A 115,343-nucleotide genomic window follows, 5' to 3' on the forward strand; every position below is an offset into this window, starting at 1 on the left:
TGATAAACGGTATTTAAAGTCATTAATATAGAAGAAAATTTTCCTTTTTCGAAAGGAAAATTTTTTTTCGTGAATTTCTATGTATTGCAACAGGGGAAAGTGGCTGCACACATATGCGTAGCAGTTGCTATTATCTTTTTATAGAAAAACTTTTTGGTTGGAGGCTAAGGATGTTTACTGAGAAGAGATTACCATTTGAAGTAGGAAAACAAGATAATTTTTATGATAAGTTGAATGAGTGGATTGGAGATGTGTTTTACGACATCCTTCCGGAAAAAGGATTTGAAGAGCGTGATGAACAAATTTTTATGGCGTTTCAGTTAGAACGCGCTTTCCAAGAAAAGAAAGTTATGTTCGCAGAAGCTGGTGTAGGAACAGGGAAAACAATTGTATATCTTCTATATGCAATTTGTTACGCGCGTTATACTGGGAAACCAGCTATTATTGCTTGTGCAGATGAAACGTTAATTGAGCAGCTTGTGAAAGAAGAAGGGGACATCGCTAAGTTATCTGAAGCATTAGGGCTATCTGTTGATGTAAGGCTTGCAAAATCAATGGATAATTATTTATGCTTACGTAAACTTGAAGATGTTATGAGTGGACGAGCTCCAGAAGTAATTGAAGACGTATATTACGAGTTACCACAGTTTGTATTCGATCATGGTACGATGCAAAACTTTACTCACTATGGTGACAGAAAAGAATTTCCACTTTTAAATGACGAAGAATGGTCAAAAGTAAATTGGGATTACTTCCAAGATTGCTTTACTTGTGATTCTCGTCATCGTTGTGGACAAACTCTTTCTCGTGAACATTATCGTAAAGCAGCAGATTTAATTATTTGTTCTCAAGATTTCTATATGGATCATATTTGGACGTACGATGCTCGTAAGCGTGAAGGGCAAATTCCATTATTACCAGAAAGTAGCTGCGTTGTATTCGATGAAGGACATCTTGTAGAATATGCAGCTCAAAAAGCTTTAACATACCGTTTAAAGCAAACGATGATGGAGCAACTATTAACGAGATTGCTACAAAACGATATTCGTGAGGAGTTTGCACATTTAGTAGAAGAAACAATTTGGCAAACTGAACGATTCTTTGATGTGTTACAAGAGAATAAAAAGGAAATTGCCGGTTCTGATCGTCTAGAAATTACTGTGACAGAAAAAGTAACAGCTGAAGCGAAACGACTTTATGCAAAAATCGGTGAAGTTGGAGATGCATTAGTATTCGAAAGTGAAATGCATACAGTAAACACGTATGATTTAAATATTGTTGATGAGCATTTAGATGTATTAGAACATTCACTTCGTCTGTTCATGCACGAGAAAAATGTAATTACTTGGGGTGAAGAAGGTGATGGTGCCTTCACGTTAGTTATTATGCCGCGTGCAGTTGAAGAAGTGTTACAAGAGAAAGTATTCTCGAAGAAAATACCGTATATTTTCTCTTCTGCGACATTATCGAACAACGATTCATTCGCTTTCACAGCTAATAGCCTAGGGGTAAAAGATTACTTGTCATTCTCAGTTGCTTCACCGTTTGATTACGAAGAGCAAATGACAGTAAACTTACTATCACATACGAAAGAAAATGAATGGGAAAGAAAGTGTCAATATACACTTGAAAATATACAAAAAACAAATGGACGTACGCTTGTATTATTCCGTACAACGCAAGAGCTTGCAGCGTTCAAAGAGTATGTAAGTAAAGAGCAAATGTCGGTTCCGTTCTTATATGAAGGAGATCAGGAAATTAGCCAGCTCGTTTCTCGTTTCCAAAATGAAGAAGAGACTGTACTTTGTGCGGTTCATTTATGGGAAGGTTTAGATATTCCTGGTTCATCATTATCGCACGTTATTATTTGGTCTTTACCATTCCCTCCAAACGATCCTGTGTTTGAAGCGAAACGTAAGCACGTAAATGATCCATTCTGGGATGTAGATGTACCATATATGATTTTACGACTTCGTCAAGGAATTGGGCGTTTAATTCGTACAAGTGAAGATAAAGGTGCTATATCAATTTTCTTATCTGATTCAGAAGATGAGAAAGTAGTTGCAGCTGTGAAAAATGTACTGCCAGTAGAAGGTAAAGAATTATAAGGAGAAAGCTTGGCGCTTGCCAAGCTTTTTTTCTATTATAAAAGGAATTTATGTTTCTGTGTCGAATTAAATTTGAGGTAGAAAAAGGAGGCTTTTATACGATGACAGTTGCTACATATGAAGTAGAAAAACAATTTTTAACATACGTGAAGAAGATACAAAATTACGGAGAAGCATTAAGTTTAATGTTTTGGGATTTAAGAACAGGTGCACCCAAAAAAGGTGTAGATCAGCGTTCAGAAGTAATTGGTATGCTTTCGTCAGAAGTGTTTGCTATGTCGACTTCAGATGAGATGGGAAACTATTTAACAGAACTTGAAGCTTTAATACGTGAAGATAAACTTTCTGAAACGACAAAGAAAATGGTTGAAGAGTGTCGGAAAGAATATGATAGAAATAAAAAAATTCCACAAGCTGAATATGAGGCTTATGTGAAATTAGAAGCGAAAGCAGAGAGTGTGTGGGAAGAAGCTCGCGAAAAATCTGATTTCGAGATGTTCCGCCCGTACTTAGAAAAAATTGTTGAATTTAAAAAGAAATTTATTACATATTGGGGTTATGAAACATATAAATATAATACATTATTAGACATGTATGAGCCAGGTATTACAGTAGAAGTTTTAGATCACGTATTTGGTCAACTTCGTGAGCGCATCGTGCCGCTTGTAAAAGAAATCTCTGAGTCTAAAAAAGGATTAAAAACAAGTGCTTTATCGGAACAGTTTTCAAAAGAAAAACAAAAGAACTTTACATTAGAACTATTAAAGCAATTGAATTATGACTTTGAAGCAGGTCGTCTTGATGAAACAGTACATCCTTTCGAAATTACATTAAATAGAGGGGATGTTCGTATTACGACACGCTATGATGAAAAAGATTTCCGTATGGCTGTATTTGGAACAATTCATGAATGTGGTCATGCAGTATATGAACAAAACATTGCAGAACAATTTGAAGGTACACCACTTTGCAGTGGTACATCTATGGGTATTCACGAATCACAATCATTATTCTTTGAGAACTTTATCGGCCGTAATAAATCATTCTGGAAGAAAAATTATGATTTATTAAAAGAGTATAGCGATGGTCAATTTGATGATATGTCAGTCGATGAGTTTTATGATGCAATTAACGAATCGAAGCCGTCATTCATTCGTATAGAAGCAGATGAGCTTACATACCCCCTTCATGTTATGGTGCGTTATGAATTAGAGAAAGAATTATTTGATGGTACATTACAAGTGAAGGACTTACCAGCAGCTTGGAATGATAAGATGGAAGCATATTTAGGAATTCGTCCGGAAAATGATGCACAAGGTGTATTGCAAGATGTTCACTGGGCTGGTGGCTCATTTGGATACTTCCCATCTTATGCGCTTGGTTACATGTATGCAGCGCAATTTAAGCAAAGAATGTTAAAAGACATTCCGAACTTTGATGCATTATTAGAAGAAGGAAACGTAACACCGATTCGTGAATGGTTAACAGAAAACATTCACCAATACGGTAAAACGAAAAAGCCACTTGAAATTTTAGAAGATGTAACAGGTGAAGGCTTAAATGCAAACTACTTAGCCGATTATTTAGAAGCGAAATATAAAGAGATTTATGAGTTGTAAAAAAAGAGCTGCTTAATTGCAGCTCTTTTTTAAAGGGGGATGGGAGAATGGACTATACATATACAGTAATGACGCAAGAAGAAGCAGAAGAAATTGCATACAACTGGCATTATGAAGGGAAATATTCCTTTTACGATATAGAGGCAGATGAAGAAGATTTAGCTGAATTTTTACATGATGAAAGTAGAGGGGATCATACATTTTCTGTGAAGGAAAATGGCACTCTCATTGGTTATTTTACTGTTTGTAAAATAAATGACGGAACGGTTGATATTGGTCTTGGAATGAGACCTAATATGACTGGGAACGGATTTGGTTTACAGTTCTTAAACGCTATACTAGCTTTTAGTAAAGAAAAATATGGATGCAAGTATATAACACTATCAGTAGCTATATTTAATGAGAGAGCGATTAAAGTGTATAAAAGGGCAGGGTTTGAAGTAGTTGGAACGTTTATACAGAAAACAAATGGTAGTTGTTTTGAGTTTTTGAAAATGAATTATATATGTAAAAATGATTAAAAAACAGAAGAATCTCCTTCTGTTTTTTTTATGCAGAAATAAATCATACTTTTTGTAATTGGAAGTTTTGAAATTTTGGAAGAGGATGTGTATGATTGAAGTTTAATAGTAAATAGCAAGTTTAGTAAGGAGAGACAGCATGAGTATAATTAAAACGAAAAATGAAATAGAGTTAATTCATAAATCTGGAAAATTACTTGCTTCATGTCATAGAGAAATTGCGAAGATGATGAAACCAGGTATTACTACAAAAGAAATTAATACGTTTGTTGAAGCATATTTAGAACAGCATGGTGCAACGTCTGAGCAGAAAGGGTACAACGGATATCCATATGCGATATGTGCATCTGTAAACGATGAAATGTGTCATGCGTTTCCGGCCGATGTTCCTTTAACTGAGGGTGATATTGTAACAATTGACACGGTAGTAAACTTAAATGGAGGTCTTTCAGATTCTGCTTGGACGTATAGAGTTGGAAAAGTTTCTGATGAAGCAGAAAAGTTGTTGTTAGTAGCTGAGAATGCTTTGTATAAAGGAATTGACCAGGCGATAATCGATAACCATGTAGGAGATATTGGCTATGCAATTGAAAGTTATGTAACAAATGAAGGTTTTTCTGTTGCAAGAGACTTTACGGGACATGGAATCGGTAAAGAGATTCATGAAGAACCAGCAATTTTTCATTTTGGGAAACAAGGACAAGGACCTCAGTTACAAGAAGGAATGGTAATTACAATTGAACCGATTGTAAATATAGGTATGCGATATTCTAAAGTAGATTTAAATGGGTGGACTGCACGAACGATGGACGGGAAATTATCAGCTCAATATGAGCATACAATTGCGATTACAAAAGATGGGCCAATCATTTTAACGAAGTTGTAATTGGAAATGAAAGAGTTTGCAAAACTCGAACAAAAATAGTAGTTTTTAAAAATTTGTACGTGTTTTTTCGATAAATGCTTTTCAAAGCATAAAAAGTACGTTATAATCCTTCTATAAAATAAATAGTTAGCTACACTCATATAATCGCGGGGATATGGCCTGCAAGTTTCTACCGAAGTACCGTAAATACTTTGACTATGAGTGAGGACGAATATAATTGCTTGTTTAGCATTCTTTTTTTGCGAAACTCCAAAAGCGCGTCTCTCACTTGTAACGAGTGGTGGTGGCTTTTGGAGTTTTTTTATTGCATAAGAGGGGGAACAAACATGAAAGTATTACAAGAAAAGATTTTGAACGAAGGAAAGGTTTTATCTGGTGACGTATTAAAGGTAGATGCTTTTTTAAATCATCAAATTGATCCAGTACTTATGCAAGAAATCGGAAAAGAATTTGCTAAACGTTTTAAAGAAGAGAACATTACAAAAATCGTGACGATTGAATCTTCAGGCATTGCACCAGCAGTTATGGCTGCATTAGAGCTTGGTGTAAAAGTAATTTTTGCACGAAAACGTAAATCGTTAACGTTACAAGATAATATGTACGTTGCAAACGTATATTCATTTACAAAACAAGAAACAAATGAAATTTCATTATCTCGAAATCATATCGATGAAAATGATCGTGTATTAATCATCGATGACTTTTTAGCAAACGGTCAGGCTGCTTTAGGTTTAATGAGTTTAGTAGAGCAAGCTGGAGCGAGTATTGCAGGAATTGGAATTGTTATTGAAAAAGCATTTCAAGATGGAGGAAAGAAGCTTCGTGAACAAGGCGTTCGTGTTGAATCACTAGCAGAAATTGCATCACTTGATAACGGCACAGTTACATTTGTACAGCAAGAAACTGCGGAGGTGAAATAAACGATGAAGCAGCATCCATTTAAAATTGCATCGCTTGGTATGCAGCATATGCTTGCAATGTATGCTGGAGCAATTATCGTTCCGCTTATTGTGGGCGGTGGACTTGGTTTAAATCAAAAAGAGTTAACATATTTAGTCTCAATTGATTTATTAATGTGCGGCGTTGCGACAATTTTACAAGCATTATCAAATCGCTTTTTCGGTATAGGACTTCCCGTTGTACTTGGTTGTACATTTACAGCCGTTGGACCGATGATTGCGATTGGAAAACAATACGGTGTGTCTTCAATTTATGGAGCAATTATTGCTGCTGGGTTATTCGTTGTTATTTTTGCGAAATTATTTGGAAAACTTGTAAAACTGTTTCCACCTGTTGTAACAGGATCTGTTGTTACTGTAATTGGAGTTACACTTGTTCCAGCAGCAATTAATGACATGGCTGGAGGAGTAGGAAGTAAGGATTTCGGTAGTCTTGAAAATTTAGCATTAGCATTTGGTGTGTTATTATTTATCATCATTATGTATCGTTTCTTTGATGGATTTATTCGTTCAATCTCTATTTTACTAGGTCTATTGTTCGGTACTATCGTTGCAGCGTTTATGGGGAAAGTAAGTTTGCAAGCGGTTGGAGAGGCGGATTGGTTCCACGGTATTCAACCATTTTACTTTGGTACACCAACATTTGAATTAACACCAATTATTACGATGATTCTCGTTGCTTGTGTAGGGATTGTAGAAGCAACGGGTGTATACTTTGCATTATCTGATATTTGCAATAAAAAAATCGGTGAAAAAGAATTAACAAAAGGCTATCGCGCAGAAGGATTAGCGATGGTGTTAGGTGGCATTTTCAACGCGTTCCCATATACAACATACTCTCAAAACGTAGGACTTGTTCAATTAACTGGAGTAAGAAATCGCGTTATTATTTATACTTGCGGTGGTATGTTAATCGCACTTGGTTTCATTCCTAAAATCGCAGCTATTACAACAATTATTCCGAAATCAGTACTGGGCGGTGCGATGTTAGCGATGTTCGGTATGGTTATGGCATATGGTATTAAAATGTTAAGTAGCGTTGACTTCGGAAGACAGGAAAACTTATTAATCGTTGCATGTTCTGTCGGAATTGGGCTTGGCGTAACAGTCGTTCCTACATTATTTTCACAACTCCCAGAAAGCATTCGTATTTTAACAGATAACGGAATTGTACTTGGAAGTGCGTCAGCAGTACTTTTAAATATCGTATTTAATATGGTGCCGCAGCGCAAAGTGAAAGTAGAAGAAGAGCCAGTATCTATGCAAAGTGCAGTAAGAGAAGCGTAAAAAAGCAAGGTCTCGTTATGAGACCTTGCTTTTCTTTTTAAGTGGCATCATTTTCCCGTAAGTACCAAGACGCCAAATGTACTCAAGTGGCCCGTATTGGTAATGTGAAAGCCACCAGCGGCTAATAAAGATTTGTAACGTGTAGAAACTAATGCAGAATATTGGTCCAACCCATAATGGAGCAGGATAATAATTTTTAAGAAATAGACCAAATACAAGTAATGTAACAATTGTATGCGAGATGTAATTTGTTAATGCCATTCGTCCAACGTATTGGAATGGACGTAATAACGTTTGCCATTTTTCTTTTTGTAATAAACGCATTAGTGTGAAAATGTAGAATATGAATAACGTTTTTCCGCTAAACATTGTAAAGACCTGCATATAAATTGGTTCATAAAATGGTTTTGATAAGAAGTAACGAACCATGAAGAACCACATTGGTAATGTAAAAAGGAACATAATAATTTGCCATTTTTTAAGCTTTGGATCTAACTCTTTCGCGCGGCGGAAAATATCCTTTTTGCCGGCGTATAAACCAAGTAAAAACAGCCCAACTGTTTCTGGGAGCATAAGTAAATTTAATCCAATTCCATCAGCGTAAAATGCATGGAAACGATTTTGTATTTGTGACAGCCAGTCTTCTAATGGCATGATAGGTAAGGAAAAACCTAGCTCTTCCTTTGGTACCAATGCAACCGTAATACCAGCCATTAGCATAATGAATTGAAAAATACTCAATAAAACGATAGCCCATATTAAAATAGTACGAGGTTCTCTCTTATAAAATAAAAATAAGAAAAATCCAGCAATCGCATAAGTATGTAAAATGTCTCCGTCCCATAAAAGAACGTAATGTAAGAAACCGAATAATAATAAAATAAGTAAGCGGCGAACAAATAAAATTTTTGGATGATCTGTTTTCGCTTCAGCACGACTCATAAAAATATAAAAACCTAATCCGAATAAAAACGAAAAAATTGTATAAAATTTCGTTTGAATAAACATATCGTAAAATAGGCGAATGTAGCTGTCTATCCCTTCGTAAATTCCTGAAAGATCACGTGAGTCAACCCCGGCGATAACAGGCCAATTCACAAGAAAAATACCTAGTACAGCTATTCCTCTAATAATATCAATGGAGTGTATCCTCTCGCCTTGTGTGAGATTTTGTGTCATTTTTTTCCTCCTTGTTAAGTAATTCCCTTTTATTATACGAAATGTAAGGTGGAGGGGATAGGGGATATTTCCATTTTTTTAAACTGTTAAGTTATGTAGGATGAGATATAATAAGAGTGCACAACAAGTTTTAACCTTTTTCAAAACAGGCAGTAAAGCTCCTTCTTATAAGGAGCTTTCTTTATGAAAAGTGTTGATAATGATTCTCTTTAATGATAAACTGTATTCAAAAGTGATAATCATTATCAAAAAAAGGTTGGTGCGTAAGTATGGTATATGCATTAGTAGCAGGTACAGTCGCTGTATATGCAGTTATTGCGAAGTATGTTTTAAATGGAGTAGGAACAGCAAAATGAGTGATATGACATAAAATCCCTTTCATTTGTAAAAAGAATGAAAGGGATTTTTTATTTTTAATGAGAATATGCTGAAAATTTAGTATGATAGTAAAGTGAAACTGTAATCAATGGGTAGGTGTAACTCTCACTGGTTATGAGCTCGCAAATAGCGGGGAAAAGTATATACATCTTGGATAAAGGGGAACAAGGGGATGACAAACATAGTACAGACAAACGGTATGAAAAAACTTGTTTGTTTTTATGAAGAGTGGCAAAAACACGGCGATGCAGAGAATAGTTTAAAGTTGTTTGAGGTAATTCAAAAATATAAACAAGAACAGCTTATGATAGCGTTCTGCGGTCACTTCTCTGCAGGGAAATCAACGATGATGAATCATCTATATAAAGCGCAGTTGTTACCGACAAGTCCAATTCCGACAAGCGCTAACGTTGTCAAAATTGAAAAAGGAATGGATCGTGTTGTTGTAACGGTTAAATCTGGAGAGCAGTACGAATATGACGGTGCATATTCAGCAGAAGAATTAAAACAAATTTGTAAAGACGGCGATGAAGTAATTGGTGTTCATATTTATCGAAACGACGCGCCGATTCCTGAAGGGGTTATGTTAGTTGATACACCAGGGATTGATTCAACAGATGATGCCCATCAATTAGCGACAGAGTCGACACTTCATCTGGCAGATGTCATTTTTTATATGATGGATTATAATCACGTCCAATCGGAAGTGAATTTACAATTTGTTAAAGAATTGAAACAACGTAATAAAACGGTTTATCTCGTTGTAAATCAAATAGATAAACATAAAGAAAATGAATTATCGTTTGAGAATTATAAAGATAGTGTAAAACAATCATTCTCTAACTGGGATATTGAAGTAGATGGTGTTTATTATACGTCATTACGAATGATGAACCATCCACATAATGAAATTAGAAGCTTAGAAGCGTTAATTACTTCTATTATGAAAGAAAAAGAGCAGTATGTAAGGACTGGAATGGAGCGAGAAACAGAATATTTAATGGGAGAACATTTCTCGTTTATTGTTTCTGAAAATGAAAAAGCTCTCTTGAAATATGAGGAAGAGTTAGCATCACCACTTTCTATTTCAGAGGTAGTTGAAAAGAAGGAAGAGTTAACGGAAGCGAAAAATCGTGAGGCAAGTAAAGAATCTTATGTGAGAAATGAATTTATAAAAGGTTTACAAGCTATATTAGATAACGCATATTTAATGCCGTTTGAAATGAGAGAATTGGCAAATGCATATTTAGAAACGAAATTAACAAAATTTAAGGTCGGTTTGCTATTTGCGAAAGGAAAGACGGAGCAAGAAAAACAAAGACGTGTAGAGGCGTTTTATTCTGCCCTTCAAAAGACTGTTGAAACGCAGCTTGATTTTCATGTGAAGGAATTTATTGTAGCCTTCTTAAAAGAAGAAGGATTGTTCACGGAGGAAATTGGGAAAGACATATATGGGTTAGAAATTGCTTTCGGACCAGAAATGTTGGCTGAAGTAATTAAACAAGGCGCAGGTTTCACAGGTGATTACTTACTTCTTTATACAGCGGATGTAGCGAATGAACTGAAGAAACGTTATTTTATAAAAGCGCAGCAAATTTTTGATAAAAGTGCGGTCGTTTTAAAGCAAAAGGTGAGAGAAGCAGTTGCTCGTATTGAAGAAGAGATTGAAACATATACGATGCTGCAAACGGCGAAAGAAACACAATTACAATACAGTAACAATTTGGAGGCATATGAAGACTATTTACGAAATGTTTGGCACGATCATGTTGCTACGCCTGAAGGGCTGCAAATAGATGAGATATTGCAAAGGGAAAAGCAAATTGTTAGTGAGAAATTTACACTACAAGAGCAGGAAATCGTAAGCGATAACGTAGCGGTTCATGAAGAAGAGCTGAAAGGAACGGCGGCTTTAAATATTCAGCGGATATTAGAGAAAGTGAAAAAAGCTGAAACGATATTAGAGCCATTGCCAGCGCTGAAACATGTACAGCAAGAGGTAATAGAGAAAAGAAGACGTGTGGAAACAAAACAATTTACAGTAGCGTTATTCGGGGCATTTAGTGCTGGAAAATCATCATTTGCCAATGCCTTACTCGGTGAGAAAGTACTTCCTGTATCACCAAACCCGACGACGGCAACGATTAATCAAATTTTGCCGGTTACAGAGGAAAAACCACACGGAACAGTAATTGTTCAGTTTAAATCAAAGCAAGCGTTATTAGAAGATATGAAAGCTGTTTATAAGCTGTTTCATTATGAGATTGCTACGTTAGATGAAGCGTTAGCACAAATTGATAAAGTTATGAAATATCCTTCACCAACTGGGAAGCAAAAAACAACATTTAGCTTTTTACGAGCGGTACAAAAAGGATATGATGCAGTTTCTACTTATTTAGGAGAACAAGTACAAGTTACATTAGAAGAGTTCTCTGATTATGTAGCGAATGAAGAGAAATCATGCTTCGTTGAGTATATGGAACTTTATTATGATTGTGCTTTAACAAGGCAGGGAGTAGCGCTTGTAGACACACCTGGAGCGGATTCTATTAATGCTCGCCATACGGATGTTGCATTCCAGTATATTAAAAACGCAGATGCTATTTTATTTGTAACATATTATAATCATGTATTCTCTCGTGCTGACCGTGAATTTTTAATTCAGCTTGGTCGTGTAAAGGATACTTTTGCCCTTGATAAAATGTTCTTCTTAATTAATGCGGCGGATTTAGCAGAGTCTGAAGAAGAACTTGAAATGGTAAAAGGTTATATCGCAGATCAGCTGCTGCAATACGGTATTAGAAATCCGCGTTTATTTGCAATTTCAAGTTTATGTGCGCTTGAAGAGAAACAAGGAAAGAATGTTGAAAAAGAGAAGTATGGTATTTTACAAAACTCTGGGATTACGAAGTTTGAGGAATCATTTACGTCCTTTATGATGAGAGATTTAATGCTTGTTTCTGTGCATGCTCTATATGGTGCTTTGCAAGGGGCAGATCAGCTTTTAGTAAACATGATAAAGGGTGCAAAACAGGGGAATGAAGAGAAAGAGAAGCAAACGAAAAAATATGAAGCAGAGCGTGATCAACTACTTCATATCATTTCATCATATAGTGTACTTGCTGAAGAACAGGCGATGCAAAATGAAGTGAAAGAGTTGCTTTATTACGTGCAACAGCGTCTATTCCTGCGCTATAACGATGTGTTTACTGAATTTATTAATCCGGCGTCACTTCGAACGGATGGAAATGTGAAAACACAATTGCAACAGTGTGTTATGGAATTAGTAGCATTTATTCAGCATGATTTATTGCAAGAAATGCGTGCGACATCATTACGCCTTGAAAAATGGATAGACGAAGCGATGAAGCGTGCAAAGGACGAAATTGTAGTGAACTGTAAAGTAGAAAATGAATCAATTTCTATGAATGGAATAGTGGAGTATGAATATAAAGATATTACACATAAAGAACCGTTCCCTTCAGTTGAAATAAAAGATTTCAAAAAAGCACTGGCACATTTTAAAAATGAGAAAAGCTTTTTTGAAAAGAATGACAAAGCTTTTATGCAAGAAGACGCTAAATCTGTATTAGAACCGTTCGTATCAAACTATGTAGCTGATGAAAAAGATTTATTTGTTCATCATTATAAGCAAGAGTGGGATATGAAGTGGAACTTATTCCAAAAAGTGATGCAGCAAGATGTGATGAACTATTATGAAAGTATATTGTTTGCATTGGCTGAAACGATCGATGTATCTCTATATGAACAAAGTAAAGAACAATTGCAAAAGCAGTTAGTAGAGATTGAAAAAGAAATTTATGTTATATAGTCGTTATGAGAAAAAGATTCGTTCAATTTTCTTTTGCAGTACAGTATCTAAAGATTTTACAAATCCAGCAAATTCATCGGTAGAAATCATATGAGTAAGAACGAGTCGTCTGCCATCTGGTGTTTCACCGCATAAGACGAATGAAGAAAATTCATATGTTTTGTTTTCAACTACTAATTTTGGATAGGAATACGTGTCGCTTTTCTTCTTCTTTCCATCAATAGAGATGACGTTGCATTTTTTCTCATTGTTGTCCATGGTGAATCCCTCCTTTCTATTACTTATGGTAGACAAGGAGGGTTTAGAACAATAGAGAAGGGGGAATTTTTTATGTCTGTTGTAATAGAACGTATTCCAAAAGAGGCTATACCGAAGTCTTTATTGCTACTTGCTGATCCAAGTGAACGGCAAATAGCTACATATGTACAAAGAGGATTAACATACGTAGCTAAGCAGGGGGGGAGCGTTATCGGTGTATATGTTCTTTTGGAAACAAGGCCAAAGACGATGGAAATCATGAATATTGCGGTTGCAGAGCATTTACAAGGAAAAGGGATTGGGAAGAAGCTATTAAGGCATGCTGTAGAAACTGCTAAAGGATATGGTATGTCAAAACTTGAAGTTGGTACAGGCAATTCTAGTGTTTCACAACTTGCTTTATATCAAAAATGTGGATTTCGTATTTTTTCTATTGATTTTGATTACTTTTCGAAGCATTATGAAGAAGAGATTATTGAAAATGGGATTGTATGTCGTGATATGATCCGGCTTGCAATGGAATTGAATAAAAACGTATAACTATTTAGGGGGAAGAGAAGATGGAAGTACATAAAGCAATTACAGCACATTCTCGTAAACAAAATGAAAGTGTAAAAGCATGTTTACAATTAGATGCACAGCGTGAAGCAGCTATTGAAGCTGCCGTATCTCTTGCGTCAAATGGGAAAGAATTTTCGGTTGATGTCATTAATGTTGTAACGAAGCAAATTAATGATCTTGCAAAAAATGGTGTTACCTTGCAGCGTAAATATGTTACAGAAGAAATGGTTATGGAGTATGTAAGTCGTTTGAAAGAGAAAGAAGGTCGTTAAAGATGATAGTTACAGTCGAATGGTTACGTGAGCATATAGAAGATGAGAATGTCCGTATAATCGATTGTCGTTTTGATTTAGCGAATCCTAATTGGGGTAGAGAAAAGTATGAAGAAGGACATATTCCTCATGCGTTATATTTTGATTTGAATTTAGATTTATCAAGTCCTATAGCAGAACATGGTGGCCGCCATCCTTTACCAAATATTGAGGAGTTTGCAGACAAGCTTTCGGAGGCTGGTATTGATGAGCATACGACAGTAATTGCGTATGACAGTCAAGCCGGTGCAAATGCTGCTCGTTTATGGTGGTTATGTAACTATGTAGGACATGAGAAAGTATATATATTAGATGGTGGTTTCCCGGCTTGGAAAGAGAATGGACTACCGACAACAACGGAAATTCCTGTTGTTATACGAAAAACATTCAAAACAAACATACAAGATCATATGCTTGTAACGATGGAAACGGTCAGAGAGAATATCCGTGCAGGTGCGGATGTTACATTAATTGATTCTAGAGAGCCAAAGCGTTATGCTGGTGTCGAGGAACTTGTCGATCATAAAGCAGGTCATATTCCGACAGCGGTAAACCATTTTTGGAAGGATGGAATGTTGCAATCAGGACAATTTAAGAATGGAGCTGGGCAACAAGAACGCTTCCAAAATCTTTCGAAAGATAAGGAAACCATTGTATATTGTGGTTCTGGTGTTACAGCGTGCCCAAATATCGTTGCATTAAAATTAGCTGGATTCCAAAATGTTAAATTGTATGCAGGTAGCTGGAGTGATTGGATTTCTTATCCAGAAAATCAAATTGCAAAAGAAGAAGATTAATCACTTGCATGCAAAAATAATTTGTATTAAAATAAGGTCACAAGCAAGAGATTGCTCGAAAAACTTTGTATTTTACACATTGGAAACAATGTGATAATATAACGACAAGTAAATAATACATCCTGCGGTGTACGTAACTTATTTATGTCTAAAACCGATGTTAGTTATACGGAAGCTCAATATTTAGCGACCATCATCAAGCCTTCCTTGTGGAGGAAGATGTACGGTAACTGTGAGGGCATCCACCTGCGAGTAGCGGGTTTTTGGACATTTACGAGGAGCGGCACGTGCGGGGGTCTTATTTCAACTAACCTTATATAAAATTCCTACGGTGTACGTAGCTTATGCATGTCTTAAACCAATAAGTTTAATATGGAAGTTCAATATTTAAATGTAGCTAACATGCCATCTTTTTAAGAAGGAAGTTACAAACATTTGTGAGAGCATCCACCTGTGAGAGCAGGTTTATGGACATCTAGAGAGAACGGCATATGTGGGGCTATATAAAAACCTTACGTTTTATACGTAAGGTTTTTTTGTTGCATAGATATATCAATATTATCTTGATTCACCTGTGAAGTTTCCGTAATAAATGTAGCACTTTCTGTCTTCATCAATCTCTCTTGAATCTAAGGAGAACTCCATAGACATGCCGTCTCGCTGAATATATATAATATCTGAATGAAGAGATGGTAAAATTTCTTCATAGTTCCATACATCTTGACTATCTACTATGTTTGAACTCGTTTCACTTAGTTCTCTAATTTCAAAACCGATGTAGGAGTATGTAGGGTCTGAAGGGTCATTTGCGAAAACTTCTTTTTGAATATAAATAACTGCTGTTCCGTCTGGATCAACCGAAGTTGCAGTAACAACATAAGTATTTTTCTCTTTAATAAAATATTCACAAGTCATGCGTGCGATAATTTCAGAATTAGAAATATTGGCGTAGTTCCATAAAGCAGGATACCCTTTCGTTTCATCATTAAGTCGATATTCTAAGCGCATTTAATCCCTCTTCTTCCTTTTTCTTCTACTTTATCATGCCATCCTATATAATAGGAATAGAATTTAAAAAGGGGAGTGCGAAGGTGACAAAAACGAAATGGCTAGTAGGTGGTGTCGTAACGTCTTTAATGACTGGCACTTTATTTGGTTGCGCACAAGATCTTCCCCCAAAACCAAATGATAATAGTTGTTCTGATTGGGATTGGGATGATGAACTTGGGGTATGGCAGTGTGATGATAGTAGTTCAGGTTATCGTGGGCATTATTTCTATGGTGGGCGATACTATCAAAATAAATCCACTTTTAAAAATTCATCGGCGTTTAAATCGTATCAATCGTCTGCTGAATTTAAAGGTGGAATTGGAAGCGGTTCAAAGGGAGGATTTGGGGGCTAAAATATGTCGCAATACATAAGGGATCGAAAAGAATTTTATTTAAAATATCCGGATTTTTGGTCGGATTTATATGAATGTGAGTATAGTTTGTTTCATGTTTTTTCTATAACAAATCAGACTTTGGACCAATTACACTTAGCGACTGAACGAATGGGGAAAATATTTTTTAAGACTGCTAGACTGCTGCGTAATTTAAGTGACGAACAGCTTCTAGATCTTGGCTTTCCATCCGCGAGTTTATCTTTCATTAGAATGAAAGGGCTCTATCCTGAATCTGTAATTTCGCGATTTGATTTTGCTGTAACAGAGGATAACAAAATCAAAATGCTTGAGTTTAATAGTGATACACCAACTTTTATTGTGGAATGTTTTCAAATGAATGGGAAAGTATGTGGAAATCTAGGCTATGATGATCCAAACTCGGATCAAGAACGATTGCTATCTTCTGGTGTAACGAAAGCAGTAATGGAAGCGACAAAGGGATTAGATAATCCAAATGTTGTTTTTACAGCACATCATGAACATATCGAGGATTGGAATACCACTATGTATTTAAGTCAGCTATGCCATGTTGAAAATAAAGTAGTGCCAATGTCAGAACTTAGAATTACAAAGGATGCTCTAGTCGATAAAGATGGGGCGAAGATTGATGTTTTATATCGCCAAACATATCCGATAGAAGATTTAATTGAGGATCAAGATCCTGAAACAGGAGATTTGGTAGGTGTGGAACTGCTGCAACTTGTAAAAGCCGGAAAGCTTTTTATAATAAATCCTTTGTCAGCATTTTTACTTCAGCCAAAATCAATTCAGTGTCTTATTTGGGGGTTAGCAGAAGAAGAGGCCTTTTATACAAATGAGGAACAACAGTGGATTAAAGAATATATGTTACCTACATATTTAGAACCAGATTTATTTTTAGGAAAAGGTTCTTTCGTTCAAAAACCTTCATTTGGGAGAGAAGGAGATACAATTACGATTCGCGATAAAGACGAAAATATTATGCTTCAAAATGCACACCAAACATATAAAGCGTCACTGCCGATATTTCAAAAGTATATCGAACTGCCAGTCGTATCCTTGGAAACAGAAAAAGGGATCGAGAAACTGTCATATGTGTTTGGTTCGTTTTTAATTGCTGGAAAAGCGAGTAGTATCGGTATTCGTGCGGGAGAAAAGATTACAGGAAATGAATCGTACTATTTACCGGTAGGTATAAAAAGGAGGGGAAAAAATGATTAATTTTTTATTATATTTAGTAGTAACACTCGGCCTTTTATGTATAGGTCTGTTCTTGATGGAAGTGACAACGAAAGTAAAGGAATTTAAGTTAATGGCTCAAGGAAATAAGGCGGTAAGCTATGTGCTTGGAGGACGATTACTTGGGTTAGCTGTTGTTTTATATTCGACAGCAGCTAATTCAATTTCACTTCTTGATATGATTTCGTGGGGAGCAGTTGGGATTTTGGCTCAAATTATCGTCTTTTATTTAGCTGAGTGGCTTACACCACGCTTTAATATAAACAAAAGTCTCGAAGAAGATAATCAAGCAGTCGGTCTTTTTCTTATGTTTTTATCAATTTCAATTGGGATTGTAATTGCTGGTTGTATAACTTATTAAAAACTTTACGTTTAAACGTAAAGTTTTTTATTTTATCCCGTAAAAGCCCGATTGGTGAGGGCTAATAATCAGTGGGGGATGAACAAAACCTCCACTGATTAAAGTTACACTTTATATATGTTAGTTTGCCATACCTTTTGAAAAAATTGTAGGCTACGGTTGACATCTATTTTAAATAAGAGTAACATTTTCAATGTAATGAAAATAAGTCTCTGTTAGGTGAGGCTCCTGTATAGAGAAATGCTACTGCCCAAAAATGTCGAGAGACGCCAATGGGTCAACAGGAATGATCGAATTAAGGTTTTTCTTAACGTAGCTGGTAATGTACCTATGCTATACAGTGCTAAAACTCGGTGAGGGAGAGGTCCGTAGATTTCTAATTATATTAGAAATCGTTTATTTGTGTATGTAATGGCCGCTACTCTCTTAAGGGTAGGGGCCTTTTTTGTTACCAAGCTATGAGTAATTTCATAGTATAAACTATAAAATTAAACGAGGAGGTGAGGAGCATGTCAAATTCTGACTCGGTTCCGTTACCCATATACTTCAAATCAAAAATATATGATGTAGGCAGGAAACGATTTGTTCCTCCCTCTATATTTATCATAATGTAGCGTTTATAAAACGCGAGACACTTTCACAGTAAAGTGGATAAATTGAGAAACAAAGCGTTTCTTCCTATGTTGTAAAGGAGGAGACGATAATATGTTATATGCAAACAAAACTGTGGGTAACACGTCATATAAACTAAGTAAAAAATCAATAAAAGAACAAACAATGCTCCAAAAAAATAAAGATTTATTAATTGAAATTGCAACAAGAGATGTAAAATCTGTATTTGCATATTTTAAAACAACAAGAGACGGACTATCAATGAAAGAGGCGCAAAAACGTATTCAAGTATATGGCCGAAATGAACTAACTTCAAAAAGAGCACTTCTCGCAGAAGTAATGATGAAGCTTGGTGGCATGATTCCAGGTTTTTCAAAACAACGTGTGTGTGATGAATTACAACGTGAAACGATTACTGTATCTAGAGTAGAATGTTCTAGTAGTACAGGGTTAAATAGTGAACTGAAAATGATGGAGATACCAGTGCAAGAACTTGTACCTGGAGATATGATTTTTCTTTCGGCTGGAGATGCTGTGCCAGCTGATGTACGTATTATTTATGCAGATGATTTATTAGTGAATGAGTCTGTGTTAACGGGAAACGAAGCGAATATAGAGAAGTTTGAGAGCTGCTATCACCTTGAACGTAAACGATTTATTCCATTAAAACGGATGAAAGATTATAATCCACTTGAGCTTGAAAATGTATGTTTTAAAGGTTCGCATATCGTTAGTGGAAATGCAAAAGCTATCGTTGTTTCTACTGGAAAAAATACGTATTCAGGCATCTTGCATACTTGTTGTAGTAGAACGTCTTAATGTGTTAATGGTGCTAAATATACAAAAACAATGTATAATAGACAAAGTTGAGCAAAAACGTAGAATGGTAATCTATTTATATAACCTTACGTGATAACGTGAGGTTATTATTTTTTTAATAGGAGAGGAATTATGAAAAAAGTACTATTAGTTGATGGTATGGCACTATTATTTCGTGCTTTTTACGCAACAAGTGTCTACGGACAATTTATGAAACGACAAGATGGAACCCCTACGAACGGGATTCATGGTTATATGAAACACTTATTAACAGCTACGCAAGCGATCGAACCAACACATATCGTTACATGCTGGGATATGGGAAGTACGACATTTAGAACAGAATCGTTCTCGAATTATAAAGCAAATCGTGCAGCGCCACCAGAAGAATTAATTCCTCAATTTGATTTAGTGCAAGAAATGACTGCGAAATTATCCATTCCAGTTATCGGTATGAAAGGCTACGAAGCGGACGATTGTATCGGTACGCTTGCAAAACAATACTGCAATGAAGCTGAAGTTTATATTTTAACTGGTGATACAGATTTACTTCAACTTGTTGATAAGAACGTTACAGTTATGCTTCTGCGTAAAGGAATTGGAAATTACGAATATTACACACCGGAGAGAATCATGGAAGAAAAAGGTGTAGAGCCGTGGCAAATCGTCCATGCAAAAGCTTTCATGGGAGATACAAGTGATAATTATCCAGGTGTAAAAGGTATCGGTGAAAAAACAGCGTATAAGCTTATTCAAGAGCACGGAACAGTATCCGCTGTACTAGAAAATGTAGAATCATTAACAAAAGCGCAGCGTACGAAGATTGAAAGTGATTTAGAGAACTTAAATATTTCGTTGCAATTAGCACAAATTCACTGTGAAGTTCCAATTTCATGTTTACTAGAAGAGGGATTACACACAATGGATGAAGAAAAACTTAGATTTGTTTGTGAAGAAATGAATTGGGGAAGACCTGAAATATTAATAAATATGCTATAAATAGTTTGGAAAGAGGGATGTTGCATAAGTCGAACTTTGACTTGGTGACACCTTCTTTTTGTTTTTGTAAACAGTATGATAGTAAATAAAATTATGTCGAACTCAATTTTAAATATATAAATGTTTCGACAAGATATAATGATAAAAGTTGATGAAAATAGTAATTTTTATCATGAAGTGAATTAATTTCAACATAGTTTTAGAGAGTCTTTTTTTTCGTGTTCACAAAGTTGTCAGAAAATAAACGGAATTTTCATATGAAGTTCAAATAGAATTCACAACAATCAATTATTATAAGGACACACAGATAATTCTTTATCTTTTATATAAACCATCCCCCAAGGAGGACAATGAAAATGAGAAAAAAAGTGAGAAAATCTTTTAAACAATTATTAATTGAAAATAAACAATCACTATTAAATAATAAAGAAAATATGAAAGAAATTGAAGAGAGAATTGAGAAACGACATGTAGCATATAGTGGTGCTAGTAATTAAATAAAATAAAAAAGATAGCCTATGCAGGCTATCTTTTTTATTTTATATTGAAAAAACGCTATTCATCTCTTTAATTTATGTAAATTTGCAAGATATTTTTATAGCGTTTTTCTATCAATATTACTCATTTTTCGAGGTTGAAATTGGTATATACCAATTTTTGAGATTCGCTATTCATAATATTACAAAAAATGTTACAATACACTCAAATTTATACTATAAAATCATTTTAATATGAAAAATTGGAATGAAAAGAAAGGAGAGGAATATGAATAAAGATGTCGCTTTGAAATGATTATTATCATTTCATTAGGAGTTGATGTAAAAAGATGAAGAGATACGAGGAATTGGATTCTATAAGAGGGATTTCTTCATTAATAGTAATGATCGGTCATCATTTAATGATTTTTTCAGCATTTCAAAATTACAGTTATGAAGATAATAAACCATTTGTTGTGTATCTATTAAAAGAAACGCCTGCTCGTCTAATTTTTAGTAGTGGTAATGAATCTGTTATTATCTTTTTTGTTTTGAGCGGATTTGTTTTGTATGAATCTATTCAAAAAACCTATAGTAGTTATGGATCATACCTTTTAAAACGTATATGCAGAATATACATTCCCTATATTGTAGCACTAATTATAGCTATTATATGCCAGACTACAATTAGTGGATATGGTATTTCTTATTTAAGTGAATGGTTTAATCGCTCGTGGACGATTGAAAGTTCTTCAAGTTTAATAGCGCAACATATTTTATTGGTTGGGAAATATAATACAGATGCATATAACGGTGTGATTTGGTCACTTGTCCATGAAATGCGAATATCAATAATTTTTCCGCTAATTTTGATGATTTGCTTACGAAAAACGTTGAGGTGTTCATTACTATTATTGTTTAGTCTTAGTATATGTTCTGTCGTAATATTATTTTTGTTTCGCTCGGGCTTAACATTAACAAGCTATGCATTAACGTTGCATTATACGGTGCTGTTTTTACTAGGGGCACTAATTGCGAAGTATAAAAATAAATTAATAGTTTTTTATAGTAATTGTACTAAAAACACGAAAATTGCATGGTTTTTATTTGCGATTTTACTTTTTATGTACGAAGGACTTATTGGAGAAATGAAAGTGCTCAATAATTTCATATTTCGAGCCTACGTAGTGGCGATAAGTGCAAGTCTATTTGTCATATTAAGCTTGTCAATATCAACTTTGTCGTCCTTGCTACGCAATAAATACTTGTTATATTTGGGGAAGATTTCTTACAGTCTTTATTTATACCATATTATATCGTTGTTTTCCCTTATATACATGCTCCATGAAATATTACCGTTGCCTATTATTTTAATTTTTTCACTTGTTTTTTCGTTTATACTTGCAATACTTTCGTATATATATGTAGAAAAATTTGCATTCAGAGTCGGAAAGTATGTAACAAAACAAGTGGATAGAAAGAAGAGAGGGGTATCTGTAAAGAGTGACTTGCAGGATGTTATTCAGAAAAGGGCGGTGAAATAATTGAAGCAAGAAATGAGTATAAAAGATTTTCAACAATTATTGAAAAGAAGATTCGTAACGATTATTTTAACGATGTGTTGTTTAACCGCTTCTTTAGTTCTTATCTCTATGTATGTTTTAAAGCCGTCATATCAATATTCAACGCAAATTCTTGTTGGGAATTTAGATGAGTTTAATAAGGAAAATTCAACAAATAAAACACAAGAAAATAAGCAACTAGTAACATCGTATGTTGATATTTTAAAAAGCCCATTAATTATATCAACAGTCAAAAAAACTTTGAAATTAGAGCAATCAAGTTATGAATTAGCACAAAAAATCTCGGTGGTGAATACAGACAACTCACAAATTGTAACTGTTACAGTAAAAGATTCCAATCCGAAAGTCGTGAAAGACATTGTAAAGACATTGGCAGAGCAATCACAACAAAGTTTTCAACAGTACACAAATGTACAAGGTGTGAAAGTGTTGACGGATCCTGAGTTACAGGAACAGGCTGAAAAAATGTTTCCAAAATTTCAACTGATCATTCCTATTTCTTTAATTGTTAGTTTTTTTGTTGGGATAGGTTTAGCTGTATTTCAAGATTATTTTGATGAACGTATATACACGGAACAAGATTTAGAGAAAATAACAACAGTCTCTGTTATTGGTCACATAAATATGAAACCGAATAGAAAAAAGAAACCTACAGAGGTTGATAAACAATCATCTATATATCGAGGTGAACATGTCGATGTTTAGGACAAAGAAACAGCTGCCATCCGATTTGCATGATGATCTGATGAAAGAGCAGTTTTATACGGTGTATCACGAGCTGAAAAAATCTGGGAAACAACTGTTCACAGTTAGTTCAACGAAGGACAGAGGGGTTGTTGCCTCGCTTATAGTAAATATGGGTCTAGTGTTTGCGGAAATGAAGAAAAAGGTGTTACTTATTGATGTGAATTTTTCTGACCCTCAATTACATGTATTATTGCAAAGTGATCACATGATAACCGTAAACGATATAATAAGCTCTTCCCCCTGCAATTATGAATCTTTTTCTAGTAATTTGTCTAAATACTTATATTGTATTCCTGCAAAAAAAACAGTACACACAGGGACGCCCTTAGTTGCTATGGATGAATTTGATAATGCGATTGCTAAGTGGAAAGAAGATTTTGATTACATTTTCTTTTATTCTTCTGAAGTATTTGATCTTCCTGCTACGCACATTATTGCAGAGAAATGCGATGGAGTGGTGTTAGCAGTTAAAAAGCGACAAGATTCACTACGTACAGTGCAAAAAGTAATAGTGGATATAAATAGGAAAGAATGTGAATTAATAGGTATAATTTTATATTCTTGAATGTGGGGGTAACGATCCATGATTCGTGAAACAAATCAAGCCAAGTTGTATACGATTCCGGCTCAAGAAAAGCCTAGCATATTGAATCGAAGTGTAAAACGCTTGTTTGATATTATATTTTCACTCATATTGTTACTATTAACGATACCAATTATGTTGTTCTTTTGTATTATGATTACTTTAGAAACATCAGGGGCTCCAATTTACTTTCAAGAACGTTTAGGTATAAACGGGAAGAAGTTTAATGTATTTAAATTAAGATCAATGGTAAAGGATGCTGAAATAAATGGCCCACAATGGGCAAAAGAACATGATTCAAGAATTACAAAAGTTGGATTGTTTATAAGAAAAACGAGAATTGATGAATTACCACAACTTTTAAATATTTTAAGAGGAGATATGTCTTTTGTAGGTCCTAGACCAGAGAGAGAGTTTTTTTATAATGAATTTGATGCGTATATTCCAGAATTTAAGGAACGTTTAATAGTAAAACCAGGATTAACAGGATGGGCACAAATAAATGGAGGGTATAATCTTGATCCAAAGGAAAAGTTGAGGCTGGACATGGAGTATATTGAAATGAAAACATTTCGGATGGACATCCGTATTTTATGTAAAACCGTTTTAATTGTATTGAACGGTAATGGTGCAAGATAAATATATATGTAAACAAACAACATATGTAAGTAGGTTACTTGCAAAGGAGAACTTGTATGGGTAGATCTATTCTAAACAATATTATCCATCTATTTTATAGTACGATTTTAGCTAACCTTCTTCAGGCCGTCAGTTTAATTGTTTTAGCAAACTTTTTTAACGCACAACATTATGGGATGTTTAGTGTTGCCATAGCAGTGACGTTTGTTATGTTATTTTTTACAGACTTAGGACTTAGTAATACGTTTCTTCGAGAAGGGGCAAAGGATGGAGCAGATTTAGAGCAGATTTTATCATCGTATATAAAAATAAGGATGATTCTACTTATTCTTATTTCTATAATCGGTTATATTGCTATTCATTATATGTATGCGGATAAAAATTTAATTTATATGATGATAAACGTAATGTTTTTCATGTTAATAGGATTAACTTGGCAAAACATAGGGATTGCCTATTTTCAACTGACGGAACGTATGAAGTATATAGCGCTCATAAAAGTTGTATCAGCATCAGTTGTCATTATAATTACATGTTTTTGTATTTTCGGAGAGTTACCGGTGTATGTAACAGCTCGCTTATATGCTTTTGGGTATATGATCGGTGGTTTATTCAGTATATATATCATGAGAAAAAAGACGAAAATGAATATGAAAGTCGTAATTCATAAAGCGTTATTTTGGCAATTAACTCCCTTTATTATTAGCGGTTTTTTAATAATGAGTACGCCACAATTAGCACCTATCTTGCTTAACTATACATTGCCATTAAGTATGGTAGGTGTTTTTGCAGTGGCGTACCGGATGCCGGCAGCTTTATATCAAGTACCAGGGGTAATTGCAGGTGCATTTTTTCCAGTGCTCTTTAAGCATTATAACCAGAATAATATAGAAGAGCATACGAAATTAAATTTACTTCAAATTAAATCAATGGCGATTGTAGGAATATGTATGACGATCGGTTTATATCATTTAGCACCATACTTTATTTCTATATTTTTTCATGAAGAATGGAGCAATGCAGTAGAGCCACTCCAAATATTATCATTTCTTATTGTGCTACAAAGTTTAAATATTGCCATTGCTGACGGTTTAACGACGAGTGGATGTCAAAATAAGAGAACTGTTGTGCAGTGTGTAGCATTGGTGATAGGTGGGGTTATGCTGTATAGCTTTAGTAGTCTTGGTGGAGTGATAGGAGCGGCATACGCTATGGTTTTATTTGAAATAGTCGCTTTAGTGGGATATATAGCAGTGAGTGTAGTGAAGAAAAAAATTGTATTCCAAATTGTAATACCGTATACAATTTATTTTGGTGTAACCTTTATTGGAGTGCAATATATATTGCATACATATCATTTAATTGCGCTTGTTCTTAATATACTAATTGTACTAGCTGCCATATTCCTATATGATTATGAGCTAAAAAAACTTCTTCTTTCTTTTATAAGAAAAATACGCAAAAAGGATTATATTACGAAACAGGGGATATAGCCTATGGAAAATAATATGAAAGTATCGATGGGATGGATTATTCTTCTAATATTATTTGTTATGTTAAGTAAATACAATTTATATATTGGATTTTCATTGAAGATATATATGATTTTTTTAGTCATATATTTTTGTTTAACAATTAAAGACTTTCATATTCAAAAATTATATTTTCATGAAGTTATATTTTTACTGTTTTATTTCATTTATTGTTTAAGTGGAATTCTTTCTATGTATTTAAATGCTAGTATTCGTATGATTTTTGGCGTGCTACTCGTTTTAGGATGCTATTTTATAATGAGGAATTTATTGGGGAATACTGAAATAGTGGTACTTGAATCATCTATTGCTTATGTAGGAGTAGTATTTAATGTTGTAAGTCTAATACTCTATATAATCGGTTTACAATACTTTAGTTTATACGGTGGAGAAGAGAGAGAAATTTTTGCTGGTTTATTAGTGGATAGAGGATATCCACGGTTAATTGGATTGCTAGATGATCCTAACATCTTTATTTTCTATAATACAATATTTTTTATGTACTATATGACGAATTTACAAAATATCACTAACATTCTAGGGTTAATTTTATGTGTTACGACGAGTTTATTAACTTTTTCAAGGGGTGGTATACTAGCGCTTGTGCTTGTCGTTTTTGTATATATATGTATGTCTAGTTTCGCTAAAAAAATAAAAATAATTATAAGTTTAGTATTGTTTAGTGTAGTTATTTTTAGTTTATCGAATAGTGTAATGGGGGGGCAATTAGATGACATATTAAATAAACGAATTTCTGATTTTTCCCATGATAATGGAAGTGGTAGATTTACATTATGGGAAGCTGCTTTTAAATATTATTTATCCAATCCATATATCGGAATCGGTGCTTTTAACTTTTCGAATTATTATGAGTATCAATTTAATGAAAAATTATATGTACACAATACATTTTTAGAAATCTTGTCTGAATCGGGTACAATTGGTTTTCTTCTATATAGCGCGTTTTTATTCATATTAATGTTCAAGCTAGCGCAGCATACTTTGTTTCGTGAAAAACCATATCTTCTATTGACTATGATTGCATTTATATTTCAGATGATGTCATTGTCACTCATTATTAACGAAGCCTTCTTTTTATTTTTAGCAGTTGTTGTGAAGTATATTTCAATATATGAAGGAAGGGGAAAGATAGATGGTAAAATGTCTATCAGCACATAACGAGCCGCCTTATGTTTCTGTAATAACACCTTCTTATAATAGTATACGATTTATAGGTGAGACAATTTTATCTGTACAGAATCAATCGTATGAAAACTGGGAAATGCTTATCGTTGATGACGGTTCAACCGACCAATCTGCCACAAAAATTAAAGATATAATAGAAGGAGACTCACGTATTAGGTTATTATCATTAAAACAAAATGTTGGTGCTGCTAAAGCTCGGAATTTAGCGATCCAAGAGGCGAGAGGAAGGTACATTGCCTTTTTAGATAGCGATGATATATGGTTGCCGCATAAATTGAAGACACAATTGTTATTTATGGAAGAAATGAATATTGCTTTTTCATATGCGTCGTATAGTTTAATTGATGAAAACGGTAATGAATTAAATCGTGAAGTGAGTGCACCAAAATCTGTTGACTATCATTATTTAGTAGGAAATACAATTATCGGTTGTTTAACAGTGATGATTGATCGTGAAAAAATTCCATATGTCGAAATGCCTAGTATACAGCCGGAAGATACAGCGTTATGGCTGAACTTATTACATGAAGGGTATGAAGCAAAAGGGATACAGCAAGTGTTAGCAAAATATAGAATTGTTACAAATTCTGTTTCTAGAAATAAAATTAGAGCAGCTTTCCGGTATTGGAAATTGTTAAGGGAACAAGAACGACTGAATTCGGTGCAAATTTTTTACTATTTTAGTAAGTATGCTTATCATGCTTATAAAAAAAATAAAATCAATGTAGTTGGGAAGACGCAATTATGAATATACTGTTGATGACAGATAAATTGATAACTGGCGGAGCCGAGAGCTATTTTTGTAAATTGGAAAGTAATTTGCGTTATGATGATTTTAAGATTTATACAGCTGCAGGTGATGGAGAACTATATGAATCTCTTACTAGAAAAGAAAATTTTATATTACTTAGTCGATGGAATCATTTGAGAAATATTTATTATTTACGAAACGAAATTTGTAAACGAAAGATAGAGCTTATTCATGCAAATAGTTTGCGAATGGTATTATATGCTTTTCTAATTCAAAAGTTTATTAAAAAAAAGATGAAAATTGTTTATACGAAACATAATGTAACGATATTAGAAAAGAAAATGCCAACGCTTTTTCGTTATTTCATGAATAAATATGTGAACAATATTATTACAGTAAGTGAGTTTGAGAAGAATAATTTAATTTCAATTCATGTAGCAGAAGAAAAAATAAATACAATTTATAACGGTGTCGATATTGAAAAGTTTTTATTCCAGCAGAAAAAGAAAGAATCTACATATAAAATAGGGATATTAGCTAGATTATCCAAAGAGAAAAACCATCAACTATTTGTCAAAATTGCAAATGTGTTGAAAAAGAGAAATGATTTTATGTTTTATATTGCTGGTGATGGACCAGAGAAAGAATCGATTATGAAAGAAATAGAAAAATATGGATTACAGCAAAGGGTGAAGATGCTAGGGAATATTTCAGAGCCGCATGAGTTTATAGGGAATATGGATGCTTTACTTTTATTATCTTTTCGTGAAGTGTTTCCAATGGTAGTAATTGAAGCGATGGCTACAGGGACACCAATTGTTTCAATAGATGTTGGTGGAATACATGAAGCGGTAATAGATGGAGAATCAGGTGTTTTAATATCTGAATATTGCGAATCTGAATTCGCAAGTGCACTTGAAGAACTACAAGGGGATGAACAAAGGGTAAATGATATTAGATTGAAAGCACGAGAGAAAGCAGTGAGGTATTTCTCGTTAGCTAAAATGATAGAAGAAACGAAAAATATATATGAGTTAAACAAATGACCGGGTAGGTCGTTTGTTTTTTTAATTATAGAAACTTTTAAGAGAGAACTCACATATTATATGAAAAAAGGTAATATGAGGAGTGAATTTATTTTGTCAGAATATATTTCTTCCCAAGAAGATTGTGCGCCAGAAAGTAGCGTTCACATTGATTGTTTTGGCGCAGTTCCAAACTCGGGAAATGATAGCTCATTAGCAATTCAGCAAGCTATTGATTATTGTGTAGCGAATCGAATTTCGACGGTTAGAATTACAGGGGTAAATACGTACAAAATTGTAAAGCCGATTGTTATTAAATCAAACGTAAGATTAGAGTTAGATCCTACCGTAGCGCTGCAAATTGATGGGGATTTTAATGCATTTGAGCTACAAAGTAACGCTTCGATAGTTGGTGGTACTATTCAAGTTATAAATTCGTTGTTTCAATCGGCTGTCATTTATGTTTCTGGTTCACAACAAATCGAAGTACCTAATCAATCTGTTATATCAAATATAAATATAATAAATACAACTCCATCGTATAAAGGAAAAGCTATACATTTTTATTGTCAAAAGGCATGGGATTATATTAGTTTCTTTCAAGTTAAATTTATTCAAATTAAAAACTTTCAAACTGCAATATATTTGAAAACAGAGTATATAGATGATATCAATACACCTTGCTGGATTAATGCCAATGTATTTCAATCAATATTTATTGATGGATGTGTGTATGGGATTGAAGTAGATGGAAATAGTGATTTACCAAATGAAAGTTCAGGAAATACGTTTCATGATATTCAAGTGCAATGTAGACAACAAACGAAAAAAGCAATTCGTTGCTCAGGTGCGTATAATACATTTGATTGTATGATTTGGGATACGTACCGGATGAGTAGTGAACAAATTGTCATTGAATTTTCTTCTAATTCGCATCGTAACTACCTTTTTTCAAATTTACTTTCTACAACTATTGTAGATAAAGGACAATACAATGTTTGTAAGTCTACCTATGAAGAATCTCTTCGAATTCAGTTACCGATTACGTTAAATAAACCACATTTAATAGGGAATCAAGATGATATTTTAGTAAATGCTCAGCAGAAGTATACGATTAAGCAAGTAAGTGGGAAAGTGCCTTACGGGGGGAATCTCGCAAATTGCTTTAATTTAATAGATGAACAAAGTGTAAACTATATTGACGTTCCAGATAGTAATCCAGTTGTAATTGAACTGGATTTTACGAAAAAACCAATACAAATGTTAAATTGCTTTGGAATGTATTTTGGGTGGGGAGAGAGCCCAAAGAAAATTAAAATTGAATATGCATTAAGCGCAACTGGAAGTTGGGTTATCGCGTTGGATGTTCCATTAAATGTTGGCGATACAATTATATCGAATATGAAGGCGAGTCAGTTATATAAAGTTAGAATTACATTAAGTGGTTATTCTCAAGATCATAAGCGTTTTCGAATTAATCGTATTTTTGCAAGGTCTTCTATGGAAAATGGGAACGCTTGGTTAGCGACAACTGGCGGAAGAATGTTTGGAGATATTGAAATAGAGGCAAGTAAAGGTATAATCATGAAGACTGCTAGTGGAGTGAAATGGAAAGTTACTATTAATGAAGCTGGCCAACTTATTACGACTAAGATAACTTGAGATGTTGTTTAATTGTATATCCTTGGACGAGTTACAACGTAGTGGGATATAGGTAATGAAAAAGAGATTGTAATTTGGTTTCAACCAAACTACAATCTCTTTTTTGTTTCAATTACTTCCACCAAATCCAAGTCCAAAGGTAATTTCGTACATTTCGAGGAGTAATGCGAATGAAGCGTTCACCGTCAAAGAAGCAATTTAAATTTGGAAGTGTTTCATCTGGATTTTCTGGAACAAAAGTGACGATGTTTTCGTTACTTGTAACGGTTACTGTAATTGGTGGGTCGGTAGGCGAGACTTGAAGTTGTAACGAAATATTGGCCGTATTTTTAAAGGGATTATTAACAGGGGGGCTTATCACTTGTACTGTGAATAACACGATAATTGTTTCGTTTGGTTCCAAATTAGTAGCGACTAGGAAACCGATATTCGGATTCGCTAGTGGAGAGCGTTCACCGTTAATAAAGACAGTGCCATTTATAAATTGTAAACCTGCTGGAATAGTATCTTGTAACGAAATATTTGAGAGTGAAATTTCAGAAGTATTTGTAATGCGTACCGTGTAATCAAAATATTGATTTAAATAAGCTGAGCTGACGGAAGCATTTTTCGTGACTGTTGCAGTTATAAATTGAACTGGTATACGAACGATATTTGAATTAACAATGAAAGTAATAATTGGATCCTGTGGTGTCAACTGAAAAGCAGCGGTAACTGTTGCAGAATTTATAATTGTACTGTTTGAAGGAATAGAAGTTGCGAGAACTTGAAATGTTATAGTTGCTACTGAATCTGCAGGTAAAGAGCCGATATTAATACCAGTGTCTGGACGAACATTTGTAACGGGAGTACCGTTAATTGTTACGCTGTTTTCTATAAATGTTGTACCAGCTGGAATGCTGTCTATAACAGAAGTACTGATTGTCGGAATTGGGGAGTGATTAAATACCGCTAATGTGAATGTAATGATATCTCCTATAACGACAATAGATTTGTCAGCTGTTTTTTCAATGTCAACCATCGGATCAACGACTGTCGTTGTAACGGTATTTGTTTGCTTTGTAATCGTAATAGGAGGTTGGATTGGACCGACAATAGGCGTATAGGAAATAGTAGCATCGTTATTGATTGTAGATTGAAGAGTAGAAGAAGAAATTGTCACTTGGAATGTAATAATAACAGATTCATTTGGAGCAAGATTTCCTAACGTAATACCATTTTCCGGATTCGCATTAGGTTGATTGATTCCGTTAATCGTAACACTACCAATAACAAATGTCGTATCTGCTGGTGCTGTGTCTACTAAAAGAAGGTCTTCGATAATGATATTACCATTATTAGTAATCGTGATGGTATACGTTAAAGTTTGACCGGGTAAGGCACTTGTGAAATCAACAGCTTTTATCGCAATGACATTATCATTTTGGACAGTAGTTGTGACGGTGTTTGTTGTAGTCGTATTTGTAACAGGTACGTTATTTGGGTTGACTATATAGTTAAAAGTAGTAATTGCGTTGTTGTTTAGTTCATTTGGTGTTGGAATAGAAGTCACAGTTACTTGGAATGAAACGATAGCATCTTCACCAATAGTTATAGTACCAATTGGTATGCCGCTTACTGGATTCACTCCTGAAAGAGTTTCTCCGTTTACAATGACGCTATTTTCTATAAACGTAGTACCTTGAGGAATAATATCTTGAATGATTACATCATTTACTGCAACATTACCGGTTTGATTTAGTGTAATCGTATACGTTAACGTATCACCAACCGTTGCAAATGCAAGGTCAACAGCTTTATTACTATTCAAATTTGCGTGATTAATTTCTGTTGCGGCAGCTGATGAAATAATAGTTTCGGTAATAGGTGGTCGATCTGGTAACGTGTATTCATATTCAATTGTACTCGTGTTAGAGATTGGATTTGTTTGTGGAATCGAAGTAACCCTTACTTGGAATAGAATAGTTGCTGTCGTATTAGGTGGAATGGTATCAATTTGTATACCGTTAAGAGGATTGTCATTTGGCCGAGCGTTGCCGTTCACGATAACACTATTCTCTATAAAGCTCGTATTTGCTGGGATAATATCTGTAACAATAATGTTTTCGACTTGTATATTTCCGTTATTTATGATGGAAATTGTATAAGGGATGATAGTTTGTAAGTCAGCATATTGGATAGGTGTTGTTTTTGTCGCAATTACATTAGCGGAAATAACTTCAGTGAAGGTAATATTGCTAGTCGATATTTGTTCTTCCACGTTAATTGTATAACGAGAAGTTGATTGATTTTGAACATGACCGCTAGCAGGAAGAGCTACGACGGTAACAGAAAATGTGACTGGGATAGAAATGTTAGGAGCAATCGTTCCTACAAGTATACCTACACTTGGATTGGCGTTAAGCTGAGGAATGTTATTTACTAAAACGCTACCGTCAATAAAGGTTGTTCCATCAGGTATATTGTCTGTAAATACAACAGCAGTGGCATCCGTATTCCCTGTATTCGTTAAAGTTGTTGTATAAGTTAAAATGTCACCAATCGTTACAGAGGTTAAATCAACGGTTTTAAGTGAAACGATATCAGCATCATTAATTTGAACGAAAGTAGTATTGGAAGTAGTAGATTTTTGAATTGGTGCAAAGTCAGGATTGAAAATAAAGTCGTAGACAATGTTTGCAGTATTAGGTTTTGGATTTACAGTAGGTAAATTCGTAACGGAAACTTGGAATGTTATTGTAGTCATTTGACCTGCTGCGACATTAGGAATGGAAAAGCCGATATTCGGATCTGCTGCAGGAAGTACAGTATTATTAACTATTACACTTCCTGGAATAAATACTGTTCCATCTGCTATAGTATCTGTAAAAAAGATGGAGTTAGTTGTAGCCGATCCATTATTTTGAATGAATACTGTATATTCAATGGTTTCATCAATAGTAGCTAATACAGTATTAGCAGATTTTGTAGTAATAAGAATAGCATCAATAAATTGTATGTTTGTAGCATTGGAAGAGGTCGTTTCTGAAATTGGTGGTGTGCTTGGGTCTGGTCGATACTCATAGTGAATGACGGCGATATTATTAATGTTATTTTGTGGCGGTATAGAAACTACGCTTACTTGGAACGTAACAATAATCGTATTATTTGGAAGAATTATATCAAGATTGATACCGGTAATTGGATTTTCGTTAGGTCTTGGTACGCCATCTACAAGAATGCTATTTGGAACGAATGTGGTGCCAGAAGCAATTGCGTCAAGTAGGAGAGTATTTGTAATAGGTATTGTACCGGCGTTTGTAACTGCGACTGTATATGTGATGATTTGACCGATACGTGTAATGGATCTGTTAGCGGATTTAATTGCACTAACATTTGCCGTTCGCACTTCAGTATTTACTGCATTTGATAACGATCTACGCTGAATAATTGGAGAACTAGGGTCAATTTGGTATTCGTACGAAGTGTCTGAAATATTAATGACTGTATTGCCCTCTGATATATTTGTAAGTTGTACTTGGAATGAAATAGTGACTGTTTCATTTGGTTGTATCGTGCCGAGAGTTACTCCGTTTTCAGGATTCACGCCAGGCTGAATTACATTATTTATTGCTAAGCTATCTTCAATGAATATAGTACCTTCTGGAATATTATCAATGAACACGATATTGTTAGCCGGAACGGTTCCTATATTTTGAAGTGTATTTGTGTAGGTAATCATTTGCCCGATTGATACGAAATTTACATCCGCACTTTTAACAGAAATAATATTTGCATTTTGAAGTGATGTTGTAACAATGTTAGAATTTGCAGAGCGATTTACTGGTGGGGCTGTAGGAATACTTACATATTGGTAAGTTGCTGAAGATTGATTTACAATTTCAGTTTCATTCGGTGGATTATTTGTTTGCACTTGAAATAGTATCGTTTTGGAACTGTTTGCTGGAATTGTTCCAATCGGTATTCCGTTTTCAGGATTTACACCTGGCTGAAGGACACCATTAATTGTGACACTATCGGGAACGAATGTAGTCCCAGCAGGGATAGAATCTGTGAAATTAATATTTATTGCGTCAACATTACCGATATTTTTCACTTCAGAAATATAAAGTATAGTTCCACCGATATCTACAGTTGTTGGATTGGATGTTTTTGTAATTGCCAATTGTGCTTGCACGAAATTTGTAATAACGATATTACTAGTAGATATTTCAGTAATAGGCGGTTGCCCTGGGTCTGGTTGGATTGTATATGTTGTATTGGATTGATTTGTAATCGATTCTTGGGAGAATGAATCGTTAATAAGAATTTGGAACGAAATAAGGTGAGTAGCGTTTGCTGCTAAAGTAGGTAAAGTAACACCTACATTTGGATTGGCATCAAGTATAGTTGTTCCGTTAAGTGTAAAACTATTTTCTACGAATGTAGTATCTTGGGGGATCGTATCTGAAAATATGAGATTCGTAGCTGGAATATTTCCGGTATTTTCTAGTGTTATTGTGTAAGTCAAAATATCACCTGTTGTTGCTTGCTGTGCATTGACTGCTTTTAAAGAAAGGATAGTCGCATCCGAAATTTGTGTGAAAGCAGGATTAGACGTAATTGTTCGAGAGATGATAGGAGCAGTTGGATCGGCGATAAAAGTATAGTCAATACGGGCTGTATTAGAAATTGGGTTTACGCTTGGAATAGATTGAACGATAACCTGGAATGTTACAGTGACGATTTCTGACGGTGTGATGGAGTTTAATGGTATTCCTACGTTAGGATCAGCATCTGGAACGGAAACGCTATTAATAGTTACGCTATTCGGAATAAAGGCAGTTCCTTCGGGGACCAAATCTGTTAAAGTAACTGTATTTGCAGTAGTATTTCCGTTATTTTGAACGACTACTGTGTAAGTGATTGTACCGTCAGTAGATTGTACGAGAGAATCTGTACTTTTAATTACGGATAACGATGCATCAACAACAGCTGTATTAACCGTATTAGACGAGGATGTTGCTGTAACAGGAGGTTGACTTGGATCGACAATATACGTGTAACTTGTAAGTGCTTGATTTATAATTGCTCCTTGTGGTGGAATAGAACTTGCAAGAAATTGGAACGTAATAGTAGCGGAATCACCTGGTGCGATAATACCAACGGGAATACCGAGAGTTGGACTTGCATCTGGAAGTGAAATCCCGTTGAGCGTAACACTATTTGGAACAAATAATGCTCCTTCAGGAACTCCATTAATGAGTAATACAGAGTTTGCAGGGAAGTTTCCAGTATTCGTTAATGTTGCTGTATACGTAATTATATCCCCGATAGACACAATTGAACGATTTGCTTGTAAAACAGTTGTAACAGTCGCGTTATTAATTTGTGTTGAAGCGCTATTAGAATTTATCGTGCCTGTAACAGGAGGAGAGGCCGGATCAACGATGAATGTGTATTGAATAGATGCTACGTTTGTAATCGGATTTGAAGGTGGAGTTGATGTAACTATGACTTGGAAAGTAACGGTTAAGGAACTATCCGAGCTAATTGTTCCGATATTCACTCCGTTATTTGGATTTGCACCTGGAATGGTACTTCCATTTACAGCAAAACTATTTTCAACAAAGGTTGTTCCTGCTGGAACTGGGTCTGAGAAATTTACATTCGTAGCGTTTGTATTGCCGCTATTTTGAATCAAAACTGTATAAGTGATCGTATCTCCAATATTTGCAAAGGCTGTATTAGCAGTTTTTACAGCTGAAAGTATTGCTGTATTAATAGAAGTAACGAAGACATTCGTTTCCACATTGCCAGGTTGAGCCAGTAATGCATTGCCTACGTTATATTGGAAGTTAACAAATCCTAAGTTTTGGAGTTCAGGTGTGAACGTTGTTGGATTACTTACGATTTGTACTTGGAATATGATTGTAACAGTTTGATTTGGATTGATTGTATTTATGCCAACACCGTTAATAATCGAAGCGGATGGTAATGGAGTGCCATCAACAATAACTGATCCTGCAACAAATTGTGTCCACGATGGTAAAGGGTCTGAGAATATAGCGTTGTTAGCAGGAATATTGCCTGTGTTCGTAATAGTCGTTGTATACGTAATCGTATCACCAATCGTTGCAAAAGTTTTATCTCCTATTTTAATAGTATTTAAAATAGCACTTTCAATTTTTGTTGTAACGTTGTTAGAAATAATATTTTTTGAAACTGGGGGATTAGCAGGATTAACGATATGTTGAAAGCTAACGCTAGCTTGATTAGTAATTGGATTTATAGGCGGAATTTCATTGGCGATAATGTTAAATGCTACGATGACAGATTCGTTTGGCGCGATATCACCGATTGGAACGCCTGTAATGATATCTGCATTTGGGATGCTAGTTCCGTTCAGTGTAAAGCTATTCGGTTCAAAGGAAGTTCCGTCTGGAATAAGGTCGGTAAAAATAACATTCGTTGCACTTACATTTCCGCTATTTGTAATTGTAACGGTGTAGGTAATATCCTGCCCGATATCTACCGTAGATACATTTGAATTTTTTTGTGCAGTAAGGATAGCGCTATTAATTTGTGTTGTCGTTGTATTAGATTGATTGGAAGTTGTAATAAGTGGCTGGCTAGGATCAACGACATAATGATATGTGGTAGAAGCAGAGTTAGAAATGGGATTAAGTGTTGGAAGTGTAATAACAGTTGCTTGGAATGTAACGATTGCCGTATTACCACCATTAATGGAACCAATATTTACACCAGTTGATAAATCGGCGTTTGGAATGGTTTGCCCATTAGCTGTGAAACTATTTGGAACGAAACTTAAATTGCTATCAAGAATATCGATAATAGTTACATCAGTTGCGGTCACATTTCCGGTATTAGGAAGGTTAAGTGTAAATGTTATTGTATTACCAACATCCGCAAAAGTAAGATCTGCTGTTTTGGTGCTAATAATAGTTGCGTTGTTTATTTGAAGGAGTGTAGTGTTGGAAGTAGCTGCACTTGAAACGGGAGGATTAACAGGATCAACAGTAAATTCATACGTCGTTGATGCTGTATTTGGTGCTGGGTTACTAAGGGGAATATTGTTTACTGTAACTTGAAAGACGATACTATATATTTCATTTGGTGGAAGTGTTGCAAGTAATACACCTGTATTTGGATCCGCGTTAGGTTGTAAAACGCCATCGATAGTTAATGTGTTAGGAACAAATGTGAGTCCACTTGGTAATGCATCTGTGAATACAATATTAGTTGCATCGGTATTGCCTACATTGGTAATAGAAGTAGTATAAAAAGCAGTTTGCCCGATATCTGCAAAGGATACACTTTCATTTTTCGTCATAGACAATATTGCTTCGTTAATTTGGGTTGAAACAGGATTACTAATTGAAGTTTCTGCATCAGGCGGTGAGACTAATTGATACGATGTTGATGAGAAATTTACAATTGGGTTTTGGGTTGGTAATGATGTTACAGTAACTTGGAACGAAACTGTTACTGTAGTCCCGGCTGTTATTGTCCCAATATTCACACCGTTCGATGGATCCGCCCCACTTTGAGGAACTCCATTAATAGAAAATGTGTTTGCAATAAATGTAGTGACGCTTGGCACTGTATCTGTAAATATAACATTTTGTGCAGATGAGTTTCCATTGTTTGTTAAAACGACAGTATAAGTGAGTATGTCTCCAATACGACTAAAGGATTTATCGACTTGTTTTAATGAAAGAATGTTAGCTGTATTAATCGTAGTAAACACTGTGTTTGAAGTAACGTTTCTTGAAACAATCGGTGCATTTGGATCAGCGATAAATGTGTAAGAAGCAGTAGCGGAATTGGCTACAGGATTTTGGTTTGGTGTAGAAGTAGCAGTAACTTGAAATGCGATAGATATTGAGTTGTTAGGAGCAATTGATCCGATTGTTATACCTGTATTAGGATCGAGTTCGATGTGTGTACTGCCATTGATTGTGACACTATTCGGAATGAACGTTGTGCCGTCTGGAATAAGATCAGTGAAAGTAATATTCGTTGCATTTGTATTGCCATTATTCGTTAGAATGGTTGTATAGGTAATGGTATCACCTAGTGTTACAATTGTTTGATCGACCGATTTTACCATCGTTATCATAGCATCTAGTACCGGGTTTGTAACAATATTCGTTGAAGTAGAAGTTGTAATAGGAGTTCCGTTTGGATCGACAGTATAAGAATATAAAATTGTGTCATTACCCATAATCGAACTTGAAGGGGGAACAGAAAGAACATTTGCTTGGAAAGTAACGGTTACTGTTTCACCAGGAGCGATATTTGGTATAGTTACTCCAAGTGCTGGTTGCGCACCAGATTGCTGAACCCCATTTATTTTGACTGAGTTTGGTATAAAGGTAGTGTTAGCTGGAATTGCGCTCGTGAACGTTATATTCGTTGCAGTCGTATTTCCTGTATTTGTAATAGTTGTTGTATACGTAATCGTATCTCCAACAGAAATGATAGATTTATCAACGCTTTTTTGGGTCGTTAATATTGCACTATTAATTGTTGTCGAAACAGCATTAGATACGTTCGTTTGTGTTACGGCAGGTTGGCTAGGATCAACTACATGTGCAAATTGTACAGAACTAAAATTAGAAATTGGATTTATACTTGGAATGTTTGTAACAAGTACGTTGAGAGTAATCACGGCCGTTCCATTTGGGTTTATATTTCCAATCTGAATCCCGTTAGATGGATTTCCGATTTGCTGTGTACCAGAATCGTTTGTAAGAGTGCCAGATATGAATGTCGTCCCATCAGGTAAAGTATCCGTGAAAATTATATTTTGTGAAGTGACATTTCCAGGGTTACTTAATGTAATTGTATAAGAAATTGTATCACCAATCGTTGCGAAAGTTTTATCTACAGATTTGATTGCCACAATTTCCCCAGAATTTATTTGTGTCGAAACAGAATTAGATGTCGTATTTCGTGAAACAAGTGGTAAATTAGGTCCTGTCATAAATTTATAATCAATAGAAGCGCCGTTTACAACCGGTGAGTTTGGTCCGCCTGGTCCAATTGTGAAAATTGGATTTGGAATGCTAACTACTTGCACACGGAAGGTAACATTTATAAAATCTCCTGCAATAATATCTCCAATTGGTATCCCGTTAGCTGGATTTACTCCAGGTAATAAAACTCCGCCTACTCGAACGCTATCTTCTATAAATACTGTGTTATTTGGAATCGGATCTGTAAAAATGATATTCGTAGCAGTTGTGTTTCCTACATTTTCTAATAAAACTGTATACGTTAAAAATGAATTTCCAGGTGCTATGTCAGAAAATAGCCGATCCACACTTTTCGTTGCTTGAATAATCGCTTCGTTAATTTGAACTAAAGTTGGATTACTTGTAGCTGTTTCTGTCACCGGCGGCTGGGTAGGATCAACAATGATCGAGTATGTCGTGCTAGACTGGTTCAAAGTTGGATTTGTAACTGGTATTGAGCCAACGATAGCTTGAAAGCTAATTGTTGTCGTTCCTCCAACTGGAATTGAGTCTAAAGAAATCCCGCTATCTGGTCTAAATCCAAGTTGTGGGATGGTATTAATTTGTACGCTATCAGGAACGAATGAAAGTTCAGGTGGTAATATATCGATAAAAACAGGTGTGTTTGCGGCAGTATTTCCGCTATTGGTGAGGGTAGTTGTATACGTAATTGTATCTCCAACAGCAGCAAAAGCACTGCTTGCAGTTTTTGTTGCGATAACAGAAGCAGTATTTACTTGTGTAAAGGTTTTATTAGATTGAACTGTTCGTGAAACTGGCGGTTCATTTATATCTACAATAAAGCTATATTGAAGCGATGATTTATTCGGGATTGGATTAGGGTTTGGAAGTGTTGTAATGTTTACTTGAAAACTGAGTGTAGCAGATGCATTTGAATTTAAGTTACCAATATTGATACCGTTTTGTGGATTTGCATTCGGAACGGTTACACCATTTATCTTAAAGCTATTTGGGATAAAGGTAGTACCGTTTGGAATTGTATCAGTAAAAATAATGTTGTTCGCAGTAGTATTTCCGTTGTTTGTAACAGCTGAAGTGAATGTAATTGTATCACCAATTGTAGCGAAAGTTGTACTAGCGCTTTTATTTATTACTAAAGTAGCGTCAATAATTGGTGTAACTGTTGTATTTGTTACAGTGCTACCAACAGCAGGAGATTGGTTTGGATTTACGGTATATTCATAATTTACAAGAGCATTATTTGTTAATGTGCCACTAGGTGGTATCGCTAAAATTTGTGCTTGAAAAGTAATGAATACAGTATCTCCTGGCGAAATATCTGCCAAGTGAACACCAAGTGATGGATCTAATCCTGGTTGTGGAACATTATTGATCGTTACGGAGTTTTGGATAAATGAAGCTCCTGCGCCAAGCCCATCTGTTAAAACAGTTGCACTAGCAGGGATATTACCTGTATTTGTTACTGCAATCGTATAAGTAACAATATCACCAATTGCAGCTGTCGGTGTATTCACAGACTTAGTAGCGACAATAGTAGCGTTATTAATTTGAGTTGTTATTACGTTACTTAACGTATTGGCGGATGCTGGAGGTAAGTTAGGATCTACGACATACTGGTACGTTGTATTATTTTGGTTCGGGATTGGATTTGGATTCGGGATAGAATTTACTTGTACTTGGAATGAGATGATTGTATTTGCATTCGGATTTATTGGGTCGATTGCAATTCCGCTTGCTGGATTGACATTAGGCAGTGTATTCCCATTTACAGTAACACTATTAGGAATAAACGATGTTCCGTTTGGAATTACATCTGTAAATATTACATTTGATGCAAGTGTGTTCCCGTTATTCGTTAAAGTAGTCGTGTACGTAATAATATCATTTACGTTAGCAAACTGTTTATCTGCAGATTTAGTAGCGACAATTGAGGCGTTATTAATAGTTGTCTGTACAGTGTTAGAAGCAACCATCTGCATCACAGCAGGTTTGGATGGATCATACGTATATTGGAATGTTGTGCTTGATTGATTTGTAATTGGGTTTACAGCAGGGATAGTTGGTACAAAAACTTGAAATGCAACGGTGCGTGATGAATTCGCTCCTATCGTACCAATTGAAATGCCAGTGGCAGGATTTGCGTTAGCTACAGGGACATTATTAATCGTTACAGTATTAGGAATGAAGAGGGTACCCGCTGGAATGATATCTGTAAACGTTACATTAGCAGCAGAGATATTCCCGTTATTTGTTAAAATAGTTGCATATAGTATGACATCACCAACATCAGCGAAGTTTGTGCTTGTGAGTTTTGTAGCAACGATATTAGCAGTATTAATTTGTGTAGTTACTATATTGCTAGCAGTGTTTCTAACGAGAGCAGGTAAGTTTGGATCAGCGATAAAGCTATATTGAAGTGAAGCGCTGTTTTGAATTGGGTTTGGTGAAGGTAGCCCATTTGCACTTATTTGAAAAACAATCGTTGTAAAACCACCTGAAGGAATGGAGCCGACTTGAAGACCGGTACTAGGGTCTGCACTTTGTTGTAAAGTACCACCTATAAAAATACTATTTGGTACGATAGTGGAGCCATTAGGGATTATATCGGTAACAATAACATTATTTGCTGTAGTATTGCCAAGATTAGCTAAAGAAATTGTATATGTGATTGGTTGCCCGACATCGGCGATAGTTAAATCTACTTCTTTGACAATCACTACATTTGCTAAATTAATTTGTGTACTTACAGTATTACTTACAGATGTTTCTATAGTTGGTGGATCGCCCGGATTTAGAATAAAGCTATACTGTGTACTAGATGAATTTAATGTTGGGTTTTGTGTTGGTAAAGAGGTGACGGTTACTTGATAAGAGACAGTAAGTGAGCCATTAGCAGCAATGGAAGGTAGTGGAACACCTATATTTGGATCTGCGTTATTTTGGAGTACACCATTAATAAGAAAAGTGTTTGGGATAAAGGTAGTACCGTCTGGATTCGTATCTACGAAAGTAGGACTATCAGCAGAAACACTTCCTGCATTCGTCAAAGTAACAGTATAAGTTAATATATCCCCTACGGTAGCGAACGCTCGGTCCACTGTTTTGGCTGAAATGACATTTGCATCGTTTACTTGAGTAAATGTAGTAGTTGAAGTAGTGTTCTTACTTACAGGTGAAGCGTTTGGATCAACGATAAAGTTATAGGAGATGGAAGCGCTATTTGAAATAGGGTTTGGATTTGGAATGCTAGTTATTACTACTTGGAATGAAGCTGTAATTGTAGTATTAGCATTGATGCTACCAATATTGATGCTAGCTGGTGTAACGCCTGGCTGAGTAACACTGTTAACTATAACGCTGTTTGGGACAAAGGCGGTTCCATTCGCAATTGAATCAGATAGTAATACATTGTTTGCTGCAACATTCCCATCGTTCGTAAGAGCGAAGGTGTAAGTTAATACATCGCCAACTTCCGCAAACGTTTTATCTACAGATTTATTAGCACGGAGATTTGCTAGTCTAATTGTTGATGTAACAGAATTAGAATTTGCTGTTTTTGAAGTCGGTGGCAAACTTGGATTTACAGTATATAGATAAGAAGCGAAGGCGTTATTAATGATAGGATTTTGGGTCGTAATATTGATGACTGTTACTTGGAAAGAAAGGGTAACAGTAGCCCCACCAGGAATTGTGCCGATAGGTAAAGCAACGAGAGAATCTACATTTTGTAAAACTCCGTTTAGTGTTACAGTACCAGGAGTCAATATCGTTCCGTTTGGAAGTGGATCTGTTAGTTGCACGTTATTAGCGGCTTTATTTCCACTGTTTGTAATAAGGATTGTATAACTTATTGTTTCGCCAATTGTAGCAAATTGTTTATTTGTTGATTTTGTTAATGTTACATTCGCATTGTTAATTTGAGTGGAAACGAGATTCGAAGAAATATTTTTTGTAACAGGTGATTGGCTAGGATTGACAGTGTATTGATAAGAAGCGCTTGATCCGTTAGATACGACATTTGACGTGGGTATTGTGTTTACTACTACTTGAAATGCAACATTTTTTGTTGTGCCGCTTGTTATGGATCCAATGTTCACGCCGGTAGCGGGATTTGCACCCACTTGTGTCGTGCCATCTATTGTTAAACTGTTTAGAACGAAAGTTGTTCCAGTAGGGATGACATCTGTAAAAATAACATTGTTCGCATTTGTATTACCTGTACCTGTAAAGGAAACGGTGTACGTTAGTGTATCACCAATATCTGCAAAATTTTTATCTACTGCTTTCGTCATTGTTACAGTAGCATTATTCACTTGAGTGGAGACAATATTTGTCGTATCAGTCCCACTTACTGCTGGTTGATTAGGTACAGGAATGTATTGATATGTTGTTGTTCCACTATTTAATATTGGGTTTGTTTGAGGGATAGAAGGAACGAGCACTTGGAATGAAATAGTAGTAGTGGAATTTGCGGCAATTGAACCAATTGTTATACCATTAGCGGGATTTGCGCCAGCTTGAGTAACTCCGTTCACAGTTACACTCCCTGGAATGAAAGTAGTCCCGCTAGGAATCGGATCCGTATATATCACATTCGTTGCAGCGATATTTCCTATATTAGCTAAGGCAATACTGTAAGTTAATGTTTCACCAATATCGGTAAAAAGTTTGTTAACTGATTTTGTTCCATTAATATCTGCAAGGTTAATTTGTGTTCCAGCAGAGTTACTTGTTGCAAGACCATTAAAAGTTGTTCCTCCGGCGATTGGTGTATATTGAAATGTAATATTAGCAGTGTTAGAGATAGGATTTTGACTTGGAAGAGAAACGACAGTAGCTTGGAAAGTTACTATACGAGAAGCACCATTATTAATTGTTCCAAGAGATATACCAGCCGCAGGATTTGCATTTGTTTGTGGTACGTTATCTACTGTTACAGTGCCGGGTATAAAAGAAGTACCATTAGGGAGACTATCTATAAAAATAGCGTTATTGGCAGGAAGAAGCCCGGTGTTAGGGATAGTAACTGTATAAGTGAGAATATCTCCAATTGCAGCAACACTTTTATTTACGCTTTTCGTTGCTTGTATATTTGGGGAGTTTATATTAATTTGTAAGCCGACTGTATTTAACATATATGCATCTCCGTTAGTAGTTAAACGGATTGCAGCGGATACTTGTGAGTTTGTTAAATAAGGAGAAATATCAATAGAAGTAATATCCCAGCCCTGTCTTCCTGCGGAAATGTTTGTACCTGTAGAAGCACTTTGATTTCGCGTTCCAAATGTCCCAGTTGTATCTAAGTTTCCTGCAGCATTATTAACTTGAGAACCGAAGAAATTATTTATGGCATTATTTGGTCCAGATAAAGCATTTAATGAACTGAAATTTGGTCCAAATAAAGCTTGATCCCCGGTTAAATCTGCATCTCCTTCGGTAGAACTTAAAAATAATCTCCCGCTTACTGGTCCTCCTGAAGGTGTTAAAAATCCAGAAACAGATACATCGGCACTACCAGTTTCTGCAGAAACACGGTTACCAGCTACATAAATGGTTAAGTTTCTTGCTGGCAATGTCCCGTTTTGATAAGCGACGATAAGCGTCCATCCAGCCGAATTAATTGTTCCATTAGAAGCATCTATAGGATCTACAAGTCCAGGAACCGCTCCTGTAGTATAGGAACCAGCACCTCCCGCTTGAATAAGAGTTGTTACGTCTGCTGAACGAGTGTAAAAGCCAAATGTAATAGAGTTTGAAACGAAAGTTTGATTTGAAGCCGTAACAGCTGAAGGAGTAATCGAGTATGTTGAAACAGGTGTTGTAAAAGAAACTGGGTTTCCTAATACACTCGTAATGTTTTGATCACGAGATAAATAGTTTCCACCCCAAACGAGTTCTGCGTAAAGAATAGTACTACCAGCAGGGATATTTAAAATAGCGGTAGAACTATTTTGTGTATAGTTTAATGTTGTACCAGCAGGAAAAGTAGTTACTTGTAAAGCAGTATTCGTAGTTGCGAATGCACCAATTGCCCCGATTGTACCAGCACGGTTTTGATTGCTGATTTTACTTAAGCCTAAAGTATTACCTGTAATAGCGAGTGCGCCGTTAGTGGTGGTAGAAAATCGATTCGTAATGGGCATGTTGTCACCTCATTTACAATATAGTCTTGGTCAAAATAACATATGTGTGTGACAAATAAAGGGAAACATGTACAAGTTGATTTCGTAATAATGATTTAAATGTCTAGATAAGGGGATGGAGTATGATTGAATTGGAAATTAGAGTGGAGCGTCTTCGGAAAGAACAAATAAGCGACATTGTAGCGCTATCTTCTTATATTGGTTGGGATTATAACAGAGAAGAAATTGAGACTATTTTTAACGCAGGGATTGTATACGGTGTTTGGAATGAGAAAGAGGAACTAATTGCTAGCGCAGCAATAATATTATATGGGGAGAAATTAGCATCTATCGGAATGGTGATTGTACATCCAGATTATAAGGGGAGAGGGATTGGAAAGATAATAACGGAAGCGTGCGTTAAAAGCGTATCAGCTCATACTCCAATTATGCTTATTGCTACGGATGAAGGGAAACCTTTATATGAAAAGTTAGGATTTAGGGCAGTAAGTTATGTTTCTAAATACATATGTAACTCATACAATGCGAAACATTATTGTGTAAGAAATGAAGATTATGTGATGAATTATGAAGAGGGTGATTTAGAAAAAATAATAAAAATAGATGAATATGCGTTTGGAACAAATAGAAAAGAGTTTTTAAAGAAAAGAATTATGCAAAGTGAACAGTGTATCGTTGTAAAGGACAAGGAACAAAATGTATTAGGTTACGGTTTAAGCATACAAACACCAGAAAATAAGATAATAGGGCCGGTTGTTGCTAAAAATGATGAGATGGCAATGAGAATTGTACATGATTTAGCAAAAGGGCATAATAGTAAATTAAGAATTGATGTACTAGAAGGAAAGAAAGATTTCATGAAAGTATTAGAGATTGCTGGTTTTAAAAAGGTGAATACACCACCAATTATGATGAAAAATAGCGATCAATTATTAAAAAGGAATAATGAGTTATATAGCATTGCAGCACAAATTTTTGGGTGAAAAAGAATCCTTCTGAATGAAGGATTCTTTTTCGCTAATCACGATATTGATCATGAGTCGGCTGAAAGAGGTCTTCCTCGATATCTCTCACCATAGAAAAATGATCAACGTTATAATGACCGTGTAAAGTTTTATTGTGATGACCAATAATTTGTTCTGCAGACAATACGTTAGAATCAGTTGTTGAATGACCGTTTTTAATTAAGGTAACGTCAAATCCTTGTACAGTTGCTGCTCTAACTGCAGTGTCAATGCAATGTTCTGTTTTACATCCGCCTATAACAATATGATTAATGTTTTCTTCTTTTAAAAGTTCAAGTAAAGAAGTGCCGTAGAATGAATTGGTTGCTGCTTTATTAATAAAGATTGCAGACTGGGGTACTTGAATTTGATTATGTACGTCAAATCCTTCGCCACTACCAGAAGCAACATCGATATCTCTTACGAAAACAATAAGAGCATTTGAATCTATTGCTTTCTGCAGGGCTATATTTAGTGTAGATAATAGCTCGGTTTTACGAAAAACTTCATTTTCTTGCTCATTTCCATCAATTAATTCTTGCTGAGCGTCAATAATTAATAGTGCTTGTTTCATCGTGTCTCCCCTTTAATATGAAATAAGTTCCACTGTACATATTCCTTCAGATTGTTAGAAAATCCTCCATTGTAAGAGAAGTAGAAGATTGATTTACAAAGTTGTCAAAGAAATTTCATTCTCATAGCGTGTAAAAACATGTATGATAGGAGATGGAGAATTTTTGAGTAGGTGGGAATAACATGCAAACAGTAGAAGATTATCTTTCATTCTTACATACGAAAGGATTTAAATTATCAGAGGAAGCACAAGGGTTTATTATGTTTGGACAAGGATATACTGGTGCGTCTGATGGGATTGTGAACGCAGCAATAGAAGCCACAATTAAACATCAATTGCAGTTTGATGGTAGTTATTTCGTTGCGTTATTAGAACGATTGAAAGAGGAAGAAATTACAGATAAAAAAAGCGCTAAGGCTTTTATGCGGAAGTTACAAGCGTAACTTCACGCAGCCTGCGCTTCTTTTTTTGTTTTGGAAGGTAATTCAACAAAAATCATGCCTAGAAAAATACATAGACATCCGATAATAGCAGAAATAGAAAGTTGTTCATTTGCAACGAGAACGCCTGTTAATGCAGCAAAAACGGGCTCCATTGCGAAAATAATTGCTACTCTCGTTGGAGAAGTGTGTTTTTGTGCCGATGTTTGAATGAAAAAAGCAATAGATGTTGCAAACAGGGCAGTTAGAAAGAGTGCGAATAAAAAGGATTGATTCGTCCATAGTGATACTGAAAATAACTTTTCCCAATCTTCAAACAAGAAAGCGCAAATAGAAGAAAATATACCAACAGCTAATACTTGAGATGTGCTTAATAATAAAGGTGATATTTTTTTAGAAAAGAAGCCGTTAATAAGAATATGGGCAGCGAAAGCGACTGCACAACCAAGAACAAGTATATCTCCTATATTTAATTGGAAAGAATCAGAAGCTGTTAATAAGTACAAACCTGTTGTAGCTACAGCAATACCAAGTATGATGAAAATGGTGGCTTTTTGTTTTAAAAAGATAAATGATAAGATTGGGACCATAACAATGCTTAGCCCAGTTAAGAAACCTGCTTTTGAAGAAGTTGTATAGAGTAAGCCAAATGTTTGTAATAAATAGCCGACAAATAAGAAGAACCCAACCATTAATCCAGCTAAACTACTATGTTTTAATTCTTGTTTTGAAGTTTTCTGTGAGAAAATAATTTGAACGAATAATAAAATAATTCCAGCGAATAAAAAGCGAATACCATTAAACGTAAATGGACCAACGAAAGACATAGCGTTTTGAACGACAACAAACGTAGCTCCCCAAATAAAAGAGACAAATAATAAAGCAAGAGGAGCAATCCACTCTTTTTTCACACTCATACCCCCGTTAATTTTGTAAGATAGCTTTTCTAGCTAATTCATCAGCTACTTTATTTTGACTACTTGGAATCCACTTAATAAAAAAGAGATCGAAGTTTTTTATGTACTGCAGTGCTTCATCTAAAAGAGGTGCAAATATTTTATTTTTTGCGTATTCCTTTTCAACAGCCCGCTCAACAAGCTGCGAATCTGTACGAAAAGAGACAGTGCTATAATTATGCTCGATGCAATATTTTAATGCTAAAAGTAAAGCGCGGTATTCTGCTTCATGATTGGACATTGTTCCAAGTGGTACTGATAATTGTACAGGTGGCTGAACGCCTTTAATAAACACTCCTGCACCAGAAGGACCAGGATTTCCTTTTGATGCACCATCAATATATACTTCAATCAAAATGAGAAACCTCCAAATTATAAGATTATCCCCTACTTAAATGCTTTTTGAAGTAGGGGATAGAGTAGTTATCCGATTGTGATGCTATAACGACATGTAAATGTTTCATTCGCTTGTAAAGATTGAATTCCTTTTTTATCCTTGAAATCTTTTGCTGGATTTACTTCATCAGCAATTCCATACCAAGGTTCAATACATAAGAAAGGTGCATTTTCGCCTGGTGTCCATACGCCCACAAATGGGAATCCATCAAATTCTACTTTTACAAATTTATTATGTTTATGAGAACGAATAGAGATTTCATCCGTATTCATATTTTCAAAAATAAGTGCATCATTTTTAAATAGGTCGTATGTAAGTGGCAATTCAGTCGTATTTTCAGCGATTAATTGCTTTTTGTTTGAAAGATAAGGTCCTTCTAATACGCTTGTTTCTAAGCGTTCCGAACCATTAAACGATAAGTGATAATCTGTAAATGATTCACCGTCCAATAAAGGGAAGTTGAATCCAGGATGTGCTCCGATTGAGAAGAACATTTCTTTAGAAGTAGGATTGTTTACTTCATATGTTACATGAAAACTTTGTCCATCTAGCTCATAAGAAACGAGTAATTCGAATTCGTATGGGTATTTTTTTAATGTTTCTTCATTACTAGTAACGGTATAAGTGATTTTTGTTTCGCTTTGTTCTTTCACAGAGAAAGTAAGATCACGGGCGAAACCGTGTTGTGTTAATGAATATGGTTTACCGTCTACGTAGTATGTATTATCTACTAATCGACCGACAATTGGGAACAAAATTGGTGCACGGCGTCCCCAATAAGTAGAATCACCTTGCCATAAATATTCTGTGTTGTCTTCTTTTAAGCGAACGCTCTGTAATTCTGCACCTTTGTCAGAAATGGAAACGATCACTTTTTCATTTTGAATTGTTGCTGTCATGAAGTGAAACCTCCTAAATCTTTCATATGTTTCATTATACGTTGTCTAAAAGGAAAAAGGTAGTTTATGATAGGAATCTATTGACGAAAGAGGGGCTACCACGTAAAATATAATCTTGTTGCTTAAAAAACGAATAACGTGGTTCGAAACCATCCCACGTAAAAAAACTAAGGAGATTTTGTCATGAATATTAGAACTTTAGTCGGTAATGGTATTTTAGCGGCATTATATATTGCTGTTTCTATGCTTATTCAGCCATTTGGCTTTACGAATGTACAATTTCGTATTTCAGAGATGTTTAATCATCTCGTTGTATTTAACAAGAAAGCAATTTACGGAATTGTATTAGGTGTATTTTTAACGAATCTCTTTTTCTCACCTATGATCGCTTACGATTTAGTATTTGGAGTAGGGCAATCTATTCTTGCGTTAGTTGCAACGATTATTTCTATGCGATTTATTAAAGGTGTTTGGGCTCGTATGATTTTTAATACAGTTATCTTTACAATTACAATGTTTATGATTGCAATTGAACTTCATCTTGCATTGGGTTTACCATTTATGTTGTCTTGGTTAACTTGTGCAATTGGTGAATTTGTTGTCATGGCGATCGGTATGCCTGTAATGTACTGGATTAATAAGCGAGTACAATTTGAAAGATTTATGTAATAGATGAAAGAGCTATTCCTATAGGGATAGCTCTTTTTGTATGTAATCATATTGAATATAATGCTGTGACTCTAGATAAAATATAATAAAATAAAGTGAGGCTTCAATTAGCCGGATATATATAAGAAGTCTTACATAAGGGGAATGTAGTATGAAATATAAAATTCATTGGTTGTATAAAACGAAGCGTGGATTGCAGACGGAATTAACAACAGAGTATATGAACATAGAAGAAGTACTTCAATTTGCAGAGGATTTTGAGAAAACAGGAAGAGCTAAGGAACTTTTATTTTACGATGAAATGGACGCAGAATGGTCATTAAAAGAGATGAAAAAGTTAAGTAAGCAAGTAGAGGAAGAGCCCCAAGAAATACTCGTTTATTTTGATGGGGGGTATGATGTGCAAACGAAAGAAGCTGGCGTTGGTATATGTGTGTATTATAAAAAAGGAAATACAAACTACCGCATTCGCCGCAATGCATATATAGAAGGTATATATGATAATAATGAAGCGGAATATGCATCATTATTATACGGTATGAATATACTCGAGGAACTAGGGATTAAGTATGAAGCAGTTACACTTCGCGGAGACTCACAAGTGGTACTGCAGCAATTAGCCGGAGAATGGCCTTGTTATGATGAACATTTAAATCATTATTTAGACCAAATTGAGCAAAAGGCGAAGCAAATGAAATTAAAACTTATATGTGAGCCGATATCTAGAAAACAAAATAAAGAAGCACATCAATTAGCTACGCAAGCATTAGAAGGAACAAGTATTGATAGTCATAAAGAAATAACCGAATAGAGAGGTGCAAAGGTGGATAAAAAGCAACTCATTACAGAGGTAAATGACTTATTAGAAACGTATTGTGAAGGATGTTTTTTGCGAGAACATAATCGAAAGACAAATAGTAAGTATTACGCTCATTCATTTTGTATAAGGCAATGTACAGTGGGAGAAACATTGAAAAAGTATGGGGAACAGTTGTCATGAAAAAACATCCAGAGAAAATTCTCTGGATGTTTTTTAGTGTCTTGCTTCGTTTAGTTGATGCTCACATTTATTTAATTTTTTTTCCTCATTCATTAAAAATGGCTCATCTAAATCAGTTGCAACAGATTTCATAATTTCAAGCTGAGAGCGAGCTGCTTCTACAGCAGTAGTAGCATGTTCTAATGTATCTGGATCCATTGAAATTGTTGCTGATCCTACCATTTTTTGTGCTGTTTCTACACGGAATTTCACTTCTTCAAAATCATTTACTTCTGATCCCATTAATAATTCCTCCTTTGTATAGTGCGCATTTCACATAGTTTTTGCTCTGTAAAACGGAAATATACAAAGGAATAACAAAGGAGGTTACCAAGTAAGGTAACCTCCTGTTATATGTTGGATTAAAGTTTTACTACGTTAGCAGCTTGAGGTCCGCGGTTACCTTCAGTAATGTCGAAAGATACTTCTTGACCTTCTTCTAAAGCTTTGTAGCCGTCGCCTTGAATAGCAGAGAAATGTACGAATACATCGTCAGCGCCTTCCATTTCGATAAATCCAAAACCTTTTTCGTTGTTAAACCATTTTACTTTTCCTTGCATGTTACAATTCCTCCTAAAAGCGTTTACTATTTTCATTTAGTGAAATTCATTTTAAAAAAATAATATAAACTAAAAATGCTATATTCTTGAATATTCTGCTAAATGATTAATTTAAATATACACGAATTGGGAGAATTTAGTCAAGTAAGCGATTTTATTTTTTTGTATTTTTAAATAATTTTTCAGTCAAATTTTTAAATAGGTATAGGACAGGCTGAGTATATAATATTCTTAATTGAATGCTATACATAATGAGGTGAAAGAATGAATAAGTCTTACTTATTAGATAATGAAGGAATGAGAACGAGAACCGACATACCGGATTGGGTTGCAAAAGAATTTGAGATTTTTTCAAATGTTGTGTTAGAACCAACTTTTCCATGTTATTTCGGTTTAACAGCTTTGAAAAAGAATGAACTTCGTTATTCATTTCTTTCTCATAATGATTGGAGTCATTTACCACATACAATGTTATCTTTTTTAGAGTTAATGAAAGAGAGGCCGATTGTAAGAAGGGGCTTTTTCCTTTTTGTAGAACCGGAATGTGAAGAACAGCCACTCGAATATTACCGTGATTCCTTTTGGAAAGTGTTACAGTATTTACATGAAAACGATAATCAAGCATGGCCAAAGCAAATTCCTGAAGATCCAGACCATTATTTATGGGAATTTTCATTTGGTGGTGAGCCAATATTCGCATTTGGAAATGCGCCAGCTTATAAACAACGAAAAACTAGACATTTAGGGAATTCTCTCGTTATTGGGTTTCAGCCACGCACTATTTTTGATGGATTAGAGGGAGATCGTCCTAAAGGAGCATATTCAAGACAAATGGTTCGTGAGCGAGTTGAAAAGTGGGATCAATTGCCGAAACATCCTAACATTAGTCATTATGGTGACCCAGAGCATCGTGAATGGAAACAATATTTCATAGGAGACGATGTAGAGCCAATAAAAGGGAAATGTCCTTTTCTTCATAGGATAGAAAAGTAAGAGCCATCACCTAGATGGCTCTTTTGTATATTTTGGATAAAAAAGGGTATTTTATTATGAAAGCTAGTCTATTTTTTCAAATTACATCATTAACTAGTAGTAAAGAGAGTAGAAAGGATAGAGCGATGTTTGGAGCAATTATACAGCAAATCGTATTAGGTATATCATTAGCTGCGCCAGTAGGGCCGATTAATATTGAAATGTTAAAACGAGGAATTGAACGTGGGTTTTGGCACGCTTGGGTTGTTGGAATTGGTGGAATGACTGCAGATGTTTTATTTATGCTTCTCATTTATTTCGGTTTATCTTCTGTGTTTATGTATACATATGTACAAGCCTTCATGTATTGCACGGGTTTTTTCTTGTTATTTTATTTAGGATTTCAAAGTGTAAAACAAGGAATTTTCGACTCGAATATGGAATATAAAAAAGAAGAGGTAGGTGGCCTTAAGCAATCGTTTATGGCAGGATTTTTAATTGCGATATCCAATCCATTAAATCTTGTTTTTTGGTTTGGTATATACGGAAGTACACTTAGCTCATTACTTACGAAGGTAACGAAACAAGAAGCTTTTTTGTACAGTCTTTGCATTATTGTTGGTATTATTTTATGGAATTTAAATATTGCTTTTTCTGTACATTTTGGAAGAACTTTATTAAAACCAAAAGCGCTTGGCTACATAACAGCCGGAGCAGGTATTATTTTAGTAGGTTACTCTATACATTTTGCATACAAAGCTTTACAGTTGTTCACATAAGATTGAAGGGGAGATTTTTATGTATCGAACCACTATTGACGGAAAAGAAATTATAATTACGTTAGCGCCAAAAATCCGAAAAGAAATTACTGATAGAAATCCACTATATGAAGCGGTATTTCATAATGCTGCAAGATTGTTACAAACAAAGCAACCGACGTTTGCAGTAAATCATGAAATATTTGGGCTCATTATTGGAGAAGTGCAAAGAGGAGAAGTAACAGTGTTTGCAGTGGAACATATTATTCCGAAGCAAAATATATTTGGACCAAACAATTTTTTCTCGACAATAGAACAGCAGGCAAATTTGTAAAGTGAATAGAATAAGAATAGAAAAGAAATAGTCGTAACGATATGTTGCGGCTGTTTTTTTGGAAAAGGGGGAAACAAGATGAAGAAAGTGGGGAAAGAGTTCTTTTTACAACATGATATCGTTATTATGTATAGCATTCTATTTGTTTTCATTATTATTTTAAAAATGCAATTTTTTACGTGGTTTGGCATGTTAGCATGTATGTTTGGGATTGTTTTCTATACACTTAATGAATATATGACACATCGTTTTTTATTCCATATAAAGCCACCTAAAAACACATTTCTATTAAAAATGTTAAGAAGATTGCATTATGATCACCACGTATATCCAGATGATTTAAAACTTTTGTTTTTACCTGTATGGTTTAGTATACCTAGTTTTACTATATATTTACTTATAGCATATGGTATTACAAAAAGTGTTACTATTACACTTTCATTTGGAATCGGAATGATTATTATGCTGCTCGTTTACGAATGGAAACATTATATTGCTCATAGACCGATTCGTCCCGTCACTAAGTTTGGAAGATGGCTAAAAAAACAACATATATTACACCATTATAAAAATGAAAAGTTTTGGTTTGGTGTTTCAAATCCAGTATTCGATTTTATATTTGGAACACTGAAAGACGGAAAAGATGTTGAGCTAAGCGAAACGGCTCGTAATTTAGAAAAGGAAAAAAAGACAAAAGTAGTGCGTTAAGCACTGCTTTTGTCTTAATGAGGATAAATAAGTAAAGTGTCACTTTATTTTGAAAAAGTATATTAAAAATTTAGGGGAAATTGCCGAAAAATGTCTATCAAAAAATCTTTGCATGAATGCATGGATTGTCTAAAATGAATATAAGTTTCTGAATATTTATAAAATTTAGTCTTTAGGTATGCAAGGGGGAAGTGTATTTCAAGTAAGAGAGGGGATCGGTTAATGAAACGAGACGATACGTCAGCACGTAAGTTGCAAAATGAGGTGAATTATACAGAGGTCGTTCAGTCGGAAGAATTTCAATTGTTATTAAATACGAAAAAGAAGTTTATCATTCCAATGAGTATTTTCTTTTTTAGTTTTTTTATCGCATTACCTATTCTAACATCGTATTCAAAGGTGCTTAATACACCTGCATTTGGAGACGTTACATGGGCGTGGGTATTTGCTTTTTCCCAATTTATCATGACATGGGCACTATGTATGATTTATAGCAAAAAAGCAGAATCATTTGATGAAATCTCCCGAAAAATTCTGCAAGATATGCAAAAAGGGAGGGGCTGAACTTGAATACTACTGCATTTGCACTATTTTTAATTATTGTTCTTGGTACGCTCGTCATAACCTATTTTGCATCGAAAAAAACGAAAAATGCGAGTGAATTTTATACGGCTGGAGGGGGATTAACTGGTTGGCAAAATGGTCTGGCCATTGCTGGAGATTACATGTCTGCTGCTTCATTTCTCGGTATAGCTGGAGCAATCGCATTAACTGGGTTTGATGGATTCTTTTATAGTATCGGTTTTTTAGTTGCTTATCTAGTTGTACTATATCTTGTTGCAGAACCGCTTAGAAATTTAGGAAAGTACACTTTGGCGGATATGATTGCAGCACGCTTTGATGCGAAAAAAGTTCGCGGAGTTGCAGCTCTTAATACGATGACGATTTCTATCTTTTATATGATTGCACAATTAGTTGGCGCGGGTGCACTTATTAAATTATTATTAGGGATTGAATATACGACATCTGTATTAATCGTTGGAACACTTATGACGGTGTATGTTATTTTTGGAGGTATGACAGCAACGAGCTGGGTACAAATCGTAAAGGCTGTATTACTTATGGCTGGTACGTTTATTATTTCTGTTATCGTTTTCGCAAAATTCAACTTCAGCGTGACTGAAATGTTCGCTCAAATGAAAACAGCTACACCTTTAAAAGATTCATTTTTAAATCCAGGTGTAAAGTATAAGGATGGTCTTGATACACTTTCTTTAAATTTAGGACTAGTACTTGGTACAGCTGGATTACCACATATACTTGTCCGCTTTTTTACAGTACGTGATGCAAAAACTGCACGTCAATCTGTCGTATATGCGACGTGGTTAATTGGTGCATTTTATATTATGACGATTTTCTTAGGATTTGGTGCGGCAGCGTTTGTAGGAAATGAAGCGATTATTAAAGCAAACCCAGCTGGTAATATGGCGGCACCTTTATTAGCCAAAGCGTTAGGTGGAGACTTCTTATTTGCTTTCGTATCAGCAATTGCTTTTGCAACGATTTTGGCTGTAGTGGCAGGTCTTGTATTAACAGCAGCATCAGCATTCGCTCATGATTTTTATAATGAAATCATTCGTAAAGGAAAATCAACGGAAAAAGAGCAAGTATCCATGGCTCGTTATGCATCTATTGGAGTAGCGATACTATCTATCATACTTGCATTATTTGCCCAAACATTAAACGTTGCATTTTTAGTATCATTAGCATTTGCAGTTGCAGCGAGTGCAAATCTACCAGTAATTTTATTTACAATATATTGGAAGCGTTTTAATACAACGGGTGCTATTTCGGGTATGATTGTAGGTCTCGTATCAGCAATTGTTCTCGTAGCGTTGAGTCCGAATGTTTGGAACCCTGTAGCTGGAAAAGCTATTTTTGTTGGGGAAGCGTTATTCCCATATACGACACCAGGAATTATTTCAATTCCACTCGGATTTCTTGCAGCATATTTAGGAACGGTTTTATCTAGTAAGAAAGAAGATGAAGCGAAATTTGATGAAATTCTAGTGAAATCTAATACTGGTCATGGCATTAGCGATGCGTCTTCACATTAAATAAAAGAGGAGCTTTTCGATAGATAAGAAAAGCTCTTTTTTCTTTTGTCATTTTCTTGTAAATATTACTGATTTGTAAGTAGGATTTGTCTTAATTTTGTGGAATGAAAATAGCAGGGAGAAATTTAAGTCATCATGGCACCAGCGCAGCTTTTGTGAAAAATAAGTTGTTATGGAAGGTGGAAGTAATGATGAAAACGAAGCAAACTGATGAATTATTAGCAAAAGATGAGCAATATGTTTGGCACGGAATGCGTCCCTTTAGTCCAAATAGTACAATGGTAGGGGCAAAAGCTGAAGGGTGCTGGGTTGAAGATATACAAGGAAAAAGATATTTAGATGGTATGAGTGGCCTTTGGTGTGTCAATAGTGGATATGGAAGAAAAGAGCTCGCAGAAGCGGCTTATAAGCAATTACAAACATTATCATACTTTCCAATGTCACAATCCCATGAGCCAGCTATAAAGCTTGCTGAAAAGTTAAATGAGTGGCTTGGGGGAGAGTATGTTATTTTCTTCTCAAATAGTGGTTCAGAAGCGAACGAAACAGCTTTTAAAATAGCAAGGCAATACTATGCTCAAAAAGGTGAACCACATCGTTATAAATTTATGTCACGTTACCGTGGGTATCACGGGAATACAATGGCGACAATGGCAGCGACGGGACAAGCGCAGCGTAGATATCAGTATGAGCCGTTTGCTTCAGGTTTTTTACACGTAACACCACCGGATTGTTACCGTATGCCTGAAATTGAAGGGCAGCATATTTATGATGTAGAATGTGTGAAAGAAGTCGATCGTGTTATGACGTGGGAATTAAGTGAAACAATTGCCGCTTTTATTATGGAACCAATTATTACAGGCGGGGGCATATTAATGCCACCACAAGACTATATGAAAGCTGTTCATGAGACGTGTCAAAAACACGGTGCCTTGCTTATTAGTGATGAAGTAATTTGCGGTTTCGGTCGTACAGGAAAAGCATTTGGGTTTATGAATTATGATGTGAAGCCAGATATTATTACAATGGCAAAGGGCATTACGAGCGCATATTTACCATTATCTGCAACAGCTGTGAAAAAAGAAATATATGAGGCTTTTAAAGGTAAAGGAGAATATGAATTCTTCCGCCATATTAATACATTTGGTGGAAATCCAGCAGCTTGTGCATTAGCACTTAAAAACTTAGAGATTATGGAAAATGAAAATTTAATCGAGCGATCTGCGCAAATGGGTTCCCTTTTATTAGAGCAACTAAAAGATGAAATTGGGGAACATCCGCTTGTTGGGAATATTAGAGGAAAAGGTCTATTAGTTGGAATTGAATTAGTAAATGATAAAGAGACGAAAGAGCCAATTGATAACGACAAAATTGCAAGTGTTGTAAATGCTTGTAAAGAAAAGGGCTTAATTATAGGACGAAACGGTATGACAACAGCAGGATATAATAACGTTTTAACATTAGCGCCGCCTCTTGTTATTTCAAGTGAAGAGATTGCTTTCGTTGTTGGAACGTTGAAGACAGCGATGGAGCGTATTTAATAAATAGAGAGAGGAGCGAGCTGTAATATAAGGCTCGCTCTTGTTTAGTAGGAGGGGACTTTTAATGGAGAAATATGATCCTAACAAACATTATCACATCGGATATTATGAAGACGGATATGATTTAGAAGTGACGGCGTACAAAAGAATAAATGAACCAGTTTGGGATGCTTATATTCCGCACTATGAGGCAGACGATTTTTATAAGAAAGTGGAGGGAATGAAGCTAGGTAAATATATAGATGATTATGGCATTATGGTGTATTCATTTGGGAATGATATTGATGATGATGAAGCACGAATTATTTTTGAAAAATGGTTAAAAAAGAACGGGATTGTTTAAAGATAAAACAAAAAGGAGATTGCTATCTTATAAAATAGCAATCTCCTTTTATTATAGTAAATTTATTTACTTGCTTTCATTGCTTTATCTTTTGCACCAAAAGTGTATTTTAACATTGGTGGTGTAATCATTGTAGTTAAAATAACGACAATAACGATTGCTGTAAAGTAATCTTGTGCCAATAGACCTGAAGAAAGTCCTGTTCCTGCAATGATAAGTGCAACTTCACCACGAGAAACCATTCCAGCACCGATAATTGCAGAAGACTTAGCGTCAAATCCAGTCATTCGTGCACCGAATCCACAGCCGATTAATTTCGTTAATACAGCGATAACAGTTAATGCTAAGATGAACCAAATTTGATTGCCGATACCGTCAAATGTAATATTCATACCGATACTAACGAAGAATACGGGAACGAACATAGCGTAAGCAATTGGTTCTACTTTCTTTTCTACTTCATGTTTGTAGTTTGTTTGAGAAATTGCAATACCAGCAGCGAAAGCACCGATAATACCAGCAATTCCTAATAATTCGCCAAAATATGCGAATGAGAAACAGATGATAAGAGCCGCGCTTACGATAGACTCAGATACGCGCAGTGGTGATAACCAGCGCATAATCGCAGGAACACCTTTCCATCCGATTAAAATAATAGAAGCGAAGAATACTACTTTCTTCAAGATAACCATTGTTAAGTTAACATCATCAGTACCTAAGAAGCTCATTGCAAATGCTAATAAAATAACAACAAGAATGTCATCAAATACAGCGGCTCCAAGCATCGTCGTACTTTCACGTGTTTTCATTTTACCTAAATCACGAAGTGTTTGTACGGAAATACTAACACTTGTCGCACATAGAAGTAATCCTAAGAATACAGCGTTTCCTTGTTCCATTCCCATCACAAGACCGGAAACGTAACCACCTACGAATGGAAGAATGATACCTCCGAGTGCAACTGCTAAAGAAGAATTACGATTTGCGTTTAATTCTTCTAAGTCTGTTTCAAGTCCAGCCATAAACATTAAAAGAATAACCCCGACATTACTTAATTGAGTTAGAAGCTCTGAATTTTCAATCCAACCTAATACAGCTGGACCGATAACGATACCGACAATTAATTTACCTAGTACAGAAGGTTGACCTAATCTAACACTAAGATCACCAGCAAGCTTTGTACTTAATAAAATAAGTGCAATTTGAAAGAAAAATTCGAATTCCATCTGATCCTCTCCTCGTCATTTTTAATTTTATCATACGATTTCTCGGAATTTGCCTAATGAAAATATGTAAAACCCATTAAACAAAAGGGTCTGATTACAAGTTCTTTTGAACTCGTAATTTGAACCTGTAATTAATATATAATAGATTTTATAAAAAATCAATGAAAAAATGGGAGCTTTTTGAGGAAGAAGCTGCCTTATTGGGATATAGGTGTAAGAGTAGTGTGTGAATTTTATATGTATAAAATAGTATGAAGTCCTTTTCCATTACAAATAATAAATTCTACATACTATTTCACGAACTATAACTGTGAAAGGGAGGATTTATAATTTGAAGGCATTAAAAAATAACTTGTCTATTGTTGCTTTAGGTGGAGTAAATGAAATAGGAAAAAATATGTATGCTATCCAATATGAAAATGATATTGTCGTCATTGATTGTGGATCTAAATTTCCAGATGAAAGTTTATTAGGGATTGATTTAATAATTCCAGACGTCACATATTTGCAAGAAAATAAAGAAAAAATTCGCGGTTTAATAGTAACGCACGGGCATGAGGACCATATTGGCGGAATACCATATTTTTTAAAACAACTAAATGTACCAATCTATGCAACAAAGTTAACGTTAGGTTTAATTGAAATTAAATTAAAGGAACACAATCTTCAAAATGATACGGAATTAATCGTTATTCATTCAGAATCAGAAATTGATTGTGGTTCTATTAAGGCAACTTTTTTTAAAACGAACCACAGTATTCCGGATTGTCTCGGTATTGTTTTTCATACACCAGAAGGTACTGTAGTACATACAGGTGATTTTAAATTTGATTTAACACCAGTAAATAATCAACATCCTGATATTCATAAAATGGCTAAAATAGGAAGTGAAGGTGTACTAGCTTTATTATCTGAAAGCACAAATGCAGAACGCCCAGGTTTTACTCCATCAGAAAGGTCAGTAGGAGAACGGATAGAGGAAATATTTATGAAAGCAAATAGAAAAGTAGTTATTTCTACGTTTGCTTCTAATGTGAATCGTGTTCAGCAAATAGTTGAAGCATGTATAAAAACAAATCGAAAACTAGCTTTGCTAGGGAGAAGTATGGTAAATGTAGTAGAGGTTGCTCTAGAGAAAGGTTATTTACATATTCCAGAAGGTATGTTGATTGAAGCAAATGAGGTAAATCGTTTAGATCCAAAGCAGGTTGCAATACTTTGTACAGGAAGTCAAGGAGAACCAATGGCAGCTTTAGCGCGTTTAGCTAGTGGAAACTATAGACAAGTGGATATTTTACCAGAAGATACGGTTATTATAGCCGCGACCCCTATCCCAGGAAATGAACGTAACGTTTCTCGAATTATCGATAATTTATTTGCATTAGGAGCAAAGGTGATTTACGGATCAGGTAGTTCTACTGGAGTGCATGTATCCGGTCATGCATATCAAGAAGAGTTGAAGTTAATGCTTACATTAATGAAGCCAAAATATTTTATTCCAATTCATGGAGAGTTTAGAATGCTACATCACCATAGTTTGTTAGCAGAATCAATTGGTATTGAAAAGGAAAATATCTTTATTGTACGTAATGGAGATGTTGTAGATATAAGTAATGAAGTGGCAATTCAATCTAGAAGAATACAGGCAGGAAATATATATGTAGATGGATTAGGAATTGGAGATGTTGGAAATGCATTATTACGTGATCGTAAACAACTTTCAGAAGATGGAATGCTCGTTATAGTTATTACTTTTAATAAAGTGGATGGAGAAATAATTTCAGGTCCAGATATTATTTCTCGTGGATTTGTCTATGTCCGTGATTCAGAAGAATTTCTAAGAGAATTAAATAAATTAGCTGTTATTACGATTAATAATTTAAAGAAAGAGAATGTGAATAGCTGGGGTATTTTGAAAAGGGAGGTAAGAGAAGCGTTAGGGAAGTATATATATACAAATACAAAACGAAAGCCGATGATTCTTCCTATAATAATAGAGGTTTAATAGTAAAAAAGAATTCTCGTATGGGAATTCTTTTTTGTTTTGAAGAGAAAATGAACATATAATGAAATAAATAGAAATGGAAGGAAATAAAAGATGTTATTAAATAAACGTTTTACAATTGGAGAAATGGCGAAAATGCATAATATCGCAGAATCTACATTAAGGTATTATGATGAAAAAGGAATTTTTCATCCGTCCATTGTGGATCCTCAAACGAATTATCGTTATTATACAATCGATCAATTTTCACTGTTAGATACGATTAAATTTTTACGCCAGTTAAATATTCCGTTAAAGGAAATTAAGAAATATATTGATGAAAGAAATCCAGCATACGCACTCAATTTACTGGAAAAACAACAAGAGATGATGCTGAAGAAACAAAGAGAAATTGAGTATGCTTTGGCGAAAATGGAGCATAGAATTCATTTAATTAAGAAAGCAACAAAAGCAAAAGCTGAACAAATGGTAATTAAAGAGATTCCGCAGCGAAAAATTACAGCAATTGCGGTTGCTCCAAATACGACGGATGATATGTTTGAGTACTACATTCATTCGTTACAAAAAAATATGAGGCAAATGGATGATAGTTTATTTTCTGGAGATATTGGTGTAACTGTTGCGAAAAAAGGATTAATGCAAAATGAGTTTCAAGCATATAGCAGTGTATTTATTCTTTTGGATTATATGCCGTATGAAGTGCATACTTCAGATGAAATTAAAGAAGGTTTATATGCTTGCTCTTATCATCATGGACCGTATGAAGAAACAGATGCAACGTACAAGGAGTTACTTACATACATTGATAAAGAAGGTTACGAAGTACATGGAGATTCGATTGAGATTGGATTGATTGATTGGTCTGTAACAGAAAATCCAGAGGAGCAAGTAACAGAAATTCAAATTCCTGTAGTGAAAAAATAAGATGAAAACTTTTGAATTGATTACAAATTTACATTCATTAGTATAAGTCAGTTACCTGTTTTTTTAATTCTCTCTTGACCTTCAAGTTACTTGAAGGTTTAAACTAAGAAAAGAGAGTTGAAAAAAAGGAGCATATTAGAGTATGGAAGCAACAGAAAAATTAAGAGAAAAACCGATAAAAAGCTTATTTATTTCTTATTTAATACCAGCCGTTCTTGGAATGGTATTAATGTCAGTGAATATTGTAATTGACGCGGTCATGATTAGTAGAGGAGTTGGGGCGAACGGTTTAGCAGGAGTGAACGTGGCTATTCCAGCATTTTCGATTTTCTTCTCTATTTCATTATGGATCGGAATGGGCGGGGCAACGTTATACTCCATTGCATTAGGCGAAAATAAACGAGAAAGAGCAAGGTCTATTTTTACTCAATCCATGACGGTAGCAGTTGTTATCGTAGGGATTTTAGCAGCGATTTGCTTATGGAGAATAGAAGATTTAGCATACTTATTTGGTGCAAATGAAGTGATTCTACCATATGCGTTAGACTATTTACACGTATTATTAACATTTGGAATGATATACGTTTTAGAAAATATTTTAAGTACATTCATACGGAATGATGGAAATCCTAATTTAGCAATGGCTGGTCTTGTTGTAACAGCTGTATTAAATATAGTGTTTGACTATATCTTTATTTTTATCTTTGGATGGGGCGTAACAGGTGCTGCTTCAGCGACTATTCTTTCGGCAGCGATTGGTTTCCTTGTATTATTAACTCATTTCTTTAGAAAAAGTAGTATTTTAAAGTGGACGAAATTCCATTTTGAATGGGATACTGTCAAACAAATTATGGTGATTGGTTTCCCAAGTTTTACAGCAGAAAGTACGGTTGCAATCGTAACGATTGGTTTTAATATCGCATTCGTCCAATATGCAGGAGAAGTAGGAGTAGCTTCCTATGCGATGGTGAATAGTATTCATGCAATGACATTACTATTATTCTTTGGTGTTGGAGCAGCATTACAGCCAATTGCTAGTTTCCATTATGGGGCAAATTTATCAGAGAGACTTCGTGAAGGATTGAAGTTTGCTGTGAAAATTGCAGTTGTCCTCGGAGGCATTGCGATAATTGTCGGATTATTCTTCGGGAAATATATCATTGGTTTATTTGATGTTCAATCTCCAGAATTATTGGAGTTAACCTTAACAGGTATTAGCTTATTCTTTATCCAATACGTATTTTTAGGTTATAACATTGTGTATGGAGAGTATTTCCAATCAGTGCGACAAACGAAGAAATCAGTACTTATTATAATGAGCCGAGGATTACTATTTATTATTCCATTGTTATGGATTATGCCGAAATTATTTGGGATAAACGGAATTTGGCTCGTTATGCCAGTTGCAGAAGTAATGACAGCGATTATCGTATTTACGATGAATCGTATGAAACATCCTGTTCCATTAAATATGGCAGGAGAGAAAGAAGCGATATGATGAAGAAAATCCCCTTAAGCAATTAAGGGGATTTTTTTATTCCTTTAAACTAATCGCAAAAGATCCATCCGTTTCTTGAACAGAAGCAAAGGCAACGTTTTTAATATTTGTAATTCCTTTTTCCTTTAATTCTTTATATAACCATTTTTCATCTTTATGTATTAACTTTAAGTTATCATATTGAATTTGTGAATCGACGATAAGTGCAATTGGTAATCCAGCATACTTAACTTCTATGTTTAAATCTTTTGGAGTTAATGGTACAAGTTCTCTTTTTGGTAAAATACTAATAGCGCCGTTCGCTTCTAAAATAGCGTATTCAATTTCATGAACACTTGGATATCCTGCAACGCGAAGGTTAGAAAGTAATTCAGCAATTGGATATCTACTTTTTTGTAAATTCTCAAAAATAATGTCACCATGTTTAATTAAAATAATAGGGTGCCCGAGAATAAAACGATTTAGTTTGTTGAATAGGCTTAATTTTGTAAGGATTAAATGTAAACATGTAATTACAAGCATACCGAGAAAAGCTTGCAAAGCACCAGAGACTGGTATGGCCTGAAAAGCTAAATAAGATAAAAAGATAATAGCACCAAAATCATGAGGAGTTAGTTGTGCTAAAGCTGATTTACCGAGCATCTTAAGTGATAGTAAAAATAAAATAAAAAAGAACGATACGTTACATAAAAAGAGAAGCAATAGAGACACTCCTTCGTGCAAAGTTGTACTTACTGTTCCCGAAAGAAATATAAATATTACTTTCTAGAGGATAAATTAGGTTGAATTGGAATTTGTCTGTATACAAACAAATAAATGGATATTATCATGAAAGAAGCAAAGAACATAGGAGTATATGGATATGAAAAAGAAAAAAATAATTAAGTATATGATAGGAATTATAATGGTTTGCGCCGTTTATGTGGGATTTTTACAATATAACATTTATAAGCATGGGCAAATGAATGCGACCTATGAAGCTGATTATATAATTGTATTGGGCTCGAAAGTAAACGGAACGAAACCATCGTACTCATTGCAATATCGTATTGATAAAGCAGCTGAGTATTTGAAATCACATGATAAAGCAATCGCTATTGTATCTGGAGGGAAAGGAAAAGGGGAAGATATTTCAGAAGCATTAGCAATGAAAAATGAATTAATGAAATTAAAAATTGCAGAAGACCGCATTATAATGGAAGATAAGTCAACGAGTACTGATGAAAATATTAAATTCTCAAAACCTTTAATTCCGGACAATATGAAAAAAGGAATGATCGTAACAAACGATTTCCACATGTTTAGAGCGAAAAAAATAGCAGCTAAGCAAGGGTTACAATTAGAAGGTCTTCCGGCCGAAACACCAAAGCGAATTGTCATTCCATCGAATATACGTGAGTATTTAGCCATTACGCAATATTGGTTTATGAATCGAATATAGAGAAAAAAATCCCGTCTGAAAGTCCAGGTGGGATTTTTTGAGGGAAATCTTACAAACATGTCATCTTAATGAAAGGTAAAGCGATAGTTTCTAGAATGGATTCCTGACATAATGAAGATAACAAAAACTATTTAGAGGTGAGTCGGATGAAAGGAAATAATATACTATCTTCACTATGTTACTTTAGTATCTTTTTTGCACCATTTTTACTACCAATTATCGTGTACTTCGTTGCGGAAGATGAAGTGAAATACCACGCGAAAAAAGCATTTTGGTCACATATTTTCCCGTACGCAATTTTATTCGGAGGATTAGCGATATCAGGAATATTCGGTTTAGGATTCAATCAATCTGACGGTGCTGGAATTGGAATGATGATCACATATGCAGTGTTCATTCTTGTAGGAATTTACTACTTCATTTGGAATATCGTAAAAGGTATTAAAATTTTGAAAACGGCGTAATAAGATAAGAAATAATATGATGTAAATCTGTCGGTATAATTTCATTTACCGTATTAATAAACGTTTTAAAAAGAGCAATTCAAAAAGAATTGCTCTTTTTGTGCTTATAAGTTGTGAATATTGAAAAAGATATGTTAATTTTTCATTAGGAAGAGAAAAAGGAGTGATTTTCATGAATGAGATCATACATAAGATGGAGCAACATGTTTCAGTTCGTAAATATAAAGAAGAATCAATTCCGAAAGATGTAGTAGAAAAGATGGTGCACGCTGCGCAACATGCAGCTTCATCACATTTTGTACAGGCGTATTCTGTTATATATGTAACAGATCAGGAATTAAAGGCTAAACTAGCAGAGCTATCCGGAAATCGTCACGTGAAAGACTGTGCAGCATTCTTTGTTTGTTGTGCAGATTTAAAACGACTTGAAATGGCATGTGAAAAACATGGTACCGAGATAAAGCATGAAGGAGTAGAAGATTTTATCGTTGCGACAGTAGATGCTTCACTTTTTGCGCAAAACTTAGCGCTAGCAGCAGAATCGTTAGGATACGGTATTTGTTACATTGGTGGTATTCGTAATAACCCAAGAGAAGTGAGTGAATTGCTTCATTTACCAGATAAAGTATATCCTGTATTCGGAATGACAGTCGGTGTACCAGATGAAGATCATGGAGTGAAACCACGTTTACCAGTAACAGCTATCCTTCATGAAAATGGATATGATGAAAAGAAATATGATGAATTATTAAACGAATACGACGAAACGATGAGCGCGTATTATAAAGAAAGATCATCAAATCAAAAAAACGTAACATGGACGGAATCAATGAGTTCATTTATGTCTAAAGAAAAAAGAATGCATATGAAAGAGTTTTTAAGTGAAAAAGGATTTAATAAGAAGTGAGCAAAGAGAGCAAAGAGGCAAACCTGTGATGCAGGTTTGCTTTTTTTTTTGGAGGAGAAAGGTGATTGTCTTCGAATAAGTATAGGGGGAGGAGATAATATGAAAAAAGCTTTAATTTTTTTGTTTGATGGGTTTGCAGAATTTGAAGTGAATATAGCGAGTTTATTTTTGATAAGTAAGCAATTTGAAATAATAACAGCAACTGTAGACGGAAAAACAGTTACAGGAGAAGGCGGTTTTTTGTGTCAACCACATGTCTCTATTGAGCAAATTAAAATAGAGGACTATGAAGTGTTTATCGTACCAGGCGGACATATTTTTGATCATTTAGAAAATGAACAATTGTTATCTATTGTGAACAAATTACATAAGCAAAATAAATGGATAGCGGGTATTTGTGCCGGAACATCTTTATTACATGCAGCAGGGGTGCTGAATAAGAAGAAATTCTCAACATCATTAACATCAGATGAAAAACAATTAGCTCATTTACATGAATGGGAATATAAACAAAACAAAGATGTAACGGTTGATGGAAAAATAATAACAGCGGTAGGGTCTGCGTACGTTGAATTTGCTACTGAAATAATGAAGCAACTCAATTTATTTAATGAAGCTGAAGCGAAGGAGAACTTGCAATATTTTAAAAATGTAACAGAGCTTTATGATGAAACTTTAGTATAAGTGAATAGTTTGATTGTTAATACCTAAGGCCAGAAAGTTGTTTATTCTTTCTGAACTTAGGTATTTTGTTTGTTATCATATACATAGAAATAAAAATTAATAATTTTTTACAAAAGTGATAGAAAATGAGAATGAAATGCCAATAGTAAGTAAAAGCGGCATAATAGCCGCTTTTTATCGTTTTATTTAGTATTTGATTTGAAATGTTTATCTTATGAAAGAAAGATTATTGCTAATTGTAAACTGTCAATAAAGTTATTTAAGTTTTGATATGGAATACCCTGCCGGAAAATACAGCAATAATTTTGTTTGAACATATCTGTTATGGCGCAATCTAAAGCATCTTCTATAACAAGTTCAAACTTTCAATAAGAAGATAACCCCCTGTACAACTTAAAAGAATGTACGTAAATATTTTAAAAATCCGTTGATTAAGCCATTTAAAAATAATTTGACCTATAAACAAACCTAAAAATACAATTGGAATGGCATAAAAACTTGATTCCCAAATGGTTTTGTTTGTGCCAGTAAAGAGTATTTGAGTTACTAGGCTAATGAAATATATAAACAAATAAAAAGCTAATGTAGTTGCTCTTAACTTCTCTTTTTCAGTATCAGTTCCTGTAAAATAAAGTAACAGGGGTGGACCGGGCATACCGATACTCGTCGTTAAAAGACCAGATAATCCACCAACTATGAAATCTCTAGATTGTGTTGATCTAACCTTAACGTTGCATATTAGCAATAATGTTAATAGTAAGAGTAGGATGCTAACTGCTAATTTAAAAGTGTTTATGTTAACGGAAATGAAAATTAAAATGCCAAAAGGAACACCAACTATACTTCCAAAAATAAACCTTTTCAGTAGAACAAAATCAACGTCCATTCTTATTTTCCAAATGAGTGAAATGGAAATAATTAAAGATAAAATAATGTTTATTTGTATAGCTTCTTGTGGTAGAAATAACATAAGTAAGAAAGGGGTTGCCATTATGGAAAAGCCAAAACCTGTACTTGCTTGCAGAATAGAAGCCACTAATATAATACATACGAAAATGAATGTGATACCCAAAACAGCCCTCCTATTTAATCAAGTTTAACTAGTTAAAGTCTATTATTTAAGTGCAATATTTCACAAACTCATTTGTATTTTAACATAAATATCTAGTTTTTTCTCAAATAGTATTGCCATATAAGGCTCTTTAACTAAAAAATCCGACTTACATTTTGAAACAATTTTATTATGGGGAAACAAATAATGAATGGGATCAAAATGTATTGATTATCATTAAATTATTCACTGAGATCCCCGCGATAAAACAAGAACAGCCATATAAAACTTACAAAAATACAGCATGTAGCTAATAAACTGCCAATCATTTGAGGAGAAAGAATTTCTAACAGCCCTCCTGTAAAAAACATCGATAACTGAATAAGAGATCCGTAAATAGAATAATGGAATGAAAAAACTTTACCTATCATATTTTCGTGTGTGTAAGTTTGAAGTAATGTCGTATCAAGTGGAACGATGATTCCTCCTGCTATACGCATACAGAATAAAGTAATGATACCGATAATAAGTTGATCGGATAGAATGAATCCGAGAAAGAAAATTCCTTGTAATAAGTAGGCCCAACCGAATACTTTTTTCATTTTTTCTTTATTATGGGATATATAAAGATTAACGAGAAGGCTTCCTATCATAAGCCCAGCCCCTTGAACCGTATATAAAATCCCAATGTTCGTATGGAAAATTTTTTCGGCATAGATCGTTAGAAGTAGTTGATAAGCGCCTCCAATAATGCCCCATGAAATGCCGACAAGAATTAATGTTAAAATGATTTTTGTTTGTAATATGTATGTATAACCACCTTTTATATCAGTGAAAAATGCTTTGTTCTTGTTACAAGTATCATGAGCAGGAATACTCATGTTATAAATAAAATAGGCTGAAATAAAGTATGATAGGCTATTTACTAAAAAAGCGAACTCAATATGTAAAGATTGTGTAAGTATCCCGCCCAAAGAAGCACCTATAATAGACATAAAACCAGTAATTGTACTAGAAAGAGAGTTAGCAGTTACGAAATGGTTTTGGTGTACGATATTTTTTAAGGCTGTTTGTTTAGCCGGCTCAAATACACAAGAAAGTACGGATAAACATATATTGGCAATGAAAATAATCTCAATTTTATAGCCTGCGAGTAAGTATGTAAGAACTAGAATTCCCCGTGTAATATCGGTGAAAATCATAATATTCTTTTTAGAGAAACGATCTACAATTAAGCCTATGAATGGACTAAGAAGAAGCTGTGGTAAACCTTTACTTATAAAAGTAAGTGCGATCATAAACGGCGATTCCGTTATGCTGTAGACAAATGTTAATAAAGCTACCGTATGGAACCAATCCCCAAGTACACTTAATGTTTGCCCATAAAATAGTTTATTGAAGTTTTTATTTGTTTTAAGAAGTGTGGAATAAGAAACTGACATAAATAGATTAATCCTTATGTATTGATGATGCTGGAACTTGTTTTTCTAATTCGCTTACATACACTCTCTTCTCTGTAGGAAGTCCAACAGGTAAATGTGCTTCGTAAAGACCTTTAATCATCGTAATCCTCCTTAGTAAAATGGTTCTTATTCCATAGTAAACAATATGTTGTTAGTTGAAATCGCAAATAAGAGGGATATAAATTCATACGAAAGTATGAAAAAAACAGCTCAAATATGAGCTGTTTTTCTATAGTTTTTCGTTCATTTGTCAAGGGTAGGATATATTAATATCCGTATCCGCCGCCACCCCAACAGCTACATCCGATGATGATTAGAAGGATGAATAGTACGATAAGCAAAGCAAATCCACCGCCGAAACCAGCGCAACTTCCACCATAACTCATATGTTTTCCTCCTTTTTAATAAGTTAATCTATATGGTTCATGGACTACTATATACAGTATGTTTTTTGTATAGAAAACGAGCCAGTCTCATTTATAATTAGACAAATGCCTGTAGATTCATTAGGATTGTATGTTAGTGATTTGTAAATAAATCTTTACGTGATTCGTAATTTAGGCATAGAAAAATAAAAAATTGTAAAAAAAACCATTTTTTTATTTTTTTATGAGAGAATATGTACTATAATTTTACAAGTAATATTATGGGAAAAGGGAGTTTTAGTATAGAGATGGAGATGGGACAATTACAAAATAAAATAGAAAACAAAAAGAAAGAGTTAATTCAACTTGTTGCGAGACACGGATTGGATCATGATAAAGTTTTGTTATTTAGTCGTGATTTAGATATACTAATTAATAAGTTTATGAATATAAAAGACAAAGTGCATAAATAAAAAATTTATAGTTTTTTATATTAAGATGTTTCACAGAAAGGAGAGGACAGTAATTGGAACATTTACAGGAAGAATTGTATAAACAAATAAAAGAAGAAAAAGGTACAGTTACAATTTTCTTAAAGAGTGGCGTTAGAATAGTAGGAGAAGTTGTTGGAGTAGATAAATTTACAGTTTTAATCTTAGTGGATGGAAAACAACAGCTTATTTATAAGCAAGCTATATCAACAATAATGAAATAAGACACTCTTGTTGAGTGTCTTATTTCATTATTGCTTGCATGCCTCAACATCAATGCCGGCAGCAATTAACTTCTTTTCTCCATCTTGTTCAATGATTTTTTGTAATTTAGATAGGAAAGAATCAAAGTTTGTATGCTTTGCTACTTGGAATGTCATTTTATGTTCAATTGGTAGCCACGTATCAATATCAGCTTCGTTATGCTGGATTTTCACCTCAAGTTTATCGAGTGCATTAGCAACTTTTGCTTCGTACGTTTCTTTCGCTTCAAACTCCATCCATAAGTCATATAATTCCTCACCGAGAGAACCTGTTAATGTTTGTTTAATATTTAAAATAGCTTCTAGTTCATTTTTTTGTTTTTGTAGCTGTAAGTCATGACTATTCATTGTATCAAATGCAGGGATATCACCAGCTTCGGCTTCGACTAGATCGTGAATAATAACCATTTTAAGTAATTTCTCAATACTTACTTTTTGATCCAAATAAGGTTCAACTAAAATGGCCATTAGAGACATGCGCCATGTATGTTCGGCAACACTTTCTTGACGTCCGTTGGAAAGCCAGCTATGTCGCATTTCATATTTTAGTTTTTCTGCTAATGCAATGACTTGTAAAATGTTGTGTTCCATCGTAATCCTCCTCATTTATTCATACCATAATTCTAATATAGAAATGAAATGTGTCAATTTCATGAGTATATTGCGATAAACAGATGATAAGCGTATAATACATGTTATATGTGAAAACGTATTATTAAAATAAAAAAATGTTATATAAAAATGGAAAGGAAAGGGCAGAAATATGGGAGAGAAAAATCAAGTATTAGCTAGACCACAAAGAAGAAAAAGGAAGTTTGATATTTCTAGCCCAGTGGGCATTATAGTAGGTTTCATTATAGTGATAGCGGCAATTATGCTTGGCGGCGGTGGAATAAAAGCTTTCAAAAACTTTTTAGATGTTTCATCTATTTTAATTGTCATAGGGGGAACAACAGCGACAATTGTTGTGGCATATCGATTTGGAGAAATAAAAAAATATACGAAAAGCATTTTTACTGTTTTACATAGAAGAGAAGAAGACTTAGAACAGTTAACGGATTTGTTTGTCGATTTTTCGAAAAAGTCTAAAAAGCACGGCTTGCTTTCTTTAGAGGTAGATGGAGAGCAAGTGGATAATCCTTTTATTCAAAAAGGAATTCGATTAATGTTAAGCGGTTACGATGAAGATGAATTAAAAGAAGTGTTATTAAAAGATATTGAAACGGAAGTGTATGAGTTAAGAAAAGGAGCAGCATTATTAGATAAAATTGGTGATTTTGCTCCAGCTTGGGGCATGATAGGGACTTTAATTGGTCTTATCATTATGCTCCAAAACTTACAAGATACATCGCAAATTGGTACAGGGATGGCAGTTGCGATGTTAACGACATTATATGGGTCTGTACTTGCGAATATGATTGCAATCCCTCTTGCGGAAAAAGTATATCGTGGTATTGAAGATTTATATACAGAGAAGAAGTTTGTAATAGAAGCAATTTCAGAATTGTATCGTGGACAAATCCCTTCTAAATTAAAGTTGAAACTGGATACATACGTATACGAAACAAAGGTAAAAAAGGTAAAAGGAGCAGCCTAATATTTCAAGGAGTGGTATGATGAGTAAAGGACCGCAAAAGGGATCGCCTCGTTGGATGACGACTTTTACAGATTTAACGATGTTATTATTAACTTTCTTTGTATTACTAGTTGCTACATCAAAGCAAGATGCAGTAAAATTGTCAAAGATGCTTGAAAAGTTTAGTGATACGGGGCAAGTAGATGCAAAAGTAATGGAAAATACAATACCAGATATTTCACATGAAAAAAATGATGAAAAAATGATCTCAAAAAAGAGAATGGATGAATTATATAAGAAGTTAAAAGCGTATGTAGATAATAACGGTATTAGTCAAGTGAATGTATATCGGGAGGATACAGGGGTAAGCGTCGTTATAGTAGATAATTTAATATTTGATACAGGCGATGCAAACGTTAAGCCCGAAGCGAAAGGGATAATAAGTCAATTAGTTGGATTTTTTCAATCCGTACCTAACCCAATTGTTGTAGAGGGACATACAGATAGTAGACCTATTCATAACGAGAAATTCCCTTCTAATTGGGAGTTATCTTCAGCACGAGCGGCAAATATGATTCACCATTTAATTGAAGTGTATAATGTGGATGATAAAAGGCTAGCTGCGGTAGGATATGCAGACACAAAGCCAATTGTACCAAATGATTCACCGCAAAACTGGGAAAAAAACCGTCGCGTTGTTATTTATATAAAAGAGTAGTATATTATTATTTTAATAATAAAATAATAAAAATACGAAAATTCTTTTAAAAAAATATTAAATTTTATCATTTTATTTTGTATAATGAGTGAGAATGATAAGGTGAAATATTAAGATATATTTATACATAGAAGGAGAGAATTAAAAAGAATGGCACATAAAATTTTAGTAGTAGACGATGCGATGTTTATGCGAACGATGATTAAAAACTTATTAAAAAGTAATGCTGACTTTGAAGTTATCGGCGAAGCAGAGAATGGGGTAGAAGCGATTCAAAAGTATAAAGAACTTCAACCTGATATTGTAACATTAGATATTACTATGCCAGAAATGGACGGGCTTGAAGCATTAAAAGAAATTATTAAAATTGATTCAAGTGCAAAGGTTGTTATTTGTTCTGCAATGGGACAACAAGGTATGGTATTAGATGCAATTAAGGGCGGGGCAAAAGACTTTATTGTAAAGCCATTCCAAGCCGATCGTGTAATTGAAGCTTTAACAAAAGTAGCAAATAGTTAATATAGAAGGGGTGCCACAAGGAATCAAAACAGTGATAGCGGATCGACGTGTGGCCCCCTTTTTTCTCATTGTAAAACACTAAATTGTTATACATAAATGAAATGTTTGTTAGACAGGTAGGGGATAAAAATGCAAACAGATCTATTAAATATATTTTTCGAAGAGTCAGAAGAACATTTACAGTCGCTAAATGAAAATGTGCTAGTGTTAGAGCAAAATCCTGCTGATATGGATGTTGTGGGAGAAATATTCCGCTCCGCTCATACATTCAAAGGTATGTCTGCGAGTATGGAATTTACGGAGATGGCTGATTTAACGCATAAGATGGAAAATGTGTTAGATGAAATTCGTCATGGAAATATAGTTGTAAATGCGGATATTATTGATGTGATTTTTGAGTGCATTGATAATTTGGAGAAGATGGTTGCAGATGTGCAACAAGGTGGAATGGGCAATATTGATGTAGCCTCAACTAAACAGAAATTAGAAGCGTTATTGAACGGCAATGTAGAAACTCCTACGGAACATATAGAGCAAAATCATATAGACAACGATGATGCAGTTTCGCATGAAGTGCATATAACAGTTGAACAGCAAGCGATTTTAAAAGCAGTACGTGCCATTATGTGTATTGAAGCATTGCAAAATGTAGGGAATATACAAAAAACAGCTCCGAGTATTGAAGAAATTGAAGCAGATGCTTTCGGATTTGAATTTACAGTATTTATGGATACGGATTGTAGTATAGAAGAGTTGAAACAAGTAGTACTTCATGTTTCTGAAATTGAGAAAGTGGAAGTAAAGCAAGGAGAACCTATATCGAAGGAAGTAGCTTCTAAAAAAGTTGTTACACAAGAAGTTGTGCAAGTAGAAGAAAAGCTACAACCAGCTGTGGCTACTCAGGTAGAATCACCGATAGAGGCAACGAATCAACCTTCAAGTACTATGCCAGCTAAAAGTACTACAAAAACGAAAAATGCTAAAGTGGAGAATCGTTCAATTCGTGTTCAATTAGAGAAAATCGAAAGATTAATGAATATGTTTGAAGAAAGTGTAATTGAACGTGGGCGTATTGATGAATTGGCTCAAACGATTCAAAACAAGGAGCTAATTGAACATTTAAATCGATTAGGCGATATTTCAAAAGATATTCAAAATGTACTATTAAATATGCGTATGGTGCCGATTGAAACTGTGTTCAATCGTTTCCCGCGTATGGTACGTATGTTAGCGAAAGATTTAGGGAAAAAAATCGATTTACAAATTACAGGTGAAGATACTGAAGTAGATAAAATTGTTATTGATGAAATCGGTGATCCGCTCGTTCATTTAATTCGAAATGCAATCGATCACGGTGTTGAAACTGTTGAAAAACGACGTGATGCAGGTAAAAATGAGACAGGTACGATTAAATTAGAAGCCTTTCATAGTGGAAATCATGTCGTTATTCAAATTACGGATGATGGAAACGGTATTAATAAAGGGAAAGTATTAGAAAAAGCGATTAAAAATGGCGTTGTAACTGAAGCAGATGCGAATAGATTAACAGATCGTGAAGTGTTTGATCTTATTTTCCAACCAGGATTTAGTACAGCTGAAGTTGTATCAGATCTTTCTGGACGCGGTGTCGGATTAGATGTTGTAAAACATACGATTCATAGTTTAGGTGGGCATTTAATTATTGATTCTGAGGAAGGAAAGGGAAGTACATTTAGAATTGAACTTCCATTAACGTTATCTATTATTCAATCTATGCTTGTTCAAACGAATGATAAGCGTTATGCTTTACCTCTTGGAAATATCGTTGAAGCAATTCGAATTAAGAGAGAAGACATCCAATCCTTACAAGGAAAAGATGTGTTAAATTATCGTAATCAAATTATTGAAGTGAAACATTTAAGTACTGTATTTGGTGAAAAAACAGTAGATGAGGCGTTTGCGTCATATGATGGTCAAATGGTTCCTGTGTTAATTGTTCGTAATACACATCGCAGCTATGGACTTATTGTAAACACAATTATCGGTCAAAGAGAAATAGTCTTAAAGTCATTAGGTGACTTCTTTGCAGAGAGTTCTAACTATTTCTCTGGTGCGACGATTCTCGGTGATGGACGAGTGGTCCTCATTTTAAACCCAGAAGGTTTATAATAGGAATGAAGGAAAGCTCCCCACTTGTATACAATTGGGGAGCTTTTTGGCTAATCGCTACGAATCTAATAATGGGAATACATACATATTAACGTTTTATATAATAAGTTTGTTAAAATTAAATGAGAGTTTATATTATTTGATAGAAAAACAGAAATGAGGAGGCAGGGAAAATGCCTGAGCAACACACAAAAGGGGATACGAGCACGATTGTGCTAGAAAAAGAAAATGAGCATTTAACGCCTCAAGAATGCGATATTCTTGGCGAAATTGCAAATATATCATTTGGTTCAGCTTCGACTGTATTATCAACAATTTTAAATAGGCAAGTAAGCATTACTGCTCCTCGCATAGAGTTGGTAGATTTATATGATTCAAGAGATGTCGAAGTTCCACATGTTGTATTAAACATTCATTTTACAAAAGGATTGGATATGGAAAACCTTCTTGTCCTTAAGCAAGATGTTGCATTATCCATTGCTGATTTAATGATGATGGGAACAGGTGAAGTGGAGGACGGAAAAGAACTTGGCGAATTAGAGCTAAGTGCTGTACAAGAAGCGATGAATCAAATGATGGGATTCGCAGCTACATCTATGTCGGAATTCTTCCAAGATACAGTAGATATGTCTCCGCCGACGATTAAAGTTGTAAAGTTATCAGAAGAAATGGAGAAAATTTCTGAAATCGATGGGAATCATACGATTGTTAAAGTGTCGTTTGATTTAAAGATAGATAATCTTGTAAACTCTAAACTTGTACAAATTGTTTCAGTTGATCATGCGAAACAAATGGTAAATAAATTAATGCAATTATCTGGTGAAGTAGAAGAAACAGTCGAACCAGCAGAAGTAGTGGAAACTGAGATTGTAGAAGAACAAGTTGAAAAAGAGCATTTAACACAAGAAGAGAAAGATGTACTTGGTGAAATTGCAAATATTTCAATTGGTTCCGCTTCAACAGTATTGTCAACGCTTTTAAATCAGCCAGTTACAATTAGTACACCAAATGTGGAAGCAATCAATGTTCGTCATTATGATGGAGTACCAGTGCCATTTGTTATTTTAAATGTCGACTTTGTTGAAGGGCTAAAGAATGAGAATGTATTCGTATTTACGAAAGATGTCGCCTTAACAATGGTAGATTTAATGATGATGGGAACAGGGGAAGTTGATCCGGAAAAAGAGCTTACTGAATTAGAACTGAGCGGTATTAAAGAAATTATGAACCAAATGATGGGTCATGCTGCTACGGCGATGTCAGAAATGTTCCAAGAAAAAATGGACATGACGCCGCCAAATGTTAAATTTGTAACGTTAAAAGAAGAAATGGAGTATTTGGGAGAGTCAATGGAAGTGGACGAACTCGTTCAAATTACGTTCAATCTTGAAATTGGTGATCTGCTTCAATCGAAAATGTATCAAATTTTGCCAATTTCTGAAGCGAAAGAAATGGTAAGGCGACTTCTGTATCCAATGGTGGAAGAAGAAGAGATTGCCACAGAAGAAATTGAAGAAGAAAAAATTGTAGAACCAGTTGTGCAACCTATTGAATTTAAAGAAGTAAAACAAATGGAACCAGTATATATGGACACGTCCATTCTACAAAATGTAGAAATGAATGTGAAATTTGTATTTGGAAGTACAGTGAAAACGATTCAAGATATATTAAGTTTACAAGAAAATGAAGCAGTTGTGCTAGATGAGGATATTGATGAACCAATTCGTATTTATGTAAATGATGTATTAGTGGCGTATGGTGAACTTGTAAATGTAGATGGATTTTTCGGAGTAAAAGTGACGAAATCACTATAAGGCATTGAAATAGGAGTTTGAACTAGTAGATGAAAAACGTAAAGTTTTTTCTAATGAGTTGGCTATGCATACATGTATGCTTGTTCTTCCCCTTGCAAAGTCAGGCTGAGGAACAAATTGAGTCAGATCAAAAAATAAATGAAGTGAATGTACAAGAAGAAAATAAGGAATCTCAAGAATCGTCAGAACAAGTGGAAACGAAACAAGATGAAGAGAAACAAAAAGAAGCAGAACAACAAGAAGTAGTAAATAAACAATTGAGTGAAAGAAAGATAGAAACAGAACAGGGAATTATTACAGTAAATAAGCCGGAGCTTAAAGTTGGCGAAGAGGTGCGAATTGCTGTAGAACCAAATGGGAAAAACATTCAAAGTATGAAAGGTATATTGCAGTTACAAAAAAATGGGGAGCAATATGCGCAAGAAAGAATGTTATCTTTTGAGTATGATGAAGAAACGAAGAGCTGGGTTGCTAACTATAAAGCAGGGGATTTTGATTTGCAAGGTGATTGGAATCTTCAGCTCGTTCAAAGTTACAAAGAGAATGAGAAAGAAGAGCTCATAAAAAATGAAGTGAAAGTCCCGCTCATTCGTATTAAAAATGAAACGCCAACTATAGATAAAGAATTGCCAAAGTTACAGAAAGTTACTATTGATGAAGTAAAAGAGAACTTAGTTGAACGAAAACAGGGAGATTCTATACATATACGAGTAAAAGCATCAGATATAGAATCGGTTGTAAAAGAAGTGCGCGTTACATTAAAAGGGAAAGAAAATAAAGAGCTTTCGTTTTTATTAGACTACAACAAGCATGATATGGATTGGCAAAAAGTATTTGAAATAACAGAAGCATTGCCGGCTGGGCCATACGAATTACTTGTAGAGATAATAGATGCAGCAGGTAATAAACTTGTTGAGGAAAGTGAATATACCATTTCTGTTTTGGTGCCAAAAAATGAAGATGATAAAAAGATAGAAGAGAAAGAAGATAAATTAGATAATAAACTAGAAAATGAATTAGAAGATAAGAAAGAAAATGAGAAGCAAGAAGATTCTAAAGTCAAAAACCCGGTTCCAGAAGAAAATTTGCCAGTTGTTCAAATTCCGAAGCGAGATGAGAAAGTAAATAAGTTTATAAAAGAACCGTTGGAAGAGAAAGAGGAATTTACTTACGTTATAAAAGAGCCGTTCGAAGACAACAAGGAAGTACATAAGGCGAAGGACCAAAAAGAGAAAAATAACAAACAAGTTGCCTCTAAAAAGAAAGAACAAAAAGAAGAACCGAAAGACAAGAAAGAAGAAAAAGGTGAACAGGGAGTGCAAGCTTCTGATGTGTTTACTATCATGTCAGGTTTATTCGTACTGTTTTTAGTTTTAAAGAGTAATAAAGAATGGGGCTAATTATTTCATAGTAGTGGAGGCGCTTAAATGGAGATTAAACGTACGACAATTGAAGATAAGGCGTTACAACCATTAAAACAGCCTGCAGCTATTTCGGAGCATGAAATCCAGAAAGAACGAAAGCGTAGCAATTTAGTGTTTACTGGACAGTCTAAAATTATTTCGAAAAATAATGAAATAGGTATTTTACTTGCAAGTTTAAGTGATGGAAAGATTATGAAGGAAATGCTTTCTAAAGAGATGGATACAGTGTTACAACTTTTTAAAAAGTTACATACGTTATCTGGAGAAGGTAAGCAAACAGAAAAAATATTTGAACAAGTAATTAGAAGCCTACAAGGGCTTGTTAAGCAGGCGCATATAAAAGAACTTCCTTTGTTAGATGGAACATATGATTTCGCTGAAGTACAACTATCATTTGGTAGAAAAGTACATATTCCGTTACTAGATGTGAGTGCACTTATCTCTAGAGTGGAAAGTGATTCTTCAGAAGGAAATATAAATTTGATGGTAACGGTTATTACTGCTTATATAACGAAATTGTCTAACGAAACAATTTTAATTAGTGTTACAGACCGCATTGCTAAAGATCGGGATGTAAGTGTATGGAGAGCGCTTGCGGAAATGAACATGACACAATTATCACAGGCATTGAAACAAACGATGCAAGAACATAAATGGTCTATGACGCTTCTTTTTCTCTTTATATGGATTGTCGGTATTATTTTAATTCGAGTTATGTAAAAAGGTCGTCACTCCATTGTGACGACCTCTTTTATATTTTTTCGTAGAAGAATGTATCAAATCGCTGAAGATTGTAACGCTCGGGTGTTAAAATTTGTTCCGTACTACCAACAAATAGTACACCGCCTTTTCGTAAAGAACGACTAAATTTTTCGTAAAGTTTTACTCTTGCTTCTTCTGTGAAATATATCATTACATTGCGACAAATAATCAAATCATAATTTGTATCGAATGACTGCATTAAAAGGTCATGTTGTTTAAACGAGACGTTTTGTTTAATGTTTTGATGCAATGAATATAGATCATTTTCTTTTGTGAAATGACGTTCTTTCAAATCAGTAGGTAATTCCTTTAAAGAACGTTCTGTATATTGACCGCGTTTTGCGGTTTCTAAAATATGAAAATCAAGATCTGTTGCTTGAATTTCAAAACGAAATGGAGCAAGATGCTTCGATAAAATTAAAGAGAGTGTATACGGTTCTTCACCAGCAGCGCAAGCGGCACTCCATACCTTTAATTTTCCGCTATTTTGTTCGAGTAATTTTGGTAGTGCTTTCGACTCTAAAGTTTGCCATCGTTCTTTATTTCTAAAAAACTCTGAAACGTTAATTGTAATATAGTCAATAAAATTTAAAAATAAATTTTGATCAGCGCGTAATTTGTTTAAAAAATTAGTGTAGTTTTCGAAGCCTTTTCTCGAAATGAAAGCATCGATTCTACGGCGCATTCTATCTTGTTTATATGAAGCGATGTCCATATTGAATTGTTGTTTAAAACTCGCGATAAAATGATCATAATCTTGTTCAATTATCATATTTACAATGGGCACAATAATGATATTGTGCCTCCCCCTTTACATCATACGAATTTTTTGTTCAAAGCTTTTTTTCATTTGCTTTTCATGTAATCCTGGTAAATCATAAATGACAGCATCAATACCTGCTTCTTTTGCAACATCGACAGGGATGACAGATGTATGTTTGTCCCCATTATAAAAACAGAGAACTAAATCAGTGTCTTCAATAATTTGTTTAACAAAAAACATATAATCTGATCGGTAAATGGAGTCAGAAGGATGATCAAAAGCAACATATTCGGCTCCGTGTTTTTTTAAGTAATCAACGACTTCTTGGAATTCATCTGTAATTGCTTGCAATGGTTGCAGCGTGTAAAGGCATAAATTTTGAGCGAGTCTTTCATTCTCAACGAAAAAACGAAGAACCTCATTTTCAATAGATTTATAACATAATATGTAAATTTTATGTTTGTGAGCATAGTCAGTTAAAAATTTTTTAATTTCTTCTTGATCTAATGCTGTTAATTGATTTGAACCACAAAGGAAAATATTCATAGAATTGTGCCACCTCATGCTAAATTGTAACATATCTTTTATAAAAAATAACTGCAAAATATTACTGTTCAGAGTATAATTATAAATAACTGGATTTTACGATTAAGTTTAGGAAGAAATAAAAAAATAAATAGGTGATATATATGCTACGTTCTATCTCGCATAATCCAATTTTATCGCATATACCGCCTGCTACTCAAATGCCGAAAGAAGCAAATGTCAGGACAGGACTTGCATTTTCGGATAATTTGCATGCAGATCCGAAAAAAGATAAATTACTAGAACAAATGGAAGCGTTTGTCGATAATATTGGAGAAATTAAAGAGAAAATTGAAATGGAATTAACGCTTGATAATGTAATGGAATACAAAAATACAGTAAAATCATTTTTGAATTTCTACGTTGATAATGTATTGCAGTATAAAGATGTCATGTCTCGTCACCCACGTTACGGATATTCACAGAAAATGACGATTGTGAAACAGGCAGAAATGGGATTGAATGAATTAGAAGATGTTATGAATTTAATTAACACGAAAACAGGACATTTAGAAATGTTAAATCAAATTGGAGAAATCCATGGCTTAATTGTAAATTTAGTCTTGTAAAAGGAAGGAAGCTATATGTACATACAATTATATGAAAAGCTTGTTATTATACAAAAAGCGTATGAAAATATTCAAGCGCTTGGAGAGCAAATATATGAGAATTTAAAAAATAAAAATGTAAATGCAGTTCAAAAGTTACAAGTAGAGCAATTGCAGTACATTGATGGTTTAAAAGGGTTATCAAGCTCATTTGAAGAAATGGTTGTTCAGTTCTGTAAAGAACAAGGAGTTGAATCGTTTCGTGTAAGTGCGTTATTTTCGTATTTTTCTCAAGAAGAAATTGAAAAAATGAAAGAATTACAAAAAAACGTAACTGAATTAGAAGAGAATGTAAAAATGATTCTTTTGAAAAATCAATATTACTTAAACGTACTATTAAAAACTACAGAAAGTATTGTGGATTCTGTTTCTGAATATAATTTAGAGCGAAACAATAATTCGCAAATCTTTATGAACGAACTATTGTAAAGGAGAAGTGAAGCTTTATGAGATTATCTGATTATAATACACCGCTATCGGGCATGTTAGCGGCTCAAATGGGGTTACAAACAACGAAACAAAACTTGTCTAATATTCATACACCGGGTTATGTGCGTCAAATGGTGAATTACGGATCTGTTGGAGCAAGCAATGGTCATACGCCAGAACAGAGAATTGGTTACGGTGTACAAACGCTAGGTGTTGACCGTATTACTGATGAGGTAAAGACGAAGCAGTTTAATGATCAATTATCTCAACTCTCTTACTATAACTACATGAATTCGACTTTATCACGTGTAGAGTCTATGGTTGGAACGACAGGAAAGAATTCATTATCTAGTTTAATGGACGGTTTCTTTAATGCCTTTCGTGAAGTAGCAAAAAATCCAGAGCAACCAAACTACTACGATACATTAATTTCTGAAACGGGGAAGTTCACAAGTCAAGTGAATCGTCTTGCGAAAAACTTAGATACAGTGGAAGCACAGACAGCAGAAGATATTGAAGCGCATGTTAATGAATTTAATCGTCTTGCTGCTAGTTTAGCAGAAGCGAATCATAAAATTGGACAAGCGGGTACACAAGTGCCGAATCAACTTTTAGACGAACGAGATCGCATCGTTACAGAGATGTCTAAGTATGCAAACATCGAAGTATCTTATGAATCTATGAATCCTAATATCGCGAGTGTTAGAATGAATGGTATTTTAACAGTAAATGGACAAGATACATATCCACTTCAATTAAATAAAGAAAAAGACCCAATGTCAGTTGAGATTTACGGTTCAGAAATCTCTGTAACTAGCGGGGCGATAAAATCAGCGATTGATACGAAAGCGAAGATTGTTGATTATAAAAAAAATCTCGAAGACTTAATGAGTTCGATGAAAAATCAAGTGAATACAGTGATGGGAAAAGATTTCTTCGTTGGAGATTATGCGAAAGAGATGAAGTTAAATCCAGAATTCCAAAAAGATGTTTCGAAAATGAAAATGTCTGCTGAAACAGCAAATAAACTAGCAGCAATTACAGATGGAGATTATAAAGAAGGTCTTTCTTATAAACAAGCATTAGACCAATTTATAGTTCGTGTAGCCTCTGATAAAAGTGCAGTGAATGCTTATCAAAAAATTCATGGAGACTTACTAGAAGGTATTCAGCAAGAAAAAATGAGCGTCGAAGGGGTAAATATGGAAGAGGAAATGGTAAATTTAATGGCCTTCCAAAAATACTTCGTCGCAAATTCTAAAGCTATTACTACGATGAATGAAGTGTTTGATAGTCTATTTTCGATTATTCGATAAGTGATAGTATTTGATTGGAAATATATAAGGAGGAGATAGAAATGAGAGTATCTACATTTCAAAATGCAAACTGGGCAAAGAATCAGTTAATGGATTTGAATGTGCAACAACAATACCATAGAAACCAAGTAACTTCAGGGAAGAAAAATCTTCTTATGAGTGAAGACCCACTTGCAGCGAGTAAATCATTTGCGATTCAACATTCATTGGCAAATATGGAGCAAATGCAAAAAGATATAGCGGATTCGAAAAATGTATTAACACAAACTGAAAATACTTTACAAGGTGTTTTGAAATCTTTAACGAGAGCAGATCAATTAACAGTACAAGCATTAAGTGAGCAAAATGGTGAAAAAGAATTGAAAGCAATCGGTGCAGAGATTGATCAAATTTTAAAACAAGTTGTATATTTAGCGAATACGAAAGAGCAAGGCCGTTATATTTTCGGTGGTGATAGTGCAGAGAAGCCACCATTTACAGAAGATGGTACATACCAGGGCGGAAAAAATGATGTGAACTGGCAGCTAAATGACGGTTATGAATTCAAAGCGTTCCGTAACGGAGAAGCGTTATTATCACCGGTTATAAAAACGTTAAAACAGATGAGCGAAGCGATGCAAAATGGTGACCAAAAAGCGTTACAACCGTTATTAGGAGAAAACAAGAAAAACTTAGATGGCATCATTAACCGTACGACTGAAGTTGGTTCAACAATGAACACAATGGAGACGTTTAAAACAATTTTAAGTGAGCAAAACTTAGCGCTTCAAGAAAACCGTAAAGAAATTGAGGATGTTGATTTAGCGGTCGCAATTTCTGACTTGGCATATATAAATGCAACGTATGAAGCGACGCTTAAAGCGGTTAGTACGATGAGTAAAACAAGTATTTTAGACTACATGTAATCTATAAGGAGTGAGAAAAATGGCAGGAACAACGATGACAGGTATTGGTGGTAGACAACAAATTTGGAACCTCGGAAATAATATGATCGATACTTCTAACCTAGTAGAATTAGAGATGCAAGCGTTAGATATGAGAAAAACACCGTATACTACTGAGAAGCAAAAACTTACGCAAGATAAACAAGTATATGCAAGTTTAAAGACACAATTTACTCCTTTTACTCAAGTGTTTAAAGATTTAGCAGCTTTTAAAGGGAATGAGAAAAAAGTAACGACAACACAAGACGGCTACATTAATGTGAAAGCTGATGGTGGGGCGATTGCAGGAACTTTTAATATGACTATTACACAGCTTGCGCAGCGTCATCAAATAGCTTCAAATGACATTAAAGATATAAATGCGAAGCTTCCTAAAGATGAAACATTAAAACTAGGCGGTAAAGAACTAAAAGTAACAACTGATATGACATATAAAGATTTAATTAATAAGATTAATGATGGAGATTATGGCGTATCAGCTTATACACTTGGAAATAAAATTTTCATGACCTCGAAAAAAGAAGGAACAGATGGAGTAATTAAGTTTGAGGGGAACACATCTACACTATTTCAAGATATTGGTTTAGCTAATGCGGATGGAACAGCGCTTAATACAATCAATGAAGCACAAAATGCCAAATATAGTATTAATGGTATTGAAGCTGAAAGTTTTACTAATACAATTGAGGCTCTTCCGGGTGTGAAAATTGAATTGTTAAAAGTAACTGAGCCGAAAGTAGAAGGGACATCAGATGCCGGTACAACAACAGATCCAAAAACAAAAGGTGTAGAATTAAAATTTACGGTAAGTGATTCTAATGTAACAGACACAGCCAATATTATTAAAAAGATGGTAGCAGAGTATAATAAAGCAGTTTCTACAGTTGACCTTTTTGCTGGGAAAGATGGAGTTTTCCAAGGGCAGGTAATTATGCAAAGCGTACGTCAAGCGATGAACAATGTTGCAACATTTTCTCAAGATGGCAATTATTTATTCACATTTGGTATTCAATTAAAGCAAGATGGAACGATGGAAGTTAATGATGAAAAATTAACACAAGCATTAAAAGAAAAACCCGATGCAGCGAAGCAATTTTTCTTTAGTTCTAACGGTTTAGGAAAAATGATGGAAGAACCGCTTGATAAACTATTCGGTGATAAAGGTGTGGTCGGCGAGAGAGTTAAAAACATTGACTCACGTGTAAGTGATTTAGATAAAAAGATTAAAGATATTGAGACGCAAAACTTGCAAAAGCAAGATGAAATTGTGAAGAAGTATCAAAAGCTAGAGAGTACATTGGCGGCGCTTGATAGCCAACTAAAAACAATTAAAGCAATGACAAAACAAAAAAGTGATGATTAATGAAAGTTGAGGAAGTGATCGTATGCAAGCATGGCAACGTTATATGCAAAATGATATTATGACGAGTAATCCGATTAAAAATACAATTTTTATTTATGAAAGATGTATTGTAGAGTTTCGTAATTTAGAAGAACTTTTACATACTTTTAAACTACAAGAAGGGGACGCACTTCTTGAAAAATTAGAACGTATTTTTGAAGAACTAAAACTTCAATTAAATCCTGAAATTACGAAAGATTTATATGATAGTCTCTATGGTTTATATGATTGGATTAGCATTCAAATTCAAACGATGAAAGTAACTCGTGAAGCGAAAGATATTGATGCAATTGTGAAAGTGTTACAAGATTTAATAGACGGTTACCGCGGAGCACTTGAAAATGAACAATGATATTTATCGGACGTTTGTCAGCTGTTTTAATGAAATCGGTGAATTGCAAGTGTCAGACAGAGAGTTTGCTGAGAAGAGTGAGATGTTAAATCGCTGGATGATGACATTGGATGAAGAAACGCGTGCGCAAGTTGCAGCAGAAGTAAGCCCGTTCATTATTAAGGCAGCTCAGCATATTCGGGATAAGCAAAAGATTTTGGAAGAAATGATTATGACAAATGATGGGCGAATGAAGGCTAATTCATTTTACGGTAAATATTAATAATGACGTTTGGAAACAGATTCCCCTTTTAAAAGGGGGTCTATTCCTTCGTTTACATAAAGAACTCCGCTGATTGAGGTTTCATTTTATGACTGTGATGAAAAAATAATAGTAATCTAAATAATAGAAAAATGGACTTTAGTTTGTAGTTTATATATTGAAATGTTCTATAGATTACTATGTGTATACAGTTTTTTGCATTCTTTTTTATATTTTTGTATTTTTCTAAAGACAACAATGAAAAAATGGAATAAAATATGTAAGGGTACATAATAGTAAATATTTTAATAAACGCATATAAGAAAATAAATAATGAAGTGAAACTTCTATCAGTGGATCATTACGTTAGAAAAGGAAGGGTGTGGAATATGCCAGATTTAGTGAGTGATGTAAGCCATTATATGAATTATTTAGTGACGAAACGAAATACTGTTTCTAGTAATATTGCAAATGCGAATACACCTGGCTATAAAGCACAAGATGTAACATTTGCTGAGCAGATGAATAAAAGTAGTGCCTTATATAAAAATAATGCGGCTGATTTAAAGAGCAATCCAGATTTATATCAAACGAATGAAATGCACTTACCGACAGTAAATACGAAAAATACATATGCAAAGATTCAAACAAAATCAATGCAAACGAATAAAGACGGAAATAGTGTGGATGTAACGACAGAAATGCTAGATTTAATGAAAGCAAATCAGTTATACGGTATTTCAATAAACGCAATTAATACACAATATGCAATTAACCAAGCGGCACGCGGACGTTAAAAGTAGAAGGAGAGACAACGGATGTTTCAGGCAATTAATGCAAGTGGCTCAGGACTAACGACAGCGAGAAAGTGGATGGAAGTTACTTCTAACAATATTGTAAATGCAAATACGACGGCGGCTCCGGGGGCAGATTTATATGAGCGTCGTAGTGTGGTGTTAGAATCAAACAATAGTTTTGCAAGTATGTTAGATGGGGCTCCTACTAATGGAGTAAAAATAAAAAGTATTGAAGCAGACAAAACGGAAAATTTAGTGTATGATCCGACGCATCCACACGCAAATGAAGAAGGATATGTACGTTATCCAAATATTGATGTAACTGCTGAAATGACGAATGTAATGGTTGCTCAAAAAATGTATGAAGCGAATACGAGTGTATTAAATGCGAATAAAAAAATGCTTGATAAAGATTTAGAAATCGGCCGAGGATAAGGGGGAAAATCGTAATATGAAAATTCAACCAATGTTACATACACAACCATTTGGAGCAATTCAGTCAATTGGTGCACCGAAAACTTCTCAAACATCGGTAGCTCCGGAGAAAAAGTTTATTGATTTATTGGAAGATATGAATCAAACGCAAAACAATGCACAAACAGCAGTATATGATTTACTAACTAAAGGGGTAGGAGAAACACATGACGTTTTAATTCAGCAAAAGAAAGCTGAGTCTCAAATGAAAACGGCTGCTCTCGTACGTGATAATCTTATTGAAAATTATAAGTCACTAATTAATATGCAAATTTAGGAAAGTGGACGGGTGTGTTTAAATGGAAAAGATGAAAAATGTTATCCAATCGTTAAAAACGTGGCATAAGTTAGTAATCGGTGCTGCGCTTTTAGCGATTGTAACAGGAGCACTTTTATACTTCACCTTGCCAGATAAATATGTTGTTGTATATCAAAATTTAAATGATGCAGATAAACAAGAGATTACAGCAGAATTATCGAAGTTAGGTGTCGATTACCAATTAGCGGCCGATGGTTCAATTCGTGTGCAAAAGAATGATGCTCCATGGGTTCGAAAAGAAATGAATGGGATGGGCTTACCGTTTAATTCGAAAAGCGGTGAAGAAATTTTATTAGAAAGCTCTCTCGGTTCAAGTGAACAAGATAAAAAAATGAAGCAAATTGTCGGTACGAAGAAGCAATTGGAACAAGATATTGTAAGAAACTTTGCGACAGTTGAAACGGCAAATGTTCAAATTACATTGCCTGAAAAAGAGACGATTTTTGATGAAGAAAAAGCGAAAGGAACAGCGGCGATTACGGTTGGAGTGAAACGTGGACAATTGTTAACGGCTGATCAAGTTGCAGGTATACAGCAAATGATTAGTGCAGCGGTTCCTGGTGTGAAAGCAGAAGAAGTAAGTGTTATTGATAGTAAAAAAGGTGTTATCTCAAAAGGAGCAGATGAAGCACATTCTAGTAGTTCCTCTTCTTATGAGAAAGAAGTAGAGATGCAGCACCAACTTGAAGGTAAATTAAAGCAAGATATTGATGCAACGTTAATGACGATGTTTAAACCGAATGAATATAAAGTGAATACGAAAGTATCTGTAAACTACGATGAAGTTACACGTCAGTCAGAGAAGTATGGTGATAAAGGTGTACTTCGTAGTAAACAAGAGCAAGAAGAAAGCTCTACTGCGCAAGAAGGGGCAGATACGAAGCAAGGTGCTGGTATTACAGCGAACGGTGAAGTGCCAAACTACGGTACGAACAATAATCAAAATGGCAAAGTTGTCTACGATAATAAAAATGGCAACAAAATCGAAAACTATGAAATAGATAAAACAGTTGAAACAATTAAGAAACACCCAGAATTAACGAAAACAAATGTTGTTGTATGGGTAGATAATGATACGTTAGTAAAACGAAGAATTGATATGACTACTTTCAAAGAAGCAATTGGAACAGCGGCAGGACTTCAAGCTGATCCGAACGGTAACTTTATAAATGGTCAAGTTAACGTTGTAACTGTTCAGTTCGATCAGCCGAAAGCTGAAAAAGAGAAAGAGCCAGAAAAAAGTGGTATGAACTGGTGGTTATTCGGTGGAATTACAGCTAGCTTATTAGCAATCGGTGGTCTAGTATGGTTCTTATTAGCAAGACGTAAGAGAAAGAAAGAAGAAGAGGAATATGAAGAATACTTAGCAGAAGATGAAATTGCTGCAAGTAATGAAAGTATCTTGGAAATTCCTGAAGAAAAAATAGTGCCAGAGCCAAAACCTGAACCAGAAGAACCGAAAGAACCAACGTTAGATGAACAAGTGCAGGATGCTACGAAAGAACATGTAGAAGGTACTGCAAAAGTAATTAAAAAATGGTTAAACGGACAGTAAGGGAGGAACAACGATGTTAGATGAAATCTCCTCCAAAGAAAAAGCTGCCATCCTCATTCGTACATTAGACGAAGGGGTGGCAGCAAAAGTCATTGAATATATGACAGCTGAGGAAAAAGAAGTATTACTTCGTGAAATTGCGAAGTTTCGTGTATATAAACCAGAAACGTTAGAGAATGTACTAGGAGAGTTCTTATATGAACTAAATGTAAAAGAATTGAACTTAGTCACTCCAGATAAAGAGTATATTCGTCGTATATTTAAAAACATGCCAGAAGACGAACTGGAAAAATTATTGGAAGACCTTTGGTATAACAAAGATAATCCATTTGAATTCTTAAATTCACTTACAGATTTAGAACCACTTCTTACAGTGCTTAATGATGAGTCACCACAAACAATTGCAATTATCGCTTCTTATATTAAACCGCAACTTGCGTCTCAATTAATTGAGAGATTGCCAGATCATAAGCGAGTAGAAACGGTAATGGGTATTGCGAAACTAGAACAAGTTGATGGTGAATTAATTAATCAAATTGGTGAGTTGTTAAAAACGAAATTAAATAATATGGCATTTAGTGCAATTAATAAAACTGATGGCTTGAAAACAATCGTAAACATTTTAAATAATGTTTCACGAGGTGTTGAAAAAACAGTCTTTCAAAAACTGGATGAAGTCGATTATGAGTTATCTGAGAAAATTAAAGAAAATATGTTTGTCTTTGAAGACTTACTTGGTCTTGAAGATCTTGCGCTTCGCCGTGTATTAGAAGAAATTACAGATAACGGTGTTCTTGCGAAAGCACTTAAAATTGCAAAAGAAGAAATTAAAGAGAAATTATTTACATGTATGTCTTCAAACCGTAAAGAGATGATTCTAGAAGAATTAGATGGCTTAGGACCGCTTAAGATGACGGATGCTGAAAAAGCGCAGCAAACGATCACTGGTACAGTGAAAAAGCTAGAGAAAGAAGGAAGAATTATCGTTCAAAGAGGTGAAGAGGATGTCCTTATTTAAAAACAGAATTCCGAAGAATTCTGTTTCTTTTTCTGAAGAAACGTATGAATTACAATTTCCAAAACCAGCTTCAGTCCAAATAGAAGAGGAAGAATTACAAGCAGATCATGCAGAGCTTCACGCCCAGCAAGAATCATTACATATGGAAATGAATCAGCTAAGGCAAGAGCAGCAAATGCTAGAACGAGAGCGTCAGCAGTTATTACAAGATAAAGAACAATTTCAAATGCATATTCATGAACAAATGGAACAGATGGAAGCAGCGCGTGTGCAGTTTCAAAAAGAACAACAAGAAATAGCATATGAATGGACAGAGTTATTATGGGATCAATCATTTCATTTAGCAGAAAAAATCGTGAATCAAGCGGTAGATTCACGATTGCTTGATGTGCTACCTATTTTAACTGGCATCGTGCAAACATTGCCAACTTCGTTTGAAAAATTAATCATTACAGTACATCCAGAAACGTTTGAACGTATTCAAGAAGAGAAGGAGAATACGAAAGAATATTGGTTACTACAATTAGTAGAATGGAAATATGATTTCTCCCTGCAGTTTGGTGAATTTGTTCTGGAAGAAGAGAAAGAGTTCTTTGAATTTAAATTTGCACCTATATTTGCGAAACTTCGTCAGAAATGGGAAGAAGAGAAGTTATTTGAGGAGCAAAATGTATGAGCCGCCTGTTAATGAATGAGAACGAAAAATGGAATAAGTTCATTGAAACACCGCTGTATACGAAAGTAGGCAAAGTTCATAGTGTACAAGAACAGTTTTTCGTAGCAAAAGGGCCGAAAGCGAAGATCGGAGATGTTTGCTTCGTTGGAGAACATAACGTCTTATGTGAAGTGATTGCTATTGAAAAAGAAAATAATATGCTACTTCCATTTGAACAGACAGAAAAAGTATGTTATGGAGATTCAGTGACACTAGTTTCAGAAGATGTTGTTGTACCACGTGGTAATCACTTGCTCGGAAAAGTGTTAAGTGCAAATGGTGAAGTGTTAAATGAGAAAGCTGAAAACATTCCATTACAGAAAATAAAACTAGATGCACCGCCTATACATGCATTTGAACGTGAAGAGATTACCGATGTATTTGAAACAGGAATAAAATCAATTGATTCTATGCTAACAATTGGTATCGGTCAAAAGATTGGTATTTTTGCTGGGTCAGGTGTTGGTAAATCTACTTTACTTGGAATGATAGCAAAAAATGCAAAAGCTGATATAAACGTTATTAGTTTAGTAGGAGAACGTGGCCGGGAAGTAAAAGACTTTATTCGAAAAGAGTTAGGCGAGGAAGGTATGCGAAAAAGCGTCGTTGTTGTAGCGACGTCAGATGAAAGTCATCTTATGCAACTTCGTGCAGCGAAACTCGCAACGTCTATTGCTGAATACTTCCGTGATCAAGGTAATAACGTATTACTTATGATGGACTCTGTTACTCGTTTTGCCGATGCACGAAGAAGTGTTGATATTGCTGTTAAAGAGTTACCGATTGGTGGTAAAACACTATTAATGGAAAGTTATATGAAGAAGCTGTTAGAGCGGTCCGGTAAAACACAAAAGGGATCTATAACAGGTATTTATACGGTGCTTGTTGATGGGGACGATTTAAATGGTCCTGTACCAGATTTAGCACGTGGTATTTTAGATGGACATATTGTATTAAAGCGTGAGCTTGCAACGCTTAGTCATTATCCTGCAATTTCAGTATTAGATTCAGTAAGTAGGATTATGGAAGAAATCGTTTCACCACATCATTGGCAACTTGCAAATGAAATGAGAAAGATTTTATCAATTTATAAAGAAAATGAATTGTATTTTAAGTTAGGAACGATTCAAGAAAATGAAGAAAATGCTTATATTTTTGAATGTAAAAATAAAGTAGAAGGCATAAATACATTTTTAAAGCAAGGCCGATCGGATAGTTTCCCATTTGATGATATCGTTGAAGCGATACACCATATAGTATAAGGCCTCTGCCCAAGAGGTCTTATTTTTTTGTTTTTTAATATTTCACAGATTTTTTTGGAAAAAAACTATATAATAGAAAAAGAGAACGTTATAATAGGAAGGGGCTATGAAAACAGGTGGATAAACAGCAGTACGACACAATAAAATTGCAAATAAATCAAGAAAAAGAGCATATTTTAAAAGAAGTGTATGAATTAACAGCTGAAAAAAGAAAAATAGAACAAAAAAAAGAATATGATTTATATGTTGTGAAATCGCGTAGTAAAGTCGTACAAACTGGGCAACGTATTATGGCTGGCATGCTTTCTTCACATACGTTTTCACCTGAAAGAATAGAAGAATGGAATCGAAAAATTAAAAAAACAGAAGGTTTTATTCAAAAAAATGAAAGCCTTTTAGAGCAAGTAAAAGAAAAAGAACGTGTCATTGATGAGATGTATCAAGAAGATTGCAGAAAGCTTGCGAAAGCACAAGAAAAGCTGGAAGAAAAAATGCTTCTGGATTTGAAAATGTGTATGAATGGATGAGGTGAATGTAGTGATACAGTCTGTATTACCGGTGCAACAAAGTTTACCTCCGCAAAAAGAAAAAGGGCTAGAAGTACAATCGAAAAATGAAGATTCTTCATTCGATCGTACGATGAGAATCGAAAATAAAAAGCAGCCGAAAACGGAGAAAACGAAACGAGAAGAAGCACCAAAAGAAGAGAAAAAAGAATATAACCTTTCTAAACCATCGGTAACGAAAGAAGAACCAATTGTAAAGAAAGAAGAGAAAAAAGAGACAGAACAGTTGTTATTAGCTGTATCTGAGCAAATGGTTGCAATTGAGCAATTACATGTGCAACCGGAATTGTTATATCAATACATACAAAAAATACAAGAGCTATATAAAGAATATGGCAATATTAAACTTAATGAATTACCTGCAGCTGAATTACAACAATTACAAGAACTTCTTTCAAATATGAATATCAAAAGTGCTATATGTTTAGAAGATACAATGCAAATGGTATTAGACAAAATGAAGATGCCAGAGCAAACGATGCAAGCATTGAAGGTTGTAGAAACAGAAACTTGTAATATTGCAAAGGAACAAGAAGAGTCTAAAGAGGTAGATCTTCCGAAACTTGAGAGCGATGATGCAAAGGTAGAGTTGCCAGAAGTTGATGCATTAAACGATTCGAGCTCTGCAGGTGCAGAATTATTAAATAAAACGACGAGTACCGAACAAGTAGGGAAATCAAGTAGTGGTGCTGAGAAAGTTTCATTACCTGACTTAGGAAAGAAAATGGAAGCGCAAGTAGAAGCGCTGCAAAAATTTGTAGTGAAACAAGAACGTGTTTTATTCCAGTTAAATCCAGAAAAACTTGGTACATTAACAGTGTTTATGAAAAAACACGGAGATCAAATTGACGTTCACGTAGAAATGGAAAAACACGATGCGAAAAAACGTGTTGAAATCATTTTTGATGAATTGAGATTAAAGTTAAAAGAAAAAGAAATCAATATTCAAATTAGCTATTCAGATAAAGATGAAAATCGTAAAGAACAGCGAGAACAAGAGCAAAGGCAAAAACAGAAATTAGCAAATACAAATCATGAAAAACAACAATCAACAGAATTTGCGGGATTATTGGAGGAATAAAGCGTGCCAACAGTTGGATTAAATACAACGAGTACAAATCATATTCCGTTACAAGCAGGAGCGCAAAAAAGTAATGTACCTGTTAATGGTGTACAATCGCCAGTGCAACAAAGTAATGGAGTTTCGGCAGGAGCGCAAAAGACTCCTGGGGTAATGGGGAAAGATGATTTCCTAAAATTATTTTTATCAAGTTTCCAACATCAAGATCCATTTAATGCGATGGATATGAATCAAATGATGAATCAGACAGCGCAGTTATCTCTTATGGAACAAGTACAGAATATGACGAAAGCAGTAGATAAGCTGCAATCAACGATGTATTCAACAGCACTTGATGGTGGAATGAAGTTTTTAGGGAAATACGTAAGAGGTGTTGACGGCGAAGGAAACAAAGTAACTGGTCAAGTAGAGACGGTTCGCCTTGCAGAAAATAACGATGTGCAGCTCGTTATTAATAATAAAGTTGTATCTCTTCGTTTCGTTGAGAGAGTGTCTGATAAACCGATTGGAGAAACGAATCCAGAAGACGCAAAGAAAGACGATCAAAAAGTAACTGAAGAAGTAAAAACTACAAATTCATAAGGAGTGTCCATACGTTATGATTAAAGCGTTATATACAAGTATCACAGGAATGAATGCAACACAAAATGCATTAAGTGTAACTTCAAATAATATTGCCAATGCACAAACAGTAGGTTATAAAAAACAAAAAGCAATGTTTGATGATTTACTATATAACAATTCGATTGGTGCAAAAGGTGACGGTAAATACGCCGGAACAAATCCGAAAAGTATTGGTAACGGTGTGAAAATGAGTGGTACGGTTACGGATTATAGTGATGGTACAATTACGTTAACAGGTGGTAAAACACAAGCGGCAATGGAAGGTAATGGTTTCTTCGTTGTAGGTGATTCAAAAGGCGGAAATATGGAATTTACTCGTAAAGGTACGTTTGGGATATCTTCAGATTACTATATTACGAATACTGAAGGTCAATACGTATTTGCATACCCTGCAAATGAGGCAACTGGTGAAGTTGATTTATCTGGAATTCCAGGACCGTTGCAAATTCCAATGGGAACAGCAATTGGTGGTATTCGAACATCGAAAGGGACAATTAAAGGGAATATTCCAACTGGTGAAAAACAAATTACACAAGATTTACCTGTATATGATAATGCGGGGAATACATGGACAATGCGTGTAGAGTTTAAACAAACGAGTGAACATAACTATACATATAAAGTACAAATGCGCAATGACTCGAAAAAAGAAACAGAGTTTAAAGATGTTCCAGGTGCAGGTGGTAATATGACATTTGATGCTGTTGGAAATCCAAATCCGAAAGAGCAAGGAGCCAATATTCCATTTGATGGCGGCTCTATAAAATTAGACTTAAGTCATTTAACAAACCATCCAACAGATAAAACATTATCAGTAACAGACGTAGATGGTAGAGCAGCAGCGACGGTTAAAGATTGCTTCATTGCTGATGGTGGATATGTGATGGTAAAATATTCTGATGGAAGTATGAAATCTGCAGGTCAATTAGCTGTTGCGATGTTCCCGAACGAAGGCGGATTAATGAAAACAGGTAATGGTAACTATACAGCAACGAATACAACAGGTATTTTAGCTCTTGGTGCATCTGGTCAAAACGGTGCAGGTAAAGTACGTGGTGGTGCACAAGAAGGTGCAAACGTAGATTTATCTGTAGAATTCGTTGACTTAATGTTATACCAACGCGGATTCCAAGGAAATGCGAAAGTAATTAAAGTTTCAGATGAAGTATTAAATGAAGTTGTAAACTTAATTCGATAATATATCGTAAGGAAAAAATGTAATGGAGTAGAAAGGGTTTTTTATTCGTATGACAAGACAAGAGCGAATTTTACAATTGCCTTTTTTCGAAAATAAACGTGAACTTGCCGAGCAAGTATTAAAAATAGAACGAGAAGAGCATGTATATTTACCAGATCAATTTGAAATTAAGCAAGTGCCTCCGTATTCATTTGGTGAAAAACAAGCAATCATTGGCCGTATCCATGAGTTTTATTTCATAAGTGTTGGTAGCGATAGCGTTTGGAAGTATCAACTGTTTAAGGATGAGATGAAGTGTCGTGAGTTTTTTGTTATGTTGCCAAATATTACGGATCAGCAAATAGCGTTTTGGTTTAATAACATAGAGTTATTGAAAGATTCTTAAAAGCACTTTTTAGGTTTTGAGAGAGGACCTGGCGATGTTTTGGAGCGGTTAGTGCCTAATAGAGTCCCGACCGATGTGTAAGACCAGAGATATGTAGAGTTACTAGAGTAGTATGGTAGTGTAAGAAGTGGTAATATAAAAGAGTTTTAAGTTAATTTAAGGTAGTTGTAGTATACAATTAGACTGAATTTCTATAAAAGGAGAGGTGAGGAGGATGGCGCAAAATAAGTATCGCGTTACATTCATTTCGCCGAGTGAGGTTGAGCAGCGGACTGTAATGGCGGCGAATAGTTTGCCAGATTTAATTCGTAAAGTAGAAAGTATTATCGCAGATCCAAACGGTTATTTTGTGAATGATAAAAAAAATAATTGTTATTTTAAAGTGATTAAAGAAAATGTTACGTTTATTCAATATGAGTTACTATTTTCGGATAAGGAAATTCATATTGAAAAATTAAAACATATAGCACCGGTAGTATTAAAACGATTATTCGAAAAAATAAATGACCCGGAATTATATGCACTTGCGCTACTTGATGTTGATATAGCAACGAAAGAATATGTGCTAGCAGAAATGAATTCTGAGTTGAGAATAAGAGTAGAGACCGAGCTTTCGAAAAAATGGGAAGCAATGCCGACGGAAGTTGTAGGAGCACAAGAAGTGTTATTAGAGGCACTTGCTTCGTTTATACAAGATTAATTGTTTTTTTATAAAATGAATCGTTCGACTATCTATATTTTTTATATAGGTAGTTGACTTTTTCGCTTTTATAAAGCTTAATAATTAGATATACGGAATTAATGGAAGGGGAGCGACACCTTTATGTCACAAGCACAAAGTATTTTATTAGAAAGCGGAACAAATGAATTAGAGATTGTTACGTACACTGTTGGTGAAAACCTATTTAGTATTAATGTAATGAAAGTACGTGAAATCATTAATCCATTCCCTGTTACAACTGTGCCAGAATCTCATCATGCAGTTGAAGGTGTTGTTCAAGTACGTGGTGAAATTTTACCTGTTATTAACTTGGCAATGGCTCTTAATTTAAAGTCAACAAAGCCACTTGATCAAACGAAATTTATCATCTCAGAATTAAACCAAATGAAAGTTATTTTCCGCGTTGATGAAGTGCATCGTATTCAACGTATTTCGTGGGAACAAATTGATGAACCAGCTTCATTATCTATGGGACTAGAAGAAACGACATCTGGTATTGTAAAACTAGATGGCAAAATCATCTTACTATTAGATTATGAAAAAATTGTATGTGAAATTAGCGGCACTGGTTATGACAATAAATCAATTGCAGGGTTAGAACAAAAAACAGATCGAGCTGAAAAAGTAATTTACATTGCAGAAGATTCAGCGATGCTTCGCCAAATATTAGAAGAAACATTATCATCAGCTGGATATACGAAAATGAACTTCTTCAGCAATGGTGCAGAAGCGTTAGCACAAATTGAAAAATTAGCGAAAGAGCAAGGAGAGAAAATGTTTGAACATATTCACTTGCTAATTACGGATATTGAAATGCCAAAAATGGATGGACATCATTTAACGAAAGTGGTTAAGGATAGTGAAGTAATGAATCGTTTACCAGTCATTATTTTCTCTTCATTAATTACAAATGAATTATTCCATAAAGGTGAAGCTGTAGGAGCAAATGCTCAAGTAAGTAAGCCAGATATTCAAGAGCTAATTGGTTTAGTTGATAAGTTAGTACTTTAAAAGTTTCTATTTAGCCGGAATAGAAGCTCTAGCCAAGTGTTGAGCGGTCAGTGCTTAATAGAGCCCTATGCGATGTTGAGATATAGGTAACTAGAAGAGCTGGTGTATAACATTTTTCTATTTAGTAGGAATAGAGGAACTACTTATGTAAGGAAGTTTTCAGTGCTTAATAGAGTCTCATGCGATGTGAGTTCAGAGGTATGAAGTAGTTTTAGGTAAGAAGAAGTGAGACTTTGATTGAGGATTTGAAGACTGGGTTTATAACTCTATTCTGTTAGAGAGAGGAAGGAATTAGCCAATGCTACATATGGCTAATTCCTTTTTAGTATTCTATACTTTAAGCTGGTAGAAAAATGAAAGGTTTCTGAGGTGTTTGGTGCTGTATGTATGAAAATTCTTCATTTGAAGATTTTTGATTTAAAAATATAAGCAAACGCATTTTCAATGGTTATTTTATTAATATTTCGTGGTAGCGCAAATTTTTTCGGTGAAAAAATATTCAAAATACCATATAATATAATTAAATGTAATTAATATGCAATTTTGCATATTAATAAAAAACATTTTCCAAATTTTTATACTTTCTATACATTTTTGTATGTTTATTATTTGACAGATAATTTCGAACTGTTATAATATGGATATGTAAAAATTGCTATTTTCTTAAAAGACATGGGAGTCAGATGAGAATTGTGAAAGGATGAGGGGGAGTGGCACAGATTATGTATCACCACACAGCAATTAATGTATTAGGTCTTTTACAAAACATGTCAAATAATAAAATGAACGATATGCAACTAGAGGTGGAATTTAAAAAAATAGAAAAAGAATTCCAAGTAAAGTATGAAGAATTAGTTGATTTACATAATAGAATGGTATTATTTCAAATAGATATAGAAAAAAATGGCGGGATGCGAGCGTACGAAAAATCAGCAATTACATGGCTGAAATCTGAACTAGAGCTACTGTATGAAGTGTATCAATTTTGTCAGCGTCACGGTTTAAACATTTTAAATATTTCAAAATACGTAAGTAAAAATGAACTAAATCTTTTTCCAAAAACAGAAAGTCAATTGCAAAATACGTATTATAAATTGAAAAAACGTGAAATACCGTTTGAAAATATTGAAAAACAAAAACCAGGACGAAAGAGAAAATATATACCAGTAAAAGAAACAATCGTTGCAAGAAAACAAAAAAATGAGTACGAATTAAAAGAAGAAATCCAGCATAAAGAGGATGAAAAAAATCTTGTAACAGTTATATCTGGTATCGTTGATAACTTTGAAACAATTAATCAATGTAGTGAAAGGAAAGAAGACGAACTACATCAGTTTATGGAAGGTATTTATAAGCTTTCTAGCATGGCAGCAGGGCGTTCTAGAGAAGCAAAGAATACACGTAGCTTAGAAGGTGAATTGCAGTCGTTACAACTAGAAAATGAAAGGCTAAAACGAGAGAAAGAAGAGCTTGTACAAGACATTAAAGGCATGACGCAGCTTTTAATTCATTTCATTACAAGTTCTGATATCGATCAAATTCGTAAATTACCAACTTTCGTACAAGATTGTAAAATGGAATTACATAAACTAGGGCTATATAATGCACAAGACGGTAAAATGAAAATAATGGTTGATCGTAGTGGACAAGTTATGACCGTAACACAGTAATAAAATTTGGGTACAAAATAAAAGGGAAATACATAGTTTATATGTATTTCCCTTTTATTTTGTATGGAATCGTTCCAAAGATGGAAAATGAACTTTTACGATTGTAGTAGTTTAGAAACCATTTGCGGAATTTGATTTGCTTGTGAAACCATACTAAGTGCAACTTCAGTTAACAATTTAAACTTTAAAAAATCGCTCATTTCCTGCGCCATATCCGCATCTTCAATTCGAGATGCAGCATCTGTTAACGCCATACTTTGGCTATTTAAATTTTCAATATTAAACTGTAAACGATTTATCATTGCACCAAGGTCGGCACGATGAATTGACACACTTTGCAAAGCCTCTTCAATTTTACGGATTGCCGCTCTTGCTTCTTGTTCTGTTGAAATCTTGATGTCATGTTGTGTAGGGGAAGGGGGAATAGATTTTGATATATGTACCGTATGACCGATATCGTCTAATGTAATAGGGCGGTTTTGACCGTCAAATACGGATAAATCATTAAATTCAGTTGTCTCGCTAATATAGCCAATTTGTTCTGTTAAAGACTGAAACTCTTTATTCAGCGAATCACGGTTTTTATTTGAATTCGTACCGTTCGCAGATTGAACGGCTAAATCACGCATACGCTGTAAAATATTTGTCACAGTTTGAAGGGCAGCTTCCGCCGTGCGAAGCATCGATATCGCATCCTCATTATTACGAATCGCCACACGCATACCACTCGCTCTCGCATGCATACGAGTCACAATTGCAATATTAGCGGGATTATCAGAAGCGTTGTTCAACTTCTTACCAGTCGCCAAATGCTCCATCGCAACATTCATACGCTTCTCATTCTCATACAACGACTGCCTAGCATTCATACTCAAAACATTTGTACCAATACGCATAATAGACACTCCTTATAGATTGATATAGTCAGTGTTCTAAAGCTAATAAAAGGTCATGAAAAGATAAAAAGGCTTATGCTTATTTGCTATTTGTGTTTTAGCATAAGAGGGGATCAAGATAAGCACTAACCGCTTCTATGTACCGCAGATGCTCTCTTCCATCAAAAAAAAGAAGTTTTTATAAAAAATAAACCTCTCCGCAAGCAGAGAGGTTTATTCAGGAAACTAACTCAAATGGCTTATTGTAATAATTTAGAAACCATTTGTGGAGTTTGGTTTGCTTGAGAAAGCATGCTGATACCAGCTTCGTTCAAGATTTTGAACTTAGTCATTTCAGACATTTCTTTTGCCATGTCAGCGTCTTCGATTTGAGAAGCAGCTGAAGCCATGCTAGCAGATTGGCTCTTAAGGTTATTTACGTTAAAGTCAAGACGGTTTAATGTAGCACCTAGAGTTGCACGGTTGTCAGCGATTGTTTTAAGAGCATTGTCAATTTTGTCGATTGCTTTTAAAGTGTTTTGTGAAGTCACATCATTCAATGTTTCTGTAACTTTTGCAAATTCCGCTGTGTTATCAGCACTATCAGCAGTTTTAACAGCTGTCATAGCATTTTCAAATGCAGTCACTTTAGTTCCATCAAATAAATCTTTTACTTTGTCAAATTGAGCTTTAGCATCTGAAACCACTTTTTTTCTAGCTGTTTCATCTTTTGCTGCTCCAAAATCAGCTTCGAAGGTTTTCATTGCGTCTTTAAATTTTCCTAGGTCAGCAATTTTATCTTGAGGAATTGCTACATCTTCAATCTTTAGATCATCAATTTTTAAGTCCTTAAGGTTAGCACCTTTTAGTTGGATACCAATTTGTTTAGCACCTTCACTTGAATCTAGAGTTTGAATGTTAATTACTTGATCAGTATTTAATAAATTTTTATCATTAAATTGTGTATTTTCAGCGATGTAAGTAATTTGTTCTTTTAATGCATCAAATTCTTTGTTTAGTGCACCTTGGTTTTCTTTTGTGTTCGTACCGTTCGCAGATTGGTTAGCGATGTCACGCATACGAAGTAAGATGTTAGATACAGAGTTTAAAGCTGAATCAGCTGTACGGATTAATGACATACCGTCTTGTGTGTTGTTAGCTGCAACTCCTAATCCGCTTTCACGTGCACGCATACGAGTTGCGATTGCAAGACCTGCTGCATCGTCAGAAGCGTTGTTGATACGTTTACCGCTTGATAAACGGTCCATAGCGTTGCTCATTTTAGCTTGGTTTTGGCGCATGTACTCTTGAGTACGCATGCTGTTAATGTTTGTATTAATTCTCATGTTAAGAAACCCCCATTTTTTTATATTGACTTTTCTGCAAATTGAAAAACGGTAATATGCGAAAAAATCAATTTCGAGATTTATTGTAATCCTTGCTACAACGGGTGTCAACTAAAAATTCGAATTAATAAATATAAAAAAATAACAGTTTAACAATATATTCATTTTTTTATTACATAATTATTAAAAGGATTATTGCAAACTTTAAAAAAAAACTCTAATATTAGATTATCTTTGTTTACCGAAAAGGTGATATTATGATAGTTGGAAATATAGTAAAAGAAGTGCTTGCATATAAAAAAGGACAAATTCAGCAAAAGTTAAGTAGTCCACAAGCATTTGTGAGTAGTCGTTTTCAAGAGAAGTTGCAGAGTGAACCTGCGAAGGAGACGAAAGAAACTACGCAGCCGGCAAAAGTAGAGGATATGAGTCAGCCGGTACAATCTACGAAAATAGAAGCGGTTGTTAATAAACCGGTAGAAACTATTAATAAAGTAGAGGAAGCGAGTAAGCCTGAAGAAAAGGTTGAAACGAAGAAAGCAGATGAAGTGCAAGTTGCGCAAAAAGAGTTTGAACGACGTTTCTCAGAAACGAAAAATGAGGCTGCTGATACGTGGGAATTAACGAAGAAGTATAATATTCAAAAAATACGTTCTTCCAATGAAGGGAAGTATGAGGATATTATTGATCGTGTAAGTCGTACATACGGAATTCCGAAAACGTTAATTCAAAAAATGATTGAAGTAGAGTCTAATTTTAATCCGAAAACGGTGTCACATGCAGGTGCGATGGGTCTTATGCAACTTATGCCAGCGAATGTGAAAGAGATGGGTGTGAAGAATCCATTTTCACCAGCTGAAAGTATTGAAGGTGGCGTGAAAGAGTTAAGCGGTTATTTAAAGAAAAATAACGGCGACTTAGTATTGGCACTTGCTTCTTACAATGCTGGCCCTGGGAATGTGAGAAAGTACGGAGGCGTACCGCCATTTAAAGAAACGCAAGGATATATTAAAAAAATATTAAATATCGACGTTTCAAAATAAGAAGTTTCATATATAGAGAGAACATGAAATTTTCGTGAACATGATATGGGAGTTGGCTAGATTTGAAATTACAAGATGATATTCCGTTAACAATTTATTTTGAAATCGGAAATACGAAAAAGAAAATTGAAGATCTGCTTCATATTACGAAAGGTACATTGTATCGTCTTGAAAATTCAACGAAAAATACGGTGCGTCTTATGCTTGAGAATGAAGAGATTGGAACCGGAAAGATTTTGACGAAGAATGGAAAAATGTACGTTGAAATCGTTGAATTGAAAAGGTAGGGAAGGGGATTGTCATGAGTGGCGAAAAATTAAGCCAAGAGCAAATTGATGCCCTGCTGAAGGCGGTAAATGAAGGCGAGGAAATGCCAGCTTTCGCACAAGAAGCAGGAAAGCAAGAGAAATTTCAAGAGTATGATTTTAATAGACCAGAGAAGTTCGGTGTTGAGCATTTACGTAGTTTGCAAGCGATTGCTTCTACGTTTGGGAAACAGACGTCACAGACGTTATCAGCGCGTATGCGTATTCCAATTGAACTAGAGCCTTCAACGGTTGAGCAAGTTCCATTTACGAGTGAGTATGTGGAGAAAATGCCGAAAGATTATTATTTATATTGCGTAATTGATCTCGGTTTACCAGAGCTTGGAGAAATTGTTATTGAGATTGATTTAGCATTCGTTATTTATATTCATGAATGTTGGCTTGGCGGAGATAGTAAGCGTAACTTTACGATGCGTAGACCGTTAACAGCGTTTGAGTTTTTAACGCTTGATAATATATTCTTGCTTCTTTGTAAAAATTTAGAGCAATCATTTGAAAGTGTTGTTGCGATTGAACCGAAATTTGTAACGACAGAAACAGATCCGAATGCACTAAAGATTACGACAGCGAGCGATATTATTTCATTACTTAACGTAAATATGAAAACAGATTTTTGGAATACGACGGTGCGTATCGGAATTCCATTCTTATCTGTTGAAGAAATTATGGATAAGTTAACGTCTGAAAATATTGTCGAACATTCTTCAGATAAACGTAAAAAGTATACGTCTGAAGTGGAAGTGAAAGTAAATCAAGTGTACAAACCTGTTCACGTTGCAATTGGTGAGCAGAAAATGACAATGAGTGAGATTGAACAAATTGAAGAAGGCGATATTATTCCGCTTCATACGAAAGTTTCGGATGAATTACTTGGTTATGTAGATGGAAAGCATAAATTTAATTGTTTTATTGGAAAAGATGGAACGCGTAAGGCGCTCCTATTTAAAAGTTTTGTAGAGTAGGAGGATCCATATGAAGCATGAAGTATCTCCCGTGTCATTAATGGGATTAGAAGATTTTGCAGGAAAGCGAAATGAAGCAGGTAAGGCACATATTGATACTGTTTCAGATATTTCGATTGAACTCGGTGTAAAGCTTGGAAAGTCATCTATTACACTTGGTGATGTAAAGCAGTTAAAAGTTGGCGATGTTCTGGAAGTAGAGAAAAACTTAGGACATAAAGTAGATGTGTATTTAAGTAATATGAAAGTCGGCATCGGTGAAGCAATCGTAATGGACGAGAAATTCGGTATTATCATTTCTGAAATTGAAGCTGATAAGAAACAAGCGGCGCTTATGAAAGCCCAAAGTCAAATGCAAGATAAAGAGTAGAGGAGGAGTCATATGTCGTATATGACGACCTTATTTCAAGTCGTTTTACTGTTTGGTGCGCTCGGTTACGGTGCATATTATATGACGAAAAAGACGCGCAAACAGCAGTTTTTTAAGCAGGGTGAAAATGGCCATATTCAAGTAAAAGACGGCGTGTATTTAAATCATCAAACGAGTGCCTTTTTATTTGAAGTGGACGGAAAGCAAGTGTTCACTGTTATTAGTAATAACGGTGTGCAGTCTGTGCAATTAACCGGAACAGGAAATCAGTTTCAACAAGCACTAGAAGACGCGGTGAAGAGTGAAACGAAAAAAGTAGAGGATCCATCATGAGAATAAAGAAACAGTTATCATTATTAGCCGTTATTTTCGTATTTTCTATCGTTTTTTCAATTATTTTTGTAAATCCAGCGTATGCAGCCCCGAACGGTTTTATTAATTTCGAAAATGGAAAAGAGTTTACGAGTAATTCAAGTGTACAACTATTTGCACTCGTTACCCTTTTATCATTATCTTCTTCTATCGTTCTATTATTTACACATTTTACTTATTTTATGATCGTTCTAGGGATTACACGTCAAGGACTTGGGGTAATGAATTTACCACCAAACCAAGTGCTTGTTGGACTTGCATTATTTTTATCACTCTTTACGATGCAGCCTGTACTCGGGCAACTGAAGAGCGATGTGTGGGATCCGATGACGAAAGAGAAAATAACGGTAAGTCAAGCTGCGGAGACGACAGCTCCTATTATGAAAGAATATATGTCAAAGCATACGTATAAGCATGATTTGAAAATGATGCTGAAAGTACGCGGAGAAGAGTTGCCGAAAGATTTGAAAGATCTTTCCTTATTTACACTCGTACCATCCTTTACGTTAACGCAAATTCAAAAGGGTTTACTAACAGGGATGTTCATTTATTTAGCGTTTGTATTTATAGATTTGATTATTAGTACACTTTTAATGTACCTCGGGATGATGATGGTACCGCCGATGATTTTAAGTTTACCGTTTAAAATACTCGTTTTCGTATATTTAGGTGGATATACAAAAATCGTCGACATTATGTTTAAAACGGTCGCCTGAAGCGTTTGATGCTATGTGATAGGAGTCATATAAATGAATACGTCACCAATTATAGATATTTTTCAAACCTTTTTTTATAAAGGGGTTATGATTTTAATGCCGGTTGCCGGCGTAAGTATGATTGTCGTTATTATCATCGCTGTTATTATGGCGATGATGCAAATTCAAGAGCAAACGCTGACGTTTTTACCGAAAATGGCGAGTATTGTCCTCGTTATTATCATTTTAGGTCCGTGGATGTTTCAAGAGTTAACGACGCTTATTTTAGATTTATTTGATAAAATCCCATCGCTATTGCGTTCGTACTAAGATAGGTGAACTGAAATGAATATGGAATTATGGGCGGCGACGTTTTTTGCGTTTTGCCGCATTACTTCATTTTTATATTTTTTACCGTTTTTCTCAGGTCGATCCATTCCAGCAATGGCGAAGGTTACAGTTGGACTTGCTCTTTCAATTACAGTGGCTGATCAAGTGGATGTCTCTCACATCAAGACAGTTTGGGACGTTGCAGCTTATGCAGGAACGCAAATTGTAATTGGATTATCACTTTCAAAAATTGTAGAAATGCTGTGGAACATTCCGAAAATGGCTGGGCATATTTTAGACTTTGATATCGGTTTATCACAAGCAAGTTTGTTTGATGTAAATGCGGGCTCACAGTCTACTTTACTATCAACCATTTTTGATATATTTTTTCTCATTATTTTTATTTCACTTGGCGGCATTAATTATTTCGTTGCCACGATTTTAAAGTCGTTTCAATATACAGAGGCGATTTCAAAATTGTTGACGACTAGTTTCTTAGATAGTCTACTCGCAACGCTATTATTTGCGATCACATCAGCGGTTGAAATTGCTCTGCCGCTTATGGGAAGTTTATTCATCATTAACTTTGTTCTAATTTTAATTGCAAAAAACGCTCCGCAATTAAACGTTTTTATGAATGCATATGTAATTAAAATTACATGTGGTATTTTGTTTATTGCGATGAGTGTACCGATGCTCGGTTATGTGTTTAAAAATATGACGGATGTATTACTTGAAGAATATACGAAACTATTTAACTTTTTCTTAACGAAGTAGGGGGACGCGCATGGCAAAGGATAATAAAACAGAAAAGGCCACCCCGCAGAAGCGTAAAAAATCGCGTGAAGAAGGGAATATTGCCCGGAGTAAAGATTTAAATAATTTATTTTCCATTCTCGTATTAGCAGTTGTCGTTTATTTCTTCGGAGATTGGCTAGGGTATGAGATTGCAAATTCCGTAGCGGTGCTGTTTGATCAAATTGGAAAAAATACAGATTCAACCGAGTATTTTTATTTAATGGGGATTTTATTACTGAAAGTATCGGCTCCGATATTAATACTCGTATACGCTTTTCATTTATTCAATTATATGATTCAAGTTGGCTTCCTATTTTCTTCTAAAGTCATTAAACCGAAAGCGTCACGTATTAATCCGAAAAACTATTTTACGAGACTGTTTAGTCGTAAAAGTTTAGTAGATATTTTGAAATCACTATTTTATATGGGATTAATCGGTTACGTCGCTTACGTTCTCTTTAAAAAGAATTTAGAGAAAATTGTCAGTATGATTGGATTTAACTGGACTGCATCACTTACTGAAATTATTAGGGAAATTAAATTTATTTTCTTAGCAATTTTAATTATTTTAATCGTTCTTTCTATTATTGATTTCATTTATCAAAAATGGGAGTACGAGCAAGATATTAAGATGAAAAAAGAAGAAGTGAAACAAGAGCATAAAGATAATGAAGGGGACCCGCAAGTTAAAGGAAAACGAAAAAACTTTATGCATGCAATCTTGCAAGGAACAATTGCGAAGAAGATGGATGGCGCAACATTTATTGTAAATAACCCGACTCATATTTCGGTCGTACTTCGTTACAATAAACACGTTGATGCAGCACCAATTGTCGTTGCAAAAGGGGAAGATGAGCTCGCATTATATATACGAACGCTTGCCCGTGAACAAGAAATACCAATGGTGGAAAACCGTCCGCTTGCTCGTTCTTTATATTATCAAGTCGAGGAAGATATGGCGATTCCAGAAGATTTATATGTAGCTGTAATTGAAGTTATGCGCTATTTAATTCAGACGAATGAACTTGAAGTATAATAGCGCGTTTGGAGGAGATCTCTTTGTTTAAGATAGATTCTGCAAGAACCTATTTTTCTATCTTTTTAGCAGCGTCATTCGTAGTGGCGCTCTTAATTCCACTTCCACCATTTATACTTGATATCATTATCGTTTTTCTACTAAGTATGTCAGTGCTTATTTATATGCGAGCGACAAGTATTAACGAGTGGGATGAATTAAAGTCATTTCCGACGATGTTGTTATTAATCGGGATTTTCCGCGTATCGATTAACGTTTCGACGACGCGAGCGATTTTGACAGATGGAAATGCAGGACATGTTATTGAAGAGTTCGGTCAGTTCGTAATTGGCGGAAACTTATTAATTGGTATCGTTATTTTTACAGTATTAATCATATTTCAGTTTATCGTTGCAAACGGTGCATCGCGTACAGCTGAAGTAGCAGCTCGTTTTACACTTGATTCTTTACCAGGGAAACAAATGTCTATCGATGCTGATTTAAACCAGCGTATTATTTCAGAAAAAGATGCACAAGCAAAACGAAAAAAATTAAATATGGAAACAGAGTTTTACGGAGCGATGGATGGTGCCGGGAAGTTCATTAAAGGGGATGTTATTTTCGGGATTGTCATTTTATTCGTAAACATTATTTTCGGTTTAATTGTCGGAATGATGCAGCAAGGGATGAGCTTTGCGGATGCGGCTCTTCATTATACACAGTTAACTGTCGGTGACGGAATCGTAAACCAAATCGGTTCGTTAATGCTTGCGATTTCAACAGGTATTATCGTAACGCGTGTATTTGACGGTTCACCGGATACAGTAACAGAAGGTATCTTTAAAGAGTTATTAGCGCATGAAGTCGTTGTATATGCACTAGGTGGTTTATTTATCGCAATGGGTATTTTTACTCCGCTACCGTTTCTACCATTCGCACTCGTTGGTGGAACAATTATCTTCTTAGGCATTCGTAATAAAAATCGAATAAAGAAAGAAAAAGAAGACGAGCTTCAAAAAGAAATAGAAATGATTCAAGGCGAAGATGAGCAACTGCAACAAGTGGAAGATTCATTCGGAGTATTTACGGATAAATATCCAATTATAGTAGAACTCGGTTTAGATTTAGCAGCACTTGTAAAGCAGAAAATTAACGGGGAAACAGCTCGTGATAAAGTTGTTCTTATGCGGAAGTCGATTATTACTGACCTTGGTATTAACGTTCCTGGAATTAACTTTAAAGATAATACGAGCTTTAGACCACGCGGACGTTACATTATTCGAATTAAAGGTGCGAAGGCGGCTGAAGGTGTTTTAAAATCAGGTTATTTATTAGCACTGAAAACGCCAAACGTAATGGCTGATTTAGATGCAGAGCCAGCGAAAGATCCAATTTTCGGTGAAGATGGATATTGGATTTTAGAGCATATGGTGCAAGATGCACAAATGAAAGGCTATCAAGTGTTAGAGCCACTTAGCATATTAATTACACATTTGGATGTTGTCGTTAGACGTAATCTTCACGAATTAATTCAGCGTCAACATGTAAAAGACTTAATTAACTCGCTTGAAAATGATAATGGCGTTCTATTAGAAGAGATTAAGAAAAAAGAAATTGATTTATCACTCGTTCAAAATGTTATTAAACAACTTCTAAAAGAAGGTATTTCTATTCGTGATTTACCAACAATTATTGAAGGTATTATTGACGGCAAAGAAATTTATCAAAACCACGTTGACGGTGTGACATCATTTGTTCGTGAATGTATTTCAAAAGTTATTTGTGAAAATGCGAAAAATCCAGACGGAAAAATATATGCAGCGCTCTTCTCTGATTCAATCGAGTTAGATGCGGATGTTGTGAATAATTCATATCAAGGTTACTTATTAAACTGGGATTTAGATTTAGAAACACGTGTCGTTGAGCAAGTGCAGCGCGTCTTTAAACAAGCACGTTTAATGGGAAGAGAACCAGTGTTATTAACACGTAGAAAAGATTTTAGATTTGCGATTGTAAGACTGCTAGAACGTTATCAAGTGGAAGCACAAGTACTTTGTATTAGCGAATTAGCACCAGAAATTGTTGTGGATCAAATTGCCTATATTGAATAGTAGGGGGTGAAGTAATGGAAAGTACAGAAAAGAAAGAAGCGTTAATGCGAATAAAAGCAGCTTCGAAAAATGAATTGTATCGAAAGTTATTTGACCAATATGGTACAGATTATTATTACGTTGTCGATGAAAGTGTAAAACGAAATATACCGTTTTTTTGGAAAAAGGATTATGAAATGTTAGTTGCTTTTCCAGAAGAAAAACAGGAAGAAGTGAATGAAGGTACAGCTCAATTTCATGAACAGTTAATGGATGTTGTGAATGATCCTTCAGAACAAATTGTGAAGGCGAATGGAATTCAATCAGTACTGCACAATTTAGAAAACGTAACGACTCCTATGTCATACGCGGCGATGCAAACAGGAAATAGTGAAGAATGGGCAAGAAAAAAAGAGAAACTATTAAAGCTGTTTGAAAAAGGAATCGTCGTTGTGAAACCGATGAAAGAAACGGAAATAACGAAAGTAACGAAAAAGAAAAAAGTTGTGAAACAAGTCGTTCCAGTAAAGAAAGAAGAAGTAGCTCCAAAGAAAGAAAATCAAGAATCTGTACCGTTTATTATTCAAAAAGTAATTCGGATGCTAGAACAAAACGATGTGGAACAATATTTCATTCATGCATATGCTGAAAAGTTAAAAATAAAGTTTGAAAATGCAACGATGATTACGGAAGAAGAAGTTATCAGGTACATATTGGAAGATATGAAATCTCATTTTAATACGGAAAACGTCTTTGAAAAAGAAGTACAAACAATTGCATTAATAGGTCCAACTGGCGTTGGTAAAACGACGACACTTGCGAAAATGGCATGGCAATTTCACGGTAAGAACAAAACAGTTGGTTTTATAACGACCGATCATTCGCGCATAGGGACAGTGCAGCAATTGCAAGATAACGTAAAGACAATTGGATCGGAAGTAATTGCTGTACGTGATGAAGCTGCAATGACAAGAGCGCTTACGTATTTTAAAGAAGAAGCACGCGTCGATTATATTTTAATTGATACAGCAGGGAAAAATTATCGTACGTCAGAAACAGTGGAAGAAATGATTGAAACGATGGGACAAGTAGAACCAGATTATATTTGTTTAACGTTATCAGCTTCAATGAAAAGTAAAGATATGATTGAAATTATTACAAACTTTAAAGATATTCATATAGATGGTATTGTGTTTACGAAATTTGATGAAACAGCAAGTAGTGGCGAATTGTTGAAAATTCCAGCAGTATCATCAGCTCCTATTGTATTAATGACAGACGGCCAAGACATAAAGAAAAATATACATATCGCTACAGCTGAACATTTAGCAAAACAAATGTTACAAACATCGTAGAAAAGAGGTGAAGAATAAGGCGCTTGCCTTATTCAAACGAATATGAACGGTCTTTATATAGGTTCTATGGGCATGATGAATTACATGCAGCGCATTAATGTTCATTCGAATAACGTTGCAAATGCTCAAACGACAGGATTTAAAGCAGAAAATATGACGTCTAAAGTATTTGATGTACAAGACACATATCGCCGCGGAGATGGGGCGGTAACAAATATCGGTTCGGTCGATTACGCTGTAGTACCAGCTGCAACGCATGTGAATTTAGTACAAGGAAATATACAAATGACAAATAGCGCTACAGATTTCTTTTTAGATGACGGTGCGGCCGGCACAACATCATTTTTCGTTACTTCTAAAAATGATGAAACGTTTTTAACGAGAGATGGTAGTTTCACATTAAATAGTGATCGTTATTTACAAACGTCATCTGGTGCTTTCGTAATGGGAGAGAATAATGAGCGTATTCGTATTCCAGAAGGAGCAAAGGTTGCTGTACAAGCAGATGGTACATTATATGATGAAATAACACAAAATAATATTGCTCGTTTGCAAACAAAAACAGTAGATGCAGAAACGAATGCTCGTCTCGTGCAACGTGAAAATAAAAGCTTTACACTAGCAGAAGGAAACATTGCTAATTTACCGAACGGAACAGGAATAGTAAAAAATCATATGCTAGAAAATTCAAATGTAGATATGACGAAAGAGATGGCCGATCTTATGACAGATCAAAAGATGATTCAAGCATCACAGCGCGTTATGACGTCATTTGATAAAATTTATGAAAAAGAAGCAAATGAAATATTGAGATAGTGGACTCCTAATAAAGGGGTCTTTTATTAATTTTAAATTTCAGAATTATCAATTGACTTTGTGGAGCTTCTTTTTTATATTAGTAGGTATAACTATAACTACTAAAGAGGTGAGAGTATGACAACGGCATTATATTTAGAAGATGCATACAAAACGAGTTGCGAAACAGAAGTGATAAAAGTAGAAGGGAATAAAGTATTTGTAAAGGAAACAGTTTTTTATCCAACTGGTGGAGGGCAAGAATGTGATACGGGTGTCATTGTACAAGATGGGTCTGTATTTGAAGTTGAAAAAGTAAAGAAGGAGCAAGGAGAAATAGTTCACTATATAAAAGATGAAGCTCAAGTAAAATTAGGTCCAGTTAAATTAGAGATAAATTGGGAAAGACGTCATAATTTAATGCGTCATCACTCTTTACTGCATCTTATCGGAGCTGTTGTTTATGAAAAGTATGGAGCTCTATGCACCGGAAATCAAATTTATCCTGATAAAGCACGTATCGATTTTAATGAGTTACAAGAGTTATCGAGCGTGGAAGTAGAAGAAATTGTTGAGGAAGTGAATAAACTTATTAAGCAAAATAAAGAAATTTCCACTCGTTATATGAGCCGCGAAGAAGCAGAAAATGCTGTAGGAATGATTAAAACAGCAATAAATCTCCTGCCAACTACTATCCAAGAAATCCGCATTGTTACAATTGAAAATTTAGACGAACAAGCTTGTGGAGGCACACATGTGAAAAATACGAGTGAAATAGGAACACTTGTTATTGATAAAGTAAAAAGTAAAGGGAAGCAAAATCGTCGTTTTGAAGTAAGGGCGATTTAGATTGTGAGGGGTTACCGATGGATAAAATTATAAAGGAATTACAAAAGTTAGGATTTTCCCAGTATGAATGTAAAGCGTATATTGGACTACTAAAACATTCCCCAGTAACAGGCTATGAAGTGAGTAAACAAACAGGAGTACCTCGTTCTATGATTTACGAGGTACTCGGTAAGTTAATGGATAAAGGAGCAGTGCATATTGTACCTTCTGAACCAGTTAAATATGTACCAGTACCAGCTACCGAATTAATGAATCGAATGCGAAAAGACTTTGAAAAGTCCTTTGAATTTTTAGATGAGAAATTAAATTGTTTAGAACAAGAGCGACAAATAGATGTAATTTCGCATATTCGTTCAAATGATCGTGTTTTGAAAGAAATATGCAATATAATTAGTAGAGCTAAGGAAGAGTTATGGGTTTCTGTATGGGAAGAACAAGTGCATGAAATTGAACCATACATTCATCAAAAGGAAGAGGAAGGCGTACATATATTTTCAATCTTATTTGGAGCTCCAGAAACAAAAATAGGAGCGACATTTCACCATAATTATATGACGCCCCACGTTGTTGAAAAGAGAATGGGTGGTCATTTAACTGTTATTGCTCGTGATGGAGAGGAAGTATTAATTGCGAACTTCTCAAATGATAGCACTTCATGGGCCGTTACAACGTATGACCCAGCGCTAGTTCTCGTTGCTACAGAGTATGTGCGGCACGATATTATGGTTGAAGAAATCACAAAGGAATTTGGAGCTGATAAGTTAGATACGTTATGGCGTGAAAATATAGATTTAGTTCATGTCGTAACAGGAAAACGAACTTTAGAAGGAATGGAGGATGATAGAGATGAGTAAAGCTCAGGCACATGTAGCTTTGCAGAGCGATGATACATTTCAGCAAGGAGTAAAAGATTGTTTACCAACTGTATTTGGTTATTTGAGCATCGGTATAGCAGCTGGTGTAATTGCAAAAACAGCAGGTTTTTCTATCATTGAAATTGCATTTATGTCGACTTTAATTTATGCAGGTTCTGCCCAATTTATATTAGCTGGTATGTATGCAGCCGGTGCTCCTGCTTCCGCAATTATTTTTACTGTGTTTTTTGTTAATTTACGTCATTTATTAATGAGTGCTGCCCTCGCGCCGTACTTTACGAAACTACCTCTATTAAAAAACGTCATTATTGGTTCGCAAATTACAGATGAAACGTTCGGCGTCGCAGTGCAGCATGCAGCGCAAAAAGGATATTTAGGCGAAAGATGGATGATTGGGCTAAATGTAACGGCTTATTTAAACTGGATTCTTGCTACTATCATTGGCGGGCTATTTGGTGAGTGGATACCAGATCCACATACATACGGGATGGATTATGCATTACCAGCGATGTTTATCGGATTATTTGTACTTCAGCTCATAAGTAGTAAACCAAAGCTAGCAATTCATTTAAGTGTTGCAATTGTAGCGATTATACTTGCATACGTTTCACACTTAATTATGCCAGATAGTATAGCGGTTATTATCGCAACATTACTA

The 115,343-nt window shown here is 34.8% G+C and carries 112 protein-coding genes, 2 other RNA genes and 3 riboswitches (2 of these 117 running past the window's edge); of the genes, 94 read left to right on the forward strand and 20 right to left on the reverse strand.

Going from position 1 to position 115,343, the window contains the following annotated elements:
* The 7 genes from ACTFN4_RS08785 to pbuX form a co-directional block, all read left to right on the forward strand.
* On the forward strand, positions 1 to 31 hold the final stretch of the coding sequence (locus ACTFN4_RS08785; protein WP_000368570.1) for a DUF3921 domain-containing protein. It extends 152 nt beyond the left edge of the window; the window shows 31 of its 183 coding nt (coding positions 153-183); its start codon lies beyond the left edge, outside the window; the stop codon is at positions 29 to 31.
* Between the two features lie 139 nt (positions 32 to 170).
* Positions 171 to 2,108, forward strand: a complete 1,938-nt coding sequence (locus ACTFN4_RS08790) for an ATP-dependent DNA helicase (RefSeq protein ID WP_000493709.1) — start codon at positions 171 to 173, stop codon at positions 2,106 to 2,108.
* Positions 2,109 to 2,209: 101 nt separating this feature from the next.
* Positions 2,210 to 3,727 (forward strand): carboxypeptidase, encoded by a 1,518-nt coding sequence (gene ypwA / locus ACTFN4_RS08795; protein WP_000215074.1) that lies wholly within the window; start codon positions 2,210 to 2,212, stop codon positions 3,725 to 3,727.
* A gap of 47 nt (positions 3,728 to 3,774) precedes the next feature.
* The gene (locus ACTFN4_RS08800; RefSeq protein ID WP_088344789.1) at positions 3,775 to 4,248 is read left to right on the forward strand and encodes a GNAT family N-acetyltransferase; all 474 of its coding nucleotides are present in this window, start codon (positions 3,775 to 3,777) and stop codon (positions 4,246 to 4,248) included.
* Between the two features lie 139 nt (positions 4,249 to 4,387).
* Entirely contained in the window at positions 4,388 to 5,134 is a 747-nt protein-coding gene (locus tag ACTFN4_RS08805; protein ID WP_322356560.1) for a type I methionyl aminopeptidase, read from the forward strand.
* A 116-nt stretch (positions 5,135 to 5,250) separates the two neighbouring features.
* Positions 5,251 to 5,352, forward strand: a riboswitch (purine riboswitch).
* Positions 5,353 to 5,460: 108 nt separating this feature from the next.
* A complete protein-coding gene (locus ACTFN4_RS08810) occupies positions 5,461 to 6,054 on the forward strand; it encodes a xanthine phosphoribosyltransferase (protein ID WP_000866483.1) in 594 nt (197 codons plus the stop codon).
* 3 nt (positions 6,055 to 6,057) lie between these two features.
* Positions 6,058 to 7,380, forward strand: coding sequence for a xanthine permease PbuX (gene pbuX, locus ACTFN4_RS08815; protein ID WP_000809213.1), 1,323 nt, complete (start codon positions 6,058 to 6,060; stop codon positions 7,378 to 7,380).
* A gap of 15 nt (positions 7,381 to 7,395) precedes the next feature.
* Here pbuX and ACTFN4_RS08820 read toward each other — a convergent pair whose 3' ends face one another.
* Positions 7,396 to 8,559 carry a DUF418 domain-containing protein gene (locus tag ACTFN4_RS08820; protein ID WP_000193190.1) on the reverse strand — a complete coding sequence of 388 codons (1,164 nt, stop codon included), beginning with the start codon at positions 8,557 to 8,559 and terminating at the stop codon, positions 7,396 to 7,398.
* A gap of 550 nt (positions 8,560 to 9,109) precedes the next feature.
* Here ACTFN4_RS08820 and ACTFN4_RS08825 point away from each other — a divergent pair.
* Positions 9,110 to 12,769, forward strand: coding sequence for a dynamin family protein (locus ACTFN4_RS08825; RefSeq protein WP_048538185.1), 3,660 nt, complete (start codon positions 9,110 to 9,112; stop codon positions 12,767 to 12,769).
* A 3-nt stretch (positions 12,770 to 12,772) separates the two neighbouring features.
* Here ACTFN4_RS08825 and ACTFN4_RS08830 read toward each other — a convergent pair whose 3' ends face one another.
* Entirely contained in the window at positions 12,773 to 13,027 is a 255-nt protein-coding gene (locus ACTFN4_RS08830) for a DUF3931 domain-containing protein (RefSeq protein ID WP_000369740.1), read from the reverse strand.
* Positions 13,028 to 13,099: 72 nt separating this feature from the next.
* On the opposite strand from ACTFN4_RS08830, the gene ACTFN4_RS08835 reads away from it, so the two are divergent.
* The 5 genes from ACTFN4_RS08835 (at position 13,100) to ssrS (ACTFN4_RS08855) (ending at position 15,200) form a co-directional block, all read left to right on the forward strand.
* On the forward strand, positions 13,100 to 13,567 hold the full coding sequence (locus ACTFN4_RS08835; RefSeq protein ID WP_000117689.1) for a GNAT family N-acetyltransferase: 468 nt from the start codon (positions 13,100 to 13,102) through the stop codon (positions 13,565 to 13,567).
* Positions 13,568 to 13,587: 20 nt separating this feature from the next.
* Positions 13,588 to 13,860: a YpbS family protein gene (locus ACTFN4_RS08840; protein ID WP_000451818.1), complete on the forward strand. Its 273-nt coding sequence runs from the start codon at positions 13,588 to 13,590 to the stop codon at positions 13,858 to 13,860.
* Positions 13,861 to 13,862: 2 nt separating this feature from the next.
* The gene (locus ACTFN4_RS08845) at positions 13,863 to 14,696 is read left to right on the forward strand and encodes a sulfurtransferase (RefSeq protein ID WP_000637560.1); all 834 of its coding nucleotides are present in this window, start codon (positions 13,863 to 13,865) and stop codon (positions 14,694 to 14,696) included.
* Positions 14,697 to 14,812: 116 nt separating this feature from the next.
* Positions 14,813 to 14,995: non-coding RNA, 6S RNA (gene ssrS, locus ACTFN4_RS08850), on the forward strand.
* Positions 14,996 to 15,016: 21 nt separating this feature from the next.
* A non-coding RNA gene (gene ssrS, locus ACTFN4_RS08855) (6S RNA) lies at positions 15,017 to 15,200 on the forward strand.
* Between the two features lie 54 nt (positions 15,201 to 15,254).
* On the opposite strand, the gene ACTFN4_RS08860 is transcribed toward ssrS (ACTFN4_RS08855), so the two are convergent.
* A complete protein-coding gene (locus tag ACTFN4_RS08860; RefSeq protein WP_001235523.1) occupies positions 15,255 to 15,704 on the reverse strand; it encodes a hypothetical protein in 450 nt (149 codons plus the stop codon).
* 83 nt (positions 15,705 to 15,787) lie between these two features.
* On the opposite strand from ACTFN4_RS08860, the gene ACTFN4_RS08865 reads away from it, so the two are divergent.
* The 15 genes from ACTFN4_RS08865 (at position 15,788) to ACTFN4_RS08935 (ending at position 30,354) form a co-directional block, all read left to right on the forward strand.
* Complete coding sequence (locus tag ACTFN4_RS08865; RefSeq protein WP_000169030.1) at positions 15,788 to 16,099, forward strand: hypothetical protein; 312 nt, start codon at positions 15,788 to 15,790, stop codon at positions 16,097 to 16,099.
* A gap of 3 nt (positions 16,100 to 16,102) precedes the next feature.
* On the forward strand, positions 16,103 to 17,341 hold the full coding sequence (locus ACTFN4_RS08870; protein ID WP_000084933.1) for a glutathionylspermidine synthase family protein: 1,239 nt from the start codon (positions 16,103 to 16,105) through the stop codon (positions 17,339 to 17,341).
* Complete coding sequence (locus ACTFN4_RS08875; protein WP_000606868.1) at positions 17,334 to 17,720, forward strand: DUF350 domain-containing protein; 387 nt, start codon at positions 17,334 to 17,336, stop codon at positions 17,718 to 17,720. The genes ACTFN4_RS08870 and ACTFN4_RS08875 overlap by 8 nt, the downstream gene beginning before the upstream one ends.
* A 204-nt stretch (positions 17,721 to 17,924) precedes the next feature.
* Positions 17,925 to 18,090: riboswitch (M-box (ykoK) riboswitch) on the forward strand.
* A 335-nt stretch (positions 18,091 to 18,425) separates the two neighbouring features.
* The gene (locus tag ACTFN4_RS08880) at positions 18,426 to 19,151 is read left to right on the forward strand and encodes a P-type ATPase (RefSeq protein WP_000964949.1); all 726 of its coding nucleotides are present in this window, start codon (positions 18,426 to 18,428) and stop codon (positions 19,149 to 19,151) included.
* A 132-nt stretch (positions 19,152 to 19,283) separates the two neighbouring features.
* Entirely contained in the window at positions 19,284 to 20,150 is an 867-nt protein-coding gene (locus ACTFN4_RS08885; RefSeq protein WP_000757073.1) for a 5'-3' exonuclease, read from the forward strand.
* A 356-nt stretch (positions 20,151 to 20,506) separates the two neighbouring features.
* Positions 20,507 to 20,647 carry an FbpB family small basic protein gene (locus ACTFN4_RS08890; protein WP_001228048.1) on the forward strand — a complete coding sequence of 47 codons (141 nt, stop codon included), beginning with the start codon at positions 20,507 to 20,509 and terminating at the stop codon, positions 20,645 to 20,647.
* A gap of 329 nt (positions 20,648 to 20,976) precedes the next feature.
* Positions 20,977 to 22,170, forward strand: coding sequence for an acyltransferase family protein (locus ACTFN4_RS08895; protein ID WP_439962213.1), 1,194 nt, complete (start codon positions 20,977 to 20,979; stop codon positions 22,168 to 22,170).
* Entirely contained in the window at positions 22,171 to 22,914 is a 744-nt protein-coding gene (locus tag ACTFN4_RS08900; RefSeq protein ID WP_000807063.1) for a YveK family protein, read from the forward strand.
* Positions 22,901 to 23,521, forward strand: coding sequence for a CpsD/CapB family tyrosine-protein kinase (locus ACTFN4_RS08905; RefSeq protein WP_002164585.1), 621 nt, complete (start codon positions 22,901 to 22,903; stop codon positions 23,519 to 23,521). The genes ACTFN4_RS08900 and ACTFN4_RS08905 overlap by 14 nt, the downstream gene beginning before the upstream one ends.
* Positions 23,522 to 23,539: 18 nt before the next feature.
* The gene (locus ACTFN4_RS08910) at positions 23,540 to 24,178 is read left to right on the forward strand and encodes a sugar transferase (RefSeq protein WP_000617653.1); all 639 of its coding nucleotides are present in this window, start codon (positions 23,540 to 23,542) and stop codon (positions 24,176 to 24,178) included.
* 56 nt (positions 24,179 to 24,234) lie between these two features.
* Positions 24,235 to 25,671, forward strand: coding sequence for an oligosaccharide flippase family protein (locus tag ACTFN4_RS08915; protein ID WP_439962214.1), 1,437 nt, complete (start codon positions 24,235 to 24,237; stop codon positions 25,669 to 25,671).
* A gap of 3 nt (positions 25,672 to 25,674) precedes the next feature.
* On the forward strand, positions 25,675 to 26,889 hold the full coding sequence (locus tag ACTFN4_RS08920; RefSeq protein ID WP_000429874.1) for an O-antigen ligase family protein: 1,215 nt from the start codon (positions 25,675 to 25,677) through the stop codon (positions 26,887 to 26,889).
* On the forward strand, positions 26,864 to 27,664 hold the full coding sequence (locus tag ACTFN4_RS08925; RefSeq protein WP_000237682.1) for a glycosyltransferase family 2 protein: 801 nt from the start codon (positions 26,864 to 26,866) through the stop codon (positions 27,662 to 27,664). The genes ACTFN4_RS08920 and ACTFN4_RS08925 overlap by 26 nt, the downstream gene beginning before the upstream one ends.
* The gene (locus tag ACTFN4_RS08930; protein WP_001023704.1) at positions 27,661 to 28,713 is read left to right on the forward strand and encodes a glycosyltransferase family 4 protein; all 1,053 of its coding nucleotides are present in this window, start codon (positions 27,661 to 27,663) and stop codon (positions 28,711 to 28,713) included. Before ACTFN4_RS08925 ends, ACTFN4_RS08930 begins: the two co-directional genes overlap by 4 nt.
* Positions 28,714 to 28,806: 93 nt before the next feature.
* A complete protein-coding gene (locus tag ACTFN4_RS08935) occupies positions 28,807 to 30,354 on the forward strand; it encodes a hypothetical protein (protein WP_439962215.1) in 1,548 nt (515 codons plus the stop codon).
* Between the two features lie 112 nt (positions 30,355 to 30,466).
* Here the strand turns inward: ACTFN4_RS08935 and ACTFN4_RS08940 are convergent, their stop codons facing one another.
* A complete protein-coding gene (locus tag ACTFN4_RS08940) occupies positions 30,467 to 45,499 on the reverse strand; it encodes a DUF7507 domain-containing protein (RefSeq protein ID WP_439962216.1) in 15,033 nt (5,010 codons plus the stop codon).
* A 122-nt stretch (positions 45,500 to 45,621) separates the two neighbouring features.
* Here ACTFN4_RS08940 and ACTFN4_RS08945 point away from each other — a divergent pair, with 122 nt between their 5' ends.
* The gene (locus ACTFN4_RS08945) at positions 45,622 to 46,482 is read left to right on the forward strand and encodes a GNAT family N-acetyltransferase (RefSeq protein WP_439962217.1); all 861 of its coding nucleotides are present in this window, start codon (positions 45,622 to 45,624) and stop codon (positions 46,480 to 46,482) included.
* Positions 46,483 to 46,516: 34 nt separating this feature from the next.
* Here the strand turns inward: ACTFN4_RS08945 and ACTFN4_RS08950 are convergent, their stop codons facing one another.
* Complete coding sequence (locus ACTFN4_RS08950) at positions 46,517 to 47,077, reverse strand: cysteine hydrolase family protein (RefSeq protein ID WP_439962218.1); 561 nt, start codon at positions 47,075 to 47,077, stop codon at positions 46,517 to 46,519.
* A 182-nt stretch (positions 47,078 to 47,259) separates the two neighbouring features.
* Here ACTFN4_RS08950 and ACTFN4_RS08955 point away from each other — a divergent pair, with 182 nt between their 5' ends.
* Entirely contained in the window at positions 47,260 to 47,520 is a 261-nt protein-coding gene (locus tag ACTFN4_RS08955) for a DUF6123 family protein (protein ID WP_001195212.1), read from the forward strand.
* A 2-nt stretch (positions 47,521 to 47,522) separates the two neighbouring features.
* Here the strand turns inward: ACTFN4_RS08955 and ACTFN4_RS08960 are convergent, their stop codons facing one another.
* From ACTFN4_RS08960 to ACTFN4_RS08970, 3 genes are all read right to left on the reverse strand, one after another.
* On the reverse strand, positions 47,523 to 48,428 hold the full coding sequence (locus ACTFN4_RS08960) for a DMT family transporter (protein WP_439962219.1): 906 nt from the start codon (positions 48,426 to 48,428) through the stop codon (positions 47,523 to 47,525).
* A gap of 13 nt (positions 48,429 to 48,441) precedes the next feature.
* Positions 48,442 to 48,828, reverse strand: coding sequence for a reverse transcriptase-like protein (locus ACTFN4_RS08965; protein WP_000573880.1), 387 nt, complete (start codon positions 48,826 to 48,828; stop codon positions 48,442 to 48,444).
* Positions 48,829 to 48,896: 68 nt separating this feature from the next.
* Positions 48,897 to 49,769, reverse strand: a complete 873-nt coding sequence (locus ACTFN4_RS08970; RefSeq protein WP_069358018.1) for an aldose 1-epimerase family protein — start codon at positions 49,767 to 49,769, stop codon at positions 48,897 to 48,899.
* Positions 49,770 to 49,901: 132 nt separating this feature from the next.
* Positions 49,902 to 49,946: riboswitch (PreQ1 riboswitch) on the forward strand.
* 6 nt (positions 49,947 to 49,952) lie between these two features.
* Between ACTFN4_RS08970 and ACTFN4_RS08975 the strand changes: the two genes are divergently transcribed.
* The 3 genes from ACTFN4_RS08975 (at position 49,953) to ACTFN4_RS08985 (ending at position 51,438) form a co-directional block, all read left to right on the forward strand.
* On the forward strand, positions 49,953 to 50,438 hold the full coding sequence (locus ACTFN4_RS08975; RefSeq protein ID WP_001026474.1) for a QueT transporter family protein: 486 nt from the start codon (positions 49,953 to 49,955) through the stop codon (positions 50,436 to 50,438).
* Between the two features lie 151 nt (positions 50,439 to 50,589).
* Positions 50,590 to 51,249 carry a ribonuclease H family protein gene (locus ACTFN4_RS08980; RefSeq protein WP_000875547.1) on the forward strand — a complete coding sequence of 220 codons (660 nt, stop codon included), beginning with the start codon at positions 50,590 to 50,592 and terminating at the stop codon, positions 51,247 to 51,249.
* 12 nt (positions 51,250 to 51,261) lie between these two features.
* Positions 51,262 to 51,438: a zinc-finger domain-containing protein gene (locus tag ACTFN4_RS08985; protein WP_000358801.1), complete on the forward strand. Its 177-nt coding sequence runs from the start codon at positions 51,262 to 51,264 to the stop codon at positions 51,436 to 51,438.
* A 33-nt stretch (positions 51,439 to 51,471) separates the two neighbouring features.
* On the opposite strand, the gene ACTFN4_RS08990 is transcribed toward ACTFN4_RS08985, so the two are convergent.
* Together ACTFN4_RS08990 and cspB are read right to left on the reverse strand one after the other, a co-directional pair.
* Positions 51,472 to 51,720, reverse strand: a complete 249-nt coding sequence (locus ACTFN4_RS08990) for a DUF2564 family protein (protein ID WP_000534392.1) — start codon at positions 51,718 to 51,720, stop codon at positions 51,472 to 51,474.
* A 119-nt stretch (positions 51,721 to 51,839) separates the two neighbouring features.
* A complete protein-coding gene (cspB, locus tag ACTFN4_RS08995; protein WP_001161731.1) occupies positions 51,840 to 52,037 on the reverse strand; it encodes a cold shock-like protein CspB in 198 nt (65 codons plus the stop codon).
* Positions 52,038 to 52,301: 264 nt separating this feature from the next.
* On the opposite strand from cspB, the gene ACTFN4_RS09000 reads away from it, so the two are divergent.
* From ACTFN4_RS09000 to ACTFN4_RS09035, 8 genes are all read left to right on the forward strand, one after another.
* On the forward strand, positions 52,302 to 53,030 hold the full coding sequence (locus ACTFN4_RS09000; protein WP_001043767.1) for a YqcI/YcgG family protein: 729 nt from the start codon (positions 52,302 to 52,304) through the stop codon (positions 53,028 to 53,030).
* A 14-nt stretch (positions 53,031 to 53,044) separates the two neighbouring features.
* On the forward strand, positions 53,045 to 53,788 hold the full coding sequence (locus ACTFN4_RS09005; protein WP_001196841.1) for a LysE family transporter: 744 nt from the start codon (positions 53,045 to 53,047) through the stop codon (positions 53,786 to 53,788).
* Positions 53,789 to 53,807: 19 nt separating this feature from the next.
* Complete coding sequence (locus ACTFN4_RS09010) at positions 53,808 to 54,101, forward strand: hypothetical protein (RefSeq protein WP_000286361.1); 294 nt, start codon at positions 53,808 to 53,810, stop codon at positions 54,099 to 54,101.
* A gap of 78 nt (positions 54,102 to 54,179) precedes the next feature.
* Positions 54,180 to 54,809, forward strand: a complete 630-nt coding sequence (locus ACTFN4_RS09015; protein WP_000755401.1) for a sterol desaturase family protein — start codon at positions 54,180 to 54,182, stop codon at positions 54,807 to 54,809.
* A gap of 222 nt (positions 54,810 to 55,031) precedes the next feature.
* Positions 55,032 to 55,373, forward strand: coding sequence for a DUF485 domain-containing protein (locus tag ACTFN4_RS09020; protein WP_000817366.1), 342 nt, complete (start codon positions 55,032 to 55,034; stop codon positions 55,371 to 55,373).
* A 2-nt stretch (positions 55,374 to 55,375) separates the two neighbouring features.
* Positions 55,376 to 56,926 carry a solute symporter family protein gene (locus tag ACTFN4_RS09025; RefSeq protein ID WP_001098240.1) on the forward strand — a complete coding sequence of 517 codons (1,551 nt, stop codon included), beginning with the start codon at positions 55,376 to 55,378 and terminating at the stop codon, positions 56,924 to 56,926.
* Between the two features lie 191 nt (positions 56,927 to 57,117).
* Positions 57,118 to 58,467 carry an aspartate aminotransferase family protein gene (locus tag ACTFN4_RS09030; RefSeq protein ID WP_000850962.1) on the forward strand — a complete coding sequence of 450 codons (1,350 nt, stop codon included), beginning with the start codon at positions 57,118 to 57,120 and terminating at the stop codon, positions 58,465 to 58,467.
* Between the two features lie 64 nt (positions 58,468 to 58,531).
* On the forward strand, positions 58,532 to 58,810 hold the full coding sequence (locus ACTFN4_RS09035) for a DUF3986 family protein (RefSeq protein ID WP_000417068.1): 279 nt from the start codon (positions 58,532 to 58,534) through the stop codon (positions 58,808 to 58,810).
* Between the two features lie 62 nt (positions 58,811 to 58,872).
* Here the strand turns inward: ACTFN4_RS09035 and ACTFN4_RS09040 are convergent, their stop codons facing one another.
* Positions 58,873 to 60,036, reverse strand: coding sequence for a cation:proton antiporter (locus ACTFN4_RS09040; protein ID WP_000393901.1), 1,164 nt, complete (start codon positions 60,034 to 60,036; stop codon positions 58,873 to 58,875).
* 331 nt (positions 60,037 to 60,367) lie between these two features.
* Here ACTFN4_RS09040 and ACTFN4_RS09045 point away from each other — a divergent pair, with 331 nt between their 5' ends.
* From ACTFN4_RS09045 to ACTFN4_RS09055, 3 genes are all read left to right on the forward strand, one after another.
* Positions 60,368 to 62,041 (forward strand): ribonuclease J, encoded by a 1,674-nt coding sequence (locus ACTFN4_RS09045; protein WP_000645621.1) that lies wholly within the window; start codon positions 60,368 to 60,370, stop codon positions 62,039 to 62,041.
* A gap of 93 nt (positions 62,042 to 62,134) precedes the next feature.
* Complete coding sequence (locus tag ACTFN4_RS09050; protein ID WP_000925935.1) at positions 62,135 to 62,965, forward strand: MerR family transcriptional regulator; 831 nt, start codon at positions 62,135 to 62,137, stop codon at positions 62,963 to 62,965.
* Positions 62,966 to 63,107: 142 nt separating this feature from the next.
* The gene (locus ACTFN4_RS09055; protein WP_000388389.1) at positions 63,108 to 64,463 is read left to right on the forward strand and encodes an MATE family efflux transporter; all 1,356 of its coding nucleotides are present in this window, start codon (positions 63,108 to 63,110) and stop codon (positions 64,461 to 64,463) included.
* A gap of 36 nt (positions 64,464 to 64,499) precedes the next feature.
* Here the strand turns inward: ACTFN4_RS09055 and ACTFN4_RS09060 are convergent, their stop codons facing one another.
* Complete coding sequence (locus ACTFN4_RS09060; protein WP_000923927.1) at positions 64,500 to 65,165, reverse strand: DUF421 domain-containing protein; 666 nt, start codon at positions 65,163 to 65,165, stop codon at positions 64,500 to 64,502.
* A 160-nt stretch (positions 65,166 to 65,325) separates the two neighbouring features.
* Between ACTFN4_RS09060 and ACTFN4_RS09065 the strand changes: the two genes are divergently transcribed.
* The 4 genes from ACTFN4_RS09065 to ACTFN4_RS09080 all read left to right on the forward strand — a co-directional run bounded on the left by ACTFN4_RS09065 (position 65,326) and on the right by ACTFN4_RS09080 (position 67,959).
* A complete protein-coding gene (locus tag ACTFN4_RS09065) occupies positions 65,326 to 65,904 on the forward strand; it encodes a YdcF family protein (protein ID WP_217362690.1) in 579 nt (192 codons plus the stop codon).
* Positions 65,905 to 66,050: 146 nt separating this feature from the next.
* Complete coding sequence (locus ACTFN4_RS09070) at positions 66,051 to 66,368, forward strand: DUF4870 domain-containing protein (RefSeq protein WP_439962220.1); 318 nt, start codon at positions 66,051 to 66,053, stop codon at positions 66,366 to 66,368.
* 172 nt (positions 66,369 to 66,540) lie between these two features.
* Entirely contained in the window at positions 66,541 to 67,275 is a 735-nt protein-coding gene (nfsA, locus tag ACTFN4_RS09075; protein ID WP_439962221.1) for an oxygen-insensitive NADPH nitroreductase, read from the forward strand.
* Between the two features lie 99 nt (positions 67,276 to 67,374).
* Entirely contained in the window at positions 67,375 to 67,959 is a 585-nt protein-coding gene (locus ACTFN4_RS09080; protein WP_439962222.1) for a type 1 glutamine amidotransferase family protein, read from the forward strand.
* Positions 67,960 to 68,305: 346 nt separating this feature from the next.
* Here the strand turns inward: ACTFN4_RS09080 and ACTFN4_RS09085 are convergent, their stop codons facing one another.
* From ACTFN4_RS09085 to ACTFN4_RS09095, 3 genes are all read right to left on the reverse strand, one after another.
* Entirely contained in the window at positions 68,306 to 69,031 is a 726-nt protein-coding gene (locus ACTFN4_RS09085; RefSeq protein ID WP_046392533.1) for a sulfite exporter TauE/SafE family protein, read from the reverse strand.
* 221 nt (positions 69,032 to 69,252) lie between these two features.
* Positions 69,253 to 70,452, reverse strand: a complete 1,200-nt coding sequence (locus ACTFN4_RS09090; protein ID WP_439962223.1) for an MFS transporter — start codon at positions 70,450 to 70,452, stop codon at positions 69,253 to 69,255.
* A gap of 287 nt (positions 70,453 to 70,739) precedes the next feature.
* Positions 70,740 to 70,859 carry a YjcZ family sporulation protein gene (locus ACTFN4_RS09095; RefSeq protein ID WP_000120179.1) on the reverse strand — a complete coding sequence of 40 codons (120 nt, stop codon included), beginning with the start codon at positions 70,857 to 70,859 and terminating at the stop codon, positions 70,740 to 70,742.
* A gap of 233 nt (positions 70,860 to 71,092) precedes the next feature.
* Here ACTFN4_RS09095 and ACTFN4_RS09100 point away from each other — a divergent pair, with 233 nt between their 5' ends.
* Both ACTFN4_RS09100 and hfq read left to right on the forward strand, forming a co-directional pair.
* Entirely contained in the window at positions 71,093 to 71,311 is a 219-nt protein-coding gene (locus tag ACTFN4_RS09100) for an aspartyl-phosphate phosphatase Spo0E family protein (protein ID WP_000291691.1), read from the forward strand.
* Positions 71,312 to 71,364: 53 nt separating this feature from the next.
* Entirely contained in the window at positions 71,365 to 71,553 is a 189-nt protein-coding gene (gene hfq, locus ACTFN4_RS09105; RefSeq protein WP_000400665.1) for an RNA chaperone Hfq, read from the forward strand.
* 27 nt (positions 71,554 to 71,580) lie between these two features.
* Here hfq and ACTFN4_RS09110 read toward each other — a convergent pair whose 3' ends face one another.
* The gene (locus ACTFN4_RS09110; RefSeq protein WP_000400779.1) at positions 71,581 to 72,183 is read right to left on the reverse strand and encodes an HD domain-containing protein; all 603 of its coding nucleotides are present in this window, start codon (positions 72,181 to 72,183) and stop codon (positions 71,581 to 71,583) included.
* A gap of 172 nt (positions 72,184 to 72,355) precedes the next feature.
* On the opposite strand from ACTFN4_RS09110, the gene ACTFN4_RS09115 reads away from it, so the two are divergent.
* The 7 genes from ACTFN4_RS09115 to ACTFN4_RS09145 all read left to right on the forward strand — a co-directional run bounded on the left by ACTFN4_RS09115 (position 72,356) and on the right by ACTFN4_RS09145 (position 80,511).
* Positions 72,356 to 73,189, forward strand: a complete 834-nt coding sequence (locus ACTFN4_RS09115) for a flagellar motor protein MotP (protein ID WP_000504191.1) — start codon at positions 72,356 to 72,358, stop codon at positions 73,187 to 73,189.
* 19 nt (positions 73,190 to 73,208) lie between these two features.
* Positions 73,209 to 73,886: an OmpA family protein gene (locus ACTFN4_RS09120; RefSeq protein ID WP_000033627.1), complete on the forward strand. Its 678-nt coding sequence runs from the start codon at positions 73,209 to 73,211 to the stop codon at positions 73,884 to 73,886.
* A gap of 150 nt (positions 73,887 to 74,036) precedes the next feature.
* Positions 74,037 to 74,405, forward strand: a complete 369-nt coding sequence (locus tag ACTFN4_RS09125) for a response regulator (protein WP_000940565.1) — start codon at positions 74,037 to 74,039, stop codon at positions 74,403 to 74,405.
* 129 nt (positions 74,406 to 74,534) lie between these two features.
* Positions 74,535 to 76,553, forward strand: a complete 2,019-nt coding sequence (locus ACTFN4_RS09130; protein ID WP_061456998.1) for a chemotaxis protein CheA — start codon at positions 74,535 to 74,537, stop codon at positions 76,551 to 76,553.
* Positions 76,554 to 76,726: 173 nt separating this feature from the next.
* Entirely contained in the window at positions 76,727 to 78,367 is a 1,641-nt protein-coding gene (locus ACTFN4_RS09135) for a flagellar motor switch protein (RefSeq protein WP_001115002.1), read from the forward strand.
* A 29-nt stretch (positions 78,368 to 78,396) separates the two neighbouring features.
* Positions 78,397 to 79,767: a transglycosylase gene (locus ACTFN4_RS09140; RefSeq protein WP_071739876.1), complete on the forward strand. Its 1,371-nt coding sequence runs from the start codon at positions 78,397 to 78,399 to the stop codon at positions 79,765 to 79,767.
* A gap of 27 nt (positions 79,768 to 79,794) precedes the next feature.
* On the forward strand, positions 79,795 to 80,511 hold the full coding sequence (locus ACTFN4_RS09145) for a hypothetical protein (protein WP_000403950.1): 717 nt from the start codon (positions 79,795 to 79,797) through the stop codon (positions 80,509 to 80,511).
* A 31-nt stretch (positions 80,512 to 80,542) separates the two neighbouring features.
* Here ACTFN4_RS09145 and cheR read toward each other — a convergent pair whose 3' ends face one another.
* Entirely contained in the window at positions 80,543 to 81,325 is a 783-nt protein-coding gene (cheR, locus tag ACTFN4_RS09150; RefSeq protein ID WP_000582879.1) for a protein-glutamate O-methyltransferase CheR, read from the reverse strand.
* 39 nt (positions 81,326 to 81,364) lie between these two features.
* Positions 81,365 to 81,862, reverse strand: coding sequence for a flagellar motor switch protein FliG (locus ACTFN4_RS09155; protein ID WP_001020110.1), 498 nt, complete (start codon positions 81,860 to 81,862; stop codon positions 81,365 to 81,367).
* A gap of 143 nt (positions 81,863 to 82,005) precedes the next feature.
* Here ACTFN4_RS09155 and ACTFN4_RS09160 point away from each other — a divergent pair, with 143 nt between their 5' ends.
* The 22 genes from ACTFN4_RS09160 to ACTFN4_RS09265 all read left to right on the forward strand — a co-directional run bounded on the left by ACTFN4_RS09160 (position 82,006) and on the right by ACTFN4_RS09265 (position 100,589).
* Positions 82,006 to 82,470, forward strand: a complete 465-nt coding sequence (locus ACTFN4_RS09160) for a YaaR family protein (protein WP_000946323.1) — start codon at positions 82,006 to 82,008, stop codon at positions 82,468 to 82,470.
* A gap of 15 nt (positions 82,471 to 82,485) precedes the next feature.
* Positions 82,486 to 82,938, forward strand: a complete 453-nt coding sequence (locus ACTFN4_RS09165) for a hypothetical protein (protein ID WP_000275879.1) — start codon at positions 82,486 to 82,488, stop codon at positions 82,936 to 82,938.
* Between the two features lie 17 nt (positions 82,939 to 82,955).
* Positions 82,956 to 84,254, forward strand: coding sequence for a flagellar hook-associated protein FlgK (flgK, locus tag ACTFN4_RS09170; RefSeq protein ID WP_053514216.1), 1,299 nt, complete (start codon positions 82,956 to 82,958; stop codon positions 84,252 to 84,254).
* Positions 84,255 to 84,295: 41 nt separating this feature from the next.
* Positions 84,296 to 85,159, forward strand: a complete 864-nt coding sequence (locus ACTFN4_RS09175; RefSeq protein WP_030024826.1) for a flagellar hook-associated protein 3 — start codon at positions 84,296 to 84,298, stop codon at positions 85,157 to 85,159.
* A gap of 19 nt (positions 85,160 to 85,178) precedes the next feature.
* Positions 85,179 to 86,561: a flagellar hook-associated protein 2 gene (locus tag ACTFN4_RS09180; protein WP_439962224.1), complete on the forward strand. Its 1,383-nt coding sequence runs from the start codon at positions 85,179 to 85,181 to the stop codon at positions 86,559 to 86,561.
* A gap of 22 nt (positions 86,562 to 86,583) precedes the next feature.
* Positions 86,584 to 86,952 (forward strand): flagellar export chaperone FliS, encoded by a 369-nt coding sequence (locus ACTFN4_RS09185; protein ID WP_001149516.1) that lies wholly within the window; start codon positions 86,584 to 86,586, stop codon positions 86,950 to 86,952.
* Positions 86,942 to 87,214, forward strand: a complete 273-nt coding sequence (locus ACTFN4_RS09190) for a hypothetical protein (protein ID WP_001058088.1) — start codon at positions 86,942 to 86,944, stop codon at positions 87,212 to 87,214. Before ACTFN4_RS09185 ends, ACTFN4_RS09190 begins: the two co-directional genes overlap by 11 nt.
* A 317-nt stretch (positions 87,215 to 87,531) precedes the next feature.
* On the forward strand, positions 87,532 to 87,990 hold the full coding sequence (gene flgB / locus ACTFN4_RS09195; protein ID WP_370445031.1) for a flagellar basal body rod protein FlgB: 459 nt from the start codon (positions 87,532 to 87,534) through the stop codon (positions 87,988 to 87,990).
* 21 nt (positions 87,991 to 88,011) lie between these two features.
* The gene (gene flgC / locus ACTFN4_RS09200; protein ID WP_000484680.1) at positions 88,012 to 88,425 is read left to right on the forward strand and encodes a flagellar basal body rod protein FlgC; all 414 of its coding nucleotides are present in this window, start codon (positions 88,012 to 88,014) and stop codon (positions 88,423 to 88,425) included.
* 16 nt (positions 88,426 to 88,441) lie between these two features.
* Positions 88,442 to 88,741 (forward strand): flagellar hook-basal body complex protein FliE, encoded by a 300-nt coding sequence (fliE, locus tag ACTFN4_RS09205; RefSeq protein ID WP_000701670.1) that lies wholly within the window; start codon positions 88,442 to 88,444, stop codon positions 88,739 to 88,741.
* Between the two features lie 22 nt (positions 88,742 to 88,763).
* Positions 88,764 to 90,338 carry a flagellar M-ring protein FliF C-terminal domain-containing protein gene (locus ACTFN4_RS09210; RefSeq protein ID WP_205172304.1) on the forward strand — a complete coding sequence of 525 codons (1,575 nt, stop codon included), beginning with the start codon at positions 88,764 to 88,766 and terminating at the stop codon, positions 90,336 to 90,338.
* Positions 90,339 to 90,351: 13 nt separating this feature from the next.
* A complete protein-coding gene (gene fliG, locus ACTFN4_RS09215; protein ID WP_000883356.1) occupies positions 90,352 to 91,356 on the forward strand; it encodes a flagellar motor switch protein FliG in 1,005 nt (334 codons plus the stop codon).
* Positions 91,343 to 92,032 carry a FliH/SctL family protein gene (locus ACTFN4_RS09220; RefSeq protein ID WP_439962225.1) on the forward strand — a complete coding sequence of 230 codons (690 nt, stop codon included), beginning with the start codon at positions 91,343 to 91,345 and terminating at the stop codon, positions 92,030 to 92,032. The genes fliG and ACTFN4_RS09220 overlap by 14 nt, the downstream gene beginning before the upstream one ends.
* Positions 92,029 to 93,333, forward strand: coding sequence for a flagellar protein export ATPase FliI (fliI, locus tag ACTFN4_RS09225; RefSeq protein ID WP_017672970.1), 1,305 nt, complete (start codon positions 92,029 to 92,031; stop codon positions 93,331 to 93,333). Before ACTFN4_RS09220 ends, fliI begins: the two co-directional genes overlap by 4 nt.
* Positions 93,334 to 93,449: 116 nt before the next feature.
* A complete protein-coding gene (locus ACTFN4_RS09230; protein WP_000360859.1) occupies positions 93,450 to 93,860 on the forward strand; it encodes a hypothetical protein in 411 nt (136 codons plus the stop codon).
* A gap of 10 nt (positions 93,861 to 93,870) precedes the next feature.
* On the forward strand, positions 93,871 to 94,980 hold the full coding sequence (locus tag ACTFN4_RS09235) for a flagellar hook-length control protein FliK (protein WP_439962226.1): 1,110 nt from the start codon (positions 93,871 to 93,873) through the stop codon (positions 94,978 to 94,980).
* A gap of 3 nt (positions 94,981 to 94,983) precedes the next feature.
* Entirely contained in the window at positions 94,984 to 95,562 is a 579-nt protein-coding gene (locus ACTFN4_RS09240) for a flagellar hook assembly protein FlgD (RefSeq protein WP_001143463.1), read from the forward strand.
* Positions 95,563 to 95,578: 16 nt separating this feature from the next.
* On the forward strand, positions 95,579 to 96,802 hold the full coding sequence (locus ACTFN4_RS09245; RefSeq protein WP_000588320.1) for a flagellar hook protein FlgE: 1,224 nt from the start codon (positions 95,579 to 95,581) through the stop codon (positions 96,800 to 96,802).
* Positions 96,803 to 96,851: 49 nt separating this feature from the next.
* Complete coding sequence (locus ACTFN4_RS09250; protein WP_439962227.1) at positions 96,852 to 97,187, forward strand: DUF3964 family protein; 336 nt, start codon at positions 96,852 to 96,854, stop codon at positions 97,185 to 97,187.
* Between the two features lie 214 nt (positions 97,188 to 97,401).
* A complete protein-coding gene (locus tag ACTFN4_RS09255) occupies positions 97,402 to 97,887 on the forward strand; it encodes a hypothetical protein (RefSeq protein ID WP_000068302.1) in 486 nt (161 codons plus the stop codon).
* A 123-nt stretch (positions 97,888 to 98,010) separates the two neighbouring features.
* Entirely contained in the window at positions 98,011 to 98,919 is a 909-nt protein-coding gene (locus ACTFN4_RS09260) for a chemotaxis protein (protein WP_000075943.1), read from the forward strand.
* 722 nt (positions 98,920 to 99,641) lie between these two features.
* Complete coding sequence (locus tag ACTFN4_RS09265; protein ID WP_049108342.1) at positions 99,642 to 100,589, forward strand: DNA-binding domain-containing protein; 948 nt, start codon at positions 99,642 to 99,644, stop codon at positions 100,587 to 100,589.
* Positions 100,590 to 100,684: 95 nt separating this feature from the next.
* Here the strand turns inward: ACTFN4_RS09265 and ACTFN4_RS09270 are convergent, their stop codons facing one another.
* Positions 100,685 to 101,485 (reverse strand): flagellin N-terminal helical domain-containing protein, encoded by an 801-nt coding sequence (locus ACTFN4_RS09270; protein ID WP_439962228.1) that lies wholly within the window; start codon positions 101,483 to 101,485, stop codon positions 100,685 to 100,687.
* A 239-nt stretch (positions 101,486 to 101,724) separates the two neighbouring features.
* A complete protein-coding gene (locus ACTFN4_RS09275; RefSeq protein WP_025709190.1) occupies positions 101,725 to 102,810 on the reverse strand; it encodes a flagellin N-terminal helical domain-containing protein in 1,086 nt (361 codons plus the stop codon).
* 257 nt (positions 102,811 to 103,067) lie between these two features.
* On the opposite strand from ACTFN4_RS09275, the gene ACTFN4_RS09280 reads away from it, so the two are divergent.
* The 15 genes from ACTFN4_RS09280 to ACTFN4_RS09350 form a co-directional block, all read left to right on the forward strand.
* Positions 103,068 to 103,853 (forward strand): lytic transglycosylase domain-containing protein, encoded by a 786-nt coding sequence (locus ACTFN4_RS09280; RefSeq protein ID WP_439962229.1) that lies wholly within the window; start codon positions 103,068 to 103,070, stop codon positions 103,851 to 103,853.
* 62 nt (positions 103,854 to 103,915) lie between these two features.
* Entirely contained in the window at positions 103,916 to 104,140 is a 225-nt protein-coding gene (locus ACTFN4_RS09285) for a flagellar motor switch protein FliN (protein ID WP_000775712.1), read from the forward strand.
* Between the two features lie 14 nt (positions 104,141 to 104,154).
* Positions 104,155 to 105,141 (forward strand): flagellar motor switch protein FliM, encoded by a 987-nt coding sequence (fliM, locus tag ACTFN4_RS09290; protein WP_000012360.1) that lies wholly within the window; start codon positions 104,155 to 104,157, stop codon positions 105,139 to 105,141.
* Between the two features lie 10 nt (positions 105,142 to 105,151).
* Positions 105,152 to 105,511 carry a flagellar motor switch protein FliN gene (fliN, locus tag ACTFN4_RS09295; RefSeq protein WP_000680010.1) on the forward strand — a complete coding sequence of 120 codons (360 nt, stop codon included), beginning with the start codon at positions 105,152 to 105,154 and terminating at the stop codon, positions 105,509 to 105,511.
* Between the two features lie 12 nt (positions 105,512 to 105,523).
* Positions 105,524 to 105,844 carry a hypothetical protein gene (locus ACTFN4_RS09300; protein ID WP_000121176.1) on the forward strand — a complete coding sequence of 107 codons (321 nt, stop codon included), beginning with the start codon at positions 105,524 to 105,526 and terminating at the stop codon, positions 105,842 to 105,844.
* Positions 105,841 to 106,599, forward strand: a complete 759-nt coding sequence (locus tag ACTFN4_RS09305) for a flagellar type III secretion system pore protein FliP (RefSeq protein ID WP_001220582.1) — start codon at positions 105,841 to 105,843, stop codon at positions 106,597 to 106,599. The genes ACTFN4_RS09300 and ACTFN4_RS09305 overlap by 4 nt, the downstream gene beginning before the upstream one ends.
* A 33-nt stretch (positions 106,600 to 106,632) precedes the next feature.
* Complete coding sequence (locus ACTFN4_RS09310; RefSeq protein ID WP_001098085.1) at positions 106,633 to 106,908, forward strand: flagellar biosynthetic protein FliQ; 276 nt, start codon at positions 106,633 to 106,635, stop codon at positions 106,906 to 106,908.
* A 15-nt stretch (positions 106,909 to 106,923) separates the two neighbouring features.
* Complete coding sequence (locus ACTFN4_RS09315) at positions 106,924 to 107,685, forward strand: flagellar biosynthetic protein FliR (RefSeq protein ID WP_001055718.1); 762 nt, start codon at positions 106,924 to 106,926, stop codon at positions 107,683 to 107,685.
* Positions 107,686 to 107,695: 10 nt separating this feature from the next.
* Positions 107,696 to 108,742, forward strand: coding sequence for a flagellar type III secretion system protein FlhB (gene flhB, locus ACTFN4_RS09320; protein ID WP_001040112.1), 1,047 nt, complete (start codon positions 107,696 to 107,698; stop codon positions 108,740 to 108,742).
* A 23-nt stretch (positions 108,743 to 108,765) separates the two neighbouring features.
* On the forward strand, positions 108,766 to 110,832 hold the full coding sequence (flhA, locus tag ACTFN4_RS09325; protein ID WP_000472534.1) for a flagellar biosynthesis protein FlhA: 2,067 nt from the start codon (positions 108,766 to 108,768) through the stop codon (positions 110,830 to 110,832).
* Positions 110,833 to 110,846: 14 nt separating this feature from the next.
* Positions 110,847 to 112,166, forward strand: coding sequence for a flagellar biosynthesis protein FlhF (gene flhF, locus ACTFN4_RS09330; protein ID WP_326036115.1), 1,320 nt, complete (start codon positions 110,847 to 110,849; stop codon positions 112,164 to 112,166).
* A gap of 42 nt (positions 112,167 to 112,208) precedes the next feature.
* Positions 112,209 to 112,982, forward strand: coding sequence for a flagellar basal-body rod protein FlgG (locus ACTFN4_RS09335; RefSeq protein ID WP_078994761.1), 774 nt, complete (start codon positions 112,209 to 112,211; stop codon positions 112,980 to 112,982).
* A gap of 117 nt (positions 112,983 to 113,099) precedes the next feature.
* Complete coding sequence (locus tag ACTFN4_RS09340; RefSeq protein WP_000205380.1) at positions 113,100 to 113,810, forward strand: alanyl-tRNA editing protein; 711 nt, start codon at positions 113,100 to 113,102, stop codon at positions 113,808 to 113,810.
* 17 nt (positions 113,811 to 113,827) lie between these two features.
* Positions 113,828 to 114,664 carry a TrmB family transcriptional regulator gene (locus ACTFN4_RS09345; protein WP_000357819.1) on the forward strand — a complete coding sequence of 279 codons (837 nt, stop codon included), beginning with the start codon at positions 113,828 to 113,830 and terminating at the stop codon, positions 114,662 to 114,664.
* Positions 114,657 to 115,343, forward strand: partial view of an AzlC family ABC transporter permease gene (locus tag ACTFN4_RS09350; RefSeq protein WP_000030490.1) — the 5' portion only. It continues 39 nt past the right edge of the window; the window shows 687 of its 726 coding nt (coding positions 1-687); it begins with the start codon at positions 114,657 to 114,659; its stop codon lies off the right edge, out of view. Before ACTFN4_RS09345 ends, ACTFN4_RS09350 begins: the two co-directional genes overlap by 8 nt.

The organism is Bacillus cereus group sp. MYBK95-2 (genome assembly GCF_051915225.1).
In the GTDB taxonomy this organism is placed as follows: Bacteria; Bacillota; Bacilli; order Bacillales; family Bacillaceae_G; genus Bacillus_A; species Bacillus_A cereus.

Excerpts from the sequence above, each read along its gene's own strand:
- ACTFN4_RS08830 (WP_000369740.1), bottom strand. The coding sequence starts at position 13,027 with ATGGACAACAATGAGAAAAAATGCAACGTCATCTCTATTGATGGAAAG.
- ACTFN4_RS09065 (WP_217362690.1), top strand. The coding sequence starts at position 65,326 with ATGAAAAAGAAAAAAATAATTAAGTATATGATAGGAATTATAATGGTT.
- ACTFN4_RS09210 (WP_205172304.1), top strand. The coding sequence starts at position 88,764 with ATGGAAAAGATGAAAAATGTTATCCAATCGTTAAAAACGTGGCATAAG.
- ACTFN4_RS08930 (WP_001023704.1), top strand. The coding sequence starts at position 27,661 with ATGAATATACTGTTGATGACAGATAAATTGATAACTGGCGGAGCCGAG.
- ACTFN4_RS08950 (WP_439962218.1), bottom strand. The coding sequence starts at position 47,077 with ATGAAACAAGCACTATTAATTATTGACGCTCAGCAAGAATTAATTGAT.
- ACTFN4_RS09275 (WP_025709190.1), bottom strand. The coding sequence starts at position 102,810 with ATGAGAATTAATACAAACATTAACAGCATGCGTACTCAAGAGTACATG.
- ACTFN4_RS09030 (WP_000850962.1), top strand. The coding sequence starts at position 57,118 with ATGAAAACGAAGCAAACTGATGAATTATTAGCAAAAGATGAGCAATAT.
- ACTFN4_RS08890 (WP_001228048.1), top strand. The coding sequence starts at position 20,507 with ATGAGAAAAAAAGTGAGAAAATCTTTTAAACAATTATTAATTGAAAAT.
- ACTFN4_RS09265 (WP_049108342.1), top strand. The coding sequence starts at position 99,642 with ATGTATCACCACACAGCAATTAATGTATTAGGTCTTTTACAAAACATG.
- ACTFN4_RS08860 (WP_001235523.1), bottom strand. The coding sequence starts at position 15,704 with ATGCGCTTAGAATATCGACTTAATGATGAAACGAAAGGGTATCCTGCT.
- flhF (WP_326036115.1), top strand. The coding sequence starts at position 110,847 with ATGGAAAGTACAGAAAAGAAAGAAGCGTTAATGCGAATAAAAGCAGCT.
- ACTFN4_RS09220 (WP_439962225.1), top strand. The coding sequence starts at position 91,343 with ATGTCCTTATTTAAAAACAGAATTCCGAAGAATTCTGTTTCTTTTTCT.
- fliI (WP_017672970.1), top strand. The coding sequence starts at position 92,029 with ATGAGCCGCCTGTTAATGAATGAGAACGAAAAATGGAATAAGTTCATT.
- ACTFN4_RS09160 (WP_000946323.1), top strand. The coding sequence starts at position 82,006 with ATGCTACGTTCTATCTCGCATAATCCAATTTTATCGCATATACCGCCT.
- ACTFN4_RS08955 (WP_001195212.1), top strand. The coding sequence starts at position 47,260 with ATGCAAACAGTAGAAGATTATCTTTCATTCTTACATACGAAAGGATTT.
- ACTFN4_RS08925 (WP_000237682.1), top strand. The coding sequence starts at position 26,864 with ATGGTAAAATGTCTATCAGCACATAACGAGCCGCCTTATGTTTCTGTA.
- ACTFN4_RS08835 (WP_000117689.1), top strand. The coding sequence starts at position 13,100 with ATGTCTGTTGTAATAGAACGTATTCCAAAAGAGGCTATACCGAAGTCT.
- ACTFN4_RS09310 (WP_001098085.1), top strand. The coding sequence starts at position 106,633 with ATGAATACGTCACCAATTATAGATATTTTTCAAACCTTTTTTTATAAA.
- ACTFN4_RS09070 (WP_439962220.1), top strand. The coding sequence starts at position 66,051 with ATGAAAGGAAATAATATACTATCTTCACTATGTTACTTTAGTATCTTT.
- fliE (WP_000701670.1), top strand. The coding sequence starts at position 88,442 with ATGAAAATTCAACCAATGTTACATACACAACCATTTGGAGCAATTCAG.
- ACTFN4_RS08810 (WP_000866483.1), top strand. The coding sequence starts at position 5,461 with ATGAAAGTATTACAAGAAAAGATTTTGAACGAAGGAAAGGTTTTATCT.
- ACTFN4_RS08970 (WP_069358018.1), bottom strand. The coding sequence starts at position 49,769 with ATGACAGCAACAATTCAAAATGAAAAAGTGATCGTTTCCATTTCTGAC.
- ACTFN4_RS09140 (WP_071739876.1), top strand. The coding sequence starts at position 78,397 with ATGAAAAACGTAAAGTTTTTTCTAATGAGTTGGCTATGCATACATGTA.
- ACTFN4_RS08820 (WP_000193190.1), bottom strand. The coding sequence starts at position 8,559 with ATGACACAAAATCTCACACAAGGCGAGAGGATACACTCCATTGATATT.
- ACTFN4_RS08845 (WP_000637560.1), top strand. The coding sequence starts at position 13,863 with ATGATAGTTACAGTCGAATGGTTACGTGAGCATATAGAAGATGAGAAT.
- ACTFN4_RS08875 (WP_000606868.1), top strand. The coding sequence starts at position 17,334 with ATGATTAATTTTTTATTATATTTAGTAGTAACACTCGGCCTTTTATGT.
- ACTFN4_RS09110 (WP_000400779.1), bottom strand. The coding sequence starts at position 72,183 with ATGGAACACAACATTTTACAAGTCATTGCATTAGCAGAAAAACTAAAA.
- ACTFN4_RS08905 (WP_002164585.1), top strand. The coding sequence starts at position 22,901 with ATGTCGATGTTTAGGACAAAGAAACAGCTGCCATCCGATTTGCATGAT.
- flgK (WP_053514216.1), top strand. The coding sequence starts at position 82,956 with ATGAGATTATCTGATTATAATACACCGCTATCGGGCATGTTAGCGGCT.
- nfsA (WP_439962221.1), top strand. The coding sequence starts at position 66,541 with ATGAATGAGATCATACATAAGATGGAGCAACATGTTTCAGTTCGTAAA.
- ACTFN4_RS09145 (WP_000403950.1), top strand. The coding sequence starts at position 79,795 with ATGGAGATTAAACGTACGACAATTGAAGATAAGGCGTTACAACCATTA.
- ACTFN4_RS09245 (WP_000588320.1), top strand. The coding sequence starts at position 95,579 with ATGATTAAAGCGTTATATACAAGTATCACAGGAATGAATGCAACACAA.
- ACTFN4_RS09000 (WP_001043767.1), top strand. The coding sequence starts at position 52,302 with ATGAATAAGTCTTACTTATTAGATAATGAAGGAATGAGAACGAGAACC.
- ACTFN4_RS09345 (WP_000357819.1), top strand. The coding sequence starts at position 113,828 with ATGGATAAAATTATAAAGGAATTACAAAAGTTAGGATTTTCCCAGTAT.
- ACTFN4_RS09305 (WP_001220582.1), top strand. The coding sequence starts at position 105,841 with ATGAGAATAAAGAAACAGTTATCATTATTAGCCGTTATTTTCGTATTT.
- ACTFN4_RS09180 (WP_439962224.1), top strand. The coding sequence starts at position 85,179 with ATGGCAGGAACAACGATGACAGGTATTGGTGGTAGACAACAAATTTGG.
- ACTFN4_RS09175 (WP_030024826.1), top strand. The coding sequence starts at position 84,296 with ATGAGAGTATCTACATTTCAAAATGCAAACTGGGCAAAGAATCAGTTA.
- ACTFN4_RS08915 (WP_439962214.1), top strand. The coding sequence starts at position 24,235 with ATGGGTAGATCTATTCTAAACAATATTATCCATCTATTTTATAGTACG.
- flhB (WP_001040112.1), top strand. The coding sequence starts at position 107,696 with ATGGCAAAGGATAATAAAACAGAAAAGGCCACCCCGCAGAAGCGTAAA.
- ACTFN4_RS08825 (WP_048538185.1), top strand. The coding sequence starts at position 9,110 with ATGACAAACATAGTACAGACAAACGGTATGAAAAAACTTGTTTGTTTT.
- fliG (WP_000883356.1), top strand. The coding sequence starts at position 90,352 with ATGTTAGATGAAATCTCCTCCAAAGAAAAAGCTGCCATCCTCATTCGT.
- ACTFN4_RS08840 (WP_000451818.1), top strand. The coding sequence starts at position 13,588 with ATGGAAGTACATAAAGCAATTACAGCACATTCTCGTAAACAAAATGAA.
- ACTFN4_RS09135 (WP_001115002.1), top strand. The coding sequence starts at position 76,727 with ATGCCTGAGCAACACACAAAAGGGGATACGAGCACGATTGTGCTAGAA.
- ACTFN4_RS09315 (WP_001055718.1), top strand. The coding sequence starts at position 106,924 with ATGAATATGGAATTATGGGCGGCGACGTTTTTTGCGTTTTGCCGCATT.
- ACTFN4_RS09280 (WP_439962229.1), top strand. The coding sequence starts at position 103,068 with ATGATAGTTGGAAATATAGTAAAAGAAGTGCTTGCATATAAAAAAGGA.
- ACTFN4_RS08895 (WP_439962213.1), top strand. The coding sequence starts at position 20,977 with ATGAAGAGATACGAGGAATTGGATTCTATAAGAGGGATTTCTTCATTA.
- ACTFN4_RS09035 (WP_000417068.1), top strand. The coding sequence starts at position 58,532 with ATGGAGAAATATGATCCTAACAAACATTATCACATCGGATATTATGAA.
- flgC (WP_000484680.1), top strand. The coding sequence starts at position 88,012 with ATGTTTCAGGCAATTAATGCAAGTGGCTCAGGACTAACGACAGCGAGA.
- ypwA (WP_000215074.1), top strand. The coding sequence starts at position 2,210 with ATGACAGTTGCTACATATGAAGTAGAAAAACAATTTTTAACATACGTG.
- ACTFN4_RS09155 (WP_001020110.1), bottom strand. The coding sequence starts at position 81,862 with ATGAATATTTTCCTTTGTGGTTCAAATCAATTAACAGCATTAGATCAA.
- ACTFN4_RS09300 (WP_000121176.1), top strand. The coding sequence starts at position 105,524 with ATGTCGTATATGACGACCTTATTTCAAGTCGTTTTACTGTTTGGTGCG.
- ACTFN4_RS08975 (WP_001026474.1), top strand. The coding sequence starts at position 49,953 with ATGAATATTAGAACTTTAGTCGGTAATGGTATTTTAGCGGCATTATAT.
- ACTFN4_RS09260 (WP_000075943.1), top strand. The coding sequence starts at position 98,011 with ATGTCACAAGCACAAAGTATTTTATTAGAAAGCGGAACAAATGAATTA.
- ACTFN4_RS09050 (WP_000925935.1), top strand. The coding sequence starts at position 62,135 with ATGTTATTAAATAAACGTTTTACAATTGGAGAAATGGCGAAAATGCAT.
- ACTFN4_RS08910 (WP_000617653.1), top strand. The coding sequence starts at position 23,540 with ATGATTCGTGAAACAAATCAAGCCAAGTTGTATACGATTCCGGCTCAA.
- ACTFN4_RS09165 (WP_000275879.1), top strand. The coding sequence starts at position 82,486 with ATGTACATACAATTATATGAAAAGCTTGTTATTATACAAAAAGCGTAT.
- ACTFN4_RS09090 (WP_439962223.1), bottom strand. The coding sequence starts at position 70,452 with ATGTCAGTTTCTTATTCCACACTTCTTAAAACAAATAAAAACTTCAAT.
- ACTFN4_RS08920 (WP_000429874.1), top strand. The coding sequence starts at position 25,675 with ATGGAAAATAATATGAAAGTATCGATGGGATGGATTATTCTTCTAATA.
- ACTFN4_RS08870 (WP_000084933.1), top strand. The coding sequence starts at position 16,103 with ATGTCGCAATACATAAGGGATCGAAAAGAATTTTATTTAAAATATCCG.
- ACTFN4_RS09115 (WP_000504191.1), top strand. The coding sequence starts at position 72,356 with ATGGGAGAGAAAAATCAAGTATTAGCTAGACCACAAAGAAGAAAAAGG.
- cspB (WP_001161731.1), bottom strand. The coding sequence starts at position 52,037 with ATGCAAGGAAAAGTAAAATGGTTTAACAACGAAAAAGGTTTTGGATTT.
- ACTFN4_RS09190 (WP_001058088.1), top strand. The coding sequence starts at position 86,942 with ATGAACAATGATATTTATCGGACGTTTGTCAGCTGTTTTAATGAAATC.
- ACTFN4_RS09005 (WP_001196841.1), top strand. The coding sequence starts at position 53,045 with ATGGCTCTTTTGTATATTTTGGATAAAAAAGGGTATTTTATTATGAAA.
- ACTFN4_RS09270 (WP_439962228.1), bottom strand. The coding sequence starts at position 101,485 with ATGCGTATTGGTACAAATGTTTTGAGTATGAATGCTAGGCAGTCGTTG.
- ACTFN4_RS09335 (WP_078994761.1), top strand. The coding sequence starts at position 112,209 with ATGAACGGTCTTTATATAGGTTCTATGGGCATGATGAATTACATGCAG.
- ACTFN4_RS09040 (WP_000393901.1), bottom strand. The coding sequence starts at position 60,036 with ATGGAATTCGAATTTTTCTTTCAAATTGCACTTATTTTATTAAGTACA.
- ACTFN4_RS08990 (WP_000534392.1), bottom strand. The coding sequence starts at position 51,720 with ATGGGATCAGAAGTAAATGATTTTGAAGAAGTGAAATTCCGTGTAGAA.
- ACTFN4_RS08800 (WP_088344789.1), top strand. The coding sequence starts at position 3,775 with ATGGACTATACATATACAGTAATGACGCAAGAAGAAGCAGAAGAAATT.
- ACTFN4_RS09100 (WP_000291691.1), top strand. The coding sequence starts at position 71,093 with ATGTACTATAATTTTACAAGTAATATTATGGGAAAAGGGAGTTTTAGT.
- ACTFN4_RS09185 (WP_001149516.1), top strand. The coding sequence starts at position 86,584 with ATGCAAGCATGGCAACGTTATATGCAAAATGATATTATGACGAGTAAT.
- ACTFN4_RS09250 (WP_439962227.1), top strand. The coding sequence starts at position 96,852 with ATGACAAGACAAGAGCGAATTTTACAATTGCCTTTTTTCGAAAATAAA.
- ACTFN4_RS08885 (WP_000757073.1), top strand. The coding sequence starts at position 19,284 with ATGAAAAAAGTACTATTAGTTGATGGTATGGCACTATTATTTCGTGCT.
- ACTFN4_RS09125 (WP_000940565.1), top strand. The coding sequence starts at position 74,037 with ATGGCACATAAAATTTTAGTAGTAGACGATGCGATGTTTATGCGAACG.
- pbuX (WP_000809213.1), top strand. The coding sequence starts at position 6,058 with ATGAAGCAGCATCCATTTAAAATTGCATCGCTTGGTATGCAGCATATG.
- ACTFN4_RS09010 (WP_000286361.1), top strand. The coding sequence starts at position 53,808 with ATGTATCGAACCACTATTGACGGAAAAGAAATTATAATTACGTTAGCG.
- ACTFN4_RS08945 (WP_439962217.1), top strand. The coding sequence starts at position 45,622 with ATGATTGAATTGGAAATTAGAGTGGAGCGTCTTCGGAAAGAACAAATA.
- cheR (WP_000582879.1), bottom strand. The coding sequence starts at position 81,325 with ATGATAATTGAACAAGATTATGATCATTTTATCGCGAGTTTTAAACAA.
- ACTFN4_RS09015 (WP_000755401.1), top strand. The coding sequence starts at position 54,180 with ATGAAGAAAGTGGGGAAAGAGTTCTTTTTACAACATGATATCGTTATT.
- ACTFN4_RS08980 (WP_000875547.1), top strand. The coding sequence starts at position 50,590 with ATGAAATATAAAATTCATTGGTTGTATAAAACGAAGCGTGGATTGCAG.
- ACTFN4_RS09120 (WP_000033627.1), top strand. The coding sequence starts at position 73,209 with ATGAGTAAAGGACCGCAAAAGGGATCGCCTCGTTGGATGACGACTTTT.
- ACTFN4_RS09095 (WP_000120179.1), bottom strand. The coding sequence starts at position 70,859 with ATGAGTTATGGTGGAAGTTGCGCTGGTTTCGGCGGTGGATTTGCTTTG.
- ACTFN4_RS09130 (WP_061456998.1), top strand. The coding sequence starts at position 74,535 with ATGCAAACAGATCTATTAAATATATTTTTCGAAGAGTCAGAAGAACAT.
- ACTFN4_RS08805 (WP_322356560.1), top strand. The coding sequence starts at position 4,388 with ATGAGTATAATTAAAACGAAAAATGAAATAGAGTTAATTCATAAATCT.
- fliM (WP_000012360.1), top strand. The coding sequence starts at position 104,155 with ATGAGTGGCGAAAAATTAAGCCAAGAGCAAATTGATGCCCTGCTGAAG.
- ACTFN4_RS08790 (WP_000493709.1), top strand. The coding sequence starts at position 171 with ATGTTTACTGAGAAGAGATTACCATTTGAAGTAGGAAAACAAGATAAT.
- ACTFN4_RS09080 (WP_439962222.1), top strand. The coding sequence starts at position 67,375 with ATGAAAAAAGCTTTAATTTTTTTGTTTGATGGGTTTGCAGAATTTGAA.
- ACTFN4_RS09255 (WP_000068302.1), top strand. The coding sequence starts at position 97,402 with ATGGCGCAAAATAAGTATCGCGTTACATTCATTTCGCCGAGTGAGGTT.
- ACTFN4_RS09340 (WP_000205380.1), top strand. The coding sequence starts at position 113,100 with ATGACAACGGCATTATATTTAGAAGATGCATACAAAACGAGTTGCGAA.
- ACTFN4_RS08940 (WP_439962216.1), bottom strand. The coding sequence starts at position 45,499 with ATGCCCATTACGAATCGATTTTCTACCACCACTAACGGCGCACTCGCT.
- ACTFN4_RS09020 (WP_000817366.1), top strand. The coding sequence starts at position 55,032 with ATGAAACGAGACGATACGTCAGCACGTAAGTTGCAAAATGAGGTGAAT.
- ACTFN4_RS09055 (WP_000388389.1), top strand. The coding sequence starts at position 63,108 with ATGGAAGCAACAGAAAAATTAAGAGAAAAACCGATAAAAAGCTTATTT.
- fliN (WP_000680010.1), top strand. The coding sequence starts at position 105,152 with ATGAAGCATGAAGTATCTCCCGTGTCATTAATGGGATTAGAAGATTTT.
- ACTFN4_RS08880 (WP_000964949.1), top strand. The coding sequence starts at position 18,426 with ATGTTATATGCAAACAAAACTGTGGGTAACACGTCATATAAACTAAGT.